The sequence below is a fragment of the Kitasatospora sp. NPDC087314 genome, assembly GCF_044744365.1.
Lineage (GTDB): Bacteria > Actinomycetota > Actinomycetes > Streptomycetales > Streptomycetaceae > Kitasatospora.
In genome coordinates, this window is sequence record NZ_JBIUYE010000009.1 from 284,847 (window position 1) to 389,382 (window position 104,536).

The 104,536-nt window shown below is 72.2% G+C and carries 94 protein-coding genes, 3 tRNA genes, 1 rRNA gene and 1 pseudogene (1 of these 99 running past the window's edge); 51 read left to right on the plus strand and 48 right to left on the minus strand.

All coding sequences use genetic code 11. The features are described from left to right. Positions 1 to 551 carry the 5' portion of an RNA ligase family protein gene (locus tag ACIO5E_RS21515; RefSeq protein ID WP_400670117.1) on the minus strand. Its footprint begins 502 nt before the window's first position, so only the first 551 of its 1,053 coding nucleotides appear in the window; it begins with the start codon at positions 549 to 551; its stop codon lies off the left edge, out of view. 41 nt (positions 552 to 592) lie between these two features. Further along, entirely contained in the window at positions 593 to 1,396 is an 804-nt protein-coding gene (locus tag ACIO5E_RS21520) for a thioesterase II family protein (protein WP_400670120.1), read from the minus strand. Positions 1,397 to 1,792: 396 nt separating this feature from the next. On the opposite strand from ACIO5E_RS21520, the gene ACIO5E_RS21525 reads away from it, so the two are divergent. From ACIO5E_RS21525 to ACIO5E_RS21540, 4 genes are all read left to right on the plus strand, one after another. Further along, the gene (locus ACIO5E_RS21525) at positions 1,793 to 2,335 is read left to right on the plus strand and encodes a hypothetical protein (RefSeq protein ID WP_400670122.1); all 543 of its coding nucleotides are present in this window, start codon (positions 1,793 to 1,795) and stop codon (positions 2,333 to 2,335) included. Positions 2,336 to 2,437: 102 nt separating this feature from the next. Next, positions 2,438 to 3,307, plus strand: a complete 870-nt coding sequence (locus tag ACIO5E_RS21530) for a DUF4097 family beta strand repeat-containing protein (protein ID WP_400670124.1) — start codon at positions 2,438 to 2,440, stop codon at positions 3,305 to 3,307. Between the two features lie 132 nt (positions 3,308 to 3,439). Then, positions 3,440 to 4,396: an ATP-binding cassette domain-containing protein gene (locus ACIO5E_RS21535; RefSeq protein ID WP_280677860.1), complete on the plus strand. Its 957-nt coding sequence runs from the start codon at positions 3,440 to 3,442 to the stop codon at positions 4,394 to 4,396. Beyond that, positions 4,393 to 5,169 carry an ABC transporter permease gene (locus ACIO5E_RS21540; RefSeq protein WP_280677858.1) on the plus strand — a complete coding sequence of 259 codons (777 nt, stop codon included), beginning with the start codon at positions 4,393 to 4,395 and terminating at the stop codon, positions 5,167 to 5,169. The genes ACIO5E_RS21535 and ACIO5E_RS21540 overlap by 4 nt, the downstream gene beginning before the upstream one ends. A gap of 395 nt (positions 5,170 to 5,564) precedes the next feature. On the opposite strand, the gene ACIO5E_RS21545 is transcribed toward ACIO5E_RS21540, so the two are convergent. From ACIO5E_RS21545 to ACIO5E_RS21570, 6 genes are all read right to left on the minus strand, one after another. Then, positions 5,565 to 6,767, minus strand: a complete 1,203-nt coding sequence (locus tag ACIO5E_RS21545) for a cytochrome P450 (RefSeq protein WP_400670128.1) — start codon at positions 6,765 to 6,767, stop codon at positions 5,565 to 5,567. 53 nt (positions 6,768 to 6,820) lie between these two features. Beyond that, entirely contained in the window at positions 6,821 to 7,561 is a 741-nt protein-coding gene (locus tag ACIO5E_RS21550; RefSeq protein WP_400670130.1) for a beta-ketoacyl-ACP reductase, read from the minus strand. Positions 7,562 to 7,653: 92 nt separating this feature from the next. Beyond that, complete coding sequence (locus tag ACIO5E_RS21555) at positions 7,654 to 8,715, minus strand: beta-ketoacyl synthase N-terminal-like domain-containing protein (protein ID WP_400670133.1); 1,062 nt, start codon at positions 8,713 to 8,715, stop codon at positions 7,654 to 7,656. Beyond that, a complete protein-coding gene (locus tag ACIO5E_RS21560) occupies positions 8,712 to 9,953 on the minus strand; it encodes a beta-ketoacyl-[acyl-carrier-protein] synthase family protein (protein WP_400670136.1) in 1,242 nt (413 codons plus the stop codon). Before ACIO5E_RS21560 ends, ACIO5E_RS21555 begins: the two co-directional genes overlap by 4 nt. A 27-nt stretch (positions 9,954 to 9,980) precedes the next feature. Then, on the minus strand, positions 9,981 to 10,241 hold the full coding sequence (locus ACIO5E_RS21565; protein ID WP_400670138.1) for an acyl carrier protein: 261 nt from the start codon (positions 10,239 to 10,241) through the stop codon (positions 9,981 to 9,983). 34 nt (positions 10,242 to 10,275) lie between these two features. Then, positions 10,276 to 13,938, minus strand: coding sequence for an amino acid adenylation domain-containing protein (locus ACIO5E_RS21570; protein ID WP_400670140.1), 3,663 nt, complete (start codon positions 13,936 to 13,938; stop codon positions 10,276 to 10,278). Here ACIO5E_RS21570 and ACIO5E_RS21575 point away from each other — a divergent pair. From ACIO5E_RS21575 to ACIO5E_RS21585, 3 genes are all read left to right on the plus strand, one after another. After that, complete coding sequence (locus ACIO5E_RS21575) at positions 13,903 to 14,874, plus strand: YcaO-like family protein (protein ID WP_400670142.1); 972 nt, start codon at positions 13,903 to 13,905, stop codon at positions 14,872 to 14,874. The genes ACIO5E_RS21570 and ACIO5E_RS21575 overlap by 36 nt on opposite strands. 87 nt (positions 14,875 to 14,961) lie before the next feature. Then, positions 14,962 to 16,176, plus strand: coding sequence for a sensor histidine kinase (locus ACIO5E_RS21580; protein ID WP_400670144.1), 1,215 nt, complete (start codon positions 14,962 to 14,964; stop codon positions 16,174 to 16,176). A gap of 89 nt (positions 16,177 to 16,265) precedes the next feature. After that, positions 16,266 to 16,877 (plus strand): response regulator transcription factor, encoded by a 612-nt coding sequence (locus ACIO5E_RS21585; protein ID WP_280684443.1) that lies wholly within the window; start codon positions 16,266 to 16,268, stop codon positions 16,875 to 16,877. Positions 16,878 to 16,890: 13 nt separating this feature from the next. On the opposite strand, the gene ACIO5E_RS21590 is transcribed toward ACIO5E_RS21585, so the two are convergent. The 4 genes from ACIO5E_RS21590 to ACIO5E_RS21605 form a co-directional block, all read right to left on the minus strand. Next, on the minus strand, positions 16,891 to 17,547 hold the full coding sequence (locus ACIO5E_RS21590; RefSeq protein ID WP_400670147.1) for an NADH oxidase: 657 nt from the start codon (positions 17,545 to 17,547) through the stop codon (positions 16,891 to 16,893). A 114-nt stretch (positions 17,548 to 17,661) separates the two neighbouring features. Beyond that, a complete protein-coding gene (locus ACIO5E_RS21595) occupies positions 17,662 to 17,937 on the minus strand; it encodes an alpha/beta hydrolase (protein ID WP_400670149.1) in 276 nt (91 codons plus the stop codon). Positions 17,938 to 18,091: 154 nt separating this feature from the next. Continuing rightward, positions 18,092 to 18,796, minus strand: coding sequence for a response regulator (locus ACIO5E_RS21600; protein ID WP_400670151.1), 705 nt, complete (start codon positions 18,794 to 18,796; stop codon positions 18,092 to 18,094). Beyond that, a complete protein-coding gene (locus tag ACIO5E_RS21605) occupies positions 18,793 to 20,073 on the minus strand; it encodes a sensor histidine kinase (protein ID WP_400670153.1) in 1,281 nt (426 codons plus the stop codon). The genes ACIO5E_RS21600 and ACIO5E_RS21605 overlap by 4 nt, the downstream gene beginning before the upstream one ends. Before the next feature lie 235 nt (positions 20,074 to 20,308). Between ACIO5E_RS21605 and ACIO5E_RS21610 the strand changes: the two genes are divergently transcribed. Both ACIO5E_RS21610 and ACIO5E_RS21615 read left to right on the plus strand, forming a co-directional pair. Then, entirely contained in the window at positions 20,309 to 20,605 is a 297-nt protein-coding gene (locus ACIO5E_RS21610) for a DUF4190 domain-containing protein (protein ID WP_400670155.1), read from the plus strand. A gap of 74 nt (positions 20,606 to 20,679) precedes the next feature. After that, positions 20,680 to 21,864, plus strand: a complete 1,185-nt coding sequence (locus tag ACIO5E_RS21615) for a serine hydrolase domain-containing protein (protein ID WP_400670157.1) — start codon at positions 20,680 to 20,682, stop codon at positions 21,862 to 21,864. Positions 21,865 to 21,945: 81 nt separating this feature from the next. On the opposite strand, the gene ACIO5E_RS21620 is transcribed toward ACIO5E_RS21615, so the two are convergent. Next, positions 21,946 to 23,190, minus strand: coding sequence for an agmatine/peptidylarginine deiminase (locus ACIO5E_RS21620; RefSeq protein ID WP_400670159.1), 1,245 nt, complete (start codon positions 23,188 to 23,190; stop codon positions 21,946 to 21,948). 147 nt (positions 23,191 to 23,337) lie between these two features. Here ACIO5E_RS21620 and ACIO5E_RS21625 point away from each other — a divergent pair, with 147 nt between their 5' ends. Continuing rightward, positions 23,338 to 23,973: a TetR/AcrR family transcriptional regulator gene (locus ACIO5E_RS21625; protein ID WP_400670162.1), complete on the plus strand. Its 636-nt coding sequence runs from the start codon at positions 23,338 to 23,340 to the stop codon at positions 23,971 to 23,973. A 46-nt stretch (positions 23,974 to 24,019) separates the two neighbouring features. On the opposite strand, the gene ACIO5E_RS21630 is transcribed toward ACIO5E_RS21625, so the two are convergent. Continuing rightward, on the minus strand, positions 24,020 to 25,876 hold the full coding sequence (locus tag ACIO5E_RS21630; RefSeq protein ID WP_400670164.1) for an ABC transporter ATP-binding protein: 1,857 nt from the start codon (positions 25,874 to 25,876) through the stop codon (positions 24,020 to 24,022). Between the two features lie 979 nt (positions 25,877 to 26,855). Here ACIO5E_RS21630 and ACIO5E_RS21635 point away from each other — a divergent pair. Further along, positions 26,856 to 27,248: a hypothetical protein gene (locus ACIO5E_RS21635; protein ID WP_400670167.1), complete on the plus strand. Its 393-nt coding sequence runs from the start codon at positions 26,856 to 26,858 to the stop codon at positions 27,246 to 27,248. A gap of 139 nt (positions 27,249 to 27,387) precedes the next feature. Here the strand turns inward: ACIO5E_RS21635 and ACIO5E_RS21640 are convergent, their stop codons facing one another. The 5 genes from ACIO5E_RS21640 to ACIO5E_RS21660 form a co-directional block, all read right to left on the minus strand. Continuing rightward, a complete protein-coding gene (locus tag ACIO5E_RS21640; protein WP_400670170.1) occupies positions 27,388 to 28,476 on the minus strand; it encodes a tryptophan 7-halogenase in 1,089 nt (362 codons plus the stop codon). Continuing rightward, positions 28,473 to 30,449: a LodA/GoxA family CTQ-dependent oxidase gene (locus ACIO5E_RS21645; RefSeq protein ID WP_400670173.1), complete on the minus strand. Its 1,977-nt coding sequence runs from the start codon at positions 30,447 to 30,449 to the stop codon at positions 28,473 to 28,475. The genes ACIO5E_RS21640 and ACIO5E_RS21645 overlap by 4 nt, the downstream gene beginning before the upstream one ends. 227 nt (positions 30,450 to 30,676) lie before the next feature. Then, positions 30,677 to 32,134 (minus strand): aldehyde dehydrogenase family protein, encoded by a 1,458-nt coding sequence (locus tag ACIO5E_RS21650; protein WP_400670176.1) that lies wholly within the window; start codon positions 32,132 to 32,134, stop codon positions 30,677 to 30,679. Between the two features lie 37 nt (positions 32,135 to 32,171). After that, positions 32,172 to 33,182: an alcohol dehydrogenase catalytic domain-containing protein gene (locus ACIO5E_RS21655; RefSeq protein ID WP_400670179.1), complete on the minus strand. Its 1,011-nt coding sequence runs from the start codon at positions 33,180 to 33,182 to the stop codon at positions 32,172 to 32,174. A 242-nt stretch (positions 33,183 to 33,424) separates the two neighbouring features. Continuing rightward, entirely contained in the window at positions 33,425 to 34,885 is a 1,461-nt protein-coding gene (locus tag ACIO5E_RS21660; RefSeq protein WP_400670182.1) for a multicopper oxidase family protein, read from the minus strand. A gap of 634 nt (positions 34,886 to 35,519) precedes the next feature. Between ACIO5E_RS21660 and ACIO5E_RS21665 the strand changes: the two genes are divergently transcribed. The 4 genes from ACIO5E_RS21665 to ACIO5E_RS21680 all read left to right on the plus strand — a co-directional run bounded on the left by ACIO5E_RS21665 (position 35,520) and on the right by ACIO5E_RS21680 (position 38,492). Beyond that, positions 35,520 to 36,695 carry an ADP-ribosyltransferase gene (locus tag ACIO5E_RS21665; RefSeq protein WP_400670185.1) on the plus strand — a complete coding sequence of 392 codons (1,176 nt, stop codon included), beginning with the start codon at positions 35,520 to 35,522 and terminating at the stop codon, positions 36,693 to 36,695. After that, on the plus strand, positions 36,688 to 37,053 hold the full coding sequence (locus tag ACIO5E_RS21670; protein ID WP_400670187.1) for a DUF6508 domain-containing protein: 366 nt from the start codon (positions 36,688 to 36,690) through the stop codon (positions 37,051 to 37,053). The genes ACIO5E_RS21665 and ACIO5E_RS21670 overlap by 8 nt, the downstream gene beginning before the upstream one ends. 262 nt (positions 37,054 to 37,315) lie before the next feature. Next, entirely contained in the window at positions 37,316 to 38,143 is an 828-nt protein-coding gene (locus tag ACIO5E_RS21675; protein WP_400670189.1) for a poly-gamma-glutamate hydrolase family protein, read from the plus strand. A 10-nt stretch (positions 38,144 to 38,153) separates the two neighbouring features. Then, entirely contained in the window at positions 38,154 to 38,492 is a 339-nt protein-coding gene (locus ACIO5E_RS21680) for a hypothetical protein (RefSeq protein ID WP_400670191.1), read from the plus strand. Positions 38,493 to 38,604: 112 nt separating this feature from the next. On the opposite strand, the gene ACIO5E_RS21685 is transcribed toward ACIO5E_RS21680, so the two are convergent. Beyond that, positions 38,605 to 39,651 (minus strand): amidohydrolase family protein, encoded by a 1,047-nt coding sequence (locus tag ACIO5E_RS21685; RefSeq protein ID WP_400670194.1) that lies wholly within the window; start codon positions 39,649 to 39,651, stop codon positions 38,605 to 38,607. A 91-nt stretch (positions 39,652 to 39,742) separates the two neighbouring features. Here ACIO5E_RS21685 and ACIO5E_RS21690 point away from each other — a divergent pair, with 91 nt between their 5' ends. Next, positions 39,743 to 40,498 (plus strand): TetR/AcrR family transcriptional regulator, encoded by a 756-nt coding sequence (locus ACIO5E_RS21690; RefSeq protein WP_400670195.1) that lies wholly within the window; start codon positions 39,743 to 39,745, stop codon positions 40,496 to 40,498. A 15-nt stretch (positions 40,499 to 40,513) separates the two neighbouring features. Here the strand turns inward: ACIO5E_RS21690 and ACIO5E_RS21695 are convergent, their stop codons facing one another. Beyond that, a complete protein-coding gene (locus ACIO5E_RS21695; protein WP_400670197.1) occupies positions 40,514 to 41,083 on the minus strand; it encodes a dihydrofolate reductase family protein in 570 nt (189 codons plus the stop codon). Between the two features lie 131 nt (positions 41,084 to 41,214). On the opposite strand from ACIO5E_RS21695, the gene ACIO5E_RS21700 reads away from it, so the two are divergent. Then, on the plus strand, positions 41,215 to 41,802 hold the full coding sequence (locus ACIO5E_RS21700; protein WP_400670199.1) for a TetR/AcrR family transcriptional regulator: 588 nt from the start codon (positions 41,215 to 41,217) through the stop codon (positions 41,800 to 41,802). A 336-nt stretch (positions 41,803 to 42,138) separates the two neighbouring features. Here ACIO5E_RS21700 and ACIO5E_RS21705 read toward each other — a convergent pair whose 3' ends face one another. From ACIO5E_RS21705 to ACIO5E_RS21715, 3 genes are all read right to left on the minus strand, one after another. Then, positions 42,139 to 42,591: a hypothetical protein gene (locus tag ACIO5E_RS21705; protein WP_400670201.1), complete on the minus strand. Its 453-nt coding sequence runs from the start codon at positions 42,589 to 42,591 to the stop codon at positions 42,139 to 42,141. 173 nt (positions 42,592 to 42,764) lie between these two features. Continuing rightward, a complete protein-coding gene (locus ACIO5E_RS21710; RefSeq protein ID WP_400670204.1) occupies positions 42,765 to 44,432 on the minus strand; it encodes an alpha/beta hydrolase in 1,668 nt (555 codons plus the stop codon). After that, on the minus strand, positions 44,429 to 44,839 hold the full coding sequence (locus ACIO5E_RS21715) for a hypothetical protein (RefSeq protein ID WP_400670207.1): 411 nt from the start codon (positions 44,837 to 44,839) through the stop codon (positions 44,429 to 44,431). The genes ACIO5E_RS21710 and ACIO5E_RS21715 overlap by 4 nt, the downstream gene beginning before the upstream one ends. A 14-nt stretch (positions 44,840 to 44,853) precedes the next feature. Here ACIO5E_RS21715 and ACIO5E_RS21720 point away from each other — a divergent pair, with 14 nt between their 5' ends. The 3 genes from ACIO5E_RS21720 to ACIO5E_RS21730 are packed head-to-tail and all read left to right on the plus strand — an operon-like array spanning position 44,854 to position 46,979. Further along, positions 44,854 to 45,228 carry a hypothetical protein gene (locus tag ACIO5E_RS21720; RefSeq protein WP_400670209.1) on the plus strand — a complete coding sequence of 125 codons (375 nt, stop codon included), beginning with the start codon at positions 44,854 to 44,856 and terminating at the stop codon, positions 45,226 to 45,228. Between the two features lie 45 nt (positions 45,229 to 45,273). After that, on the plus strand, positions 45,274 to 45,915 hold the full coding sequence (locus ACIO5E_RS21725) for an RNA polymerase sigma factor (protein ID WP_400670212.1): 642 nt from the start codon (positions 45,274 to 45,276) through the stop codon (positions 45,913 to 45,915). Continuing rightward, positions 45,912 to 46,979, plus strand: a complete 1,068-nt coding sequence (locus ACIO5E_RS21730; protein WP_400670214.1) for a CU044_5270 family protein — start codon at positions 45,912 to 45,914, stop codon at positions 46,977 to 46,979. Before ACIO5E_RS21725 ends, ACIO5E_RS21730 begins: the two co-directional genes overlap by 4 nt. A 189-nt stretch (positions 46,980 to 47,168) precedes the next feature. Here the strand turns inward: ACIO5E_RS21730 and ACIO5E_RS21735 are convergent. The 3 genes from ACIO5E_RS21735 to ACIO5E_RS21745 form a co-directional block, all read right to left on the minus strand. Continuing rightward, positions 47,169 to 47,242, minus strand: a tRNA-Met gene (locus tag ACIO5E_RS21735). A 141-nt stretch (positions 47,243 to 47,383) separates the two neighbouring features. Continuing rightward, positions 47,384 to 47,467 (minus strand) — tRNA-Leu (locus ACIO5E_RS21740). A 71-nt stretch (positions 47,468 to 47,538) separates the two neighbouring features. Then, a complete protein-coding gene (locus ACIO5E_RS21745) occupies positions 47,539 to 48,870 on the minus strand; it encodes a hypothetical protein (protein WP_400670216.1) in 1,332 nt (443 codons plus the stop codon). A gap of 260 nt (positions 48,871 to 49,130) precedes the next feature. Between ACIO5E_RS21745 and ACIO5E_RS21750 the strand changes: the two genes are divergently transcribed. Continuing rightward, complete coding sequence (locus ACIO5E_RS21750; protein WP_400670218.1) at positions 49,131 to 49,607, plus strand: DUF3592 domain-containing protein; 477 nt, start codon at positions 49,131 to 49,133, stop codon at positions 49,605 to 49,607. On the opposite strand, the gene ACIO5E_RS21755 is transcribed toward ACIO5E_RS21750, so the two are convergent. Continuing rightward, positions 49,570 to 49,710: a DUF397 domain-containing protein gene (locus ACIO5E_RS21755; RefSeq protein ID WP_400670357.1), complete on the minus strand. Its 141-nt coding sequence runs from the start codon at positions 49,708 to 49,710 to the stop codon at positions 49,570 to 49,572. The two genes, ACIO5E_RS21750 and ACIO5E_RS21755, sit on opposite strands and share 38 nt — an antisense overlap. Beyond that, positions 49,664 to 50,614: a Scr1 family TA system antitoxin-like transcriptional regulator gene (locus tag ACIO5E_RS21760; RefSeq protein WP_400670220.1), complete on the minus strand. Its 951-nt coding sequence runs from the start codon at positions 50,612 to 50,614 to the stop codon at positions 49,664 to 49,666. The genes ACIO5E_RS21755 and ACIO5E_RS21760 overlap by 47 nt, the downstream gene beginning before the upstream one ends. Positions 50,615 to 50,772: 158 nt before the next feature. Here ACIO5E_RS21760 and ACIO5E_RS21765 point away from each other — a divergent pair, with 158 nt between their 5' ends. The 4 genes from ACIO5E_RS21765 to ACIO5E_RS21780 all read left to right on the plus strand — a co-directional run bounded on the left by ACIO5E_RS21765 (position 50,773) and on the right by ACIO5E_RS21780 (position 53,097). Next, positions 50,773 to 51,222, plus strand: a complete 450-nt coding sequence (locus ACIO5E_RS21765) for an ATP-binding protein (RefSeq protein WP_400670222.1) — start codon at positions 50,773 to 50,775, stop codon at positions 51,220 to 51,222. Positions 51,223 to 51,236: 14 nt separating this feature from the next. Beyond that, a complete protein-coding gene (locus tag ACIO5E_RS21770; RefSeq protein ID WP_400670224.1) occupies positions 51,237 to 51,794 on the plus strand; it encodes a hypothetical protein in 558 nt (185 codons plus the stop codon). A gap of 182 nt (positions 51,795 to 51,976) precedes the next feature. Further along, positions 51,977 to 52,492, plus strand: a complete 516-nt coding sequence (locus ACIO5E_RS21775; RefSeq protein WP_400670226.1) for a hypothetical protein — start codon at positions 51,977 to 51,979, stop codon at positions 52,490 to 52,492. A 212-nt stretch (positions 52,493 to 52,704) separates the two neighbouring features. Continuing rightward, positions 52,705 to 53,097 (plus strand): VOC family protein, encoded by a 393-nt coding sequence (locus tag ACIO5E_RS21780; protein ID WP_400670229.1) that lies wholly within the window; start codon positions 52,705 to 52,707, stop codon positions 53,095 to 53,097. Positions 53,098 to 53,214: 117 nt separating this feature from the next. On the opposite strand, the gene ACIO5E_RS21785 is transcribed toward ACIO5E_RS21780, so the two are convergent. After that, positions 53,215 to 54,264: a trypsin-like serine peptidase gene (locus tag ACIO5E_RS21785; RefSeq protein ID WP_400670232.1), complete on the minus strand. Its 1,050-nt coding sequence runs from the start codon at positions 54,262 to 54,264 to the stop codon at positions 53,215 to 53,217. Positions 54,265 to 54,318: 54 nt separating this feature from the next. Then, positions 54,319 to 55,431, minus strand: coding sequence for a trypsin-like serine peptidase (locus ACIO5E_RS21790; protein ID WP_400670235.1), 1,113 nt, complete (start codon positions 55,429 to 55,431; stop codon positions 54,319 to 54,321). Positions 55,432 to 55,690: 259 nt separating this feature from the next. Between ACIO5E_RS21790 and ACIO5E_RS21795 the strand changes: the two genes are divergently transcribed. Beyond that, a complete protein-coding gene (locus ACIO5E_RS21795) occupies positions 55,691 to 56,611 on the plus strand; it encodes a sigma-70 family RNA polymerase sigma factor (protein ID WP_400670237.1) in 921 nt (306 codons plus the stop codon). Between the two features lie 45 nt (positions 56,612 to 56,656). Here ACIO5E_RS21795 and ACIO5E_RS21800 read toward each other — a convergent pair. Continuing rightward, positions 56,657 to 56,749, minus strand: a pseudogene (locus ACIO5E_RS21800) (DUF664 domain-containing protein); the annotation flags it as partial. 3 nt (positions 56,750 to 56,752) lie between these two features. Next, the gene (locus tag ACIO5E_RS21805; RefSeq protein WP_400670239.1) at positions 56,753 to 57,328 is read right to left on the minus strand and encodes a nucleosidase; all 576 of its coding nucleotides are present in this window, start codon (positions 57,326 to 57,328) and stop codon (positions 56,753 to 56,755) included. A gap of 475 nt (positions 57,329 to 57,803) precedes the next feature. Here ACIO5E_RS21805 and ACIO5E_RS21810 point away from each other — a divergent pair, with 475 nt between their 5' ends. The 10 genes from ACIO5E_RS21810 to ACIO5E_RS21855 all read left to right on the plus strand — a co-directional run bounded on the left by ACIO5E_RS21810 (position 57,804) and on the right by ACIO5E_RS21855 (position 71,002). Further along, positions 57,804 to 59,162, plus strand: a complete 1,359-nt coding sequence (locus ACIO5E_RS21810; RefSeq protein WP_400670241.1) for a hypothetical protein — start codon at positions 57,804 to 57,806, stop codon at positions 59,160 to 59,162. 16 nt (positions 59,163 to 59,178) lie between these two features. Then, a complete protein-coding gene (locus ACIO5E_RS21815) occupies positions 59,179 to 60,132 on the plus strand; it encodes a glutamate ABC transporter substrate-binding protein (protein WP_400670243.1) in 954 nt (317 codons plus the stop codon). 178 nt (positions 60,133 to 60,310) lie between these two features. Then, positions 60,311 to 61,666: a hypothetical protein gene (locus tag ACIO5E_RS21820; RefSeq protein ID WP_400670246.1), complete on the plus strand. Its 1,356-nt coding sequence runs from the start codon at positions 60,311 to 60,313 to the stop codon at positions 61,664 to 61,666. Between the two features lie 5 nt (positions 61,667 to 61,671). Next, positions 61,672 to 64,212: a tetratricopeptide repeat protein gene (locus ACIO5E_RS21825; RefSeq protein ID WP_400670249.1), complete on the plus strand. Its 2,541-nt coding sequence runs from the start codon at positions 61,672 to 61,674 to the stop codon at positions 64,210 to 64,212. 3 nt (positions 64,213 to 64,215) lie between these two features. Next, entirely contained in the window at positions 64,216 to 65,550 is a 1,335-nt protein-coding gene (locus ACIO5E_RS21830; RefSeq protein WP_400670252.1) for a protein phosphatase 2C domain-containing protein, read from the plus strand. Positions 65,551 to 65,672: 122 nt separating this feature from the next. After that, a complete protein-coding gene (locus tag ACIO5E_RS21835; protein WP_400670254.1) occupies positions 65,673 to 67,028 on the plus strand; it encodes a VWA domain-containing protein in 1,356 nt (451 codons plus the stop codon). A 304-nt stretch (positions 67,029 to 67,332) separates the two neighbouring features. Next, positions 67,333 to 68,304, plus strand: coding sequence for an FHA domain-containing protein (locus tag ACIO5E_RS21840; RefSeq protein ID WP_400670256.1), 972 nt, complete (start codon positions 67,333 to 67,335; stop codon positions 68,302 to 68,304). 144 nt (positions 68,305 to 68,448) lie between these two features. Further along, positions 68,449 to 69,366, plus strand: a complete 918-nt coding sequence (locus ACIO5E_RS21845) for an ABC transporter ATP-binding protein (protein WP_280684355.1) — start codon at positions 68,449 to 68,451, stop codon at positions 69,364 to 69,366. Continuing rightward, complete coding sequence (locus ACIO5E_RS21850) at positions 69,363 to 70,511, plus strand: ABC transporter permease (protein ID WP_400670260.1); 1,149 nt, start codon at positions 69,363 to 69,365, stop codon at positions 70,509 to 70,511. Before ACIO5E_RS21845 ends, ACIO5E_RS21850 begins: the two co-directional genes overlap by 4 nt. A gap of 86 nt (positions 70,512 to 70,597) precedes the next feature. Further along, a complete protein-coding gene (locus tag ACIO5E_RS21855) occupies positions 70,598 to 71,002 on the plus strand; it encodes a globin (protein WP_280684351.1) in 405 nt (134 codons plus the stop codon). A gap of 30 nt (positions 71,003 to 71,032) precedes the next feature. Here the strand turns inward: ACIO5E_RS21855 and ACIO5E_RS21860 are convergent, their stop codons facing one another. The 5 genes from ACIO5E_RS21860 to ACIO5E_RS21880 all read right to left on the minus strand — a co-directional run bounded on the left by ACIO5E_RS21860 (position 71,033) and on the right by ACIO5E_RS21880 (position 76,583). Next, the gene (locus ACIO5E_RS21860) at positions 71,033 to 71,725 is read right to left on the minus strand and encodes a hypothetical protein (protein WP_400670263.1); all 693 of its coding nucleotides are present in this window, start codon (positions 71,723 to 71,725) and stop codon (positions 71,033 to 71,035) included. 33 nt (positions 71,726 to 71,758) lie between these two features. Further along, a complete protein-coding gene (locus ACIO5E_RS21865) occupies positions 71,759 to 72,202 on the minus strand; it encodes a thioesterase family protein (RefSeq protein WP_280684348.1) in 444 nt (147 codons plus the stop codon). A gap of 111 nt (positions 72,203 to 72,313) precedes the next feature. Beyond that, positions 72,314 to 73,978, minus strand: a complete 1,665-nt coding sequence (gene ettA, locus ACIO5E_RS21870; protein WP_400670266.1) for an energy-dependent translational throttle protein EttA — start codon at positions 73,976 to 73,978, stop codon at positions 72,314 to 72,316. 217 nt (positions 73,979 to 74,195) lie between these two features. Continuing rightward, positions 74,196 to 75,668, minus strand: coding sequence for a Cys-Gln thioester bond-forming surface protein (locus ACIO5E_RS21875; RefSeq protein WP_400670268.1), 1,473 nt, complete (start codon positions 75,666 to 75,668; stop codon positions 74,196 to 74,198). 354 nt (positions 75,669 to 76,022) lie between these two features. Next, positions 76,023 to 76,583, minus strand: coding sequence for a single-stranded DNA-binding protein (locus ACIO5E_RS21880; protein ID WP_400670271.1), 561 nt, complete (start codon positions 76,581 to 76,583; stop codon positions 76,023 to 76,025). A 634-nt stretch (positions 76,584 to 77,217) separates the two neighbouring features. On the opposite strand from ACIO5E_RS21880, the gene ACIO5E_RS21885 reads away from it, so the two are divergent. Beyond that, positions 77,218 to 77,293 (plus strand) — tRNA-Arg (locus tag ACIO5E_RS21885). 258 nt (positions 77,294 to 77,551) lie between these two features. Here the strand turns inward: ACIO5E_RS21885 and ACIO5E_RS21890 are convergent. Then, positions 77,552 to 78,169, minus strand: coding sequence for a TetR/AcrR family transcriptional regulator (locus ACIO5E_RS21890; RefSeq protein ID WP_400670274.1), 618 nt, complete (start codon positions 78,167 to 78,169; stop codon positions 77,552 to 77,554). Between the two features lie 77 nt (positions 78,170 to 78,246). Between ACIO5E_RS21890 and ACIO5E_RS21895 the strand changes: the two genes are divergently transcribed. Continuing rightward, positions 78,247 to 78,795: a GNAT family N-acetyltransferase gene (locus ACIO5E_RS21895; protein WP_400670276.1), complete on the plus strand. Its 549-nt coding sequence runs from the start codon at positions 78,247 to 78,249 to the stop codon at positions 78,793 to 78,795. Between the two features lie 84 nt (positions 78,796 to 78,879). Here the strand turns inward: ACIO5E_RS21895 and ACIO5E_RS21900 are convergent, their stop codons facing one another. Further along, positions 78,880 to 80,400 carry an MFS transporter gene (locus ACIO5E_RS21900; protein ID WP_400670278.1) on the minus strand — a complete coding sequence of 507 codons (1,521 nt, stop codon included), beginning with the start codon at positions 80,398 to 80,400 and terminating at the stop codon, positions 78,880 to 78,882. Positions 80,401 to 80,552: 152 nt separating this feature from the next. On the opposite strand from ACIO5E_RS21900, the gene ACIO5E_RS21905 reads away from it, so the two are divergent. The 3 genes from ACIO5E_RS21905 to ACIO5E_RS21915 all read left to right on the plus strand — a co-directional run bounded on the left by ACIO5E_RS21905 (position 80,553) and on the right by ACIO5E_RS21915 (position 82,844). Then, positions 80,553 to 81,242, plus strand: coding sequence for a TetR family transcriptional regulator (locus ACIO5E_RS21905; RefSeq protein WP_400670281.1), 690 nt, complete (start codon positions 80,553 to 80,555; stop codon positions 81,240 to 81,242). Between the two features lie 35 nt (positions 81,243 to 81,277). Continuing rightward, on the plus strand, positions 81,278 to 82,087 hold the full coding sequence (locus tag ACIO5E_RS21910; protein ID WP_400670283.1) for an enoyl-CoA hydratase/isomerase family protein: 810 nt from the start codon (positions 81,278 to 81,280) through the stop codon (positions 82,085 to 82,087). Between the two features lie 157 nt (positions 82,088 to 82,244). Further along, on the plus strand, positions 82,245 to 82,844 hold the full coding sequence (locus ACIO5E_RS21915) for a hypothetical protein (RefSeq protein WP_400670285.1): 600 nt from the start codon (positions 82,245 to 82,247) through the stop codon (positions 82,842 to 82,844). Between the two features lie 28 nt (positions 82,845 to 82,872). On the opposite strand, the gene ACIO5E_RS21920 is transcribed toward ACIO5E_RS21915, so the two are convergent. Beyond that, complete coding sequence (locus ACIO5E_RS21920; protein WP_280684331.1) at positions 82,873 to 84,099, minus strand: acyl-CoA dehydrogenase family protein; 1,227 nt, start codon at positions 84,097 to 84,099, stop codon at positions 82,873 to 82,875. A gap of 148 nt (positions 84,100 to 84,247) precedes the next feature. Here ACIO5E_RS21920 and ACIO5E_RS21925 point away from each other — a divergent pair, with 148 nt between their 5' ends. Both ACIO5E_RS21925 and ACIO5E_RS21930 read left to right on the plus strand, forming a co-directional pair. After that, entirely contained in the window at positions 84,248 to 84,871 is a 624-nt protein-coding gene (locus ACIO5E_RS21925) for a TetR family transcriptional regulator (RefSeq protein WP_400670288.1), read from the plus strand. A 106-nt stretch (positions 84,872 to 84,977) separates the two neighbouring features. Then, on the plus strand, positions 84,978 to 86,435 hold the full coding sequence (locus ACIO5E_RS21930; protein ID WP_400670291.1) for a cellulase family glycosylhydrolase: 1,458 nt from the start codon (positions 84,978 to 84,980) through the stop codon (positions 86,433 to 86,435). Between the two features lie 31 nt (positions 86,436 to 86,466). Here ACIO5E_RS21930 and ACIO5E_RS21935 read toward each other — a convergent pair whose 3' ends face one another. After that, the gene (locus ACIO5E_RS21935; RefSeq protein ID WP_400670294.1) at positions 86,467 to 88,491 is read right to left on the minus strand and encodes a M3 family metallopeptidase; all 2,025 of its coding nucleotides are present in this window, start codon (positions 88,489 to 88,491) and stop codon (positions 86,467 to 86,469) included. Between the two features lie 165 nt (positions 88,492 to 88,656). Here ACIO5E_RS21935 and ACIO5E_RS21940 point away from each other — a divergent pair, with 165 nt between their 5' ends. Continuing rightward, complete coding sequence (locus tag ACIO5E_RS21940; protein WP_400670297.1) at positions 88,657 to 90,387, plus strand: bifunctional 3'-5' exonuclease/DNA polymerase; 1,731 nt, start codon at positions 88,657 to 88,659, stop codon at positions 90,385 to 90,387. A 26-nt stretch (positions 90,388 to 90,413) separates the two neighbouring features. On the opposite strand, the gene dhaM is transcribed toward ACIO5E_RS21940, so the two are convergent. Continuing rightward, positions 90,414 to 90,806 (minus strand): dihydroxyacetone kinase phosphoryl donor subunit DhaM, encoded by a 393-nt coding sequence (dhaM, locus tag ACIO5E_RS21945; RefSeq protein ID WP_280684321.1) that lies wholly within the window; start codon positions 90,804 to 90,806, stop codon positions 90,414 to 90,416. Positions 90,807 to 90,963: 157 nt separating this feature from the next. Between dhaM and dhaK the strand changes: the two genes are divergently transcribed. Further along, positions 90,964 to 91,959, plus strand: coding sequence for a dihydroxyacetone kinase subunit DhaK (gene dhaK / locus ACIO5E_RS21950; RefSeq protein ID WP_400670300.1), 996 nt, complete (start codon positions 90,964 to 90,966; stop codon positions 91,957 to 91,959). Positions 91,960 to 91,972: 13 nt separating this feature from the next. Continuing rightward, entirely contained in the window at positions 91,973 to 92,614 is a 642-nt protein-coding gene (dhaL, locus tag ACIO5E_RS21955) for a dihydroxyacetone kinase subunit DhaL (protein WP_400670303.1), read from the plus strand. Between the two features lie 84 nt (positions 92,615 to 92,698). On the opposite strand, the gene ACIO5E_RS21960 is transcribed toward dhaL, so the two are convergent. Next, positions 92,699 to 93,871: a PP2C family protein-serine/threonine phosphatase gene (locus ACIO5E_RS21960; RefSeq protein ID WP_400670306.1), complete on the minus strand. Its 1,173-nt coding sequence runs from the start codon at positions 93,869 to 93,871 to the stop codon at positions 92,699 to 92,701. Positions 93,872 to 94,031: 160 nt separating this feature from the next. On the opposite strand from ACIO5E_RS21960, the gene ACIO5E_RS21965 reads away from it, so the two are divergent. The 3 genes from ACIO5E_RS21965 to ACIO5E_RS21975 all read left to right on the plus strand — a co-directional run bounded on the left by ACIO5E_RS21965 (position 94,032) and on the right by ACIO5E_RS21975 (position 97,698). Further along, positions 94,032 to 94,973 (plus strand): PrsW family intramembrane metalloprotease, encoded by a 942-nt coding sequence (locus tag ACIO5E_RS21965; protein WP_400670308.1) that lies wholly within the window; start codon positions 94,032 to 94,034, stop codon positions 94,971 to 94,973. Positions 94,974 to 95,122: 149 nt separating this feature from the next. Next, positions 95,123 to 95,341 carry a heavy-metal-associated domain-containing protein gene (locus ACIO5E_RS21970; protein WP_280684313.1) on the plus strand — a complete coding sequence of 73 codons (219 nt, stop codon included), beginning with the start codon at positions 95,123 to 95,125 and terminating at the stop codon, positions 95,339 to 95,341. A 68-nt stretch (positions 95,342 to 95,409) separates the two neighbouring features. Next, on the plus strand, positions 95,410 to 97,698 hold the full coding sequence (locus ACIO5E_RS21975; protein WP_400670310.1) for a heavy metal translocating P-type ATPase: 2,289 nt from the start codon (positions 95,410 to 95,412) through the stop codon (positions 97,696 to 97,698). Positions 97,699 to 97,822: 124 nt separating this feature from the next. Here the strand turns inward: ACIO5E_RS21975 and ACIO5E_RS21980 are convergent, their stop codons facing one another. From ACIO5E_RS21980 to ACIO5E_RS21990, 3 genes are all read right to left on the minus strand, one after another. Continuing rightward, complete coding sequence (locus ACIO5E_RS21980) at positions 97,823 to 98,542, minus strand: SDR family NAD(P)-dependent oxidoreductase (protein ID WP_400670312.1); 720 nt, start codon at positions 98,540 to 98,542, stop codon at positions 97,823 to 97,825. Between the two features lie 537 nt (positions 98,543 to 99,079). Continuing rightward, positions 99,080 to 100,369, minus strand: coding sequence for a citrate synthase (locus ACIO5E_RS21985; protein ID WP_400670314.1), 1,290 nt, complete (start codon positions 100,367 to 100,369; stop codon positions 99,080 to 99,082). Between the two features lie 225 nt (positions 100,370 to 100,594). After that, on the minus strand, positions 100,595 to 102,829 hold the full coding sequence (locus tag ACIO5E_RS21990) for an ATP-dependent RecD-like DNA helicase (RefSeq protein ID WP_400670316.1): 2,235 nt from the start codon (positions 102,827 to 102,829) through the stop codon (positions 100,595 to 100,597). 221 nt (positions 102,830 to 103,050) lie between these two features. On the opposite strand from ACIO5E_RS21990, the gene ACIO5E_RS21995 reads away from it, so the two are divergent. Both ACIO5E_RS21995 and ACIO5E_RS22000 read left to right on the plus strand, forming a co-directional pair. Further along, the gene (locus ACIO5E_RS21995) at positions 103,051 to 103,842 is read left to right on the plus strand and encodes a VOC family protein (RefSeq protein WP_400670319.1); all 792 of its coding nucleotides are present in this window, start codon (positions 103,051 to 103,053) and stop codon (positions 103,840 to 103,842) included. A 90-nt stretch (positions 103,843 to 103,932) separates the two neighbouring features. After that, positions 103,933 to 104,385 (plus strand): GNAT family N-acetyltransferase, encoded by a 453-nt coding sequence (locus tag ACIO5E_RS22000; protein WP_400670321.1) that lies wholly within the window; start codon positions 103,933 to 103,935, stop codon positions 104,383 to 104,385. 64 nt (positions 104,386 to 104,449) lie between these two features. Here the strand turns inward: ACIO5E_RS22000 and rrf are convergent. Continuing rightward, a 5S ribosomal RNA gene (gene rrf / locus ACIO5E_RS22005) occupies positions 104,450 to 104,536 on the minus strand; the annotation flags it as partial.

Here is a 104,536-nt window from a genome sequence, read left to right on the forward strand (position 1 = left end):
AGCTCCTGGAGCACGTTCAGCGGGCCGTGCCCGAGCAGCGGTACGCAGGTGAGCCCGGCGGCGGCCGCGGCGGCGCGCAGGTCGCGGTCGGCGATCCACCACCGGCCGTCGGCGGTCTCCACGGTGGCGTCGAACGGCAGCCACCGCAGGTCCGGCGCGTACCAGACGCCCGTCTGCACCGGCTCGACCCCGGCGACGGCCGGCACGTCCGGGTGCGGGTAGGACCCGCCGGCCAGTTCGCCGTAGACCGTCACCACCGCCTCGTCGCCCCACCCGCCGCGGACGGCGGAGGCGAGGCGGGCGGCCGCCACCGAGATCACCGGCCAGATCCGGCTCACGCCGAAGAAGCCGTCCAGCGCCTCGCCGTCCAGGAGTTCGCGCCGCTTGGCCGCACGGACCGCCCCGGCGCCGTCGCAGACCACCGCGAAGTGCGCCCCGTGCACCTTCTCCGCGGCGGTCCACTCCCGGCTGCCGGGTGCACCGGGGCGCGTCCGCGCGGGGATCTTGGGGTAGGGCCGCAGCGCGGCATCGTCGAACGTGGTGTCGGACACGGACCCGATCCTCGCCGCCATCCCGCGCCGGGGCAACGGAGTTACCCGCTCAGGCTCCCACCGCTCCCCACCGGGCCTCGCGAGGCGAAGACGGCGAGGTCCTGGGCCACCGCCGCCGCCACCGCGGACTGCTGCGGCTGGAGGTAGAAGTGGCCGCCGGGGAACCAGCGGGCGGAGAACCCGCCCGTCGTGTGATCGCGCCACTTCAGCAGGTCCTCGCGGCTCACGTGCGGGTCCGCGGCGCCGCCGTAGGCGCTGATCGGACAGTCGACGCGCGTGCCGGGGGCGCCCTGGTACGTCTCCACGGCCCGGAAGTCGGACCGCAGGGCGGGCAGCACGGCGGCCATCAGTTCGTGGTTGGTGAGCAGGGCGGTGGCCGTGCCGGACAGCTCGGCCAGTTCGTCGGTGAGACCGGCGTCGTCCCGCAGGTGCACCCCGCGGTCCTGCCGGACCGACGGCGCCGCCCGCCCGGAGGCGATGAGTCCGGCCGCGCCCTGCCCGGTGCGCGCCCGGAGCTCGAGGGCCACCTCGTAGGCCACCACCGACCCCATGCTGTGGCCGAACAGCACCGGCCGCCGGTCCAGCCAGGGGTCGAGGGCGTCGGCGATCCGGCGCGCCAGTTCCCGGATGTCGTCGACGGGCCGATCGGCGATCCGGTCCTGCCGGCCCGGGTACTGCACGACGAGCACCTCGGCCGTCGCGGACAGCGCCTTGGACAGGCCGACGTAGGCGGTCGCGGAGCCGCCGGCGTGCGGCAGGCACAGCAGCGTCGGGCCGGCGCCCGTGGACTGGTGGTACTGCCGGATCCAGGTGCCGCGTCCCACCCGGCTCTTCACTGCGGTCATGGTCGACTCACCTTCCGGAAGGCGTGATCGGGGCGCGCTGCCGGGGTCGGCGGCGCGAAGAGAACGAATAGTCGCCGACAAGGGGCCTGACTCTTTTCATCGCCCCGCGTTCCGGGACGGTTCAACGAATTCTGCGGCGAGAATATAAGACCATTCGGTAACTCAACCTACGCAGTTGAACGTGCACTTGAAGGTACTGGCACAGGGTGACGGCACCCCCGCTACTCTCTATTCCGCGCGGACGACTCCTGGCATCCAGCAAGGCGTTCAACCGATGAATCCGAACAATTGAACAGCGCCGCGGCAAGGCGCGCGACGCCACGAGTGACGCCGGATGACGCCATGATGACGTCATCGGGGGTTGCCGTGACGTCACTGGTGTGGCAAGCTGACGTCATGAACCTCGAAGCGTATGTGGGCAAGCTGCGACAGGAGCTGACGGCGGCCGCCGAATCCAACGGGCCGGACGCCGTCGAGCTCACCGAGCGCCTGCTGCGCCCGATGGAGGCGGCCGTCCGGCTGACACTGCTGGACGCCCTGTCGGACGCGGCGGAAGAGATCACGACCGGGCTCGCGCCCGGCTCGGTGGACCTGCGTCTCCGGAAGGGGGTGGCCGACTTCGTCGTCACTCCCCCGCCGCAGACCACCCCCGAGGATGCGCCCCGGCCGGCCGGGACACCGGTGACGTCACCAGCGACGCCGATGACGTCACCAGCGACGCCGCTCGACGTCACGGACGGCGCCGTGGCCCGGATGACCCTGCGCCTGCCCGAGCCGCTCAAGGCCCGGGTGGAGCAGGAGGCCGGCGCCGGGGGCCTCTCGACCAACGCCTGGATCGCCCGCACCCTGACCGACGCCATCGACCAGCTCGACCGCAGCAGGCTCCGCGCCGCCGGGGCCGACCGGCCCGGCCGCAACTTCAGCGGCTGGGTGCACTGACCGACCGCCCCCGTCCGCCCCGACTCACCGCCCCACCCCGACACCCGGCCCCGACTCGCCGCACCGCACCGCGCACCCGACCCGCATCAGGAGTGACTTGTCATGCACACTTTCGAAACCCCCGCCCCGATCGACGTCGAGCTCGATCTGGTGATCGGTGACGCCCGCGTCATCGCCGGTGACCGCTCCGACACGATCGTCGACGTGGCCCCCGGCGACCCCGCGAGCGCGGCGGACGTGACCGCCGCCGAGAAGACCACGGTCGAATTCAGGGACGGCACCCTCGTGGTGAAGGCTCCTCGGCAACGCGGTTACCTGGGCATCGGCAGTGGCAAGGGCGCCTCGGTGCGGGCTACTGTCCAGGTGCCGGCGGGCTCCCGGGTACGCGGCGCCGTCCAGGAGGGCGGCTACGACTTCGAGGGCCTGCTCGGCTCCTGCGACCTGCGCACCGGCAGCGGGGACATCGCGTTGGGCCAGGTCGGCCCGGCACGGCTGAAGACCGACCTCGGTGACGTCACCGTGAGCCGCGTCGCCGGCGACGCCGAGGTCAGCACCGGCGGCGGCAAGCTGCGGATCCGCGCGATCGAGGGGACCGCGGTCATCAAGAACCTCGCCGGCGACAGCGAGATCGGCGACATCGCCGGTGACGCCAAACTGCGCGCCTCGGCCGGCGACCTCGTCGTCCGCCGGACCCGTGCCGGGCTCACCGCCAAGACCGACGCCGGCCGGATCATGGTGGACGAGGTCTCGCAGGGCAAGGTCAGCCTGACGTCCGGGGGCGGCGGGCTGGAGGTCGGCATCCGCGAGGGCGTCGCCGCCTGGGTCGACGCCCAGTCCGAGACCGGCAGCGTGCGCAACCTGCTGGACGACTCCGGCAAGCCCGCGGCGACGGCGCGGACCGTCGAGGTCCACGCCCGCACCCAGTTCGGCGACATCGTCGTGCGGCGCGCCACGGCCGACCCGCTGGACTGACCGACCGTCGGGTCCTGCCCACCGGAGCCGGACCGGCGCGGCACCGAACGCCCGACACCACCCGACCCGCCGGATCCGGCCCGATCGAAGGAACGACCGATGACGTTGACGCTCATGACGAATCGAGGGGACATGACTGCACCACGGCGGTCCGCCATCACCGTACGCGGACTGCGGAAGGCATTCGGCGAGCAGGTCGTGCTCGCCGACCTGAACCTGGATGTGGCCGAGGGGACGATCTTCTCCCTGCTCGGCCCCAACGGAGCCGGCAAGACCACCACCGTCGAGATCCTGTCCACCCTGGTCGCCGCGGACGCCGGCGAGGTGCACATCGCCGGCCACGACCTGGCCCGCGACCCCGGCTCGGTCCGCCGTTCGATCGGCGTCACCGGCCAGTTCTCGGCGGTGGACGGGTTACTCACCGGCGAGGAGAACCTGCTGCTGATGGCGGAGCTGTGCCACCTCTCCCCCGCCGACGGGCGGCGCCGGGTGGACGAGCTCCTGGAGCGCTTCGACCTGACCGAGCACGCCAAGAAGGTCGCCGCCACCTACTCCGGCGGCACCCAGCGCCGCCTCGACCTCGCCATGACCCTGGTCGGTGACCCCCGGGTGATCTTCCTCGACGAGCCGACCACCGGCCTGGACCCGCGCAGTCGTCGCGCCATGTGGGAGATCATCCGCGAGCTGGTCGCGGGCGGCACCACGATCTTCCTGACCACCCAGTACCTGGAGGAGGCCGACCAACTGGCCGACCGCATCGCGGTGCTGGACCAGGGCAGGCTCGTCGCCGAGGGCACCGCCGAGGAGCTCAAGCGGCGCATCCCGGGCGGCCACATCCGCCTCGAGTTCACCGACGAGCGGGACCTCACGGCCGCGGCCCGCCTGCTCGACGCCTCGCCCGAGCCCGACTCCCTCGCCCTCCAGGTCCCCGGTAGCGGCGTCCGCGCCCTGCGCGCCGTCCTCGACCGCCTCGACCAGGAGGGGATCGAGCCGGAGACCCTGTCGGTGCACACACCCGACCTCGACGACGTGTTCCTCGCCCTGACCAGCCGTCCCGGCGCCGAGAAGAAGCAGGAGGCCGCACGATGAGCACCGCCAACTACGCGCTCCGAGACACGCGCACCATGATGCGGCGCAACTTCCGCCACAGCATGCGCTACCCGCTGCTGATGATCTCCTCGCTCGGCGTGCCGCTGATCATGCTGATCCTGTTCCGCTTCGTGCTGGGCGGCTCGATCGCTCCGAGCGTCAGCTCGGGCCCGTACATCGACTACGTGGCGCCCGGCGTCATCCTGATCGCCGCGATCATGGGCGCCTCGGGCACCGCGATCGCCGTGAACACCGACATGAAGTCCGGCATCATCAAGCGGTTCCGCACCATGGGCATCTCCCGCGGGTCCGTGCTGGCCGGCCACGTCGTGCGCAGCGTCATCCAGACCGTCATCGGCACCGCCCTGGTCGTCGGCATCACGCTCGCCGTCGGCTTCCGCCCGAAGGCCGGGCTGACCGGCTGGCTCGGCGCACTCGGCATCGTCGTGATGCTCGCCTTCGCCCTGACCTGGCTGGTCGTCGCGTTCGGCCTGGTGGCGCAGACCCCCGAGGGCGCGAACAGCTCCACCCTGATCTTCCAGGTGCTGCCCTTCGTGAGCAGCGCCTTCGTCCGGCCCGAGTCGATGCCCACGGGCGTCCAGTGGTTCGCCGAGCACCAGCCCTTCACCCCCTTCATCGACGCGGTGCGGGGCCTGCTGATGGGCACCCCGGTCGGCAACAGCGTGCTCTGGTCCGCCGTCTGGTGCGTCGTCCTGAGCCTCGTCGGCTACGTCTGGGCCCGCTCGGCCTTCGAGCGCTCCCCCTCCCGCTGACCCGCGGGTCACCCCGAACAGCCGTTGTCCGCCCTCGCACCCCCGTCCTGAACGGGCAACGGTCCCAGCAGAGCCCCCGGCCCGCCCGCCGGGGGCTCTGCCGTGCTCCGGAGCGCCACCTCGGCTGCAACGGGCCGGCGGCGTGCGGATCGTGGAGCGGTACGGCCACCGACCGCAGGCACGACCCGTCGCGCGCCCGGGAGCCGAACGGCCGGTCGGTCGTCCGCCGCACGGCCGCGGACCGACAGCCCCGGGATCGGATTCTGCGGCCGGTCCCCGAACTCCCCTCCGCGAGGACGGAGTCCACGGCCCGTCGGTCCCGACCTCGAACGACGACGGCCCGCGGTCTCGCCGCGGGCCGTCGTCGTGGAAGGGTGCTCCCCCTCGGGGTTCCCTCACCTCAGGACGACCGGGAGCTTCTTCGGGCCGTTGAAGTTGGGATTCGCGAAGTACTCGGCGGTGCGGTCGGTGTCGAGCCGGATCTCCCGGTAGCGCTCCAGCATGATGCCCAGCGCGATCCGCCCCTCCAGGCGGGCCAGCGGAGCGCCCACGCAGAAGTGGACGCCGTGGCCGAAGGCCGAGTGCGGCGGGGTGTCCCGGCCCGGACCGAAGCGGTTCAGGTCGAAAGTGTGCGGGTCGGCGAACCGGGCGGGGTCGTAGTTCGCGGAGAGGATGCTCGCGAACACCGGCTGCTGCGCGGGGATGGTGACGCCGGCCAGCTCCACCTCCTGGGTGGTGATGCGGCCGCTGGCGTTGAACGGCGGCCGCAGCCGCAGCGACTCCTCGATCGCGGCCGGGACCAGCCCCGGGTCCGCCCGCAACCGGTCCACGGCCCACGGGTTGTCGTCCAGGCAGCGGACCGTGTTCCCGAGCAGCAGGGTGGTGGTGACGTGCCCGGCGAGCAGCAGGATCGCCGAGAAGGTCATCACCTCCTCGTCGGTCATCCGCTCCCCGTCCACCTCGGCCTGCACCAGCTTGGTGATGAGGTCGTCGCGGGCCCGGCTCCTGCGGTCCCGGACGTGCTCCAGGAGGTACTCCTTCATCGGCGCGACCGCCTCGGTCGCCTTCCGCGCCAGGTCCGGGTCGAAGGGGTTCTCGAAGGTGGCGTCGAAGAGGTTGTCCACCCAGGAGCGGAACAGCTCGTGGTCGGACTGCGGCACCCCGAGCAGCTCCGAGATCACGGTGATCGGTAGCGGGTAGAGCAGGGCGTCGACCAGGTCGACCTGGTCCGCGCCGTCCACCTCGTCCAGCAGCGTGTGGGTCAGCTCGCTGATCCGGGGGGCGAGGTCGGCGACGGTGCGCGGGGTGAACGCCTTGTTGACCAGGCTGCGGTACTTGCGGTGGAGCGGCGGGTCCATCTGCGTGATGTTCCCGGAGCGGAACATCTGGTCGGGGGCGATCACCGACATGTCGGAGGAGAAGACCGCGTGGTCGGTCAGCACGCGCTGCACGTGTTCCTGCCGGAACACCTGCCACATCCGCAGCTTCCCGTCGAAGGCGACGGGGTGTTCCTCCCGCATCCGGCAGGCCCAGTCCAGCAGGGCGGCGCCGCCGTCGGTCGGCGCGGGCATCACTTCGGGGAGCAAGGTCTCGGCCATGGTGGAATCCGTTTCCAGGAGAGGTGTGACAGCGGAAGGGGAATGGCGGCTGGTCAGAGGGTGAGTCCGCCGTCCACCCCGAGGACCTGGCCGGTGATGTAGGAGGCCCGGTCCGACAGCAGGAACAGCACCAGGTCGGCCACCTCGTCGGCAGTGCCGAGCCGGCCCTGCGGAACGCGTGACACCACCTGCGCGCGCACCCGCTCGGGCAGGTCGGCGGTCATGTCGGTGTCGATGAAGCCGGGGGCGACGGCATTGGCCCGGACGCCGCGGCCGGCCACCTCCTTGGCGAGTGCCTTGGTGAAGCCGCAGACGCCGGCCTTGGCGGCCGAGTAGTTGGACTGACCGACGTTGCCGTACACGCCGGAGACGGAGGAGAGGGTCACGACGGCCCCCCGGCGGCGTTTGACCATGCCGAACACGGCGGCCCGGCAGACGTGGAAGGTGCCGTCGAGGTTGGTGCGCAGCACCTGCTGCCAGTCCTCGTCGGAGGTGAGGAGGGCCGGCCGGTCCCGGGTGATGCCGGCGCTGGTGACCAGCGCCTCGGCGGGGCCGAGGGCCGCCTCGCCCGCCTCGACGAACTCCCGGGCCGCGGCCGGGTCGGAGACGTCGGCGAGGTGGGCGTGCACCCGGGCGCCGCGCTCCTTCGCCTCCCGTTCGACCTCAGCGGCGAGGTCGCCGCGGGAGTGGTAGCAGAACCCGACGTCGTAGCCGTGTTCGGCGAGGCGCAGTACCGTGGCGCGCCCGATGCCCCGTGAGCCTCCCGTGACCAGTGCCACCGGACGTCCGGACATGTCGATCCTCCTTGCTGGTAGGTGGGGCGGGAACGGTGGAGCCCGCGGGTGGGACCGGCGCGCACCGCGCGCCGGTCCCACCCGCGGTGAAGTCAGCCGATGCGCAGCAGCGCGCAGCCGACCCGGCCCTCCGCGTCGGTCGCGGTGGCCGCCACCAGCCGGCCCGGCTCACCGGGCCGGGACAGCAGCTCCGCCAGCTGGAAGCCGGTCGCCGCAGCCCGGGTGTCCCCGAGGGCGTCGAGGCTGGCGGTGGCGAGCGGTACGTCGCCGAAGACCTGGGCGATCGCCGCGAGTTCGGCCTCGCCGCGCGGTCCGAGGACGGGGGACGGCGCGACCGCGGCGACCTTCCCGGGCTCGACCCCGGCCCGGTCGAGGGCCCGGGTCAGACAGTCCCGCAGGGCGGGGCGCACCAGGTCCGGCTCCGGGAAGAACCCGAACTCGACGGCGACCACCGTCGCCCCCTCGCGGTGCGGTCCGCCGGACCCGCCGGGCCCGTCCTCGCCGACGGGTCCGGCCGGCTCCAGCAGGAACATCACGCACCCCTCGCCGGAGGGCCGCTGCGGATCGTCCTCGTTGCGCGCCTGCTCGTAGGAGTCCCGGGCGTCCGAGCATTCCTCCACCGCACCGGCCAGCACCGCCCTGGCGTGCCCGTTGCTCTGCAGCCGGCAGGCGTAGCTGAGGGCGAGCAGCGAGGTGAGGTGGCTACCGCAGATGGTGGAGTTGGGGCCCTTGATCCGGTGCCAGATCGCGCACTGTCCGGCGTGGTAGTTCATCAGCACGACCGGGAAGAGGCTGGGCGGCACGTCGAAGGGCTTCTCCCGGGTGTAGGAGTCGTGGTCGAACGCGGTCAGGCTCTGCAGGCTCCCCTCGGTGGTGCCCAGGACGAGACCCAGCTCGTCGTCGGCGCAGCGACGGTCGTCCTTGCCCAGCCCGGTCCGCTCCAGTAGCCGGCCGGTGGTCACCACGGCGAGCGCGGTGGCTCGGTCCATGGACCGGACGCCCTTGCGGCCGAGGGCCTCCTTGATGTCGAAGCCGGGCACCAGGCGGGATCCGGCCTCGGGGGCGGCGGGACCCTCGAGCACGGCCTGCCGGTGCCCCTCGGCCGTCCGGCCGAGGGGGGAGTGCGCCTCCCACGCGGTGATGACACTGTTCACGGACGAACCTCCCGGTCGATTCGGCCCATCAGGAGGACGGCGTCGTTGCCGCCGAAGGCGAGCGCGTTGTTCTGCACGATGCGCAGGTCGGCCGTGCGGGCCGTGTTGGGCACGCAGTCGATCTCGATCTCCGGGTCGGTCTCGATGTGGTTGATGGTGGGCGGGATGAATCCCTCGTCCAGGGCGATCGCGCAGGCGGCGGCGCTGAGCGCGCTGGACGCGCCCATGCAGTGGCCGAGCATCGACTTCAGCGCCGTCACCGGCGGCGGGCTGTCGCCGAACACCTGGTGGATGGCCGAGGCCTCGGTGGCGTCGTTGGCCAGGGTGCCGGTGCCGTGCGCGGAGATCAGGTCCACCTGGTCGGCGGTGATGCCCGCATTGGCGTGCGCCCGGCTCATGCAGGCGGCCATGCTGTCCCGGTCGGGGGCCACCGGGTGGTGTGCCTCGCAGACCAGTCCATGGCCGAGGACCTCGGCGTAGACCCGGGCGCCCCGGGCGAGCGCCGAGTCCAGGCTCTCCAGGACGAGGACGGCACTTCCCTCGCCGGTGAGGATGCCCTGCCGGCCCTTGTCGAAGGGCCGGCAGACGTCGGGGGCGATGGTGCCCAGCCGGTAGAAGCCGACGAAGATGTTGCGCACCAACGCGTCCGCGCCGCCGCACAGCGCCAGCTCGACCTCGCCTGCGGCCACTGCGTCGAAGCCGTAGCCGATCGCGTAGTTGCCCGCCGCGCAGGCCGTGGGCACGGTCACCGCCTCGGTGCTGAGTAGGCCCAGTTCCTGGGCGATGTCGGCGGACAGCCGCCCGGACCGGGCCCGGCGGGCCCGGCCTCGGTCGACCGCCCCCGTCCCGGCCGCGAGCTGCTCGCGGACCGACATGCCGATCTCGTCGGCCCCGCCGCTCAGGGTGCCCACCGCGATCAGCGAGCGGCGGCGGCGCACCTCCTCCTCCGCCAGGCCCGCGTCCTCGACGGCCAGCCGGGCGGCGACCGCCGCGAGCTGGCTCGCCCGGCCGGTGTCGGCCGGCACGAGGCGGTGGAGCAGTTCCTCGGGATGGAAGTCCGTGACCTCGCACGCCGTGGTGTGTTCGAAACCGCTGGTGTCGAAGCCGGTGATGGTCCGTGCCCCGGAGCGGCCCTCTCGCAGCGCCCGGGCGAACTCCTTCGCGCCCAGGCCGATGCTGCTGATGACCCCCAGACCGGTCACCACCACGCGTCGCCGCGCGGATGTCTGTCCTGCCATGTCGGGTTCCTCCGTCCATGCCGTCCGTTACTTGCCGACCCGCGCTTCGAGCACCACCTCGTAGGTGCTGGCGAGGTCCTGCATCCGCAGCAGCTCCTGCTGCTTGATGGAGACGTCGAAGCGCCGCTCCAGCTGGGCGAGCAGCTCGATCGCCCGCATCGAGTCGGAGTCGAGGTCGTCCTGGAAGTGGGCGGTCCAGGAGACCTCCTCGACCTCGACCTCCAGGACGTCCGCCACGATGTCGCGGATCTCGTCGCGCAGGTCCGTGTCGATCGCTGTGCTGGTCATGGTGTTTCCCTCCTGTGTCCGGCCGGCCGGCCGGTCACTGTCCGTCGAGCAACTGGTTGACGACTGCGCAGATCTGCGCCGCGGGTTCGGGCAGGTGCATTCCGTGGTGTGTGCAGTCGATGTCGAACTCCCTGATCCCGCCCATGACGTAGGGCTTCCACTGGGGCGCGTAGGACGCCCAGGAGTTGTGGGCCGCGCGGAAGAAGACCACGTCGCCGTCGTAGACGGGCGCGTCGAACTTCCCCATCAGGGCCATGTGTTCGATCTGGATCCTGGTCATGGTCTCGAAGAGCGAGTCGTACTCCTCCGTTCCGGCCAGGTGTCCGACGTACAGCCGGAACATGGCCCGGATCTGGTCCTCGTCCGCGTCGGCGGTCCCGGCGGTCTCCGCGAAGAAGTCGCTGGGCGCGCAGTCGAGCAGGGCGAGCAGCGCCACCTCGTGGCCGCGGTGGCGCAGTTCGGCGGCCATGGCGTGGGCGAGGGTGCCGCCGAACGACAGGCCGAGCAGGTGGTACGGCCCCTCGGGCTGCACCGCCAGCAGCTCCGTCAGGTAGTCGTCGACCATCTCCTCGATCGATGCGGGCAGCGGCGAGGTGCCGTCCAGCCCGCGTGCCTGGATGCCGTACACCGGCCGGTTGTCCGCCACCCGGCCGGCGTAGCCGAGGTAGCACCAGGACAGGCCCCCGCCCGGGTGGATCCACCACAGCGGCTTCTCCTCACCGCCGGTGCGCAGCGGCAGGACGACGGCGAAGGGATCGGCGGACTGACCGGTGTCGGTGTCGCCGGCCAGCCGGACCGCGAGTTCCGCGACCGTGGGCGCCTCGAACAGGGTCCGCAGCGGCACCTCGACGCCGAGCAGCTCACGAACCCGGTTGGCCAGTCCGATGGCCCGCAGGGAGTGGCCGCCGAGGGCGAAGAACCCGTCGTCGATGCCGACCCGGTCCAGGCCGAGGGCCTCGGCGAACAGGGCACACAGGATCTCCTCCCGGGCGTCGCGCGGCGCCCGGTAGACGGCGGCGGGCAGTTCCGGGGCCGGCAGTGCGGCCCGGTCCGGCTTGCCGTTGGCGGTCAGCGGCAGCGCGTCCAGGACCACGAAGGCCGACGGGACCAGGTAGCCGGGCAGCCGCTCGACGCTGTACTCACGCAGCTCCGCCGGGTCGACGTCGCCGACCAGGTAGGCCACCAGCCGCTTGTCGCCGGCGGTGTCCTCCCGCACCAGCACCAGGGCCTGTCCTACTCCGGGGTGGGCGGCGAGGACGGACTCGACCTCGCCGGGCTCGATCCGGAAGCCGCGCACCTTGACCTGGGCGTCGGCGCGGCCGGCGTACTCCAGCAAGCCGTCGCCGGTCCACCGGGCGAGGTCGCCGGTGCGGTAGAGCCGGGTGCCGTCACCGGCGAACGGGTCGGCGACGAAGCGCTCGCCGGTCAGGCCCGGCCGGTTCAGGTAACCCCGGGCCAGTCCCGCTCCGGCGAGGTAGAGCTCACCGGTCACACCGACCGCGACCGGACTGAGCCGACCGTCGAGGACATAGGCCCGCATGTTGTCCAACGGCGTACCGATCGGAACGGCGACGGGCACCTCCTCAGGCGTCCGCATGGCATGGTGGGTGGCGAAGGTCGTGGTCTCCGTCGGCCCGTACCCGTCCACGACCACCGTGCCCGGGCAGGCGGCAAGGACCCGCCGAACGGCCTCCGCGGCGACCGCGTCCCCACCGGCCCAGACCTCACGCACCCCGGCGAAGCAATCCGGACGATGCTCGGCGAGCAGGTGGAACAGACCTGCGGTCAGCCAGGTTCCGGTGATCCGCGCATCGCAGAACAACCCGGCCAAAGTGGCCAGATCAAGCTCCCCGGGCGGCGCGACCACGACGGTGCCGCCACCGAGCAGCGGAACCCACAGCTCGTAGGTGGTCGCGTCGAAGGAGTGCGGCGAGTGCAGGAGCACCCGCTCGTGCGCACCGCCCTGCCAGGCCCGGTCCGACGCCAGCGCCACGACGTCCTTCTGCTGCGCCGCGACGCCCTTCGGCTCCCCGGTGGAACCGGAGGTGTACATCACGTACGCCAACTGGTCCGGGAACACCCGCACCCGCGGATCGTCCTCCGGATACCCCTCGGCCCCGGCCAGATCACCGTCGCTCAGCAGCACCGCCACACCCGCCTGCCGGCGGATCCACTCCTGCCGCTCACCCGGCCACGCACCGTTCAACGGCACGTACACCCCACCGGACTTCGTGACGGCCAGCAACGCCACCACCAACTCGACCGAACGCTCCATCAGCACCGCCACCGGCACCTCGGCCGACACGCCCCGCCCGATCAGCCAGTGCGCCACCCGGTTGGACCACGCGTCCAACTCCGCGTACGTCAGCGCCCGCTCCTCACCCACCACGGCCACCGCGTCGGGCGTCACAGCCACCTGACGGCGGAACACCTCCGCGACCGCCCCCTTCGACACATCCGCCGCGGTGTCGTTCCAGTCCACCAGGACGCGCTGCCGCTCCTGCACCGACAACACCTCGACCTGCCCCAGACGCAACCGCGGGTCGGCGGCGACCTGCTGCAACACCCGGACGAACCGGTCGGCCAGCGCCGCGACCGTGGCACGGTCGAAGAGGTCGGTGGCGTACTCGATGCCGCCGCGCACCCCCCGGCCGTCGGCGCCGGACACCTCCATCACGTTGAAGAACAGGTCGAACTTCGCGGTGTCGGTCCAGGCGGCGTGCGGGGACACCCGCAGGCCGGGGAGTTCGAGGTCTGCGGCGGCGAAGTTCTGCCAGGCGAACATCACCTGGAACAGCGGGTGGTACGCGGTGGAGCGCTCGGGGTTGAGCAGTTCCACCAGCCGCTCGAAGGGCACGTCCTGGTTGTCGTACGCCGCCAGCGCCTTGCGGCGGGTACCGGCCAGCACCTGCTCGAAGGTGGGGTCGCCGGACAGGTCCAGGCGCAGCGCCCAGGTGTTGACGAAGAAGCCCACCAGGTCGACGAGGGCCTCGTCGGTACGGCCGGCGATCGGCGAGCCGATGGTCAGGTCGTGGCCGGCGCCGAGCCGGGACAGCAGCACGGCCAGCGCCGACTGCAGCACCATCGACACGGTGGCGCCCCGGTCCCGGGCGATCCGCTCCAGCGCGGCCAGCAGCTCCGGTTCGAAGCCGAACTCGACGGTGTCACCCCGGTAGCCGGCCCGGGCGGGTCGCGGCCGGTCGGTCGGCAGGTTCAACGGCTGCGGTATGTCCGCGAGTTCTTCGGTCCAGTAGCGCTGCTGTGCCTCCAGCAGCGGGGTCGGGCTGTGCTCGTCGCCGAGCAGCTCGCGCTGCCACAGCGTGTAGGCGCGCACGGTGGCCTTCACCACCTCCAGCGTCTCCTCGATCGTCGCGATCTTGCGGAGCACGCCGCGCACGTGCACGGCGGTGAAGTTCCAGGTCGGCGAGGCCGGCGTCACCCCGTACAGGGTCGGTGAGACATAGGCGTGCGGGCCGGTGAAGGTGAGCAGCGCCGTCGTGCCGGACTCCAGCGCCGCCCAGTGCGGGTTGGCCCGGTTCATGTGCCCGACCAGCAGGCCTCCGCTCAGGTCCGGCGGCCAGTCGCCGGTCATCGCCGGGTCGCGGATCACCGGCAGGTGGGTCACGCGGGGTCCGTCGGCGGCCGGGCCGTTGGTCACCAGTTGCGCCAACGGGTTGCGGCGCACCAGCTCGGCCATCCACGAGCCGTCAACGGGCGGGGTTCGCAGCTCCAGTACGTCCCCCCGCGCTTCGACGAGGACCGGCCCACCGACTGGACGCCCGTCTGGTCCCTGACCGGGCGCACCCGGCGGCTGCTGCCGACCTCGATGCTCTACTACAGCGACCGGGCCACCCCCGACGGGCTGTGCGCGGACTCCAACGGCAACGCCGCCGGCAGCTGCCCGGAGGACGCGCTGGTCCAGGGGTTCCTGGAACTGATCGAGCGGGACGCGGTGGCGCTGTGGTGGTACAACCGCACCCGCCACCGGGCCGTCGCCCTCGACGCCTTCGACGATCCCCGGATCGACCGCCTGCGCGCCACCTACCGCGACCAGCACCGCGAAACCTGGGCGCTCGACCTCACCTCGGACTTCGGCATCCCGGTGGTGGTCGCACTCTCCCGGCGCACCGACAAGCCGGCCGAGGACGTCATCTTCGGCTTCGGCGCGCACTTCGACCCCCGGGTCGCCGTGTGCCGGGCCCTGACCGAGATGGGCCAGCTGCTGCCCCTGGTCGCCGGGGTGACGCCCTCGGGCTCGGGCTACCGGATCGACGATCCGGACGCGCTGGCCTGGTGGCAGCACGCCACCTTGGCGAACCAGCCGTACCTGTGGGCCGACCCGGAGCGACCGCCGGCCGGTCCGGACGCGTGGACGTACGCGCCCACCGACGACCTGCTCCAGGACGTCTCTTCCCTCACCGAGTTGGTGCGTTCCAAAGGAATGGAACTGCTGGTCCTGAACCAGACCCGGCCGGACCTTGAACTGCCCGTGGTGAAGGTGATAATTCCCGGACTGCGGCATTTCTGGCCCCGCTTCGGCCCGGGTCGACTATTCACCGCACCGGTGTCCCTGGGTCACCGCAAGGAGCCGACCCCGTACGAAGAGCTGAACCCCATTCCGCTTTTCGTATGACTCATCGGCTGGCCCATGATCGGGAGTCACACCATATGATTCCTCCAGTCACAGCTGCTGGCCGGCAGGAAGACAACGGGGGAAACCATGGTGGAGACTCACGGTGAGGCGGGGTCCACTCGGGAGACGACGCCCTCCGGTCCGGACACGTCGGATCTCACGACCCGGCTCTCGGCCCGGGCCATCCTCGTCGTCGCCCTGCTGTGCTACAGCGGCGTCACCGTCAACAACCTGTTCGGGGCACACCTGTCCCGCGCGGCACTCGCCATCTGCGTCGTCTGCCAACTGGTCATCTTCTTCCTGCAATTGAGGCACTCCAGCCCGGGCGCCGCCCGGGCGCCGCTGCGGCAGAAGTGCCTGACCCTCGGCACCCAGGCGCTGCTGACCTACCTGCCCATCACGCTCTTCCACAGCATCTGGGGCTCCATGGCGGGATTCCTGGCCGGCTCCCTGCTGCTGCTCCTGCCCGGCTGGCTCGCCTGGGCCACGTACGGCTTCGTCGGCCTGACCATGGTGATCCCGCCGGCGATCGACCATCTCTCCACCCAGGACAGCGTCTACCTCCTCCAGTCGACCCTGCTGACCGGCCTCGTCGTCTACAGCCTGTCCCGGCTGGCGGCGCTGGTACAGGCGCTGCACGAGGCCCGCGGCCAGCTGGCCGACATGGCCGTCACCCGGGAGCGCCTGCGGTTCGCCCGCGACCTGCACGACCTGCTCGGGTACAGCCTGTCGGCGATCACCCTCAAGACGGAGCTGATCCAGCGGCTGGTGACCACCAATCCGCGGCGCGCCCTGGACGAGGTCGGCGACGTCCTGGAGATCTCCCGGGAGTCGCTCGCCGACGTCCGCGCCATCTCCAACGGCCTGCGGCACATGTCCCTGAAGCAGGAGCTGGGTTCGGCCCAGTCGCTGCTGGAGGCGGCGGGCCTGCGGGTGCAGGTCGAGGCGGACACCGAGGAGTTGGAGCTGCCGGTCGACTCCGTCCTCGCCACCGTGCTCCGCGAGGCGGTCACCAACCTGCTGCGGCACTCCCACGCGACGTTCTGCACCGTACAGGTCGCCCGGGAGGCGGGCCTGATCCGGCTGACCGTGACCAACGACGGCGCGGACCCCGCCTATCGGGACACCTCGGCGCACAGTGGCAGCGGCCTGGGCAACCTGCGGGAGCGCCTGCTCGTGCAGTCGGGCACGCTGAACGTCGAGCTGGGCGCGGACGGCACGTTCCGGCTGATCGCCGAGGCCCCGGCCCGGGGCCGGCTCAAGTCGGTCGGCCGGGACGAGCGGGGCGAATCCGCCGCCTGACCCGGCCGCCCGGCCCCGGCGCCCTCTCCCGCCGCCCGGCCCCGGCGCCTGATCACACGTCAACCATCCGTCCCTGGAGGAGCTTCGCCGTGACGATCCGCATTCTGCTGGCCGAGGACATGCACATGGTGCGTGGCGCCCTGGTCGCACTCCTCAATCTGGAGGACGACCTGGAGATCGTCGGTGAACTCGAACGCGGCGACGAGATCCTGCCCACCGCCCGGGAGCTCCGGCCGGACGTTGCCGTCATCGACGTCGACCTGCCCGGTATGGACGGACTCGCCGCCGCCGCCCTGTTGCGCAAGCACGTCCCGGAGTGCCGGACCGTGATCCTCACCAGCCTCGGCCGGCCGGGCACGCTCCGCCGCGCCCTGGAGGCGCAGGTCTCCGGTTTCCTGCTGAAGGACGCCCGGCCGCAGGAACTGGCCACCGCGATCCGCAAGGTGGCGGCGGGACAGCGGGCGATCGACTCCCAACTCGCCCTCGCCGCCTGGGGAAGCACCGGGACGCCGCTGACCGAGCGGGAGACGGAGGTGCTCCAGCTGGCCGCCGACGGGGCCGAACCCCGGGAGATCGCGAACCAGTTGAACCTGTCCCTGGGGACCGTGCGCAACTACCTGACCACCACCGTGACCAAGCTCAACGCCCGCAACCGGGTCGACGCCATCAAGCTCGCCCGCGAGGCCGGCTGGCTGCTGTGAGGCGGCGTCCGGTTCAGTCCTCCGGCGACGCCGGCCGACTCGGCGAACCGGGAGCGGCGTCGCGGATGTAGGTGAGCATGCCCGCGGCCACCAGGTACTCCAGGATGCTGTGGGTGACCGACCAGGGCAGCGGAAGCTCGCGTGAGACGGCGTCCGGCGTGGTGGGCCAGGCCAGCCTGGCGACCACCCAGGCCGCCTCGGGGCGGTGCAGTTCGACCCGGTAGGCGGCGCCCTCCCGCCGGAGCACAATCCGGTTGCCGTCCACCGTGAGCGATGCGCCCCGGGGCAGTTGCAGGCGACTCCGGGCCGGGAGCCGGGCCACGGCGAGGAGGGCGGTGGGCGCCAGGGGGACGACGGAGAGCAGCGGGCCGCGCAGATCGTCCACGCCCAGGGTGCACACCACGAGGTGCGGGATGCGTTCGAGGACGCGGGAGAAGGCCGACTGCACCTCGTCCGGTGAGAGGCCGCTGTCCGAGCCGGCCTCGACGTTGGTGAGGAGGACGGGGCCGAGTTCCATGCGCCGGAGCGCCTCGGCGACGACCAGCGGTTCGTCCTTGATGTGTTCGGTCCCGAAGAGACCGACCAGAACAAGCTCACCGTCGAGGGCGCCCGGGTGTACGGCGACGTCCTCGGCCAGCGACCACAGATGCACGACGGGGCACTCGTCCATGATTCCCACCGGCTCCCTCGTCTCGACGGCTCTTAGCCGGAGTATGCGAGCAGGGAAGCAGCCGCGGACAGTAAGGAAATCACGAAGCCGGTGTGAAGATGTCATACCCCGGCTTCAGGCGGGAAGCCGGCCGGTGAGCAGGAAGGAGGTGAACGGGCCGCTGACCCGGGGGGCGCCGAAGTCGACGCCGTGGCCCGCCGCGTCGACCGTCACCATGGCGGCCCGGTGGCCGAAGGCGGCCAGGGTCTGCCGGGCGCCGGAGTACGGGGTGGCGGGGTCGTACCGGTTCTGCAGCAGCAGGACGTTGCGCGGCCCGGCGGGGGTTCGGGCGCACCTGCGGCTCCTTCGGACGGACGGCCGGCAGGAGCACGAGGGACACCAACAGGCCACCGGCCGCGGCCTTCCGGCGGAGGAGTGCGGTCATGGAGCGACGGTACGGCGGCGGCCCGGCGGTCGGCCTCGGCGCCGGGCCGGGTCAGGACACCTCGCGCCGCCTCCACCCCATCACGCCGCCTCACGCCGCCTCACGCCGCCCCACGCCGCCTCAGCCGGCGAACCCCGGCACCACCAGGCCGGACTCGTACGCGATCACCACCGCGTGGGTCCGGTTCTGCGCGCCGAGCTTGGTCAGCACGTTCCCGACGTGGGTCTTCACCGTCTCCAGGGTCACCATGAGCGACTGCGCGATCTCCGGGTTGGACAGGCCGGTGGCCATCGCCCGCAGCACCTCCTCCTCACGCCCCGTCAGCGCCGCCCGCGGCAAGGCCTCGGCGCAGTCCAGCGGGCGGGCCGCGACCATCCGGCGCAGGGCCGCCGGGAAGAGGATCGCCTCCCCGGCCGCCACCACCCGCACCGCCTCCGCGATCTGCCGGACCGGAAGCCGCTTGAGCACGAACCCGCTGGCGCCCGCGCTGAGCGCGGCGGTGACGTAGCCGTCGTTCTCGAAGGTGGTGATCACCACGACCTTCGGCGGTTCGGCCGACTCGGCCAGCAGCTGCCGGGTGGCGTCGATCCCGTTGCGGCGCGGCATCCGGACGTCCATCAGGACCACGTCCGGCCGCAGCAGCAGCGCCTGCTCGACCGCCTCGACGCCGTCGGCCGCCTCCCCGACCACGGCGATCCCCGGCTGTGCCGCGAGCAGGGTGCGCAGGCCGCTGCGGGTCACCTCGTCGTCGTCCGCGATCAGGAGCGTGACGGCGGTTCCTGCCGGGCCGGTAGCGGTGGCTTCACCCGTCTCGGAGCCGGTCATGCGGACAACCGTACCGGCAGCCGGACCGCCAACCGCCAGCGCTGCGGGCCGTCCTGGCCGGCCTCGATCTCACCGTGCAGCAGCCGCACCCGCTCGGCCAGCCCGGGCAGGCCGTGCCCGGACGTCGGGAAGGCGCCCCGGCCCGTACCGGCCCCGGTCCGGTTGACCACGCTGAGCTCCAGCCCGTGCGGCGCGGCCGCCACCCGGACCTCGATCGGGCCGCCCGCCCCGTGCCGCAGCGCGTTCGTCAGCCCCTCCTGCAGGATCCGGTACGCCGCCCGGGAGAGCGTGCCCTGCACCTGCGCCAGGTCGCCCGACAGCTCCGGTTCCACCACCGCGCCCGCGTGCCGCAGCCGGTCCAGCAGCTCGGGCAGGTCGGCCAGGGTCCGGGTCGGCGCCGTCCCGGCTTCCTCCTCGCGCAGCACGCCCAGCACGTAGTCCAGGTCCTCCAGCGCGGCCCGGGTCGACTCCTCGATGCTGCGCATGGCGGCCCGCGCGGCCGCCGGATCGGCGGCGAGCACCTCGCCCGCCACCGCGGCCTGGATCGTGGCCGCCGTCAGCGTGTGCCCGATCGAGTCGTGCAGTTCGTGGGCCAGCCGGTTGCGTTCGGCCAGCAGCAGCTCCCGCTCGGCCGCCAGCGCGAGCCGCTCGGCCGACGACGGGCCCAGCAGCGGCGGCGCCAGCCGGCGCAGGGCGCCCGTCACCAGCACGCACACGGCCAGCGCCAGCAGCAGGCAACCGAGCGCCACCGGCCAGCGCCAGGCGCCCGTCACCTGCACCGACCGGCCGAACAGGCTCAACCGCGCCTCGCCGTCGAGCCAGTCCCCGGGCAGGGACAGGGCCATGACGAGCAGCACGCAGCTCGCCAGCCCGCCCGTCCACCCCAGGGCCACGTGCAGCAGCAGCCAGAGCGGAGTCCGCCAGCGGTCGGCGCCGGGATTCGCGGTTCCGGAGGACGCGGCGGCGCTCGGCGCGGTGCTAGGCGGGCTGGCGGGCCGACGGCCGGCCACCGGATCCGGCAGCGGCACCCTCAGCAGCCGACGGGCGCCCACGACCAGCACCCGCCGCGTGGTGCGGGCCAGCCCGACCGCGGCGACCAGCGCCGCCCAGACCAGCAGGCACAGCGCGGCCTGCACTTCCCAGGGAGCCGATCGCCACAGCAGCGCCGGCAGCATGGCGAGAACCATCAGTGGAAGGCTGGCCAACGCGCCGCAATAGGCGAACAGCACACCCGCATACGTGGAGCCGCGCAGAAACGGCCGGATTCCCCTGAACATGATCGCCAGTATGACCGGGCAGCTCAGCGGCGGCCTCCCCCGATCGAGGGAGCACTTTCTCCTGCCTTTCCGCGATGCGCACCCGGGCCCGCGGAAACCAGGATCGTGCCCCGACCAGTTGACGAGAGGGCTGCTGTTGAACGCGCAAGGGATGCCGAGGACAGGGACATCGCCGCATCACACGGCACCGACGCCGGTCGGCGGGAGCGACCCGGCCGGCGGCCACGGCCCGGCCGTGGCCGCCCTGGTGCTCGGCGTCCTCGGCCTGCTCACCTCGGTCGTCCTCGTCGGCGGCCTGTTCGGCGTCCTCGGCCTGATCCTGGGCGTCGTCGCCCTGCGGACGGCCCGGCGGACCGGCGTCGGCCGGGGCAGGGCGCTCGCCGGCGTGGTGACGTCGGTCCTCGCGATCGCGGTGTCCGTCCTGGCCGTGTTCCTCCTGGCCTGGTACGCGAACAAGACGCAGGCCTGCTACCAGCCCGACAGCTTCCAGCAGTACCGGGAGTGCGTCCACCGGCAGCTCACCGGTCACTGACCGGACCCGGCCGACGGGTGGCCCCGACATCGGCGCCCACCACCGTTTCCCGACGATTCCACAGGAGTTGACTCATGCGTGCGCAGACATGGCAGCGGATTCGTTCGTCCCGGCGGCAGCAGGGCGGTCGGCGACACGCCGTGCCGGCGGCGGCCGCGATGGCCGTCGGCGTGATGACGGCGGGCGCCCTGCTGTCGCCCCCGGCCTCGGCCGCCACCCGGCCGAACACCGCCCGGCCGGACACCGTCCAGCAGGGCCTGGACGCGCTGGTGCGCACCGACCGGCTGCCCGCCGCGCTGGCCTCCGTCCGCGGCCCGGACGGCCGCACCCGCACCTACACCGCCGGGGTCGGCGACCTGGCCACCGGCGCGAAGGTACCGGTCGACGGCCAGGTCCGGATCGGCAGCAACACCAAGACCTTCACCGCGGTCGTCGTGCTGCAACTGGTCGGCGAGGGGAAGGTCAGCCTCGACGCCCCGGTCGACACCTACCTGCCGGGCCTCGTACGCGGGGACGGGATCGACGGACGCCACATCACCGTCCGCCAGCTCCTCCAGCACACCAGCGGACTCCCCAACTACAGCACCTACCTCGGGGACGACGTCCGGTACTTCGACCCCCGCGACCTCCTCGACCTCGCGCTCCAGCACAAGGCCGACTTCGCCCCCGGCGAGAAGTGGGCGTACAGCAACACGAACTACCTGCTGGCCGGCCTGATCGTCCAGAAGATCACCGGCCGCCCCCTCGCCGAGGAGATGGACCGACGCATCATCAAGCCCATCGGGCTGCGCCGCACCTACTTCCCCGCCCCCGGCGACGCGACCATCCGGGAGGCCCACCCCAAGGGCTACTACCGGGATTCGGCCGGGGCGCCGCTGCTCGACGTCACGGAGACGGACCCGTCCTGGGGCTGGGCGGCGGGGCAGCTGGTCTCCACCGACTCCGACCTCAACCGGTTCTTCACCGCGCTCCTGCACGGCGACCTCCTCCCGGAGGCCCAGCTCGCCCAGATGCGCACCACCGTCGCCACCGAGTACCCCTTCGGTGACGGCGCCCGCTACGGACTGGGGATCGTGAGCAAGCCGCTGTCCTGCGGCGGTGTGTACTGGGGCCACGGCGGCAGCTTCCCGGGCTACGAGACCCGGGGCGGCGCCACCGACCGCGGCCGCGCCGCCAACGTCGCGGTGACCATGCAGCTGGACGACGAGGCGACCAGGAAGCACGTCGACGCCGTCGTGGACACGGCCCTCTGCCGCTGAACGACACCGCCCGCAGGGGGCCGGCGCCCGTTCCGCAGGGCCATGAGCCGAGGAACTCCCGCTCCGCTCGGCCCCGACGGGTCAGGGGATCGGCTGCGGCTGGGTGACGCAGTGGATGCCGCCGCCCCCGAGGCCGATGTAGTCGATGTTCAGTTGCTCGACGACTCGGCCCGGGAAGAGGGAGCGGAGCGTCGCCTTCGCCGCCGCATCGGCCCGGGGGTCGCCGAACTGGGCGGCGATCACGGCGCCGTTGCAGACGTAGTAGTTGGCGTAGGAGCCGACGAAGGCCGGATCGCTCTGCCGGATCGTGTAGTAGTCGGGGCCGCCGAGCTTGGTGGCCTGGATGCGGACACCACGGGCGTCGGTGGCCGAGGAGAGCACGCCGTACTGGCTGAGCTCGTCCTTGGTCCAGACGTCCGACGGGTCGTCGGTGGCGTTCGGCTGCTGGACGAGGCCCTGGCCGGGGGCGAGGAAGCGCGAGGTCGCGTCGACGTGGTCGCCGGTGATGTCCTGGCCGGCGACCCCGGTGAACCAGATGACCTTCGTCGCGCCGTACGCGGCCGTCATCGCGTTCTCGGCCTGGGCCTGCGTCATGCCCGGGTTGCGGTTGGAGACGAGGACGCTGCTCCGGGTGGCCATCAGCGTGCCCGTGCCGTCGGTCTCGATGGCGCCGCCCTCCGAGACCAGTCCGGCCGCCGTGAACGGCACGCCGACGTAGGCGGCGACGCGGGCGGCGACCTTGCCGTCGTTGGTGAAGGTCTGGTTGCCGCCCCAGCCGTTGAAGTTGAGGCCGATCGCGTCCAGGCCGCCGAGCCCGTCGGTGCGGAAGACCGGGCCGGAGTCGCGCATCCAGCAGTCGTTGACGGGGATGGTGGTGAGCACGGTGACGTTGGCCGCCGTGCAGGCCCGGCGGGCGGCCGCGGCTGCGGCCGGGTTGGCGCACAGGTAGACGGGTTCGTACTTCGCGATGGTGTTGGCGACGAGTGCGATGTCGGCCTGGATCTGCGCGACCGAGGGGGTCGTGCCGCCCCCGCGGCCGCCGCGGCGGCCGGTCCAGATGGCGGGGTCGTCCGGCCAGGCCATCCAGGTCCTGGTGTGGGCCACCGTGTCGATCGGCACCGCGAAGGTGCCGGCGAGCGCGGGGCCGACGGGCGCGCGCCCGGCCGGCGCGAGGTCGGCGCCGGCGCCCCGGACGGCTGCGGCGGCGCCGTTCGCCGCCCAGGCGGCGCCCGCCACCGCCAGCCCGGTGGCGGCGAGGAAGTTCCGCCGCCCGAGTGCGCCCCGCGCTCTGCCGGACGAGACGTGCGGTTCGCTGTGACCGTTCATCTCCTGACCTCCCGGTCCTCTCCGTACGTGGCCGTTTCCACGTGGTGGCCATGACGGTAGAACTGACCAAGCGCTCGGTCAATACATCGCGCCGGTACCGGTACATTGCGCAAGGGGCCGCCCCCACGGGCTCGTTAGAGTTTCCGGATGGCCACGCGCTCCGATGACCCCCGCCCCCTCGCCCCCGTCACCCGGCGCCCGCGCACCTCGGCCAAGGGCGAGCAGACCCGGGCCCGGCTCCTGGCCGCCGCGCGCGAACTGCTCGCCGGGGACGGCACGGTGCCCTTCACCACGCGTAACGTCGCCGCCCTCGGCGGGGTGACGCACGGTATGTGCCACTACCACTTCCAGAACCGCACCGACCTCATCGTGGCGGTGGTGCGGAGCATCCGGCCGGAGTGGATCACCCCCCTGGAGGAGGCGGTGGCCGGCCCCGGGACGTTCGCCGAGCGGGCCGAGCGGGTCATCGGGCTGCTGGCGGAGCCGGAGGCCGGCGACCTGGCGCGGGTGCACTCCGCCCTGCACTGGTTCGCCGCGAACGACGACAGCGTGCGGGAGAGCCTGGAGGCGGAGTACCGGCGGTGGCGGGCGTGCTTCGTCGCACTGTTCCAGGTCCTGGCGGACGAGCACGGCGGCGCCTTCGACCCCCGCCCCCTGGGCGAGGCGGCCGCCGCCGGCACGGACGGCCTCGCCGCGTTCCAGTCCCTCGGCGCGCGGATCGACCCCGCCCCGGTGATGCGGGCCCTCATCCTCGGGCTCGCATCCGGCGCCACCGGCAGCTGACCCGGGCCGCCGGACTACGGATACCCGGCCGCGACCCCGTCCGGGTTCAGGAGGTGAACTCCTCGATCGTGGGGACGTCGTCCGGCGGCCCGTGCAGGAGCTGGAGGCGGGCGTAGCCGGGGCTGGTCGCGAGCAGCTGGTCGTGGGTGCCGAGTCCGGCGACCCGGCCGTGTTCGAGGAAGACGATCTGGGCGGCGTCGCGGACGCTGAGCAGGTTGTGCGAGATGAGGATCGTCGTGCGGCCGCTCATCAGCAGGCGCAGGGGCTGGAGGATGCGCTGTCCGGATTCGGCGTCGAGGCCGGTGGTGGGTTCGTCCAGGATCAGGACGGGTGCGTCCCGGATCATCGCGCGGGCGATGGCGAGGCGCTGGCGCTGTCCGCCGGAGAGGAGCCGGCCGCGTTGGCCGACGACGGTGTCGTAGCCCTCCGGGAGCCCCGTGACGAAGTCGTGGGCGTCGGCGGCGCGGGCCGCCGCGACGATCTCCTGCTCGGTGGCGCCCGGGCGGCCGAAGGCGATGTTCTCGCGGACCGTGCCGTGCAGGACGAGGGTCTCCTGGAGGAGTACCGAGACGTGGTCGCGCAGGTCGGTGAGCCCGAGGTCGCGCAGATCGTGCCCGTCCAGCCGGACGGCGCCCTGGTCGGGGTCGTAGAAACGCAGCAGCAGTTTCGCGATGGTGGACTTTCCGGCACCGCTCGTCCCGACCAGTGCCACGGTCTCGCCGGGGGCCACCTTGAAGGAGACGTCCGTGAGCGCCGACCGGCTCGTCTCCGGGTAGCGGAAGTGGACACCGTCGAACTCGACGGATCCCTCGGTCTGCCGCAGCGGGCGGGGGTGGGCGACCTCGGTGACCTGGGGGCGCTGGTCGAGCAGCTCGGCGATCCGCTCGGCGGAGGCGGACGCGGCGTAGAAGGTGTTGCTGAGCTGCGACATGCCCCGGATCGGGGTGTAGAGCCTGCTCAGCAGGGTCAGGAAGACCATCAGCCCACCCAGCGTGAGCCGGCCCTGGGTGAGCTCCCAGGTGCCCAGGCCCATCACGACCAGCGCGCCGATCAGCTCGATGACGTCCACGATCGGTCCGAACAGCGCGCCGATCCGGGTCGACGCCATCGTCGCGCGGTAGCGGCCGAGGCTCTCGCGCTGGAACCGCTCCTGCTCCCACCCCTGGCGGTTGTACGCCTGCACGAGCGCGATGTTGCCCAGGGTCTCCTCGGCGGTCGCGCTGATCGAGCCGCTGCGCCGGCGCCGTTCGCGCGAGACGGCCTTGATCAGACCGGAGAAGCCTCGGGCGGTGAACCAGAACAGCGGGGCGATGACCAGGGCCAGCAGGGTCAGTTCCCAGCTCAGGTAGAACAGGACGCCGAGGAAGAGTCCCAGTTGCACCACGTGCGAGAGGGCGTCGGCGACGCCGGAGAGCAGGAAGGTCTCGACGGCCTCGACGTCGCCGGTCACCCGGGTGAGGATGTCGCCGAGCTTTCGGCGTTCGAAGAATCCGAGGGACAGGTTCTGGACGTGGCGGAACACGTCGAACCGCAGGGTGAGCAGGAACTGTTCGCTGACCCACGTGGAGACGACGCCGTCGATGAAGCCGATGACGCCGGAGAACAGCGTGAGCCCGACGAAGGCGAGCGCGATCGGCAGGAAGAGCTGCAGATTGCGGGGGACGAGCATGTCGTCGATCACGATCTTGAACAGCCAGATCTCGGCGGTGTCGACCACCGGCCCGATCACGATCATCAGGAAGATCACGATGAGCCATTTCCGGCGACCGCGCGTGTACGGCCAGAACCGTCTGAACAACTCCCGCATGGGGACCGGAGGCGCGGCCTCGACGATCTCGTCGGAATCCTGGGCGACGGTCACCAGGCGCCGCAGCGCCGACCGCATGGCACGAATCGTGGTCATCACCCCGCGTCGTCCATCACAGAGGACCAGCCATGGCCGGGCGTGAAGCCCGGCCATGGCCGGATCAACAGGGTCGAGTACTAGTAACCGCCACCGCGGCCGCCGCCACCACCCCGTCCTCCCCCGTAGCCCCCGCCGCCCCCGTAGCCTCCGCCGCCCCCGTAGCCTCCGAAGTCACCGCGTCCCCCACGGCCTCCGAAGTCACCAAAGCTCGCATAGCCTCCGCGGCCGAAGTCGCCACGGCCCCCGTAGCCTCCGCGACCCCCGCCTCCCCAACCGCGGCCGCCACCGCAGCCGATGTTCCATCGGTCGAAGAATCCCATGATGATCTTCTCCCTTCTCATGGACTACTTCCAACGTACCTGAGAAAACCGCGAGCTTGAGCAAAGTGTTCCCCCGGGAAGTCCCAATCCAGTTCGCATAAGTATTCATTAATTCCTTGGACGGATAAGGGATATTCGCTCTCGGTCCGTCACCCGCCGTGAACGCCGAACGCGGCGGTGACGGAAGGTCACCACCGCGAGGCACCGCCCCGGGAGTCCGCGCCGGGGGCGCGGCGCCGGCGAGCCGGTCGAGCGCCCTTCAGGCGGCGTCCTCCCTCGATCGAGCGAGTGCACGCCACGGCAGTGACGTCCCCGGGTACGAGACCCGGGGCGGCGCCACCGACGACAGCCGCGCCGTCAGCATCGCGGTGACCAGCATCCCGGCCGACCCGGAGGTCACGAAGCACGTCGAGAGCGTCGTGGACACGGCCCTCTGCCGCTGAACGACGCCGCCCACGAGGGGAGTTCGAGCGGAGGTCCGGTCTGCTCCGGCGGAATCGTCCACGCCTGGCGCTTCTTCACTCGTTGTGATGAGGACGGGGCGTCCGGACCACCAGGTGGCGTCAACACGCGTGAGGATCATGGATGTTGACGTCCGTTCGATCAACCGGCCGAGGCAGCCGTCCGCTCGGGCCGCCCTGACAGAGGAGACATGCATGACCGACACCCAGGCAGGCACCGCGGTCCGCAGCGGGAGCCCGGACTCCGCCGTCGACCGGGTGGCCGACTTCTACGGCGCCTACATCGACGCCGTCTCCGACGGCACCGACGACCTGTCCGACAACCTTCGCGCCCACTACCTCACCGAGGACTTCCGGCAGCGGCTGGCCGCCTGGGAGGAGGCCAACCACGCCGACGGCGTCCTGCGCGCCCAGGACGTGCCCACCGCCTGGGAGGTCCGTTACCACGACTCCGGCGCCGGACACCTGTTCACCACGGTCACGCTCACCTGGGGCACCGGCCCCGACGCCGGGCACACCCGACTCGCGGTGCAGAGCGACCTGAGCACCAAGCTCATCTCGGACATCGAGGACGCACCCGGGTCCTGATCGGGGTCCGGGGCGGCCGAGGAGCCCGGCACCCCGGCTCCGTGCGGAGGCGGTCCACCCACCGGGCGTCGGCACGCTCGTCGGCCCCGGGTCGCTCGCGTCCCGGGCGCCGTCGCGAGGGCGACCTGCTCGCCGCCCGTCAGACCCGCCCCGGGTCGGCGTGCCGGCGCTGCCAGAACGGGTGGTCGGGCCAGCGCTGTTCGAGTCCGTAGTAGGCGGCGTGGTTGCGCCGGTAGGCGGCGGCGATGCCGGCGAGGTCGGCACCGTAGCGGGTGAGGGCGTGCGGGTCGCCGTCGAGATGGGCGTGGACGGCGAGGCCCGCGGCCCGGCCGGTGTGGAGGGCGGTGAGGATGCCCTGCGAGGAGAGCGGATCGAAGGCCACGGCGGCGTCGCCGGCGGCGGTCCAGCCGTCGCCGTGGACGCGGTCGAGCCGGGCGCTGTGCGCGGGGGCGCGAGTGGGCGCGGGGAGTCTCCCGTGCGGTGCGGCGCGGGCGGCGGTGGGACCGGTGGCGGCGAGACGGAGGCGGAAGGTCTCGCCGTCGAGCCGGGCGCCGGGGAGGTCGGCGTCGGTGAAGAACGCGAGCAGCAGCCTTCGATCGGGCAGCAGGGCGCTGTACCACCAGCCGTCGGGTGCCGCCTCGACCAGGGTGGTGCCGTCCGCGGCGTCGGCCGGGCCGAGGGTGAGGTGGAGCGCCACGAGGCGGTCGCCGACCAGGCGGCGGGCGCCGTGGGTGGTGGCGATCGCGGCGCGGCGGCCGGTGGCGTCGACCAGCCAACGGCAGCGCACCCCGCCGGGCGGGTGCGGGCCGCGAAGGGAGACGGTCCGGGTGCCGTCCGGGTGGCGGGTGCCGGGGCGGACCGTCGCCGCGCGGACGTCGACGCCGGCCACCGCCGCGGCCTCGCGCATCCGGCGGTCGAAGAGCGCGCGGTCCAGGTGCCAGCCGGGGCCGTACGGGTCGTTGATGCTGTCGACCGATCCCAGGACGTCCGATCCCCAGGCGGAGCGATTGCCGTAGCAGGGCAGGTGGCCCGCCCCCGGAACGGTGGCGGCCACCCCGAGGTCGTGCAGCAGCATGCGGGCGGCGGCCGGCAGGGCCTCGCCGAGCGCGGCCGGGCCGCCGGGGGCGTGCGCGAGCAGGACGCTGCGGCCCCCGGCGGCCAGGGCGAGGGCGGCGGCCGTACCTGCCGGTCCGCCGCCCGCGACCACCACGTCGTAGGCCGCTGTCACGCGCCGCCCTCGGCGTGCCTGCCGGCGTCCTCGCCGAACGGGTCGAGCTTGTCGAAGTACCCGATGGTGACCTCGTCCGCGGCGAGCCCGGTCAGCGCGAGGATCTCGCCGGCGGCCTGGGCCGTCAGCGCGTCCTCCGCGGCGGTCGCCGCGGGCACGTGGATGGCGGTCAGGTTCCGGTTGTCGGAGACGCCGTCGAGCGGGAAGCCCGGCTTCGACTCGACCTGCAGCCGCTCCGGGAAGCGGCCGTCGCCGACGGTGTACGGGCGGACCTCGACGATGCCGAACTCGTGCCACTCGGCGACGGCCTGCTTGAGCTGCTGCTTGTAGTCACCCTTGAGGCCGCGCAGCCAAGAGGCGCGCCTGGCGAACGCGGCCTCGCGGCCGTCCTCGTCGGTCTGGGTGATCTCCTTGTTGACGATGTGGTAGTCGCTCTCCTTCAGCACGTGGTTGGGCACCCGGGCGGGCCAGAAGGTGGGCAGGTAGGGGTCGTAGCGGGGGCCGAGGTTGGCGTTGGACTCGTAGCCGGAGCGGCAGCTGGCGGTGTCGGTCTGCCAGGGGACGGCCATCCAGCGGGTCAGGTCGCCCGGGCCCTGTTCGTGCAGCGGTCCGTCGGCGCCGAGCGCCCTGGCCTGGCTGAGCGTGGCGCCGTAGTCCGGCTCGACGCTGCCCGAAGGCCGGTGGCGGATGCGCAGCGGCTCGGAGTACATCGTGGTGTGCCGGACCGGCCAGGTGACCTCGCAGCCGGGGTGGAAGGCGTCCGCGAGGCAGAAGTCGAGGGCGGCTCGGTCCAGCAGGGCGGGCTGGTCGGCCACCGGCGCGTCCTCCAGGCGGCTGGGGAAACCCTTCCACGGGGTGGTCTCGAACTCGCCCTTCATCCAGGAGAGCAGCGTCGCGTCCTGGGTCGGGGACAGGGCCAGGTACTGCAGGACGGAGTCGGGGTGGCTCTTCATGCCGTCGCCGTAGATCCAGGGCCAGGGCATCGGGGAGAGGCCGTCGCGCTTGGGGTCGCGCAGCGAGGTGTAGACCTGCCGGCGCAGTTCCTCGTAGGTGGGCGAGGGGCTGGCGAGCTTGGCGAGGTGGTCGGGGGCGAGGAAGTGCTGCGGTCCGCCGAAGCCGAAGTGGGTGGCGAACCCCTTGTTCACCCACTGGAGTTCGCAGAACCGGTGCAGGATCGGCTTGACGTCCCGGTCGAAGTTGACGGTCTTGGGCGGGGCCAGCGTGCCCTGGGCGACGAAGAGGTCGTACAGCAGGTCGTGGAGGGTGCGGACGGTCTTGACGTCGGGCGCGTAGTTGGGCGGGGCGACGACGACCCAGGCGGGGTCGACGCGCACGGGTTCGCCGTCGATGGTGAGGGTGGCGGTGACCGGGCCGTCGGAGGTGTCGTCGCACCAGCCGTCGTTGTTCCCGTACGAGGTGAGCTCGCCGCCCTCGGGGTTGCGGGAGGTGCCGGACCCGCCGAGGACGACGAGGCGGCCGTGCTCGTCGCTGTGCATCCGGCCGAGCGGGACGGGCGTGCCGAGGAAGGAGCCGCCGGTGAACTCCACGGCCTGCTTGCTGCCGGCGGTGAGGGTCTTGCGGCCGGGGTCGATGATCAGGCTCGCGCGGTCGGTGACCTTCTTGTTGCGCAGCGGCTCCGGGTGGTCCTTCATGTCGGGGATGTCCAGCGGGAGGCTGAACTCGTACCAGGCGGCCTTCTTGTTGGCCACGTGCACCGACCACTCGATGTGCACCTGCGGGTCGGCGGTGGTCAGCTCGCGCACGACCCGGCCGTCCGCGCCGTAGCCGTAGATCCGGAAGCGGGCCGCCTGGCGCTTGATCGCGCCCTGGCCGTCCTTGGCGAAGCCCGGCTTCGCGGCGGGCGGGTCCGGCACTTCGGGGCCGTGGAACCAGCCGTCCTCACGGGTGCTGTTGCCCACCCGGGCGATGCCGATGGCGGGGTGGATCCTGGCGTAGGCGATGTCGTTGCCCAACGGGCACACCTCTCTCTGGTCGTTCTCTCCGGGGCGCACCGTCGACGGCGCGGAACAGGCGATCGATCGTCGAACTCCTGATGCGGCCGCCTTCCGGGATCTTCGGTAGACGAGCGAAGGCAGTTGAGGGTGCGTTGGTGTGAAACAGCGGCGATCGGCCTCATCGGGTCGGTGTCACCGGCACCGTCCCGTCACCGGTCCCGTCACCGGTCCCGTCACGGGTCCCGTCACCGGTCCTGGATGGTGCCGCTGGTGATGGTGATGTGCTTGTACTCGAGGAAGTCGTCCATCACGGCGAGGCCGTTCATGCGGCCGAGGCCGGACTGTTTGAAGCCGCCTTCCTCGAACTCGTCGTAGACCTTGGCCCAGTCGTTGATCCAGACGGTTCCGGCGTCGACGTCGCGGGCCACGCGCAGGGGCCGGTCGATGTCGCGGGACCAGATGCTGGCGGCGAGCCCGTACTGGTTGTCGTTGGCCAGGCGGACGGCTTCGGCCTCGGTGTCGAAGGTCTGGAGGGTGAGGACCGGGCCGAAGGTCTCCTGCTGGACGATGTCCAGGGAGTTGTCGGTGACCTCCAGCAGGCTGGGGCGGTAGAACGCGCCCTTGGCGAGCGGGCCTTCGGTGATCGGTCCGCCGCGGACCAGGGGTTTGGCGCCGGCGGCGATCGCCGCCTGGACGGCCTGGTCGATGCGTTCGACGCCGGCTTCGTCGATGACGGGGCCGAGTTCGCTGGCGGGGTCGGCGGCCGGGCCGACCCGCAGGTTCTCCAACCGCTCCGTCAGGCGCTCGCGCAGGGTGTCGGCGATGCCGCGCTGGGCCAGTACCCGGCTGCCGGTCATGCAGAACTGGCCGTTGAAGACGGTGAGCGCGGTGACGAGGGCGGGGACGGCGGCGTCGAGGTCGGCGTCGCCGAAGACGATCATCGGTGTCTTGCCGCCGAGTTCCAGGCCGAAGCGCTTCAGGTGCTCGGCGCCGGTGGCGGAGATCGCGCGGCCGACCTCGGTGCTCCCGGTGTAGCTGACGCACGGCACGTCGGTGGAGGCCATCAGGTGGCGGGCGCCGTTCCCGTGGAGTTCGGTGAAGGCGTTGACCACGCCGGGCGGCAGCGAGCGGGTCTCGGAGAAGATCCGGTAGATCAGGGAGTTGAGCTGGGCGGTCTGGCCGGGCATCTTGATCACGGCGGTGGTGCCGGCGGCCAGGGCCGGGCCGAGGGAGCGGATCAGCAGGACCACCGGGGAGTTCCACGGGACGACGATCCCGGCGACCCCGCGGGCCTGCTTCAGCACCATGGAGAAGGTCCCGGGCCGCACCTCCATCGCCCGGCCGTAGTCGGTGCGGATCACGGAGGCGTAGTAGCGGAGCTTGGGCGGGACCATCTCGACCTCGAAGCGCGCGTGCGGCTTGAGCTTGCCGTTCTCCAGGGCCAGGGCTTCGACGAGCTCGTCGGTGTGGTCCTGGAAGACGTGGGCCATCTCGTTGAGGGCCCGGGCGCGCCGCAGGCGGTCGTCCTTCCAGGAGGTGCCGTGGAACGTCTCCTTGGCGGCGGCGATGGCGGCCTCGGCCTCCGCCTCGCCGCCGTCGGCGTACCGGCCGATCGTCTCGCCGGTGGCCGGGTCGATGCTGTCGGCGTGCGTGGGAGAGTCGACCCACGCGCCGTTGATCCAGTGCAGCGCGGTCGGTTTCATGGGTTTCCTGCCCTGTGCCTGGGGTCTCCGCGACGGGTCAGGGAACGAGCACCGCGCGGTACTTGGCCCTGTTCATGGTCTGGAAGACGGTTTCGGCCTGGTCGAGCGGGTGGGTCTCCACCATGGGGCGGACGCCCTTGAGGGCGGCGAAGGCCATCGCCTCCTCGCTGTCCTTGGCGTGGCCGCTGTACCAGCCGGCCACCGCGCGGCGGCCGAACACCAGCAGTTCCGGATTCACCGGGATCGGCTCCTGGCCGGTGGCGATCACCACCAGGCGGCCGTTCGGCGCGAGGCCCTGGACCAGGTCGGCCTGGGAGGGGCTGTGACCGACGGTGGACAGGACGGCGGCCGCTCCGCCGAGCTTGGCCAGCGCCTCGCCCGCGCTGCCCTCCTCGCTGTCGATGTACTCGTCCGCGCCGAGCCTGCGCGAGAGGTCCTCCTTGGTGCGGCCCCGGTTGATCGCCACCGTACGGAAGCCCATCTTGTCGGCGAACTGCACGGCCAGGTGGCCCAGCCCACCGATGCCCTGGACGGCGACGGTGTCACCGGGCCCCGCGCCGCTGTGGCGCAGCGCGTTGAAGGTGGTGATGCCCGCGCACATCAGCGGCCCGGCCTCCTCGAAGGAGAGCGCGTCGGGGATGCGGGCGAGCGCGTCCTGCGGTGCGACGGTGTACTCGGCGTAGCCGCCGTCGAAGGTGACGGCGACGACCCTGCCTTCCGCGCAGTTGGCGAAGTCGCCCCGGCGGCACGGGTCGCAGACGTGGCAGCTGCCGCCGTGCCAGCCGATCCCGGCCCGGTCCCCGACCTGCCAGGTGGTCACGCCGGGGCCGACGGCGTCGACCTCCCCGGCGATCTCGTGGCCGGGCACCCGGGGCAGCCGCACGCCCAGCAGGCCGTGGCGGACGATGTTCTCGCCGCCGCACACCCCGCAGGCCCGCACCCGTACCCGCACCTGGCCGGGGCCCGGCTCGGGGACCGGCAGTTCGGCCGCCTCGAAGGGCTTGCCGGCTTCGACCGCCTGGACGGCCCTCATGGTCGACTGACTCATCACCGTTCTCCTGCGTTCTTCGGGTGAAGGCGTCTTCCGGACGGCCCGGCGCGACCACCCTGCCCAGGCCCCACCCCCCATTCACGCATACGCCCCATACGGGCGCATCCGGGTCCGCGCCACCCGTGGGGCCGTCCAGGGTCACCGGGCGTGCTCGGACTCCGTTCCCGGGCCGGGCCCCGGCGCAGCCGCGAGGTCCCGGGAACGGTGGGTGCGGGTACCGGGCCCTGGCGGTGGCGGTGTCAGTCGACGACGTCGACGTAGCCCATCATGCCGTTGTCCTCGTGCGCCGCGATGTGGCAGTGGAACAGCCACCGGCCGGTGTAGTCGGTGAAGGCGATGCGCACCACCACGCGGCCCGGCACGCCGTTCTCCGCGTGCGGCACCGGGACGGTGTCCTGGACGTGGGTGTAGGGCAGGGGCACCCCGTTGATCGACGTCACCTGGAAGTGGTTGGTGTGCAGGTGGAACGGGTGGTCCTCGCCGCTCTGGTTGTCGATGGTCCACTCCTCGACCGTCCCCAGCCGGGCGGGGGTGTCGAAGACGGGGTTGTCCTCCGAGAACTGCTTGCCGTTGATGGAGAAGACCGTGCCGTCGTCGTTCTCGGACAGCTCCAGGGTGCGCCGGCGGGCGATCGGTACACCCGACAGGTCCGCCGGTGCGGTCGGAACGGCGCCGGAGACGGTGGGCAGCCGGCGCGCGGGGTGGCCGGCGACGGCGACGCGGGCCAGGTCCACGTCGGGGTAGGAGTCGCCCTGCGGGCCGTTGCTGTAGGCGGTGGTCCGCAGCGTGGTGCGCTCGGGCTCGGCGCCCGCGGTGACGAGCACGTCGTAGCGCTTGCCCGGGGGCAGCAGCAGCGTGTCGGGGGTGGTCACCCGCGCCACCGGGGTGCCGTCCTCGCCGATCACGGTGAAGCGGTAACCGTCCAGGCGCAGTTGGTAGAAGATGTCGGCGCCCGCGTTGACCAGTCGCCACAGCTGGGTCTCGTTCGGCCTCATCGACAGGACGGGCCGCAACCGCCCGTTGACCAGCCGTACGGTCGGGTTGTTCGAGTCGATCGACGTGGTGTCGGTGTTCTGGACGATGTGTCCGCTCGGGTCGATCTGCGCGTCCTTCAGGACGAGGGTGTGCGCAGTGATGCGACGCAACGCCGGCGGCAGCAGCTTGCGGTCGTCGCCGATGATCAGGGCCCCGGACAGGCCGGCGGAGATCTGGTTCTCCACGTCGCCCGGCATGAAGCCCGCGTCGGACGTGCCGGACGTGCCGGACGCGCCGTGCATGGAGTGCATGGAGTCCATGGAGTGCGTGGCGCCGGAGGCCGGGCAGGTCGTTCCCATCGCGTGGCTGTGGTACCAGAAGGTGCCGAGCGCGTGGTCGGCGGGAATCGCGAGGCGGTAGGTGGTCGAGCCGCCCGGAACCACGCACAGGAAGGGGTCGTCCGACTGGCCCGAGGGCGAGACGTGCAGGCCGTGGAAGTGCAGATTGGTGGCGACCGGCAGGTGGTTGACCAGGCGGATGCTCACCTCCGAGCCGGGCTTGAAGCGCAGGGTGGGTGCGACGAAGGAGCCGTTGTAGGACTCGCCCCACACCTCCCGCCCGGACAGGTCGAAGCGCGTCCGGTCCGCGTCCAGGGTGATGGTCAGGTGCGCGTGGCCGCCGGCGTCCGCGTCCACCGGGTCGCGGAACGGCCTCCCCGCGGTCATTCCCGCCTCCTGGGCGCCGGTCGACGGCGCCCGCACGGCCCCGTCCGTCGCTGATCCGACCGGCGCCGCCCCGGCTGCCGGGCCCGTCGTCGTCACGGCGAGCGCCAGTCCGACCGCCGCGGTGAAACCCCCACGGGGCCAGGCCCACCTGCTCCGTCTCATGCCGCCTCCACGTTCGATTCCGTCATCAAGGGCCGCAGGCCGTCGGGGGAACAGTCCATGACGGCATGCAGGCGAAACGTAACCATCCGTGACGCGGGAGCAGTGCGAGCGCGGCGCGATTCGCACCAAAACACGTCATATGCACCAGAGAAGTGGACCGCCCGAACATCCCCGCGTTCGGCGGGGCGGATAGAACGAGTCCCGTCACACCCCGAGGACCACTGCCACTCTGCGCGAACAGGTGACTCCTCTCAGTTGCCAAGAGGAATGATTCGTGCACCAATTGACCGTGTCGGGCGCGCGCCCATGACCGCCGACTGATCCGGGGATCGGTCGGCGGCTCGGACGACTCGGCGCCGACGCGGCACGAGCCGCCGCAGTCCCGGCCCCGCCGGCTTCGACGCCGCGGCCTCCCAACCGTCGCCGGACTCCTCCCCGCGACACTCTTCGAACAGCCCAAGGCGGACCAACGATGGCCCTGACAGAGATCGACAGCTTCACCGTCGACCATCCCGGCAACGACAAACGCACCGTCCGGTTCCTGTGGGGGGATCTGACGCAGATGGCGCCGGCCGACGCGGTCGATGTCCTCGTCGTCTCATGCCTGCCCGACGACTACACCCCGACACCGGGGACCCTGGTCGGCGCACTGTCCAAGGCGGGCATCTCCGTCGCAGCCCTGGCACGGAACAAAGCCGCCGACTACCGGCCGCGGCTGCCCTGCTGGGTCTCCCAACCGGTGACGGGCGCCGGCACCGGGATCCAGTTCAAACGGATCCTGGTCTTCGAGCCGGCGGATCCGGTCGCCGACGCCGTGGCATCCGTCTGGGCGATCTTCCAGGCACTGGCCTGCTTCCACCCCTCCGGCCCGGTACGCGTCGCCATGCCACTGGTGTGCACCGGAGCGCGCACAGCGGATCCGGCCGAGGCGCTGTCGGCACTCACGTGGGCGGCGGCGCACTACGGATCGTCGAACGCCAGGCAGTTGCCCACCGTGAACGTCGTGGCGTTGACCCAGGAGCTCGGCAACCGACTCCACCCCACGTTCGCCGGGATCAAGGACGACTACGGCAACGTGTTCGACCTGAAGCTGCCCAACGACTACGGCACGTTCGTCAAGCAGGCGAAGGATCGGATCAAGACCCTTCCACCATCGGTGACCTACCGTCAGGCCGTGGCGGTCTGCATCTACACGACCAACTACTACCCGGCGATCAACGCGGTGTTGCGCACCAAGAAGCCCACCGACCCGGACTATCGCCAGATGTTCCCGCTCGTGGAGGCCATCGACTCCGGCTTGTGGAACATGAAGGCCCACGCCGAGAAGACCGCGCGCGGTGACAACATGTCCCAGACGCGGATCGACCAGCACCAGGTGGGCGCGCACATCCCCGACATCTCCTATACGAGCACGAGTACGGATTGGTCGGTCGCCAAGGGGTTCGCCAAGAACGCCCTGACCGAGTTCGACGGCCGAACCGGTACCGAGGTGTGGGACTACTCGGTCTATCCCACGGAGTACGAGGTGCTGTTCCGCCGTGACTTCACCTATGCGGTGGACAGCCGAAGCAAGGACGCGAAGGACTTCTGGACCTTCACCGTCCACGAGCTCCTGACCAACTGGTGTGGAGGGTCGCACGATGCCTGAGCTGACACCGGATTCAGCCCGCGAGATCATCGCCTTGTACCACCCGGCGCCGGGGACGGCCCCGGCTCCGCCTCCCATGGGCATGGCCCCCGTCGAGCAGTTCGCCGTCCAGGCCTCGGCCCGCGGCCTGACCGAGGAGGGCTTCGACTGGATGAACTGGGCCCCGTACCAGGACAACCGGATCTCCGATCCCGAGTTCATCGCCTCGGCCGACGCCCGGACTCTTCGCCGGATCGCCACCACACACCTGCGGATCGACCGCTTCGTCGGTGGGCACCTGGAGCAGATCGAGGAAACCGGAATCCTCGACAGGGTCGTCGGCCGCCTCCGGCAACTGGTGGACCGCGGCGAGCTGTGAGCCGCGCCCGGACGGGCGCCCGGCGTCTGCGAGGTGGATCAGGCCCCCCGATCGCTCGGGAGGGGCCTGATCTCCCCCCGTCGAGCTGCCGCGACAGCGTCGAGCCCAGGCAAAGTCATCGCAATCAACTGACCAAGTGTGAACAAGGCGACAGTCACCCAAGGTCATCACCATATGTCCATTTCATGCCTCTGTCATCAGTATTTTTGGAGGGGGGATTGCTTGCCAGGATCCGCACTTCCTGCCAGGATCCCGAACCGTGATGAACCGCCGCACCATGATGGCCGCGCTCGCCGCCGCCCCGGCCCTCACCTCCATCGGCCTCACCCTGCGGGGCACCACCGCGTACGCCGCGGACGCCTACGCCTCCAACACGGCGCTCTACTCGAACCCGTCCCTGGTCGAAGGGGTGGACTACGGCCGCCGCTCCCGTCGGCACCTGGTCGACGACCAGGTCTCGGAGACCCGCGCGGCGCTCGTCCGAACCACCGTCATCGCGCCGCACGGCGGTGGCATCGAGGTCGGCACCTCCGAGCTGTGCCTGGCCATCGCCGGCTACCACCCGGCCGACCTCACCCCCACCCCGGCCGTCGGCCCGGTGCACGACTTCTGGATGTTCGAGGGCCTGCGCTCCTCCAACAACAGTGCCCTGCACGTCACTTCGACCCACTGCGACGACATGACGGCCCGCACGATGTGCGGCGGCAGCCTCAACGTCGTGTCCCTGCACGGTTGCACCGCCGCCCAGGCCGGCCTGGAGACCGGGGCCCAGGCGGTGCTCGTGGGCGGCCTCAACGCCACCTTCCGCCAGTACCTGATGGAGGAGTTCAGTGCGGCGGGCATCCGCGCGGTGACCGCCTCCGGCGAGGAGGAGATCGCCGGCGTCTCCCCGGAGAACATCTGCAACCGCAGCCTGCTCGGCATGGGCGCCCAGCTGGAGATGACCACCGACCTGCGCGCCGCGATGTTCGCCGCGGGCAAGAACACCCGGGCCGAACGGGCCACCAACACCCTGCCGCTCTTCTGGAGCTTCACGACCGCCGTTCGCACCGCGATCCGGCGCCTGGAGGCCACCCAGCCCGTCCTGTAGGCGGCAGCTCGTGAGACTGCTGACCCTGCTCGCGGACGACAAGCTCGTCGGGCCGACGAGCAGCGAAGACATGAAGGCCCTCATGGCGCGGGCCGGGAGGTTCTTCGTATCCACCGTTCCACCGATCCGGCCCCCCGGTGGACAGTTCGTCGCCACCCACGGCAAGGTCGGCATCGGCTCGTTGCAGACCCTCCAGACCGCGCTGTCGGAGGGGATCCTCGTCAGCGACACCGTGCGGGGCCGGAGCTTCGCCGTCGTGTACCAGAACGTGATCCAGGACGGTTTGACGCAGCGACAGGCGCTCGTGCCGGTGGCGACACTGATCGAAGCCGCCCTGAACGCCTTCTGACACCGGTCCGCTCGCCGCGTCAGGACGGGCCGACGGGGCGCCCGCGTTCTCGTCGTTCAGGTGCTGCCTCCCCGCTCGGAAGTGCTCGGGAGTGCTCGGGAGTGCTCGGGAGTCACACCGTCCTCTTCACGAACCCGTTGGTGGTGCGGGACGTGAGGTGTTCCCAGTTGCGGTGCGCGATGTCGGCCTTCTGCTCGTCGGTGAAGGGGGCATCCTCCAGGAAGGACCGGGCGACGCCGGCGCTGGTGTCCACGAAGGGGAAGCCGGCGGGGCGGGACCCGTAGGTGAAGGGGTAGTCGGTGGAGTACAGCATCCGTTCGGTCCCCACGACCTCGGCCGTCCAGCGGAGGTAGCGAGGGCTGACGGTGCCGCTGCCGGCGACCCAGAAGTTCTGCCTGAAGGAGTCGGCGAGCGGGCGGGCCAGGCCGCCGGCCTCGGCGAAGAACCCGGTGTGGTCGAGGTAGAAGAGCACGACCTCGCCCCAGTGGCCGGCGATCACCTGGAGGTCGGGGAACCGGTCGAAGACGCCGGAGAAGATCATCCGCAGGTACTGCACGCCCAGGTCGTAGTACCAGCCGATCGCGGGCCCCGCCAGCGCCGTCCCGATGGGACCGATGTTCGAGTAGTAGGCGTCCACCACCGCCTGCACGGGCATCTGCGGGTGGAAGTGGAGGGGCACCCGGAGCCGCTCCGCCGCGGCGTACAACTCGTCGTACCCGGGGTCGTCGGCGAGCCTGGACCCGGTGCGCCCGTAGAGCATGGCGCCCGGGAAGCCCAGCTCGGCGACCGCCCGTTCCAGCTCCGCGGCCGCGGCCGACGGCGACTGCGTCGGGATCGCCGCGAACGCCTGGAACCGGTCGGGACGGGCGGCCACGATCTCCGCGAGCTGGTCGTTGGTGTCGCGGGCCACGGCGACCGCATCCGCGTCGGGCAGGTTCTGCACCCCCGGTGACGAGATCGACAGCACCGCCACGTCGACTCCCTGGTCGTCCATGTGCGCGAGCCTCGTCTCCGCGGTGTCACGCAGTCGCCGCGCGACGGGACTGTCGCCGAACCCCAGGTTCGGCAGCTCCGGCACCCCGGCCCGCGACCACGCCGCCGTGATCGCGGGCAGGACGACGTGCTCTTCCAGTGCGACGATCCGCAGCCGGTCGGACATGCGCTGCTCCTCCACGCTTGTTTCCAGTGGAACCACAAAGACCGTACCATCGATAATAACGATGGAATCGACCATGCGGTATCATTGATACATGCCATCACGTGCACCGAGCGGGAGCAACGCCACCGACGCGGCGGCCACCGGCCGCGAACAGACCAGGCAGCGGGTCGTCGAGGCCGCCATCGGCCTACTGACGCGCGGGGGCCGGGAGGCGGTCACCACACGCGCGGTCGCCGATGCGGCGGGCCTGCAACCGCCGGCCATCTACCGGCTGTTCGGGGACAAGGACGGGCTGCTCGACGCGGTGGCCGAGCACGGCTTCGCCGCGTTCCTCGCCAGCAAGCGCGTCGACCCCGACCCGCAGGACCCCATCGAGGACCTGAGAGCCGGCTGGGACGTCGCGGTCGAGTTCGGGCTGGCCAATCCCGCGCTCTACACACTGATGTACAGCGAGCCCGCGAGAGCCGCCTCGCCCGCATTCAGGGCCGGCCTGGAGATCCTGACGGGCCGCATCCACCGCCTCGCCGCCGGCGGCTGGCTCCGCGTCGACGAGGAACTCGCGGCCCAGATCATCCACGCCACGGCCCGCGGCGCGGTGCTCACCTGGCTGTCCCTGCCCGAGAGCCGGCGCGACCCCGCCCTGTTGACCACGCTGCGGGAGTCCATGGTCGCCGCCGTCACCGACCGACAGCCGGCCGTGCAGGACGCGGGCCCGGCAGGCGCCGCCCGCGCCCTGCGCGCCGCACTGCCGGAACAGACGGCCCTCAGCAGCGCGGAGCGGCATCTGCTGGGGGAATGGCTGGACCGCCTTGTCGCCGACGGGACGGGACGGCCCGCCGGCACGTGACCGAGTGCTCTCGCGTCACCTCCTCGCGTAGGCGACGAGGCTGACGCCGGAGTCGAAGTCGCGACGGGCGGTCTGCAGGAAGCCGGTGGGAGCGAACGGGCCGTCGAACAGCGGAATGCCGGACCCGATGACGACCGGATTGCGCTTGATGACCAGTTCGTCGATCTCGTCGCGGAGCGCGGCGGCGAGCTTGCCGCCGCCGGCGAGCCAGATGTCCATGCCGCTGCGCGCCTTCAGGTCGCGTACCCGTGCGACCGGGTCCTCGGCGACGATCTCCACCTGCGGATCGGTGGAGGTCAGGGTGCGGGAGACGACGTACTGCTCCAGGTGGGCGTAGGGGCTGGTGATGCCTATTTCCAGGGCCGGCTCGTACGTGCCGCGCCCCATGATCACGGTGTCGAAGTGCCGGTGCGGGGTGGCGGTCACGCCGAGCGGCCCGCGGGCGTGCGTCGGGATCGTCTCGGGATACTCGGCGAGGATCACCTCCCGGATCTCCCCCTCGAAGGGCAGGAAGTCGCAACTACCGTCCGGTGCGGCGATGTAGCCGTCGAGGCTGGCAGCGACGTAGTAGGTGAGCTTGCGCATCCGGTCTCTCTTCCCTGCGACAACGCGGTGGGCCCGAGCCTGCTCGGCCCCCCGTGATGTACTGTGGTTGAAGTGGTTTGAACGTAGTACTGCAAGCGCAGTGATGTCAACGAGTTTCCGAGGAGATGCCGATGCGTCAGAACCCGGCCCGCCGCACCGCCTTGCTCGACGCCGCCATCGAGGTCCTCGCCCGCGAGGGCTCCCGGGGCCTGACTCTGCGCGCCGTCGACAAGGAGGCGGCCGTGCCCACCGGGACGACGTCCAACTACTTCGCCAACCGCGCCGACATGCTGGCCCAGGTCATGGGACGCACCCGCGAGCGCCTGACCCCGGATCCGGCCGAGCTGGCCGACACGATGAACGCCGGTCCCTCACCTGAGCTGGTCAGAGCCCTGATGCTGCAGCTCGTCGACCGCATGCGCCGCGAACGCAGCACGCATCTGGCCATGCTCGAACTGCGCCTGGAGGCCACCCGGCGTCCCGAACTCCACGCGGAGCTGACGCGCTTCTTCACCGCCGAGCTCGACGCCAACATCGACTTCCACCTGGGTTCCGGCCTGCCCGGCGACCGCACCGGCGTGGTCCTGCTCTACCTGGCCATGCTGGGGCTGATCGTCGACGACCTGACCGTCCCGGAACTCCTCACCCCGCACCGGCTGGACGCCCTGATCGACGCCATGGTGACGCGCCTGCTCCCGACGGAAGCCGCCTCGACGTAGGCGCGGTACGCCGTGCGCCCGGCCGGGCTGGAGCCGTCGCCGGCCCGGGAGCGGAGCGCCTGTGCCGGCACGTACGGAACGCGAGCACTGCCGACGACACCGAACTGATCACCCATCGGATCGGCAGCGACGGTGATCATTGCGGATCCGTCCCCAGACCCCGCGGACAGCGGGGTGTGGGGACGGCCGGTTCCGTCTGATCGGTCCCGTTCCCACCCCTGTCTTCTCGCGGCTCGTGGAGCCACTGCCGTTCACTACGGTGAAGGATCGGACGAACCTGCCGATCCACCTTGCTATGCGACTTGATGCTTCCAATGCCCCTATGGATGCTGCGTGTCAGTGAGGAGTTTCTGCCGTTGTGGGGGGCATCAGGCAGGGGGTTTTGACCAGGAAAAGGAGAAGTCCTCCCTTCGTGGTCTCGACCGTGACCAGGTATTGGCTCGATTCCTGGGATGCGTCGAGGACTGTGTTCACCTTTCCGTCGATGGTTTCCCGGTAGCCGTCAATCTTGAAGCCCTGCTGTTCGAGCATCGCGCGGACCTTGCGGACAGCCTCGGGGTGCTGTTCGAGCGGGGCGGAACTGTAGACCGCGTACGACAGCTTGTACCGGCCGTCCTCCCGGACCTCGTCGTGTTTGCCGACACAGTTGCTGAAGACCGGCTCGGCGCTGCCGGCGTCGAGGGCGGCTCCGGCGGTCTGCGCCATGTACTCGGTCATGTGCTGGGCCCAGTCCTGCGCGTCCTGGCGAGCCTTGACGGGGAGCGGATCGTTGGGACCGGGCGTGGACATGCATCCTCCGAGAATCAGGGGCAGGCAGAGCGCTATCACGGCGGCACCCAGGCGTCGGGCTCCGCGAGGGCGTGCAGCGAGTCGTGGCAAGTGGAACGGCACAGTGGAATCCTTGCGGCCGGGACAGGGTGAGGACCGGTACAGCCGGGCCGTGGTCGGCCCGGCTCCAGCGGTCACGGGGGAGGCGGTGGGCTGTCGTGCTCCTTGGGAGCGGTGGTCGGCGGCACGTCGACGATGATGCGGCCCTGGTTCTCGAGGCTCTTGCTGCCGGCAGTCCAGTACCCGCTGTGCCCGGACGTGTCGGTCTGGAAGTTGTTCCCGCCGAACCGGTCGATCATCGGGTCGTCGCCGAGACTCAGCCCCGCGGCGAGTTCGATCGGGTCGTCCGCCGCCCTGCCGGTCCAGAAGTGGCTCGGGTCGATGTGCAGTTGGTCGGCGCGCTGCACGGTCATTCCGGGACTCGCGATGGCGACGATGTCGTCGGCACCCAGTCCGTTCCCACCTGCGGCGGCCGCACCGACGAGCGTCGTCCCGTAGCTGTGGCTGAAGACCGAGAGATGACTGTGGTGGTCGCCCTGGGCGACCCGGGTGCCCTGGGTGAACTTCCGCAAGGCCTCGGCTCCGTCCTCGGCCCGGGTCGTGCCAGCAACGGCAACGTTCGCCTCTTGCATGAGCGGGATCTCAGGAGCGTCGTACCCGAGCCACGAGATCACCGACACCTTCTCGTTCGTCCCCTTTGCCGCCCTCTTCGCGGACTCCTGCATGTCATTGATGCGCTCAAGCTGGCCCCCCGTGCTGGCGATCGTCGTCCCTGTTCCCGGCACCATGACGGCGGTGTGGTCCGCGGTATCGGGGTTTCCCATGGCGATGATCGCCTTACCGTCGCCGTCGTAGGCCTTGGCATCGAACCCAAGCAGGAACAACTGCTTGTCCTCGGCTGCGCTGTCGTGCTGGTCGAGCTGTTCCTTGAGCTTCATCAGATTCTGCTCGCGGGTGTTGTACTCGTCGGCCGTCATGCCGCTTCCGCGCGCGTTACCAGCCTGCAACCCGTCCAGCTCCTGGTCGAGGGCCAGCCGGTTCGCCTCGTCCCGGACCGTCGCGGGCAGGCCGTCCAGTCCTCCGACCTTGTCCGGGTAGAGCGCGAGGTAGCTGCTCTGCTGCTCAGGGGTCAGCGACTTCCACCAGTCGGCGGACTTCTGCGGGTCCTTGTTCTCAGGGACGTACGGATCGGCGAGGCCGAGGTCCTTCGCCACGTCCTTCACATCGGTGGCGGTCTCGGCGGTGGAGCCGAACACCCGCGGCCGGGTCAGGATGTCGGCATCGAGGCGGCCAAGGGCACGCTCTCCCTGGTCGTTCGCCTCCTTCGCATCGGCTAACGCTTTGCTGATCCAGTCCTGCGCGTCCCCCCGCAGAGTGGCCAGCGCCTTGCGTTGGGGGTCGGATCTGGCCTCTGGGTCGTTCTGCTCACCCTTGCTCAGCGGCGGCAGATTCACTGTCCCGTCGGAGCCGACGGTCAGGCCCCACTCCTCCGCGCGGTGCACGGCGTTCTTCAGATTGGTCTGCGCCTGGTAGATCCGGTTGGCGACGGTGTCCAGAGTGAGTGCGACAGTGCCGGACTCGACCCGCACGATCTCCAGGATCTGCTCGGTCCGGCCCAAGGCGTAGAACGCCTGTTTCGCGTCCTCCCCTGTCCAATTCGAGTGTCGCAGCGGTCCGTTGACCTGGCTGCGATGTCTGTTGTCGGCGGACTGGGCCCCGTTGGACAGCTCGCGCCACGCCTTGGCAGCGTCATGCAGCCCAGTCGGGTCGAAGCTGAGCAGCAGCTCAAAGTCGTTGCTCACTGGCCCGGCTTCTCCCATGCCTCGCCGATCTTCTGCTTCTGCCAGACCTCGACGTTGGCGTGCTCGTTGTTCGTGTAGGCCTGCGCCGTGGCGGTGAGGTTGTCGGCCGTCTTCTTGAGACGGTCACCGACGCCCGACAACACGGGCGCCCAGCCACCCGCCACCTGGCCGAGCCGCGCGGCCACCGACCAACCCGTCAGCTGACTGACAGCCGTCTGACTGGCAGTAACGGCTGCCTGACAAGGCTTGGCGAAGTCCTCGCCGATAGCCCGCGCCACACCTGCGGACTTGTAGATCTCTCCCGGGTCAACCTTGAGATCGCCCACTGCTTTCCCCTCCCGACAACCTTCGGTCAGCAGAAAGCTTATTTCGGTGATCAGCCGATCTCTATCCGCATAGATACTCATCTAAAATCAGACGATTGGTCTTGTTCTGGCGAAACAAGACTTTGCACCGCTTCCGCGACCGCGTCGGCATCGCGCAGCACCAGGTCGGTGACCGGCGAGCAGCGGTGCGGGATGGTGTTCTCGACCTCGGTGGTGAACGCCTCCAGGTGACCGACCCCGGCGCGGGCGAGGAGACCGGCGGTGGCGACGACGTCCAGTGCGTGCTCGGAGTACGCCGTGCCCGGGCCGTCGCGCTCGGGGCGCAGCGCGGCCGGCGTGACGACGAAGTCGGCGGCGGACAGCTGGTTGCGGACCTCGACGACCTGCGAGCGGTTGATGGTGTCCGGCCGTCCGGTGCCGGGACCGGTGAACCGGCCAAGGGGTCGGGCATGGTGGGGCCGCGTCTGTGACGCAGGTCACCGGAACCGTCCCGTGGTGGCAGGACAACCAGAGGTGTGGACTTTTCGCTGCACGAACGGATCAGAGCCGGGGACCCGGGCGCCTTCCGGCAGTTGTTCCAGGAGCACGCGCAGGCGGTTCTGTCGCACGCGGTCCGGGTGAGCGGTGACCGGGCCGGTGCCGAGGACGTCATGGCGGTGGTCTTCCTGGAGGCCTGGCGTCTGCGGGACAAGCTCCGCGACGAGGGGACCACTCCTCGCCCGTGGTTGATGGGCATCACCGTCAACGTGCTGCGCAACCGGGCCAGGGCCGCCCGCCGGCATGCGGCCGCCCTCGCCCGCATGCCGCTCGCCGAACCCGCTCCGGACTTCGCCGACGAGTTGGTCGGCCGGCTCGCCGACCACGACCAACTGCTGGCCGCCAAGGCGGCGTTGGAGAAACTGCGGCGCGGGGAGCGCGAGGTGTTCTCGCTGTGCGTGTGGGCGGGCCTCAGCTACCCCGAGGCCGCCGAGGCTCTTGGCATCCCGGTCGGCACCGTGCGCTCCAGGCTCTCCAGGGCCCGGACCCGGCTGCGTGCTCTGGCCGACAAGGAACTGCGGACGGCCTCGAAAAACCGCTGGGAACCCCTGCGGGCGGTCGGACAAGTACAGGGTGGCCGGATGGTTCCGGCCCGGTCGGACAAGGAGTGGAACAGATGACCAGCACCCCGGAGCGGCAGCAGCCGCTTGACGACGCGGAGCTGAAGCACCTGCTGCCCGCGGCCGGAGCGCCGGTCGCCCCGCTCGGCCGGCAGCGCCAGATCGAGGAGTTTCTGATGAACGAGATCACCCGCACCCCCGCACCCACCCCCGCAGCATCGACCCGGCCCGGGGCCAGGAGCCGTCGGCGGCTGCTGATCGCGGTGCCCGCCACGGTGGCGGCCTTCGCCTTCGCCGCCACCGTGGCGGTCACCACGTTCGGCGGCCCGGGGGAGACCCCCGGGCGGGGCGAGCGCGTCGCGGCGCCCGTCGTCCAGGTCGTGGCCGGCTCCACCACGGGTCTGAACAGCGCGGTGGAGCGGATCTCGCTGGCCGCCGAGGCCGCGCCGGACCTCGTCCTGCGCCCGGGGCAGTACGTCTACATCGAAAGCACCGTCTCCCACCTCGCGGGCACCGTCGACGCCGGCAGCGGCACGTCGAAGGTGTGGGTCGAGAAGCCCCACCAGCGGCAGATCTGGCACTCGGCCGACGGCCGTACGGGCTGGCTCACCGAAGAGGGCAAGTCCCCGGAAGGCGGCGAGGCACTCGAATCGGGCACCGGTGCCTACTTGAACGCACCCTCCTACGACTACCTGCGCACCCTGCCCACCGACCCGCAGGAACTGCTGCGGAAGATCTACGCCGAGACCAAGGGAGCCGGCAGCGGGCCGGACCAGGAGGCGTTCGTCACCATCGCCGACCTGATCCGCGAGCAGGCCGTCCCCGGCAAGCTTGCCGCCGCGCTCTACCAGGCTGCGGCCCGCATCCCCGGTGTCGTCCTTCTCGACAGTGCCACCGACGCCGCCGGGCGCACCGGCATCGCCATCGCCCGTACCAACACCGCCACCGGCTCCCGCGACGAGATCATCTTCGACCGCGGCTCCTACGCCTTCCTGGGTGAGCGCAGCGTCCAGGTCACCGAGGCCTTCGGGGTCAAGCCCGGCACCGTCACCGCGAACACCGCCGTTCTCAAGCGCGCCGCCACCGACGCCCCGGGCCACCAGCCGGGCAACGCACAGGCCTGACCGCGCCCACCCGCCCTGACCAGCACCAACAGATCTGGCCCTCTGCGAGCCGCAGGGGGCCGGATCACGTTCTGCAAAGCAATGAGGCCGGTCAGACCGACATAGTGTCGGGTTGACCGGCCGTTTTGGTCGGATGGCCGAACAGCACTGGGGCCGACGCACGTTGTGCGCCGGCCCCAGTGTTCGTAGTAGCGGGGACAGGATTTGAACCTGCGACCTCTGGGTTATGAGCCCAGCGAGCTACCGAGCTGCTCCACCCCGCGTCGGTGGTTCCGACTGTACGGCACCAGCCGGCAATCACCTATTCGGCTATCGGGCGGGAGAGCACTGCACGGTCAGCAAAACGGCCGGTCGACCCGACATAGTGTCGGTTCGACCGGCCGCATTGGGTCCGAGGACCTATGTGCGCGAGGGGGGAGTTGAACCCCCACGCCCTTTCGGGCACTGGAACCTGAATCCAGCGCGTCTGCCTATTCCGCCACCCGCGCATCTGGGTGATGAGGAATATCTTAGCCCATCCGCGCGGGTGCTCCGAACCAGGCCGGAGGGGGTGCGGGGGTCAACCGGCGAGCTGCTTGACGATCCAGTCGACCAGCACGCGGGAGACGTGGCTGTGCTCGGTGTTGGCGTCGTCGAACTTGACGGCGTCCAGGTGACCGTTCTGCAGGGCGGCATCGGAGATCGCGGCGGCCGGGTCGACGTCCCACTGCACCGGGTCGAAGTCCAGCGCCGCCGCGCTGACGGCCGGTACGAAGGTGCCGCTGCGGTACTCCTCGGCGATCTTCGCCTTGAGCGCGGTCGCGACCTTGCCGAAGGAGTCCAGGGTGCCGCCGGGCACGCTGTCCAGGGCCGGGACCTCGGTGGTGGTGCTGCGGCGCACGGCGAGGCCGAGGTGCATGCCGCCGATGCGCTCCTTGTCGCCCTTGTTCGGCTGGAAGCGGGCCGTGGCGCTGGCGATCAGGGCCTGCCAGTCGAACGCCACCTCGCCCGCCGGCAGCGGGAGGCCGACGCCGTCCCGGCGGCCGTTGGAGACGCCGAGCTTGCGCGGGATCCGCGGGAAGTTGCCGACCCGGTCGAGGTCGGCGAGGAACTCCTTGCGCAGGTCGCTGGCGGTGGCCACCGGGCCCTTGTACTTCGCGTTCTCGACCCACGCCCAGAGCAGCTGCTGGGCGGCGGGGCTGCGGATCAGCTCGGCCTGCTTGACGCCGTCCGGCCCGGCCGGGGTGTAGTCCTCGAAGAAGTACGCCATCTGCTGGAGGATCAGCGGGATCCAGGCGCCGTTGTGCGGGGAGTCGAAGGAGAGGTAGTTCGCCGTCTGGTGGTCGCCCTGGGGGTCGGACTCCAGCTTGGCGAGCGCGTAGCGGGTGATGATGCCGCCCATGCTCACCCCGCCGACGGTCAGCCGCTCGTCGCCCTTGCGCTCGGCGATGGCCCGCTGGATGGCGGCGATCGCGACCTCGGCGTTCGCCTGGATGTGGGTGTGCCGCTCGGTGAAGCCGATCAGGACGATGTCGTAGCCCTTGGCGAGCAGTTGGTCGAAGAGGCCCGGCCGGCCGTCGGCGACGGTGTTGAAGTAGGAGAAGAGGCCCGGGAGGTCGCTGGGACCGTAGTTGAAGCCGTCCGCGAAGAGGAAGGGCTTCCGCAGGCCGAGCTTCGGGTTGGCGTAGTAGACCGCCGCCTGCCCGGTCGCCGTCCGCCCCTCGTACGGCGCGCCGCGCAGGTCCCAGACGACGTCGGCGTCCCGGCCGCCAGCCTCGCCGGACAGCGCGGTGGTGAACCAGACCTCGGGCTTGAGGGAGCCGGCGATCTCCGCCAACTCGGCCTTGGTGGGCTCGGACTGTCCCTCCTTGAGGGCCGTGAGCGATACGTCGATACGGGGTTCTTGTGCCATGACTGCTACCGCCTCTGTTGAGTCGAACAGGGACTACCCGTGCACTGCGGGCGACTGTAACCGTCTGGTTACGTATCGCATCGGCATAACACGCAGAGTGTTCGAAATTGCTCGCGAGAGGTCGTCGGGCGACCGGAACTGACCGGTCAGCACTCCGAGGCCCTGCCGGCGTCGGCGGGTGCGGCTAGCGTGAGCGCGCGGGGGCAGTTCGACTGATACCAGGGGGACCGATGGAGAACGTGCCGGGTCATGGTCGGACCGTGCGGAACGGGTCGCTCGCGATGATCGGCCTGGGGGTTCTGCTGTTCGTCCTCAGTCTGGTCTATCTGATACCGCACGACATGGGCGTGACGTCGGCTCTCCGCAGTCGCGGCGTCCACACCCCGGCGGTCGTCACCGAATGCGCCGAAGTGAGCGGGCCGCGGGACAACCCGGCAGGCAACGCCAACTGCCGGGTGCGGTTCACGACGTCCGAGGGGGTGTCCGTCGAGACCCAACTGGCCTACGTCACCGGCAATATCAAGACCCGTGACACCGTGACGGTGGTGTACGACCCCCAGCACACCGACGTCGCCGCCCTTGCTTCGAGCATCGGCTTCTGGAACTCACTGACCCGGAACGCACTCGACGTGGTCGCACTGGCCGCGTCGGTCGTCATGACCCTGCTGGGCCTCGCGGTCCACCTCTCCTACCGCTGGCTCACCCGGGGAAGCCACCCGAACGGACGGCCGCGATGAAGGCTTCCCAGGCGGCGGCGGGGAAAACAAGGGCCGGGCCGTGCGGATCCTTGGAGTCACGCACTGGGACGGCGCCGGGCAGGGATCCGAGGGCCGCCTCGATGCAGTTGCCGCCGTCGCTGTTGCTGTAGCTGCTCTTGCGCCAAACTGCCGCGGCGAACTCGTTGCTCATCATCTCTGAAACCCTCCAGCGCTTCGGCGATCAGCCGAAGTGAGTCGCACTCTGACAGGCATTCGCCACGGAGCTGATCATAGCGACGCTGGTGCCTGGCCACACTGGCGGAATCATCGCTCAGATGCCCTCGATCGAGACTCTCCGAGTAGACCAAGCGCTGTCCGTCCGGTAGCTCCAGCAACACCATAGCCGTCTTGATGTCAATCCGCCGATGCGAGAACGGCGCCACGTGAATGACGATGTTCGGGAGCTGGGCCACTCTCAGGAGATGTTCCATCTGACGCCTCATCACGCCCGGCCCGCCCACGACCGTGCGGATGGCGCTCTCGTCGAGGATGACGAGCAACAACGGACCATCCGGCACGAGAAAGCGGCTCTGACGACTGAGTCGAGCCCTGGTCTGCTCCTCGATCTCCTCCGGCTTGCCGACTGCATCACCAAGGGAGAAGATCGCACGCGCGTACTGCTGGCACTGCAATAGGCCATACATCACGCTGTCCTGGTACGCCCGCATCCCGATAGAGATGGCCTCCAGGTCCGCATACTCCTGGAACCAGTCCGGATGCTCGATCGAGGCAGCCCAGTCGACCCTGCCGTACAGCCGCTTCAGCAGGCCGCTGGTGTTCAACAACCGGTCCAGTTCCTCGACTTCCTCGACCGACGGCTTCCGCTTCCCGCCTTCGGTCCGCGAGATCACCGTCCGGTCGCAGTGCAGGAGCTTGCTCAGCTCCTCCTGCGTGTAGCCCGCCGACTCGCGTGCATAGCGGACCTCCTCGCCAAACATGATCGCGGAGCTCGCCGTGGTCCCACGCCTGATCTTCCGCTGTGTCATCACTGCCCCCTGTTGTGCACCACGCGTCCCGCACGCTGATTTGGCGTCACCGTACCTCTGCAGCCTCGATTATTGACACCAGAACGCAATCATTTGCATGCGTAGCGTGATTGCGTACGCCCTTCGCACTCCCCCGTCCGCCCCCGAGGTGCCTCGCCATGCTCAAAACCCGTACCGCCCGCCGCCCCCGCACCTTCGCGGCCCGCCTGGACTCCCGCACGGACTCCACGCCCATCGCGCGCCAACTGCTCCGCGCCTACCTCGCCGCCCTCCCCACCGGCGACCACTACTGCGACATCGCCGAACTGCTCCTCGGCGAGCTCTTCGCCAACGCCGTCCAGCACACCGACGCCCCCGCCGACCGTCTGATCGAGGTCCGCTTCGCCCTCATCGGCGACCGGCTGCGCCTCGAAGTCCACGACGCGGGCACCGGCCGCCCGTCCCTCCGTTCCCCCGCGCCCGAGGACGAGCACGGGCGCGGCGTCCTCCTCGTCAACGAACTGGCCGAGAAGTGGGGTTGCTGCCCCCGCGCCGGCGGCATCGGCAAGTTCGTCTGGGCGCTGATCGCGCCCTCCCCCGTCTCCACACTCACCGTCCTCGCCGTCTGAAGGTGCCTCTCTCCATGCGACTCGCCCTCACCGCCCGGCACCTGTTCGACACCGGTTCCACGCCCGCCGACGCCTACGCCGTCCTGGCCCGCCGCACCCGCGAACCGGTCCGCTCCGCCCGCGCCGTCTGCATCGCCCTCGGCATCCCCGCCGCCGAGACGCAGCTCCGCCTCGACGACTGCTTCGACGCCCTGCTCGCCGACCCGCGCCCGGGCTCCGAGGCGGACACCGGCGAACTCCTCGAAGCCCTCGGCGTGTTCGACGTCCCGAAGACGCTCGACGACCGCGACCTCGCCATCGTCGACCAGTTCCTCGCCGCGATCGACGCCCTGGGCAGCATCCGCGCCGGCCACCAGCACGGGCTGGCCCGCTGGTTCGTCACCGGGAACCTGACCGCCGCCTTCCTCTCCCTCGCCGCCACCCGGCCCCGCCCCACCACCGGCGACCCGGCCCACTACTGGACCGCCCTGGTCACCGCCGGCGAACTGCTCGCCGCCTCCCCCGCCCCCGACGCCCGCATCAAGCCCGCCCTGGCCCACTGCCGCGACCGCGCGAAAGCCGCCACCCGGTAGCCCGCATCCGACAGTCGATCGCGCGGCAGGTCGACGTTGGGCTGAGTGCAGCGTCGGGCGGGATCGGCCCGACGCTGCAGGCCGATCCCGCCCCATGTCCAGGGCGATGGCACCGCCCGTCGAACGCGGGTGATGATGTACTGGGTCAACGTCCGGCATTCGACGGCCAGTTGGGGGATCCCTTGTTCCGCAGCAACCGCCCGCGCACCTTCCACCTCCCCACCCCGCGCGAGACCGCCGAGGAGTGGAACGAGCGGATCGCCGTCCTCCGCGACGCGCCGCCCGGGTGGTTCGTCCTGCTGGGGCGGATGGCCAGCGACGGCTACCTCTGCCACCTCGACCTGAACTACCACCTGGATCGCGAGTTCGTCGCGATCGTCCAGACCTCCCGACCCGTCCCGGACGGCCACCGGGTCAAGTCCGTGACCACCCCGGAGAGCCAACTCGCCAACTTCCTCGCCAACTCCGACCGCATCGACCCACGCGCACCCTGGGCCCCGCTCGACTCCGGGCTTACCACCGGAGAAGTGCGGCTGAACGGCGAGCGCGTCCCCGTCGAGGTCCTGCACAGCCACGGCTGCCGCAGCGCCCTCGTCCCCCAACTCCCCGGCCAGGACGGTTACGTGATCGTCACCGCCCCCGACGAGCACTGGGACACCGTCCTCGACCTGGTCCTCCAACCACCCACCGCGTTCTGATCTTCACCCCAAGGTGGGGTTTGGCTCAACGAACCCCTCCTCCGGTGCCGAGAAGCCAACGGGGTGGCGGCGCTGAGGGCCGCCACCCCGCTCCTCGCCCGAACCCGACCGGCGGCGGCAACCGCTTTGTGCGGGCCGCCGGACCGGGTGCCGGCGCCGTCCGGCCGCAATCCGGTGGCGGACCGAGCGGTGCTTCGGGCAGGCTCTCGGGCATGGTCTCGGTGTTGCAGAATGTGGCGATCGACTGTGCGAACGCCTATGAGCTGGCTCGGTTCTGGAGTGAGGTGCTCGGCTGTCCGCCGCACCCGGAGGCCGAGCCGGGTGCAGCGGAAACCGAGGTGGTGCTGCCGGAGGGCCCACTGCTGTACTTCAACCAGGTGCCGGAACCGAAGACGATCAAGAACAGGATTCACCTGTGCCTGCGTCCGAAGACCACGCGCGAGGAGGAGGTCGAGCGACTGCTGAAGCTCGGGGCCACCCTCGTCGACGATCGCCGGGAACCGGATGGCCCCGGCTGGGCCGTCCTCGCGGACCCTGAGGGCAATGAATTCTGTGTTCTCCGCAGTGAGTCCGACCGCGCAGCGATGTCCTCTTCAGGCGATTGATGCCCCACCCGGCGGCGTGCCGCTCCCGATCACCCGGTCGCACAGCCCCTGATCGCCACCGCCCGTGCGGCCGGCCACCGATGTACCGGTGGCCGGCCGCACGGGACTGACGGAAGGTCAGGCCGTGCGACCCTGCGCCCAGGTGTAGAGGCGGTGGGCGCTGTCGCCGAGGCGCGTGGCGTAGAGCGTGTTGGTCTGGCCGCCCGCGAGGTCGTCCGTGGTGGTGGTGACGCCGACGACGGTGCCGGTACCGGTCCGGGTGTCGAACTGTGCCAGGTGGGGGCCGCCGCTCGCCCCGTGCGACATGTCGCAGGACTCACCCCACAGCAGAGGGGCCTTGGGGCCGGGCTGGGCCGGTCCGGCGCAATGGATCATGCGTGATCCGGCGTACTTGGCGCTGGGGTTGTTGAGCCGGTCCTTCGGGTACCCGAAGGTGTGGATGAACTCGTCCTTGGCGGGCTTGGTGAACGCGATCCGCTGGCTTCCCGTGACGTCCGCGATCCGTCGACCCTCGGCCGAAGGGTTCGCCACGAGGAGTCCCGTGTCGTAGCCGGCGACGGCGATATCGGCCGAGGTCGTCTTCCCCGGATCGGCGTCCCAACGGGAGGAGGTGGCCGCCTCCTTGATGCTGAAGCCGCCGAGCGGCTTCGTGCCGTTGCGGTAGCCGGGCACGAAATAGAGGTTGTGGGTCCACGTCGCGTCGGTGGCGGCGGCTCCGACGCCCCGCAGACAGTGCGCCGCCGTGATGACGGTGCTGCGGTTCGCACTGGCGACGACCGTTGCGGTGCAACTGCCGTCGTAGCCGTCGGAGAAGGTGAAGAAGAGCCGGCCGACGCTCTTGTTCACCGCTCCGCCGTGCGTCCACGTGGCCCCGGGATCCGGCGTGTTCGGGGGAAGCGGCTGCGGATCGTCAGGCGTGTTGTCGTCCTCGGGCACGGGGGTGATCTCGGGGACCATGGCGCCCGCCAGCTTCATCCGTTCGGGAGTCCAGTAGGCATCGATCCGGCTGCGCTCCTGTTCGGTCGTGGCGCCGGAATGCGTGGTGACGGATTCCCGTTCCGCGGCGAAGGCCGTGTTCGGCAGCAGCACGGCCGCCGTGGTCGCGCTCAGCAGGAGGACTCCCGCGGCGGCGAACTTGCGGGGGAACGCTCGGTGTGTGGTGGACATCGTCGCCAATCTCGGTTGGGTACGGTTCGTTTCGAGCACGGCTCGGCCGACGCTTCAGGAGCGTTCGGCGGCCTTGTACAGCGGCTTCGTGATCGCGGAGGTGAACTGCGGGCCGACCAGGTGCCGGGTGCAGGCGGCGTCGCCGCGGTCGCAGACCCGGCCCGAGGAGTCGAAGAAGGCCCCCTGGGTGTTGTCACCCACCACCGTGCCGATCCCGGAGGACGGGTCGAAGTCGGCGACGCGGGGACCGCCGCTGGAGCCGCCGCCCATCACGCAGGGGGCGCCCCACTCGCCCCGGGGCTCCGGGTGCTCCGCGGTGCCGGGGTACTCGCGGGTCTGCCCCACGCAGTGGGCGAGCCTGGCCCCGGTGTACTCGGGCAGGCCCGCGCGGGTGGGATCGCCCGAGGACTCGCGCGGATAGCCGAACTCGTGGACGGAGGCGTTGCCCGGCCGGTCGAAGCCGATGCGCTGTGCGGCGCCGACGGCGTCCTGCACGCGTTTGCCTGCGGCGTTGGTGTTCAGGACCAGGAACGCCTGGTCGTACGCGTCGTACTTCAGGGCGTTCTGCTGGTCGTTGAGGAGCCAGGTGGCGTCGGCGACCCCGGCGCGGGCGACGAACTTGCCGTACGGCGCGAGACCGTCGCGGTACGCCGGGACGAACATCTCGTTCGACAGCCACTCGTCGTTGTCACCGAGGAGGTCCGGGCTGTTGACGCAGTGCCCCGCCGTGACGACGGTGCTGCGGTTGGCGCTGTTCACGACGGTCGCGGTGCAGCTCTCGTCCTCACCGTGGTTGGTGAAGAAGAGCCTGCCCACCGTCCTGCTCAGGGTGTCGACACCGGTCCACGGAGCGCCGTCGGGGGCGCTCTTGGGCGGATTGCCGGACGACGGCGTCGTCAGGGCGGCCATCCGCTCGGGGGTCCAGTAGTCCAGGACGGCCTGCTGCTGCGCGGCCGTGACCGCCTCCGGATGGACGACCACCCGGCTCGTGGTGGCCGCCCCGTCCTTCGCTGCGGCCCCGTCCTGCGCCGCGGCCCCGGCGGCTCCGGCGGGCGCGGCCAGCGCCATGCCCGCTGCCAGCACGGCTGTCGTCAGGACGACCTGGGTGCGCGCTCGGCTGCGGATCCTGTTGCGGTGACCGCCGATCCGGCCATGTGTTTGTGGCATGCACGGCACCGTAGGAGCGGGATGTCAGGTTCCCGTCCAGGGGACGTTTCATCCGTTCATCGGTACCGGCAGATTCCGGTAAACAGCGTTTCATCCTTGTATCGGTATCGGCTGTCGTCGTCCTCGGTCTCGGGGGTGTTCGTCACGATCGTCTCCGATTCGTCCCGGACGGGGAGTTGAGGGGAGTTGATCTGCTCGCCGCAGCGTTGTTTGGTGGCTTCTGCTGCTCTGACCCCCGGCGACGAAGGAATATGACACGGTGGACGAGAAATCTGCGCGGGCGGCGCTCTTCGAGGCGCACCGGCCTCGGCTGCGGGCCGTGGCGTACCGGATGCTCGGCTCGATCAGCGAGGCCGAGGACGCCGTCCAGGAGGCCTGGTTGCGGTACGACCGCACCGACACCGCCGACGTGCAGAACCTCGCCGGCTGGCTGACCACGGTGGTCTCGCGGGTCTGCCTGAACCTGCTGCGCGCCCGGGCGCTGCGCCGCGAGGAGCCGCTGGAGGGCCCGTCGGACGAGACGGGCGCGGCGGGCGCGCCGCGCATCCCGGACCCGCTGCTGCGCGGCGAGGGCGTGGTCGACCCCGAGCAGGAGGTGCTGCTCGCGGACTCGGTGGGGCTGGCGCTGATGGTGGTGATGGAGTCGCTGTCGCCGGCCGAGCGGGTCGCCTTCGTGCTGCACGACCTGTTCGCGGTGCCGTTCGACGAGATCGCCCCGCTGATCGAGCGGACGGCGGCCGCGACCCGCCAGCTGGCCAGCCGGGCCCGCCGCCGGGTGCAGGGGCAGGCGCCGGCGCCCGATCCGGACCTGGGCCGTCAACGGGCGGCCGTGGACGCCTTCTTCGCGGCCGCCCGCGGCGGCGACCTGGACGCGCTGGTGGCGGTGCTCGACCCGGACGTGGTGCTGCGCTCGGACGGCGGCGGGGTGCGGGCCCGGCACACGGTGGTGCTGGCGGGCGCCGCCACGGTGGCCGGCCAGGCCGTGCTGTGGGGCGGGCTGTCACCGTTCGCCCGCCCGGCACTGGTCAACGGCGCCGCGGGCGCGGTGGTGATCGGCGACAACGGCCGGGCGCTGTCGATCATGGCGTTCACGGTGGTGGACGGCGCGATCGCGACGATCGACGTGCTCACCGACCCGGAGCGGCTGGCGGCGCTGGACCTCTCGGCGTTCCGCGACTGACCGGTGCGGGTGGGAGGGCGGCCGCCCTCCCACCCGTGGGGCCGGTCAGCGCCCGACGGCGCCGTCCAGCTGCTCGCGGATGTTGTCCGCGTGCCCGGCGTGCCGCCCGGTCTCCTCGCTCACGTGCCATCTGACGGCTGATCACCAACCCTGGGTGGTCACCCAGTCGGCGAGGTGGCGGGCGCACTCGTCGACCGACTCGCGCCAGCTGTGGCTCGCGCCCTCGCCGGCCTCGTCGCTGACGTGCTTGACCAGGCGGACCGGGACTCCGGCGCGGTGCGCGACGGCGGCGACGGCGTAGCCCTCCATGTCGACCAGGTCGGCGTGCTCGGCGAGCCGGTCGCGGGCCGCCGGGTCCGAGACGAAGAGGTCCCCGGTGGCCAGCACCGGCCCCTCGCCCTTGCCGATCACCAGCGGGGCGCCGTAGCTGCGGCCGGTGAGCGCGTACAGGGCGGGGGTGTCGAGGTCGTGCTGGATGACCTGGACGACGTGGTGGGTGCCCTCCCAGCCGGGGCGCAGCGCACCGGCGGTACCGAGGTTGATCACCTCGGACGGCCGCTCGCCCTGGGCGAGGACGGTGGCCAGCGCGGCGGTGGCGTTGATCTTCCCTATTCCGGTGAGCAGGACGGGCAGCCGGTCGTCGAGGTGGGCGGCCTCCTCGCGCACGGCGACGACGAGCAGCGGGCGGTCGGGCGAGATCGTTCCAAGCAGGCGCATGGTGCCCATCGTACGGAGGGGCCCCGCCGTACCGGGCGCACCGACCGGGCCGGGAACGGCGGCGTCGCGGCGCCGGCACGGCGCCGTCACGGCAGGGGTGCCCGAAACAATCGGACCTCGCCGTTCCGGCTTGTCGGGGGAACCGCATAGGGTGCAACCGGCGTCGGAGGGTTCGCCGCCCGCCCCGCATCCGAGCGGCGGGCCTCGAACAGCGCGCGGCGACCGCGCGGCACGCACGCGGGAACCGCGCGGGACAAGCTCAAGATCGGCGCAAGTCGGGTGTGGCCGGGGGGAGTCACGGCCATACTGCTGGCATCGGCCGGGCCCCGGACAGCGGGCCCGGCCCCAGGGGAGGATGAGGCGGGTGGCGACACCAGGAGGTAGCGGCGCACCGAGCGCCGTAGTCCCGGCACGGCCGAGTCGTCCGCCGGGCGCACCGGTCGGGCCGGGCGCACCGGCGCCCGGCCCGGGCGGCGTGCCGGCACCACGGCCCTCGGCGGCCCGGCCGGCGCCGCGCGGCCTGCGGGGCCGGCTGGCACGGGCCACCCGGACGGCGCCGGGCCGGCTGCGGCTGGCCGGGGCGGTGCTCGCGGTACTGACCGTGGCGTTCGGCGGGCTGACCGCCTGGCAGTTGGAGACCAGGGCGCAGGCCGCCGAGCGGGTCGTCTCGTACAGCCAGCCGCTGAGCCAGGCCGCCGCGGACATCCACCGCTCGCTGGCCGACGCCGACACCACCGCGGCGACCGGCTTCCTGCTGGCCGGGGCCGAGCCGAAGGGCGTCCGGGACCGCTACGAGCAGGACCTCGCGAAGGCCGCCAAGCTGATCGCCGACGCCGCCGCCCGGACCACCGCCACCTCCCCCGCGCAGGGCTCGCTCACCCGGCTGAACCAGCAACTCCCGGTCTACTCAGGCCTGGTGGAGAGCGCCCGGGCGGACAACCGGCAGGGCATCCCGCTCGGCGGCGCCTACCTGCGGTACGCCTCCGAGCAGATGCAGACCGTGCTGCTGCCGGCCGCCGCCGAGCTGTCCGCGACCGAGAACGGGGAGCTGGCGAACGACTACGCCGCGGCCAAGTCCGTGCCGTGGGCGGCGTACGGCCTGGCGGTGATCACCCTCGGGGCGCTGCTCTGGGTGCAGCTGACGCTGTTCCGCCGCACCAACCGGGTGTTCAACCCGGGACTGCTCGGCGCCACCGCCGCCGTCCTGGCCGGCGGGCTCTGGCTGACCGTCACCGGACTCACCGCCAGCGCGGCGCTCAAGCAGAGCGACCGCGAGGGCGCGACCCCGCTGCGGGCGCTCAACACCGCCCGGGTGGACGTGCTGACCGCCCGGCTGGCGGAGAACCTGAACTTCGTCGCCCGCGGCTCCACCAGCAAGTACGCGGACCAGTGGACGAAGGCCACCGACCACCTGTCCGGCGACGTGCCCAAGGACGCGCCGGCGGACCGGCGGGCCGGCTCCCTGCCGGAGGCCCTGCGGCTGGCACCGCCCCAGGCCCGGCAGGCCCTCGACGACGCCCGCACGCAGTACGGCGTCTGGTACGACCGGCACGGCGCCGCCCGGAAGCTGGAGATCGACGACGCCGACTACCAGCGCGCCCTGGACGCGACCGTGACGGCCACCGACTCCCCCACCACCGCCGACAGCGCCTTCAACGCCACCGACCAGGCGCTCGCGCAGGCCGCCGTCGTCGAACAGCAGCGGTTCCAGGCCGCCGCGAAGGACGTCGACACCGACCTGCGCACCGCCGCCGCCGCGGCCGCGGTGCTCGGCCTGGTGGCCGCGGCCGCCGCGCTGCGCGGCCTGGGCCGACGACTGGCCGAGTACCGGTAGAGGGGGGAACGGACAGATGCGCAACAGGACCGTACGGACCAGGCCGGCCGCGGCGCTGGCACTGCTGACGGCCGTCGCGGCCGTGGTCGGCGGGGGCGACCCCTCCGGCGCCGCACCGGCGACCGGCCAGGCGGCCCGCCAGGCCACGGCACCGCAGGCCGTCCGGCAGGAGCAGGCCGAGCCCTGCGACATCTACACGAGCGTCCCGCCCAGCACCCAGGACGGCCCGGCGGTGAAGGCGATCAAGGCCAAGCGCAGCCTGGTGATCGGCGTGGACCAGAACAGCTACCGCTGGGGCGCCCGCAACCCGAACACCGGTCAGATCGAGGGCTTCGACATCGACCTCGCCCGGGCGATCGGCGCCGCCGTCATCGGCGACCCCGACAAGGTGGTGCTCAAGCCGGTGGCGACCGCCGACCGGGTCGACGCCATCAAGGGCGGCCGGGTCGACCTGATCGTCCGCACCATGACCATCAACTGCGACCGGATGAAGGACGTGGCCTTCTCCAAGCCGTACTTCAACATCAGCCAGCGGGTGCTGGTGCCGAAGGCGTCCACCGCGAAGGGCATCGACGACGCGATCAAGGACAGGACGGTGTGCGCCGCCAAGGGCTCCACGGCCTCGACCGTGCTGGCGGCCAAGAACACCGCCCGACAGGTCGTCACGGTGGAGAACCACCTGGACTGCCTGGTCCTGATGCAGCTCGGCAAGATCGACGCCACCATGACCGACGACGGCCTGGCCGCCAGTCAGGCCGCCCAGGACCAGACCGTGCGGGTGGTCGACGGCGAGGTGCAGCCCGAGGTGATCGGCGTCGCCATGCTGAAGACCAGCCCCGACCTGACCGCCCGGGTCAACCAGGTGCTCGCCGACTACTACGGCAGCGGCGCCTGGCGCCTGTCGTACGAGCACTGGCTCAAGCCGTACATGCTCAACGAGGCCGACCACTACTGGCCGGTCCCGCACTGACCGGACGGGCGCGGGGCGCCACCGGGCCGTTGACGCGGTCTTGACGCCCCGCGCCCGTCCGGCCCGAACGGTCACCGGCTAGGGTTCGGGACGATCACCACGGGGAGACCGGTGGTGGGCACGGGGGTTGTCGTGGGATCGCACGTCCGGATCGCACGCGAGGAGGAAGGACACGGCGTTGGCGGCTTCGGCTGGCCCGGTACTGAGCCGGGAGGAGGTGGACCGCGCGCTGGCGCGCCTCGGCGCGGAGCGGGACGCGGTCGAGTCGGCGCTGCTCGCCCTGCAGGACCACCCTGGGCTGCGGCTGCTCGACGGCGCCGAACTGGCCGGGCGCACGCTGGAGCGCTGGTCCGTCGCCGGGAAGGGCCTACCGCTGCTCTGGGCGCTGTTCGACCGCTACGCGGAGGCGCTCGCCTCGGCCCGCGCCGTCCGGGCCCGCAAGGCCAAGCCCGGCGCGCCCGAACTCGCCGAGCTGAGCGAACTGCTCACCGGCGACGCGGTGACCGTCCCCGGCGGCGCGCTGCCGGACGGCCCGCAGCTGCTCGGCGCGCCCGCCCGGCTGGTCGAGCGGATCAGCCTGGACGCGCTGATGTCCCGGATGAATTCCTGGTACGCCACCGTGCTGGAGGTGGTCAGCGCCGCCGACGCGGTCTGGTCCGCGCTGCCCGCCCGGATCGACCTGCTGCTGGCCGAACTCCACCGGGTGCGGAACCTGGCCGCCTCGCTCGGCGTACGGGCCGGCGCCCACCCGCTGGGCGACGACCTGACCGGCCTGGAGGCCGACCTCACCGGGCTGCGCACCGAGGTGCGCGAGGACCCGCTGGCGCTGTGGCGCCCGGCCAGGGTGCCCGCCCAGCGCGGCACCGTGCCCGAGGGCGGCACGTTCGCCACGCCCGCCGGGATGGTCGACACCGAGCGGTTCGACCGGGCCGGGCGGGCGCTGGACGGCGTCCGGCTGGAACTGGAGGACCTGCTGCGGTTGCGCGACGACGCCGAGGAGCGCCTGCAGGGCGTCGGCGACCTGCTCCAGCGGGCCGACGCCACCCTGGCCGAGGCCCGCCGGGCGCGCGGCGAGGTGCTGGCGAAGATAGCCGCCAGCGACGTCCCGGCGGTGCCCGGGCCCGCCTCGGCGCTGCGTGAACGGATCGTGACGGCCCTGGAGTTGCGCCAGGGCGGGCAGTGGGGCCGGCTGGCGCCGCTGCTGGAGACGCTGGAGGACGCCGCCGCCAAGGAGCTGGCCCGGGCCCGGCAGTCGCTCACCGAGGTGACCCAGCCACTGGCCGTCCGCGCCGAACTGCGCGGCCGGCTGGACGCCTACAAGGCGATGGCCGCCCGGCTGCGGGTCTCCGAGGACCCGGAAGTGATCGAGCGGTACGAGAAGGCGCGCTGGCTGCTGTGGAGCGCGCCCTGCGACCTGCGGGCGGCGGCCGCCGCGGTGGCCCGCTTCCAGCAGTCGCTGCGGCCGGCGCAGGCCGAGGCCGCACAGGAGACGACCGGCCCGACGCCGGTCGACGGACAGGTTCAGGGGGGCTGAGGTTGATGGGCGAGACGTGCGTGAGGCCGGAGTGCTCCGGCAGCGGCAGGATCGACGCGGACGGCTACTGCGACGAGTGCGGGCTCGCCCCGGCCGGCGGCGCCGCGGTGGCTTCGACCGGCGCCGTGGTGGCCCCGACCGCGGTCAAGGCGGCCCCGGCCGCCGCGGGCCCCGGCACGCCCTGCCCCCGGGACTGCTCCGGCACCATCGACGCCGACGGCTACTGCGACGAGTGCGGCCTCACCCCGCCCGGCGGCGACACCGGCGTCACCCAGCCCTACGTGCCCTCCGCCCGGGTCTCCACCGACTCGGCGCGCAGCGGCTCGATCCGCTCGATGTCCTCCCGCACCGGCTCGGCCCGCTCGATGTCCGGCCGCTCCCGCTCGCACCGCTCGACCCGCACCGGCAGCAGCCGCTCGGTCTCGGTGCGCAGCACCCGCGGCAGCGTCAGCGCGGGAACCCGCAACCGGCTGGGCGCCGGCCTGGTGACGGTGCCGACCGTCGAGACGGCCGACCCGTCGCTGGCGGTGCTGGAGAACCCGGAGGTGCCGGAGCGCAAGCGGTTCTGCTCCAAGTGCGAGACCCCGGTGGGCCGGGAGAAGAACGGCCGGCCGGGCCGCCCGGACGGCTTCTGCACCCAGTGCGGCACGCCGTACTCGTTCACGCCCAAGCTGCGCCGCGGGGACCTGGTCGGCGGCCAGTACGAGGTGGTGGGCTGCCTGGCGCACGGCGGGCTCGGCTGGATCTACCTGGCGATCGACCGGCGGGTCAACGACAAGTGGGTGGTCCTGAAGGGCCTGCTGGACACCGGGGACGAGGACGCGCTGGCCGTGGCCGTCGCCGAGCGCCGCTTCCTGGCCGAGGTGGACCACCCGAACATCGTCCGGATCATCAACTTCGCCGAGCACCTGGACCCGGGCTCCGGCTCCACCGACGGCTACATCGTGATGGAGTACGTCGGCGGCAAGTCGCTCAAGGACATCGCCAACGACCGCCGTACCCCGGACGGCCGGCGCGAGCCGCTGCCCGTCGAGCAGGCGATCGCGTACGCGCTGGAGGCACTGCCGGCGCTCGGGTACCTGCACAGCCGGGGCCTGATCTACTGCGACTTCAAGATCGACAACGTGATCCAGAGCGGCGACGCGCTCAAGATCATCGACATGGGCGCCGTCTGCCGCCTCGACCACGACGGCCCGATCTACGGCACCATCGGCTACCAGGCCCCGGAGATCGCCACCCACGGCCCCTCCCCCGCCTCCGACCTCTACACCGTGGCCCGCACCCTCGCGGTGCTCACCTTCGACTTCCAGGGCTACAGCAGCACCTACCGGGAGACCCTGCCCGGCCCCGAGGACGTCGAGGTCTTCGCCCGCTACGAGTCGTACTACCGCTTCCTGGTGCGCGCCACCGACCCGGACCCGGCCCGCCGGTTCTCCTCCGCCGAGGAGATGGCCGACCAGCTCACCGGCGTGCTGCGCGAGATCCTCGCGCTCCAGGACGAGCGGCCCCGGCCCGCCATGTCCACCCTGTTCGGCCCCGAACTGCGCGTCGTGGACACCGAGTTGGTCATGCCCACCGAGCAGCCCGGGCAACTGAGGCTGGCCGCCCTGGACCCGGCCGCCGCCGCCCTCGCCCTGCCCGTCCCGCGCGTCGACCCCGCCGACCCCAACGCCGGCTTCCTCGCCACCCTGCTCGCCACCGACCCCGAGGAGGCGCTCGCCGCCCTGGCCGGCGCCCCCGCCTACTCCGTCGAGCGGCGGCTGCGCGAACTGCGCGCCCAGCTCGAACTCGGCCGCCGCACCGCCGCCGCGGAGGCCCTCGACGCCCTGGAACAGGAGCACCCGGACGACTGGCGGGTCGTCTGGTACCGCGGCCTGGTCGCCCTGGTCGGCGCCGCGGACGGCCCGGACGCGCCCGACGAGGCCGGGCTGCGCGCCGCCGCCGAGGCCTTCGACGCGGTCTACGACGCCTTCCCCGGCGAGGCCGCCCCCAAGCTGGCCCTCGCCATCTGCGCCGAACTCCTCGAGGACGGCGGCGACGCGGCCGAGTTCTACCGGCTGGTGTGGACCACCGACCCGGCCTACCTGAGCGCCGCCTTCGGACTCGCCCGGGTCCGCCTGGCCGAGGACGACCGGCCCGGCGCCGTCCGCGTCCTGGAGTCCGTCCCGGCCACCTCCAACCAGTACACCGCCGCCCGGATCGCGGCCGTCCGCGCCCGGCTGCGCGAACGCCCCGCCACCGACCCGCTCGCCGCCGACCTCGGCGCCAGCTCCGACCAGCTGACCGCGCTGCGCCTGGACGACCGCCGCCGCGAGGAACTGGCCGTCGAGCTGCTCGGCGCGGCCCTCGTCTGGGTCACCGCCGGTTCGCCCGGTGCCGAGCGGAGCGGCGGCACCATGGTGCTGGGACGACCCACGGTGGAACGGGAACTGCGCTTCGCCCTGGAACAGTCCTACCGGGTACTCGCCCGGTTGGCCGACCGGGCCGAGACCAGGATCGAGATGGTGGAACGGGCCAACCGCGCCCGTCCCAGGACGTGGGTGTAGCCGATGCCGCAGCAGACCGTGTGCCCGAGCTGTTCCGAGCCGATGGACCCGGAGGACGCCTTCTGCGGCGCCTGCGGGGCCGGCCGGAACGGCCGGCCCGCCCCGGGCGCGATGCCCGCGAGCTGGACCGCCACCCAGAGCGAGGCCACCCCGTCGCAGCACGGGCCGCTCTGCGCGCACTGCGGGCTGCCGCAGGTCACCTCCGACGGCTACTGCGAGGCCTGCGGCGGCGCCCAGCCGCGCCCGCGCGACCACATGGAGAAGTCCCTCGCGGGCGTCGCCGGGGTCAGCGACCGCGGCGTGCGCCACCACCGCAACGAGGACTCCTTCACCGTCGCCGCCACCTCGCTGCCCGGCGGCGAGCCGGTCGTGGTCGCCGTGGTGTGCGACGGCGTCTCCTCCTCCGACCGCCCGGACCAGGCCTCCGAGACCGCCGTCGACGCCGCCTCCGAATCACTGCTGACCGCCCTGGAGGCCGGCCGCGAACCCACCGCCGCGATGCGCCAGGCCGTCGCCGACGCCGCCCGGGCCGTCGCCGACCTCGCCCAGGAGGGCCCCGGGCCCATCCGGTCCGACGTCAATGCCCCCGCCTGCACCTTCGTCAGCGCGATAGCGTCCGGCGGCCGGATCACCATCGGCTGGGTCGGCGACACCCGGGCCTACTGGATCCCGGACGACCGCGCCGGCGCCGAGCCGTTCCGGCTCACCCAGGACGACTCCTGGGCGGCCCGGATGGTCGAGGCCGGGCTGATGGGCGAGGCCGAGGCGTACGCCGACCCGCGCGCCCACGCGATCACCGGGTGGCTCGGCGCCGACGCCGAGGAGGTCGTCCCGCACACCCTCGACTTCACGCCGCACGTCCCCGGGGTGCTGCTGATCTGCACCGACGGGCTGTGGAACTACGCCGAGGCGGCCACCGACCTGGCGTACTTCGTCCGCCCGGACGCCCGCGCCGAGCCGCTCGCGGCGGCGCAGACCCTGGTGAAGTTCGCGGTCGCCGCCGGCGGCCACGACAACATCACCGTCGCCGTCCTGCCGATCGACCCGCCGGCCGCCGGCGCCGAGGAGGAGGACGCCCGCACCGCCACCGCGCTCGACCTGCCGGTGATCACCCTGCCGGGCACTCGCACGGGCACGGGCACAGCGGGTACGGGCGCGGCGGGTACGGGCGTCGAGGAGGACGAGGACTACGAGCCGACCCTGCCGGACCTCCCGGTGATCGGCTCCCCCGCCGCCCCGCTGCCCCCGGCCGCACCCCCGCCCGCCCCGCCGGCACCCCCCGCGCCGCCCGCCGCACCGACCGTCCCCCCGCAGCCGCCGCACCCGCCGACGGCCTGACCGGACGCCGCCCCGCCCGGCGCCGCACCGGGCGGCCGCCCGGTCCGCCGGCCCGCGCCCGCGCGGCCGGCCCCCACCGACCGATCCCTACCGACCACCCTTCCGACGGGAGCCACCGGCCCATGGCAACACTGGCGAAGCCGAACCTGCCCAGGTTCGACGTGGAGATCTTCCAGAACGAGTACCTTGCCGACGGCGCCCGCGAGGTCAACGCCATCGTCACCGTCACCGCGACCGGCGGCGGCACCTCCGGCGGGCGTCCGCTCGGCATCACCGACGCGGGCCCGCAGGGCGCCGACGCCGCCGCGGCCGTGGTGATCCTGGTGGACTGCTCGGGCTCGATGGACTACCCCAAGACCAAGATCAACGGCGCCCGCGAGGCCACCGCCGCCGCCATCGACGCGCTGCGCGACGGCACCGCCTTCGCCGTGGTCGCCGGCACCCACGAGGCCCGCGAGATCTACCCCGGCGACGGCACCCTCGCGACCGCCTCCGCCACCACCCGCGGCCACGCCAAGGAGGCCCTGCGCCGCCTCACCGCCGCCGGCGGCACCGCGATGGGCACCTGGCTGGCCAAGGCAGACAAGCTCTTCCTGACCCGCCGCGACATCGCCATCCGGCACGCCGTCCTGCTCACCGACGGCAACAACGAGCACGAGTCGGCGGCCGACCTGGAGCGCGCCGTCGAGCGGGTCACCGGCCACTTCACCGCCGACTGCCGCGGCGTCGGCACCGACTGGAAGATCGACGAGCTGCGCAAGATCTCCTCGGCGCTGCTCGGCACCGTCGACATCGTCGCCGAACCCTCCGGCCTGGCCGAGGACTTCCGCTCGATGATGGCCGGCGCCATGGGCAAGCAGGTCGCCGACGTCGCACTGCGGATCTGGACCCCGGCCAACGCCGCGGTCAAGTTCGTCAAGCAGGTCGCCCCCGCGGTCGAGGACCTGACCGACCGGCGCGCCGAGGCCGGCCCCCGGGCCGGCGACTACCCCACCGGCTCCTGGGGCGACGAGAGCCGGGACTACCACGTCTGCGTCGAGGTCCCGGCCGCCTCGATCGGCAACGAGATGCTCGCCGCCCGGATCAGCCTGGTGCTGCCCCCGCAGGTCGGCGGCGGCACCCCCGAGGTGCTGTCCCAAGGTCTCGTCAAGGCGGTCTGGACGGACGACCTGGCCTCCTCCACCCGGATCAGCCCGCAGGTCGCCCACTACACCGGGCAGGCCGAGCTGGCCTCCTCCATCCAGGAGGGTCTGGAGGCCCACCGGGCCGGGGACGTCGACGCCGCCACCGCCAAGCTGGGCGCCGCCGTCCGGATCGCGCACGCGACCGGGAACGAGGGCACGTACAAACTGCTGCAGAAGGTGGTGGACGTGGTCGACCCCAAGGAGGGTACGGTTCGGTTCCGTAAGAACGTGAGCGAGGCCGACTCGATGACCCTTGAGACCCGGTCGACCAAGACGGTGCGTGTGAAGAAGTGACCGCTGAAGACGTGACCGGGCCGACGGCCCGGTGCGACGCCGCCCCAAGCCGGCTCGAAGTGAGGGGGAACTGATGCCGATCTGCCCGAGGGGCCATGAGTCGCAGGCCGAGGACTGGTGCGACTTCTGCGGCTTCCCGATGACTCCGCCGGCCCCGACGCCGCCCGGGGCCCACCCTGGAGCCCATCCCGGAGCCCACGGAGCCCATCCGGGGGCGCACGGGGGCCACCCCGCGCCCGGGGCACCCGCCGGGCGCACGGAGCACGGTGGTACACCCTACGGCGCACCGCTGCCGCCTCCGCCGATGCCGCCGGGGGCCTTCCCGCCGCCCGGCGCGATGCCGCCGCCTCCGGCCCAGGGCTTCCCGAACCTCACCGAGGGCCTGGCGGTCTGCCCGATCTGCCGCAGCCCGCAGACCGGGCGGTTCTGCGAGGAGTGCGGGTACGACTACGAGCTCTCCACGCCCTCGCGCCGCCAACCGCCGCCCGTCGGCGTCCCGGCGCCCGGCGGCCACACCCAGCCGCCGCCGCTGAACATCCCGGCGGCGTACGGCGGCGCCCCGCAGCTGGCCGCCCAGCCGCCGCACGCCCAGCCGCCCGTCCCGCAGCAGGCGCAGCACCAGCAGCCGCAGCATGCCCAGGCACAGGCACAGCACCAGGCGCACCAGCAGCAGGCCCCCGCGCCCGCGCACACCTACGGCTACCCTCCGCCGGAGAGCGCGTTCCCCGAGTCCCCCGTCCGTGAGGACTCCGGCCCGGTGTACGCCGAGCCGCCCGGCCCGAACAACCGCGGCGGCGACTTCGGCACCTCGTTCCACCTCGCCCCGCCGCAGCCCCAGCCGGGGGCCGCCCCCGCGGAGCCGCTCCGGACCAACTGGATCGCGGTGGTCTCGGCCGACCGCGAGTACTTCACCGAGATGATGGCCCGCAGCGGCCCCGAGGCGGCCGGCCTGTTCTTCCCGCCGTACTGCCCCGAGCGGCGGGTCCCGCTGACCGGCCGCGGCCAGCTGCGGATCGGGCGGCGCAGCCAGCACCGCGGCACCGTACCGGAGATCGACCTGTCGGTGCCGCCGGAGGATCCGGGCGCCTCGCACCAGCACGCGCTGCTCGCCGAACAGGCCGACGGCAGCTGGGTGCTGGTGGACCAGGACTCGACCAACGGCACCACCGTCAACGGCGGCGCGGAGCCGATCGCCCCGCACACCGCCGTACCGCTGAACGACGGCGACCGGATCCACATCGGGGCCTGGACGACGATCACCATGCACCGCGCCTGAAGGATCGTCAGCACGAACTCCGGCCGGGCCGGGCGGAATTCAACTTTCCGCCCGGCCCATTTTGTTCCCGATTCCTCAAAGTATCCGCAAATTCGCCATCTCCGATGTGCACAAGGGCCTCCGGAAGCCCTAGGCTCAGGGCACATGACTGCAGCTATATCCGCCGACGGCATCCGTCAGCGGTACGGGGATGTGCAGGCTGTCGACGGGGTGTCACTCACCGTCGAAGCCGGCGAGTTTTACGGAATCCTGGGCCCCAACGGCGCCGGGAAGACCACCACGATGGAGATCCTGGAAGGCGTCCGCAAGCCGGACGAAGGCCGGGTCGAACTGCTGGGGATGGCCCCCTGGCCGCGCAATCCGAAACTGCTGCCGCGCATCGGCGTGCAGTTCCAGGCCTCCGCGTTCTTCCGGAAACTGACGGCCCGGGAGACCATCCGCACGTTCGCGTCGTTCTACGGGGTCGGCCCCAAGCGCGCCGACGCGATGCTGGAGCGGGTCGGCCTGACCGACAAGGCCGAGGTGATGACCGACCAGATGTCGGGCGGCCAGGCGCAGCGCCTGTCGATCGCCTGCGCACTGGCCCACGACCCGGAGATCGTCTTCCTGGACGAGCCCACCACCGGCCTCGACCCGCAGGCCAGGCGCAACCTCTGGGACCTCCTGCGGGACATCAACAACGAGGGCCGCACGGTCGTCCTGACCACCCACTACCTGGACGAGGCCGAGGTGCTCTGCGACCGGGTCTCGATCATGGACCACGGGAAGATCCTGCACACCGGTGCCCCGGCGACGTTGATCCGCGAGATCGACGACACCGTCCGGATCAGCGTCGCGTCCGGCCAGCTGACCGTCGAGCGCGCCCGTGACCTGCTCACCGCGGCCGGCGCCGACATCGCCACCCTGGAGGACGACAGCGTCTCGCTCTCCGTCTCCACCCGCCTCCCGGCCCCGGTCCTGAGCGTCCTGGCCGAGCAGAACGCGCTGCGCGGCCTCGAAGTGCGCGGCGCCACCCTGGAGGACGTCTTCCTCCAGCTGACCGGACGGGAGTACCGCGCATGACCGCCAGCACCTCCACCGAACCGAAGGTCCCCGCCCAGCGCGGCGGATCGGGCGGCGGCGCGAGCGCCGAGCGGGAGCGGGTCAGCGCGTTCTGGAGCCTGTCCCGCGCGATGCTGCTCGGCATGAAGCGCGACCGCACCGCGACCTTCTTCATCCTGCTCTTCCCGCTGGTGTTCCTGGTGTTCTTCGGCAGCCTGGGCAAGGGGTCCGGCAGCCCGCACGCCAAGGTGGCGCAGGTCGGCGCGGTGAAGCTGTTCGACTCGATGCAGGGCGGCGACCGGGCCGGGCTGGACCAGGTCCTCACCATCACCCGCACCGACGACGAGGCCGCCACGCTGGAGAAGGTCCGCAAGGGCGACTACGACGCGATGATCAAGCAGGGCCCGGACGGCAAGGTCGAGCTGCGTTTCAGCGCCGCCGACACGGTCCGCGCCGGCGCCGTCCAGGGCGTCCTCGACTCGGTGGTCCAGAGCGCCAACCAGAAGGCCACCGGCCAACCGCCCGCCTACGTGCTGGACGCCCAGCAGGTCGAGGACAAGTCGCTCAAGTCGATCCAGTTCCTCACCCCCGGCCTGCTCGGCTGGGCCGTCGCCACCGGCGCGGTGTTCGGTGCCGCACTGACCCTGGTCGGGTGGCGCAAGTCCAAGGTGCTGCGCCGGCTGCGGCTGGCCCCGGTGAGCGCGGGCACGGTCGTCAGCTCCAGGATCCTGGTCTCGCTGCTGACCGCCCTGCTCCAGACCACCGTCTTCCTGGTGGTCGCCACGAACTTCTTCGGACTCAAGCTCACCGGCAACTGGTGGCTGGTCATCCCGCTGGTGGCCTGCGCGACGCTCGCCTTCATGTCGATCGGCCTGCTGGCCGGTTCGGTCGCCAAGACCGAGGAGGCGGCCAACGGCATCTCGCAGGTCATCGTGCTGCCGATGTCCTTCCTGTCCGGCGCGTTCTTCCCGATGGACGGCGCACCGGGCTGGCTGAAGGCCGTCTCCGAGGTCATGCCGCTGCGGTACCTGGTGCAGGCCTCCCAGTCGGTGCTGACCCGCGGCGGCGGCGTCATGGACGCCCTGCCCACCATGGGCGGACTGCTGCTCTTCGCGGCCGTCCTGACCGGCATCGCCTGGAAGCTGTTCAAGTGGGAGGACGCGTAACCGCCTCCCCGCTCGCCTGAGCCCTGCGGGGTCGTACGCCTCTGGTCCCGGTGTACGGCCCCGTCGGCGTCTGCGACCATGGTCGGGTGACAGAGATCCGGCGAGGCACGTTCAGCGAGGAGACCTTCTTCGACCAGGTCGGCGGGGAGCCGACGTTCCGGCGACTGGTCCACCGGTTCTACCAGGGCGTCGCCGAGGACGAGTTGCTCCGGCCGATGTACCCCGAGGAGGACCTCGGCCCGGCCGAGGAGCGGCTGGCCCTGTTCCTGATGCAGTACTGGGGCGGCCCGCGGACCTACGGCGAGCAGCGCGGCCACCCCCGGCTGCGGATGCGGCACGTGCCGTTCAAGGTCGACCGCGCCGCGCACGACGCCTGGTTGAAGCACATGCGGGCGGCGGTGGACGAGCTGGCCCTGCCGGCCGGGGCCGAGCAGCAGCTCTGGGACTACCTCACCTACGCCGCCGCCTCGATGATCAACACCCCGGGCTGACCGGGGCCGGTCCGGCCACCGGGGCGGGTCCTACCTGAGCGGGCTGAGCCCCAGGCCCGCGCCGGGCGCGGCCACGGTCCGGACCGCCACCGAGCCGGCCGGGGCGCTCAGCCGCAGCCAGCCGCCCACCCGGTGCACGGTGAGCGGGGCGCCGGGCTTCAGGAAGCCGATCACGTACGCCGCGTGCACCGCCCGCAGCGGCAGCTCCGGCAGCGCGGCGACCGGGCGGGACCAGATCTCGTCGGCCAGCGCGTCCAGCACCGCGCGGCTGCGGTGGTGCTCCGGGACGGCCTCGCTGCGCTCTCGGAACTCCCGTACGCCGGCCATCAGTTCGGGGTACACCTCGGCCGCCGGCGGCGCCCCGACCGGCCGCCAGCCGGTGCGCGGCGGCAGCAGCCCGGCCCAGGCGGGGCCGGTCACCGGGGCGGGCAGCGCGACGGTGCCCGCCTCGCCGTCCACCCCGTCCAGCAGTTGGCCCGCCGAGACCGTCAGATCGACCGGCTCGCCCAGCCCGGTCAGCCGGGCGGTGCGGATCGCCAGCGCGCCCGAACCGCCCAGCGGCAGCCGCCCGAAGACCGCCAGCACGCCGTCGTCCTCGGCCGGGGCCACCGCCTGCAACCGGACGGCCGCCGCCCGGTCGAAGCGCAGCAGTCGCAGCAGGAAGGCGGAGAGGTCGGCGGCCTCGCCGGCGTCGGTGAGGGCGAGACGGGCGGTGATGGTCAACGCGGGTCAGCTCGAATCGTCGGAGGTGGGCGCTCAGGCGGCGACTACGGCGGGCTCCTCGTCCATGAACCGGGACAGGAACTCCCGCTCCACGGGCGAGATCCGGCGCGGCCGGCCCTCGGCCAGGTCGTAGGGGACGACCACGGTGGACGCCCGGACGTACACCGTCTCGGTGCCGTCCTCGGCGACGTCCTTGATCTCGTAGGACACGGTCAGCGAGGCGCCGCCGATGCGGGTCACCCGGGTCTCGATGGTGACCGGCTCCGGCCGGTGCACCAGCGGAAGCTTGTAGTCGATCTCGTGGCGGGCCACCACCGAGCCGCCCGCGAACTCCCCGGCGCCGGCCTCGGCGGCCTGGGTGAACATGAAGTCGATCCGGGCCTCCTCCAGGTAGCGCAGGAAGACCACGTTGTTGACGTGTCCGAAGGCGTCCATGTCGGACCAGCGCAGCGGGCAGGCGTAGATGTGGCGGGCCACAGGGGTTCTCCTCGACGTCCGATCGCCCGCCGCCGTGCGGTGGCGGCGGGCCCGCGGCCCCGGCAGGCCGCCCCGGAGGGCAGTCTGCCGGGCCGCTGTGACGGCTGGGTGTCAGCCGCGGGTCAGCTTCTTGTACGTGGCCCGGTGCGGGCGGGCGGCGTCGGCGCCGAGCCGCTCGATCTTGTTCTTCTCGTACGACTCGAAGTTGCCCTCGAACCAGAACCACTTGCTCTCGCCCTCGTAGGCGAGGATGTGGGTGGCCACCCGGTCCAGGAACCAGCGGTCGTGGGAGATGACCACGGCGCAGCCGGGGAACTCCAGCAGGGCGTTCTCCAGCGAGGAGAGCGTCTCGACGTCGAGGTCGTTGGTGGGCTCGTCGAGGAGCAGCAGGTTGCCGCCCTGCTTGAGGGTGAGCGCCAGGTTCAGGCGGTTGCGCTCACCACCGGACAGCACGCCGGCCGGCTTCTGCTGGTCCGGGCCCTTGAAGCCGAAGGCCGACACGTAGGCGCGGGACGGCATCTCGACCTGGCCGACGTTGATCCAGTCCAGACCGTCGGAGACGACCTCCCAGAGGGTCTTCTTCGGGTCGATGTTGGAGCGGGTCTGGTCGACGTAGCTGATCTTGACGGTCTCGCCGACCTTGACCTTGCCGGAGTCCGGCGTCTCCAGGTCCTGGAGCATCTTGAACAGCGTGGTCTTGCCGGCGCCGTTGGGGCCGATGATGCCGACGATGCCGTTGCGCGGCAGGGTGAAGCTGAGGTCGTCGATCAGGATCTTCTCGCCGAAGGCCTTGGAGAGGTTCTCCACCTCGATGACGACGCTGCCCAGACGCGGGCCCGGCGGGATCTGGATCTCCTCGAAGTCCAGCTTCCGCATCTTGTCGGCCTCGGCCGCCATCTCCTCGTAGCGGGCGAGACGGGCCTTGGACTTCGCCTGGCGGCCCTTGGCGTTGGAGCGGACCCAGTCCAGCTCCTCCTTGAGCCGCTTGGCGCGCTTGGCGTCCTTCTGGCCCTCGACCTTGAGCCGGGACTGCTTGCTCTCCAGGTAGGTGGAGTAGTTGCCCTCGTAGCCGATCGCGCGGCCGCGGTCGAGCTCCAGGATCCAGCCGGCCACGTTGTCCAGGAAGTACCGGTCGTGGGTGACGGCGACGACGGTGCCGGCGTACTTGGCCAGGTGCTGCTCCAGCCAGTTCACCGACTCGGCGTCCAGGTGGTTGGTGGGCTCGTCGAGCAGCAGCAGGTCGGGGGCCTCCAGCAGCAGCTTGCAGAGCGCGACGCGGCGCTTCTCGCCACCGGAGAGCTTGGTGACGGCCCAGTCGCCGGGCGGGCAGCCCAGCGCGTCCATGGCCTGCTCCAGCTGGGCCTCCAGGTCCCACGCGTTGGCGTGGTCCAGGTCCTCCTGGAGCTTGCCCATCTCGTCGAGCAGCGCGTCCGAGTAGTCGGTCGCCATCAGTTCGGCGATCTCGTTGAAGCGGTTGAGCTTCCCCTTGATCTCCTTGACGCCGTCCTCGACGTTCTCCAGGACGGTCTTGGACTCGTCGAGCGGCGGCTCCTGGAGCAGCATGCCGACGGTGAAACCGGGCGAGAGGAAGGCGTCGCCGTTGGAGGGGTGCTCCAGGCCGGCCATCATCTTCAGCACGGTGGACTTGCCCGCGCCGTTGGGGCCCACGACGCCGATCTTCGCCCCGGGGAGGAAGCTGAGCGTCACGTCGTCAAGGATGACCTTGTCTCCGTGCGCCTTGCGCACCTTGCGCATCGTGTAGATGTATTCCGCCACGTGAGATCGCTCCGGCGTCGTCGGGAGTATTCGGCTTGCAGCCTTCCATTGTGCCGCACCCGGCCGGGAGCCCCGAACGCCCGGGGTGCCCCACAGGGGTATCCGCAGCGTGCCGCCGAAACGCGCGGGCCCGGCCCCCCGCAGCGGGTGCGGGGAGCCGGGCCGGGTGTCGCCTCAGTGCCTCAGGAGGTCAGCGCCTCCGGGCCGGCGAGGCGGTTCAGGCGGTGGTGCGACCGTGGCGGCCACGGCGGCGCAGGACGAAGACCGCGGCGCCACCGGCCAGGACCAGGGCACCGGCGACGCCGGCGAGGATCGGGGTCGAGTCGCTGGCACCGGTCTGGGCCAGGCCACCGGTGCCCGGGGCCGAGCTGCTGGCGGCCGGGGTCGGGTGCGCTGCGGCGGCGGTGCTGGCACCGGCCGACGGGGTGCCCGCCGACGGGGTGCCGGCCGGGGCGGCCGGGCTCGGGGTGCCGCTCGCGGCCGGGGTCGACGGGCCGGAGGACGGGGTCACGGCGCTGACCGGCTTGCAGTCGAGGACGCCCTTGAACTCCTTGGTGTAGCCGTTCGGGCCGGTGACGGTGATGTCGTAGGCGGCCTTCTCGGCGACCTGGACGACCAGGCTCTCGGTCTTGCCCGGCTGGACGGTCAGCTGCTTGCCCGGCTTGACCGTGACGGTGGCGGCCTCGTCACCGCCGTTGGTGACGGCGACGCGCACGCCGTTGCTCTCGCACTCGACCTGGGCGGTGCTGTCGACCAGCGCGCCCTTGCCCTGCTTCCAGGTGGCCTTGGCGGCGGCGGCGACGCTGAGCTTGCTGGAGCCGGCCAGGATCATGGTCTGGCTGTGGTCCTCGGCGGTGTAGCCCTTGCTGAGGAAGACGCGGCCGCTGGGCACGACGGTGTCGGCGGTGGCGTTGAGGGCGGCCGCGCCGTCCGGGGTGCCGGCCGGCACGTCGAGGAAGAGCTGGGTGTTGGCGATCGGGCCGGCGACGGTGGCACCGACCGGCTTGCCGTCCTTGTCCAGCAGCTTGACCTTGTCGGCGGCGTCGCCGGAGACGGCGAGCTTCACCTCGCTGGCGCTGGAGCTGAGGGTGAACGGGCCGAGCTTGCCGCCGGACTTGCCGGAGACGGAGTCCGGGTTGAGGGCCAGCGAGGGCTTGGGCTCGGCGGCGATGCCCTTGTTGGCGTCGCTGAGCAGGTAGTCGCGCAGCTTCTTGGCCTTGGCGTTGCGCGGGGTCGCGTTCTTGCCGTCCGAGTACTTCCAGATCGCGGCCTGGGTACCGGCGGCGGCGTCCTCGGCGGTCAGGCCGTCGACGCCGACGGTCTTGCCGAGCGCCGTCAGGTCCTTGACCTGCGGGTAGGAGTTCTCCAGGATCCAGCGGATCTTGGCGGCGTCCTGCGCCTTCTCCTTGCGACCGAGGGAGCTCGACTTCCAGTCGGACTCCTGGTACTCGATCTTCTTGTTGATGTTGACCGGGAAGCCGAAGTCGATGCAGTAGGTCTGCAGCTCGCCGTCGGCGGTCTTGAGGGTGAACAGACCGCCGTCGACCGTGCCCTCGCCGTCGACGTCGATCTTCTCGCTGATCATCGTCGGCTGGACGACCGCGGTGACGCCCGAACCCGGGGCGCCGGCCGCAGCCGCCGCACCGGCCGCGAACAGCCCCCCGCCCAGCGCCAGGCTGGTCGTGAGCATGACAGTGGTTATGCGGGGGAGATTCCGCACCTGCCTCTGGAACATCTGGGATCCCTCCGGGCCGGGCCGCGCCGATGGGCAGCCCGCCGACTTGCCGTGCCGCGGGCGCCCCCTGTGGCGCCGCTGCGGGGTATGAACCAGACGAATCCTATTGAGCCCCGCAGGCCCCGAAACCCCCATGCGAAATCAGGACGATACCGTATCTGGATCGTTATCAACCCCCTCAGTTCCCACACAAGCTGACGATCAGCCAGAATCTCCTCACCGCTTTTCGTTATCCGGACGAGATTGCGCGTGCGGGCGCAACAACGGTCTCGATCAACATATTTGTCGACAGTTAAGGTCATCGACCAGTCAGATCAGCGCAGCCTGCTCGCCACCTCCCGGCTCCCCCTCGGCCACCCGGCTCCGCTCCCCCACGGCCGCGGCCGCCTGCGCCGAGGCCACCGCCGAGGCCTTCCGCGCCTCCAGCGCGTCCGCGATCCACCCCGGCACCACCTCTCCTCCGGCCTGCGCCCCGGCCGGCCCCGCCGCGCCCGGCGGCTGCCCGCGCACCCCCGCCGCCCAACGGAACGCCGAGGTACCGCGAGTGAGGTCGTGTCCGACCGATCGGGCGTCGATCTCGACCTTGGTGCGCTTCACCTCTCCGTCGGCCCACTCCCGCACCCGCAGCCGACCGCTCACCAACACCGGATCACCCTTGGCGAGCGAGCCGATCAGGTTCACCGCCAGCGCCCGCCAGGCCGTCACCGTCAGCCACTGCGTCTCGCCGTCCACCCAGCACTCGCGCTGCCGGTCGTACCGGCGCTCGGTGCAGCCGAGCCGGAAGTTGGCCATCGGCACCCCGCCCCCCGTTTCGCCGTAGCTCACCTCCGTCGCGACATTGCCGACGACCGTCACATGCGTCTCGTTCACAGCACACTCTCCGTTCTCGCCGATGCACCGTACGGAATCGACCGGTGCGCGTTGAGAGTGCGCTTCACGGGAAATCCCCGCCAGGGAGTTCCGAAATCCTGTGGATAACTCGACGCTGTGGAAAACAAGTGTCACTCGCAGGGGTGAATTTCGGCCTTTCAGCAGCCCTTCGCGCCCATCTCATCGCGGCCATGACAACAAACGGGCTGCTCGCCGACCCCCACCGGCACGCCCCGGAACGCCCGGAGCCGACCGTCCGCGCACGTCATCCGACCGAAGGAACCCGAATACGGCCCCCCTCCCGCACCGATGGCGGCACATTCTCCGTGCCGAATCCATAACGGGTGAGGCGGCAGCCCCGTAACGACTGCACAACGTCCGGCGCGGAACACTGCCAGACCGCTGCACTCACGGCGTTCACCTGCGATTATCGGACCGCTCCACCGAACCGACACACCAACGGCGGTGTCGTCGAACCCGGCCGAGGAACTGGACACCCTTATCCTGTCCCCGACAGGGCGAGGGCCCACCAACCCCCACCCCCACCCTCAGGTACGGGGCCGGACACGCGCGCCCTCGGCGCTCGTCGCCCGAACCCGGCCACGGTCACGCCCACCCGGGCGCAGCCCGTCCCGCCCCCATAGCTCAGCGGATAGAGCACCCGCCTTCTAAGCGGTAGGTCGCAGGTTCGAATCCTGCTGGGGGCACCACTCCGCCATTCCCGCAGGCCGCCAGGCCGGCGGCCGCATTGCCCGGCCGCCGCGGACCGCCCGGAAATCCCGTACACCGACCGCCCGATTCCGTGCACCCACCGCGCATAACCCGTGACGATGCGTGTCATGGACGCAGCCGAAATCCCGGGCGAATCACGCCCCCGGGACAATTGCCCCAGGCGGCGCGCCGGCGACCCGAACGGCGGCACGGGCCGAGACCCGACCCGCGGCCCGCCCGGCAACCCCGCCGGCGGCTCAGCCGGTGGCCGCGAGCCCGGCCAGATGGGCGTCCAGCAGAGCGGCCTGGCGCTCGGACGGGAACTCCGCCGGGGCGAACAGCGCCTGCACCACCAGGCCGAGCACGAAGGCCTGCGCGCCGGCCGCGAGGGCGGCGGCGTCGGCCTCGGCCGGGAGCTCCCCGAGCCGCTGGGCGTCCGCGACGTGCGCCGCGAGGGCCTCGCGCGAGCGGGCGTAGCGGCCCGCGTGCGCGGCCGCGAGCTCGGGTTCGGCGAGGGCGACGTCCCAGGAGCCGACCCAGATCCGGTTGTCGGCCGCCGCCGCCCCGTCCAGCGGCAGGATGTCGAGCAGCGCGGCCCGCAGCCGGGCCAGCCCGGCGGGTGGCACCGGGGCACCGTCGGCGGGGGCGGCGCGCCGGGGGCGGGAGCCGGAGCGCCGGTCGAGCTCCTCCAGCGCGTGGCTCAGCAGGGCCCGCTTGCTGGGGAAGTAGTGCGTCAGCAAACCGGTGGAGGCGCCCAGTTCGGCGGCCACCGCGCGCAGGGTCAGCCCCTCGAAGCCGCGGCTGGACAGCACCCGCCACACACCCTCGGACACTTCCAGGCGGCGGGCGTCATGGTCTCCACGGGCGGGCGTCATGGCGGCCATCGTACATACCAAACGTTTGTTATGTATGGTTCCCAGCGAGCACCGCGCATCCCCCGAAAGGCCCGCCCATGTTTGCCGTACCGCTTGCCGAGAACGCCGAGCTGCGCCCGCTGGAGCCGTGGCAGGCGGCCGAGTTCCTGGCCCACATCGACCGCGCCCGCGCCCACACCGACCCGTGGATCCCCTGGGCCACCCGCTCCACCGACCTCGCCTCCGCCCGCGCCACCCTGCAGCGCTACGCCGACCAGCAGGCCGCCGACACCGGCCGGATCTACGGCATCTGGCTGGACGGCACGCTGGTCGGCGGCGTGATGTTCGTGGCGTTCGGCGTCGAGTCCGGCAACTGCGAGATCGGCGTGTGGACGGAGCCCGCCGGCGCGGGCCGCGGCCTGGTCACCGCCGCCGTCCGGCACCTGCTCGACTACGCCTTCGTCATCCGGGGCCTGCACCGCGCCGAGTGGTGGACCACCTCGGACAACGCCCCCAGCCGGGCCGCCGCCCAGCGGGTCGGCATGAAGCTGGACGGCGTGCTGCGCGAGTTCTTCCTGCACAACGGCGTCCGGCACGACATGGAGGTCTGGTCGCTGCTGGCCGCCGAGTGGACGTCCGAGGCCTGACCGAACGCGGCGGGGCCCGGTGGACACCCCGTCCACCGGGCCCCGCACCGTCCCTCCCCCTCAGGGCGCCGACGCCGGCCGCCCTCAGGCCGCGAGCACCGGCGGCTCCTGCCCGGACCGCTCCGCCCCCGCCGCGGCCCCCCGCAGCCGCAGCGCGAGCAGCAGGACCAGCGCCAGCATCCCGCCCGCCGACAGGAACACCACGTCGACGGCGTCCGTGAAGCTGCGCAGCGCGTGCTCGCGGGCCGCGCCGCCGAGCGTCCGGACGGCGCCGAGCGGCCGGCCGGGCTCGCCCGCCGCGAAGACCCGGGCCAGCACGGTGCCGAAGAGCGCCGCGCCGAGCGCGCTGCCGAGGCTCTGGAAGAAGCGGATCCCGCTGGTCGCGACACCGAGCTGGTGCCGGGGTGCGGCCTCCTGGACCACCGTGATCAGCTGGCCGATCAGCTGGCCCAGCCCGCAGCCCAGCAGGGCGAGTTCGCCGCACACCGCCCACAGCCCGGTGGTCGGCCCGCTGAGGCCGAGCAGGGCGAGGGCCAGCGCGGCACAGCCCGCGCCGGCCACCAGGAAGGTCTGCGTGGCGTGGCCGCGGGCGGTCAGCCGGCCGGTCAGCAGCCCGACCGCCGTCATCCCGGCCGCCATCGGGATCAGGTAGAGACTGGCCGAGGTCGGGGCGACGCCGCGGGCGATCTGCAGGTAGAGCATCACGTAGACGATCGAGCCGGTCATGCCCATCCCGACCAGGCCCTGGATCGCGAAGCCGAGCCGCACCTCGCGGATCCGGAACAGCGACAGCGGCAGCACCGGCTCGGCGGCGGTGGCCTGGCGCCACAGGAAGAGGCCGAGCGCGGCCAGGGTGGCGGCGGCCAGCCCGAGGATCACCGGGGAGGTCCAGGCGTGGTCCTTGCCGCCCCACTCGGTGACCAGCAGCAACCCGGTGGCGAAGGCGGCGACCAGGGTCGCGCCGAGGAAGTCCAGACCACGCCGTCCGGCCGCCGGCGGCAGCTTGATCACCAGGGCGGTGCCGACCAGGACGAGCAGGCCGAGCGGCAGGTTGACGTAGAAGATCCAGCGCCAGCTGAGGTGGTCGGTGAACAGCGCGCCGACCAGCGGGCCGACCGCCATGCCGATGCCCGCGACGATCCCGCCCATCGCGCCGCCCTTGCCGCTGCCGCGCTCGGCCGGGTCCTTGAGATGGGCGATGACCACCATGGTGACGCTCATCAGCCCGCCGCCGCCGATGCCCTGGAGGGCCCGGAAGGCGATCAGCTGTCCCATCGACTGGGCCGCCCCGCAGAGCGCCGAGCCGAGCAGGAAGGTGCCGACCGCGCCGAGCAGCACGCGCTTGGCGCCGTACACGTCGCAGAGCTTGCCGTAGAGCGGCAGCAGCGCGGTGGCGGCCAGTGCGAAGGCGCTGACCAGCCAGGGGAGGCGGTCGACGCCGTGGACGGGGTCGAGTTCGCGGACGATCGGCACGGTGGCCGCGGACACGATGTTCATGTCGAGCACGGCCAGCACGATCGTGACCAGGCAGATCAGCAGGGCCAGGCCGCGCCGGGCCGGGGTCATCACGGCCGGGTCGGGTGTGGTCGGTACGGCGGTCGCCATCGGAAAGTCCCCCAGGGTCAACGGAGTTCGGCCCGGACCGATGCGGTCCGGCGGGCAGGCCACCACCATGACAGTGTTTTTGTACTTGGTCAATTCTTCGTCTGAGCCCATTGTTCTGCCAAGTCAATCTTTGATCCTGGTACAGTCGCCCCATGGCGACGCACACCGGCTTGGACCTCGGACCCGACCGCGACCTCGACGCGCTCCCGCTGCGCGAGCGCAAGAAGATCCAGACCGCCATCCGGATCTGGCGCACGGCCGTCGGGCTGTTCGCCGAGCGGGGCTTCGACCAGGTCTCGGTCGCCGAGATCGCGGCCGCCGCCGAGGTCTCCAAGATGACCGTCTTCAACTACTTCCCCACCAAGGAAGACCTGGTCATGAGCCCGATGGAGCAGCACCTCGACGAGTCGGCCCGGGTGGTGCGCGAACGCGCCCCGGGCACCTCGGCGGTGATCGCGCTGCGCGAGCAGTACCTCGCGGCGCTCGAACGCTTCGACCCGGCCACCGGCCTGAACGACGACCGGGTCGTGGTGGACGTGGTCCGGCTGATCCACCGCACCCCGACGCTGGCGATGCGCGCCACGGCCGGTTTCGACGCCCGGGCGAGAGCCCTGCTGACCGACGAGCTGCTCGCCCAGGACCCGGCCCACGACGAGCTCACCGCCCAGATCGCGGCGGCCCAACTGCTCGTCACCCGGCTGACCCTGACGACCGACAACCAGCGCCGGATGCTGGCCGGCGAGAAGCCGGCGGACGTCCTGCCCGGCGCCCTCGACCGGGCCCGCCGCGCCTTCGACCTGGTCGAGCGGGGCCTCGGCGACTACTGCGCCGGCACGTCCTGAGAGAGTGGGCGCACCACGACCGCCCGGAGGTGCGCATGGACCAGCCGCTGCTCACGCGGGACCGCTCCGCCCTGCCCGTCCACGCCCAGGGTCTGCACGCGTACGTCGGCGAGGACGGCGTCGCCGTCCTGGAGTTCGCCCGCCCGCACCGGCGCAACGCGGTGACCCTGGCGATCTGGCGGGAGCTGCCCGAGGTGCTGGTGCGCCTCGCCGAGCACCCGGGGGTGCGCGCCCTGCTGCTCACCGGCGCCGGCGGCACCTTCAGCGCGGGTGCGGACATCACCGAACTCGCCGAGGTGTACGGCGATCCGGAGCGCGCGGACGCCTACCACACGGTCAACGTCGCCGCCGAGGAGGCGCTGGCGGCCTTCCCGCATCCGACCATCGCCGTGGTGCAGGGCGCCTGCGTGGGCGGCGGCTGCCAGCTGGCCGTCGCGTGCGACCTGCGGTTCGTCGCCGAGGACGCCCGACTGGGGATCACCCCGGCCAAGCTCGGCGTGGTCTACCCGGCGGTGCCGACGCTGCGGCTGGCCCGGCTGGTCGGCCCGGCCCGCGCCAAGTACCTGCTGTTCTCCGGCGAGTTGGTGGCGGGCCGCGACGCGCTGCCGCTGGGCCTCGCCGAGCGGGTCCTGCCGGGCGCCGAACTGGACGCCGCGGCACTGGAGTTCGCCCGGCTGCTGACCCGGCGCTCGACCCAGACGATCGGCGCGGTGAAGGCCGCGCTGGCCGTCCCGGCGGAGCAGGCCGCGCAGGCGCTGGCGCCCTGGGAGCGCCGCTCCCGGGAGGCCTCGGACGTGCACGAGGGGCTGGCCGCGTTCCTGGCGGGCCGCCCGGCGCGGTTCTGAGCGGACCGGGCCGACAGCAGCCGGCCGACGCGGACCCGTCGACGCGGACCGGGCCGGTAGGGCGCCCAACCGGCGGCCCGCGTACGATCATCCGACCGGCGCGCCGAGCCGTCGGACCGTCCCCTCCCCCACCGTCCCCACCGGAGCAGCAACCCCGATGACCGAGGCCACGACCGCCCCCACCAGCCGGACGATCTGGGCCCGCCGGGTCACCGACGGCGTCGAGCCGAAGAACGTGATCATCGCGCTGCTCCCGCTGCTCGGCTGCATCCGCTACGGCTGGGCCGGCCTCGGCTGGGCGGTCTTCGCGGCCCTGTTCGCGGCCGTCATCCCGACCCTGTTCATCCAGCGCGGCATCCGCAAGGGCACCCTGGAGGACCGCCACGTCGGCCACCGGCAGCGCCGGCTGACCGTCATCCCGTTCATCATGGGCTCGGTCGCGACCGCCTTCGCGGTGATGCTCTGGCTGGACGCCCCGGCCGACCTGACCGCGATGGTGCTGGCGATGTTCGCCTCGCTGATCCCGATCCTGGCGATCACCGTCTGGTGGAAGGTCTCCGTGCACACCGCCGTCGCCGCCGGCGCGGTGGTCTGCCTCGGGATCGCGCTCGGCCCGCTGTGGCTGCTGCTCTCCCCGCTGGTCGCGGTGATCGGCTGGTCCCGGGTGGTGCTGCGGGACCACACCACCGCGCAGACCGTCGTCGGCGCGGCGGTGGGCGCGCTCACCGCCGGGCTCACCTTCTGGGCGGCCCGTTAGGGCTTGGTCGGGCCGGCCCCGCCGGGCGTCAGCGGATCGGCATCCCGGATATCGCCCGGGCGATCACCAGCCGCTGGATCTCGCTGGTCCCCTCGAAGATCGAGTAGATCGCGCTGTCCCGGTGCATCCGCTCCACCGGGTACTCCCGGGTGAAGCCGTTGCCGCCGAGGATCTGCATCGCCTGCGCGGTGACCCACTTGGCCGTCTCCCCCGCGTACAGCTTGGACATCGAGCCCTCGGCCGCGGTGAACGGCTGGTTGTTGGCGGCCATCCAGGAGGCCCGCCACACCAGCAGCCGGGAGGCGTCGATCCGGGTCTTCATGTCGGCGAGCTGGAAGGCCACGCCCTGGTTGTCGATGATCGGGCGGCCGAACTGCTCGCGGGTCTTCGCGTAGTCCAGCGCCACCTCGTACGCGGCCCGGGCGATGCCGATCGCCTGCGCGCCGACGGCGGGCCGGGAGGCCTCGAAGGTGGCCATCGCCGCGTTGCCCCTGCCGCCCGAGCGCTTGACGCCCTCGCGGGCCCGGGCCAGCCGCTCGTCCAGCTTCTCCTTGCCGCCGAGCAGGCAGCTGCCGGGCACCCGGACGCCGTCCAGCACCACCTCGGCGGTGTGCGAGGCGCGGATGCCGTGCTTCTTGAACTTCTGGCCCTGGCTCAGCCCGGGGGTGCCCGGCGGGACGACGAAGGAGGCGTGCCCGCGCGCGCCGAGGTCCGCGTCGACGGTGGCGACGACGACGTGGACGGCGGCGATCCCGCCGTTGGTGGCCCAGGTCTTGGTGCCGTTCAGCACCCACTCGTCCTTGGCCTCGTCGTACACCGCCCGGGTGCGCAGCGCGGAGACGTCGGAGCCGGCGTCCGGCTCGGAGGAGCAGAACGCGGCCACCTTGAGGTCGTCCGGGGTGCCGAACATCTGCGGGGTCCAGGTGCCGATCTGCTCGTCGGTGCCGTTGGCGAGCACCGCGACGGCGGCCAGGGTGGTGCCGACGATGGACAGCCCGATGCCCGCGTCGCCCCAGAACAGCTCCTCCATGGCGATCGGGATGCCGACGCCGGAGGGGTCGAAGTACTGCTGGGCGTAGAAGTCCAGTGAGTAGATGCCCAGCTTGGCGGCCTCCTGGATGATCGGCCAGGGGGTCTCCTCGCGCTCGTCCCACTCGGCCGCGGCGGGGCGGACGACGTCCGCGGCGAAGCCGTGCAGCCAGTCGCGTACGGCGAGCTGGTCCGCGCCCGGGTCCAGCGAGAACGTGCTGCTCATGGTGCTTGCCTCCGAAGAAGGGTGCGGCCGACCGGGGGGTGTTACCTCGGGTAACATCGTCGGAGTCTGCTACTGATTGGTAACCGGTGTCAACGCCCAGCACCGCCCCCGCACCACCCCGTACACCACCGACCGCGAGGAGCAGCGCATGTCCCGAGAGCCCCGCCGCGAGCAGTTGCTCAACGCCGCCGACCGGGTCATCCAGCGGGACGGGCCGACGGCCAGCATGAACGCCATCGCCGCCGAGGCCGGCATCACCAAACCGATCCTCTACCGACACTTCGGCGACCGGAACGGCCTGATCAGCGCCCTCACCGAACGCCACACCAGCGGCCTGCTGGCCGCCGTCCGGGCCGCCCTCGCCGAACCGCTGGAGCGCCGCGACCGGGTCGAGCACGTCCTGGACACCTACCTGGCCGGGATCGAGGCCCGCCCGCAGGTGTACCGGCTGCTCACCCACCCCGAACCGGGCAACCCGGGCGGGGTCGGCAACGCGCTCGCCCCCGCGCTGCGGCAGATCGCCGAGGAGATCACCCGGGCCGTCCAGAGCCAGGTCGACCTCGGCGCCGACCGCGACCTGCTCGCCGAGGCCTGGGGCCGGGGCATCACCGGCATGGTGCTGGCGGCCGGCGACTGGTGGCTGAACAGCAGACCCTGCTCGCGCACCCGCATGGTGCAGGCGCTCGCCGACCTGCTCTGGGGCCGCCTGGCCGCCGCCGCGGACCGGCCCACCCCCGCCCTGCCGACCCCTCCGGTCGAACCCGCCGACTGAACCCGCCGGCCGAACTGCTCTCCAGCGCAGCCCCCTTGTGCCGCCCACCGCGGTCCGGGCATCATCGGGCCCCCACCCCTTCGCTGCGTGCCCCCGCGAGGTCCCGATGCGCCTGCGCCGCACCGTCGTCGCCCTACTGCTCGCCGCCGCCACCCTCACCGCCGCACCCGTCACCCCCGCGGCCGCGTACGGCGGCCCGCCCGCGCGGTTCCCCGCCGGTACGGTCACCGGCCCCGACGGCCGCACCGCCTTCACCGACGCCCAGGGGCGCCGCCTCCAACTGCGCGGCTTCAACCTGGACAAGTACGCCGAGGCCACCGAGGCCGACATCAAGTCCGTGGCCGCACAAGGCTTCACCCTGATCCGGGTGGCGGTCTCCTGGACCAGGCTGGAGCCCGTCCACGGCCACCTCGCCCCGGCCGAACTGCACCGCCTGCGCCAACTCCTCGGCTGGGCAGACCGGTACGGCCTGCTCGCCCTGATCGACTTCCACCAGGACGTCTACGGGCCGAAGTTCGGCGGCGGCGACCGCGGCATCCCGCCCTGGGCCACCCGGGACGACGGTCTGCCGTTCACCCCCGACCCGAACGACTGGTTCGCCGGCTACTTCCAGCCCGCCGTCCAGGCCGCCTTCCGCCACCTCTACGACGACCCCGACCTGCGCGCCTGGCAGGCCGACTTCTACACCCGGCTCGCCCTCGAACTGCGCGGCCACCGCTCGCTGCTGGGCTACGACCTGTTCAACGAGCCGTTCGGCCCGGTGGACGGCGACCCGACCGACCCGGCCGTGCTCGCCGCCGCCTCCGCCGCCCTCGAACAGGGCCGGCTCGCCGACATGTACCGCCGCCTGATCGCCGCCGTGCGCCGGGTCGACACCCGCGCCTGGCTGTTCGTCGAACCGACCGTCCTGGTCGGCCAGGGCGTGCCCACCCGGTTGCCCGGCTTCGAGGACCCGCGCCCCGGCCCGGCCCGGCTCGGCTACGCGCCGCACTTCTACGACACCGCGGTCGAGAACGGCGCCGACTGGGACCCGTCCGACGGCTTCGTCGAGCGCTACACCGCCGCGATCGCCGCCTACCCCGCCGCCCACCGCCTGCCGGTCCTGGTCGGCGAGTGGGGCCCGCCCGACTCCCGCAGGCCGGGCAACACCCAACTGGTCCGCCGGCAGGTCGCCGCCATGGACGGCTTCGCCGAGGGCTGGACCATGTGGTACTGGTGCCGCGGCACCGGCGGCTACTGCGCGCTCGACCCGGCCGGGCACCCCGCCCCCGGTGACGAGCCCGCCTTCGGCCCGTACCCGGCGGCCGTCGCCGGGGCCGGGGTGAGCACCACCGCCACACCCACCGGGCACACCGTCCGCTGGAGCGCCGACGGCACCCGGCACAGCACCGAACTCGTCCTGCCCCCGGCGGCGTTCCCCCGCGGCGCCCGGGTCGCCGCCACCCCCGCCACCGCCCGCGTCGACGTCGAGCAGCCGTACGGCGGGCGGGCCGGCACCGCCCGGATCCGGCTCCCGCACGCGAGCCCGGGCACCCCGGTGACGGTGACGGTCACGCCGCGCTGACCGCCACCGGGGCACACCCGGCAGACAACCGCTAGACCAGCCCCCGCCGCGCCAGCAGCGGCCCGATCTCCGGCGCCCGGCCGACCACCGCGCGGAAGGACTCCAGCGGGTCCCGGCTGAAGCCGCGCGCCAGCAGCTCGCGCCGGAACAGCTCACCGCTCTCCCGCACCGGGCGCCCGTTGCCCTCGAACCACTGCACGGTGTCGGCGTCCAGCACCTCCGACCAGATGTACGCGTAGTACCCGGCGCTGTAGCCGCTGGAGAAGATGTGCTGGAAGTACGCCGTCCGGTAGCGCGGCGGGATCGCCGGCACCGCGATCCCGGCCTCCGCCAGCACCCGCGCCTCGAACTCCTCGGCGTCCTCGATCTCCCCGCCCTGCGGCACGGTGTGCCAGGCCCAGTCCAGCAGCGTCGCCGCCAGGTACTCCACCGTCCGGAAGCCCTCCCCGAAGCCCTCGGCCGCCACCATCCGCTCGACCAGCGCGGCCGGCAGCGGCTCCCCGGTCACGTGGTGGCGCGCGTAGCTGGCCACCACCTCCGGCCGGACCATCCACATCTCGTTGACCTGCGAGGGGAACTCGACGAAGTCCCGGGGCACCGCGGTGCCCGCGAACAGCGGGTACCGCACGTCCGAGAACAGCCCGTGCAGCGCGTGCCCGAACTCGTGGAAGAGCGTGCGCACCTCGTCCCAGGCCAGCAGCACCGGCTCGCCCGGCGCGGGGCGCGCGATGTTCAGGTTGTTCAGCACCACCGGGCGCCGGCCGGTCAGCCCCGACTGGCCCACCAGCTCGTCCATCCAGGCGCCGCCGCGCTTGGACGCCCGGGCGTGGAAGTCGCCGATGAACAGGCCCAGCGAACCGCCGTCCTCCTCGAACACCTCGAAGACCCGCGCGTCCGGGTGGTAGGCGGTCAGGTCCGGCCGCTCGGTGAAGGTCAGCCCGTACGCCAGCTTCGCGGCGAGGAACACGCCGTCGTGCAGCACCCGCTCCAGCTCGAAGTACGGGCGCAGCACCGCCGCGTCCACCTGGTACGACTCCTGCCGCACCTTCTCCGAGTAGTACGCCCAGTCGTGCGCGGCGATCTCCTCGATCCCGTCCGCGGCCGCCACCTTGGCCAGCTCGGCGGCCTCCCGGCGGGCGTTGGCCACCGCCGGCCCCACCAGCCGGGCGAGCAGCCCGGACACCGCCTCCACCGTGCCGGCGGTCTCGTCCTCGACCACGTACGCGGCGTGGCTCGGGTGCCCCAGCAGCGCGGCCCGCTCGGCGCGCAGCGCGGCCATCCGGATCGCCAGCGGGCCGTTGACCGCCGCGCCCCGGCCGAGCGAGGCCGCCAGCAGCCGCTCGCGCACCGACCGGTCGGTGAGCAGCGCCAGTTCGGGCTGGCCGGAGGTGCTCTTCAGGGACAGCACGAACCGGCCCTCGTGGCCGAGCACCCGGGCGTTCTCCGCAGCGGCGGCGACCGCGTCCGCGGACAGCCCGTCCAGCTCCTCGGCCGTGTCCACGACCAGCGCGGCGGCCTTGGTGGCGGCGTTCACGTTCTGCTGGAACGTCGTTCCGAGCGCGGCGAGTTCGGCGTTCAGCCCGCGCAGCCGGGCCTGCTCGGCCTCGCCCAGCCGGGCGCCGGAGCGGACGAAGCGGATGTGCCGGGTCTCCAGCAGCCGCAGCGACTCCGGGTCCAGGCCCAGCTCGGCACGGCGCCCGTACAGCTCCTCGATCCGGGCGAACAGCGCGCGGTCCAGGTGGATCGCGTCGTGGTGCGCGGCCAGCAGCGGGCTCACCTCGGCGTCCACCTCGTCGACCAGCTCGCTGGTGTCGGAGGCCGACTGGTTGCGGAACACCGCGTCCACCCGGCGCAGCAGCTCCCCGGAGCGCTCCAGGGCGACCAGGGTGTTGTCCACGGTCGGCGGCTGTGGATCGGCGGTGATCGCCGCGATCTCGGCCAACTGCTCGGCCATCCCGCGCTCGTAGGCGGGCAGGTAGTGCTCCGGCCGGATCGCGGCGAAGGGCGGCAGTTCGTAGACCAGGGAGCTGGGCTTGAAGAACGGGTTCTCGGTCATTTCGCCGACCATACGCCGTGTCCCCGACCCTGCCTATGCGCCCCCGCCCCCGGGACACGCCCGTTGTCGTACCCACCCGTTAACGTCGAGGTCGGACACCCGTAGACCGCACATCCGTGCCCGTACCCGCACGCCCGACCAGCGCGCCGGAGAGGAGACGCCCCCGTGGCACCCAGGACGGCCCTCGCCCCCGATCCGCACGGCCCGGGCGGCCGGCTCCAGCCGCTCGACGACGCCGGCACCCCGCTCGGTCCGCCCGAGCGCGTCCCCGACCTCGCCGCCGCCGTCGCCGCCCGGGAGGCCGCCGGGAGCGCTCGTCCGCTGGGGCCGCGCTGGGTGTGGGCCGCCGCCGAGAGCGCCTACGCGCCGCTGCTGCCCCGGCTGCCCGACCGGCTCGCCCGCTGCCACGACCTGCGCCTCGTCGAGGCCCTGCTGCTCACGCACGAGGGCCGGTTCGGCGCGCCGCGCTCGCTCGGCGCCGCCTGGTGCCGGCTGCGCGGCCTGCCCGTCCCGGACGACCTGCCCGAGCCCGGCTCCGCCGAGTCCGACGACGGGCAGGACACCCTGTTCGCCCCCGACCGGCTGCAACTGCCGCCCGGCGCCGACCCGCTGGCCGCCGTCGTCGCCGTCCACGCCGAACAGCAGCGCCGGCTCGCCGCGATCGCCGACCCGGCCGCCCGGCAGCGGTTCCGGCTGCTGGTCGCCGCCGAGTCCGCCGGGGCGCTGGTGGCCGCCGAGATGGCGTACGACGGACTGCCCTGGCGCGGCGACGTCCACGACCGGCTGCTGACGGAGCTCCTCGGCCCCCGCCCGACCGTCCCCGGCACCCAGCCGCGACTGCTCGCCGAACTCTCCGCCGAGCTCCAACAGGCCCTCGGCGGGCGCCCGTTCAACCCCGACTCGCACACCCAGGTACTGCGCGCCTTCGCCGAGAACGGCGTCCAGCTCGGCTCCACCCGCTCCTGGGAGCTCAAGCGCGTCGACCACCCGGCCGCCGCGCTGCTGATCCGCTACAAGGAGCTGTCCCGGATGCACGCCGCGCACGGCTGGGCCTGGCAGGACGCCTGGGCCCGCGGCGGCCGGTTCCGGCCCGAGTACGTGGTCGGCGGCGTGGTCTCCGGGCGCTGGGCCAGCCGCGGCGGCGGCGCGCTGCAGATCCCGCGCATCCTGCGCCGCGCCGTCGTCGCCGACCCCGGCTGGCTGCTGGTCGTCGCCGACGCCGCCCAACTGGAGCCCCGGGTGCTCGCCGCCCTCTCCCAGGACGCCGGGCTGGCCCGCACCGCCGCCGGCGGCGACCTGTACGAGGCGCTGGCCGCCAACGCCTTCCAGGGCGACCGCGACAAGGCCAAACTCGGCCTGCTCGGCGCCATGTACGGGCAGACCAGCGGCGACATCGGCCCGCTGCTGAACACCCTGCACCACCGCTACCCCGCCGCGATGGGCTACGTCGAGGCCGCCGCCCGCACCGGCGAGGACGGCGGCGTGGTCGCCTCCCGGCTCGGCCGGGTCTGCCCGCCCGCCTCCGCCGAGTTCCTCGACCTCGCCGAGGCCCCCGGGACGGCCGGCGAGGCCGGCGGGCGGCAGGCGCGCGCCCGCGGCCGCTTCACCCGCAACTTCGTCATCCAGGCCAGCGCCGCCGACTGGGCGCTCGCCCTGCTCGCGGCCCTGCGCCGCCGACTCAGCGCCCTGCCGGTGACCGACCCGGCGGACCGGCCGCACCTGGTGTTCTTCCAGCACGACGAGGTGATCGTGCACACCCCGGCCAACCTCGCCGACGCGGTGGCGGCGGCGGTCGCCGAGTCCGCCGAGGAGGCCCGGCACCTGGTCTTCGGCGACACCCCGGTCCGCTTCCCGCTCACCACCGCGGTGGTGGACTGCTACGCGGACGCCAAGTAGCCGACACCGACTCGGCCGGACGAGCCCTACAGCTTCCGGAAGCCCCGGGCGTCCTCGGCCGCCGCCACCACCTCGGCCAGCGCCGCCCCGGTCGAGGCGGTGACGGCGGCCGCCACCGCGCCCTCCACGAACGGCGCGTCCACCAGCCGCGCGCCCGGGCGCGGCTCGTCCTCCAGCACGGTGACGGCGGTGAGCACCGAACTCCCGAGGTCCGGCAGCACCACCACGCCCGCCCCGCCGTCCGCCTCGGCGACGGCCCGCGCGATCAGGTCGTAGCTGGTGCCGAGCCCGCCGTCCTCCGTCCCCGCCGCACACACCACCCGCACGCCGCCGGGGGCGAGTTCGACGAGCAGCTCGCGCAGTCCTGCGGCCAGCCGGGCGCTGTGCGAGACCAGGACGATACCTACGTGTTCGCTCATGTCTGCGACCCTACGACCGGACGCCACTACTCCGGGCGGGTGACGGGAAACCCGCGTGTCGCACCCCGTGCCCACAACCCCCGGCTGGCGTAGCGTCGGGGCAGCGCCGTCTGCCGCACGGCCCGCCGAAGCGTCCTGACCGAGGGAGCGAAGAGCGTTGAAGAAGCTGATCAACACCCCGGAGAGCGTCCTGGAGGACGCGCTGGCCGGAGTCGCCGCCGCCCATCCCGAACTGACGGTGGACCTCCCCAACCGGGTGATCACCCGGGCCGCCCGCCCGGCCGCGCCCAAGGTCGCGGTGATCTCCGGCGGCGGCTCCGGGCACGAGCCGCTGCACGGCGGCTTCGTCGGCCCCGGCATGCTGGACGCCGCCTGCCCCGGCGAGATCTTCACCTCCCCGGTGCCGGACCAGATGCTGGCCGCCGCCAAGGCGGTGGAGAGCGGCGCCGGCGTCGTCTTCGTGGTGAAGAACTACACCGGCGACGTGATGAACTTCGAGCTCGCCGCCGAACTCGCCGTCGAGGAGGGCCTGGCGGTCCGCACCGTCCTGGTCGACGACGACGTCGCGGTCGAGGACTCCACCTGGACGGCCGGCCGCCGCGGCACCGGGGCGACCGTCCTGGTCGAGAAGACCATCGGGGCGCTGGCCGAACGCGGCGCCCCGCTCGACGAGGTGGCCGCCCTGGGCGAGCGGGTCAACGCCGCCTCCCGTTCCTTCGCCGTCGCGCTCACCGCGGCCACCGTCCCGGCCGCCGGCAAGCCCGGCTTCGACCTGCCGGAGGACGAGATCGAGGTCGGCGTCGGCATCCACGGCGAGCCCGGCCGCCGCCGCGAGAAGCTGCGCCCGGCCCGCGAGCTGGCCACCGAGGTGGTCGACACCATCCTCGCCGACCGTCACCTGACCCCGGGCGACGAGGTGATCGCCCTGCTCAACGGCCTCGGCGCGACTCCCCTGTTGGAGCTGTACATCGCCTACGGCGAGGTCGCCGCCCGGCTCGCCGAGCGCGGCATCACGGTGGCCCGCAGCCTGGTCGGCAACTACGTCACCAGCCTGGACATGGCCGGCTTCTCGCTCACCCTCACCAAGGCCGACGCACAGCTGCTGGAGCTGTGGGACGCGCCCGTCGACACCCCCGCCCTCAAGCGGGCCTGAGCAGGGAGACGGCATGGACTTCGACACCCCGCTGTTCGACACCGCACTGGCCGAGGCCTGGGTCCGCGCGATCGCCGCGGCCGTCGAGAAGGAGCAGGCCCGGCTCACCGAACTGGACTCGGCGATCGGCGACGGCGACCACGGCAGCAACCTCCAGCGCGGCTTCGGCGCCGTCCTGGCCGCCCTCGACGACCTCCGGCCGGTCGGCCCCGGCGCGGTCCTGACCAAGACGGGCAGCACGCTCATCTCCAAGGTCGGCGGCGCCTCCGGCCCGCTCTACGGCAAGGCCTTCCGCGCCATCGGCGCCGCCCTGCCCGACCCGGCCGGCCCGGCCGACGTCGCCGAGGCCCTGGCGGCCGGTCTGGACGCCGTCCGCGCGCTCGGCAAGGCCGAGCCCGGGGACAAGACCATCGTCGACGCCTACACCCCGGCCGTCGCCGCCTTCCGCGCCACGGCCGCCGCCGGTGCCGCCCTGCCCGAGGCCGCCGCCGCGGCCGCCGACGCCGCCGAGCAGGGCGCCCGCGACACCGTCCCGCTCCAGGCCCGCAAGGGCCGCGCCTCCTACCTCGGCGAACGCAGCATCGGCCACCAGGATCCGGGCGCCACCTCCACCGCCCTGCTCTTCCGCGCCCTCGCCGACGTCACCGCGGGCTGAGGCCCACCCGGCCGTCCGGGCCCGTCCCGTCCTCCTCCCCGCGCGGCCGCCCGTGCGGCGAGGAGGACTCGGACAGCCCGCCCCTCAGCCGTCCGTCCTGGCGATCAGCAGCAGCAGCGCGTCGTCCCGCAGCTGCCCGCCCGTGTGCGCCAGCAGGTCCGCGTACACCCGCCCCACCGCCGCCTCCAGCTCCCCCGCCGAGCGCGCGGCGCCCCGCACCAGCGGCCCGACCCGCTCCTCCAGCGGGTAGAACTCCCCGCTCTTGCGGTGCCGTGCCTCGATCACCCCGTCCGTGCAGAGCACCAGCACGTCCTCCGCCCCGAACGGCTGGTCCCAGCTGGCCGGCTCGCCGGCCGCCAACCGTCCGAGGCCCAGCGGCACCCACGGGTCGGGGGCGTCCAGCACGTGCGCCCGCCCGTCGCCGTCGACCCGGATCGGCGGGACGTGCCCGTACTGCAGCAGTTCCATCACCCCGGGCGAGCGGAACTCGGCGAACAGCGCGGTGGTGAACTCCCCGTCCGGCACGTGCCGCTCGACGCTGGCCTCGATCCGCGCCGCGACGCCCCGCAGCCCCGCCTCGTCGTACGCGGCCTCGCGGAACGCGCCCAGCACCACCGCGGCCGTCTGCACGGCGCCGAGCCCCTTGCCCCGGACGTCCCCGACCGCGACCCGGATCCCGTGCGGCGTCTCCAGCACCGAGTACAGGTCCCCGCCGATGAGTGAGGCGTCGGCCGCCGACACGTACCGGACGGCCAGCCGCAGCGGCCCGACCGCCGGCCCGGGCAGCCGCAGCAGGGCCCGCTGGGCCGCCTCGGCGACGGAGCTGACGGCCGCGAAGGCCGCCGCGCGCCGCATCCGGATCTTGGCGACCCAGGCGGAGAAGAGCGTCAACACGACGTAGCTGACCATCGCACCGTAGAGGAAGCGTGCGTCGTTGATGTTGTCGACCTCGTCGTAGTGGCTGAGCCCGAAGACCGCGAGCAGGCCGAGCGAGCAGACCGCGAGCAGTTCACCCGGCTTGAGGGTGAGCGCGGCGACGGCCGGGACGACGGTCATCAGCGGCGCGAGGTAGCGGTCCTTGCCGGAGAGGAGGTCGGCGAGTGCGACCAGGAGGACGGCCAACAGGGCCGGGCTGGCCCGCCGCCAGAACGGCACGTCCTGGAGGTCGGCGGCGAGCAGGGCGCCGCGCCGCCGCTCCGGCGACAGCCCCGCGGCGGGGGGAGTCGACGGGGACTGGGCACGACGGATCGGAAACACATACCGAACATAAGGGACGATCACCGCGCCCAGCCATCCGCCCGCCCCACGTCGGGCCGCCGGGTCCGCCGACCCGCCGCGAACCAGCCCCCATCATCACCAAATGTCCTATTTGTCATACAGTTCGACCAAAAGTGGCTACCCCGAGGAGGCCCGACCGGTGTCCGGATACCGCAACACCCCCCGCATCTCCGATCCCCCGGCCCGCACGGCGGCCACCTCCCACCACTGGCTCCGGGTCTTCGCCGTCGGCCTGCTGCTGTGGATCGCCACCGTCGCCGTCACCTTCCTCACCGGGAACAGCAACCTGGTCCCGACCATCGTGCTGCTCGGCAGCTTCCTGGTCCCGGCCACCATGGTGATCTGGGCGTACGAGCGCTACGCCGCCGACCTCGGCCCGGACCGGATCTTCGCCTGCTTCGGCATCGGCGGCATCATCGGCGTCCTGGGCGCCTCGGTGCTGGAGACCTACCTGGTCTCGCCCTCGGCGTGGATGTACGTCGCCGTCGGCCTGATCGAGGAGGCGGTCAAGCTGGCCGCCCTGGTCATGGTGAGCCGCCGGCTGCGGGTCAGCGGGCTGCGGTACGGGCTGGTGCTGGGCGCCACCGTCGGCGCGGGGTTCGCCGCGTTCGAGAGCGCCGGATACGCGTTCAACGCGGTGCTGAGCATCCAGGGGCTTTCGCTCAAGGACCTGGTGGAGACGGAGATCCTGCGCGGGGTGCTCGCCCCGGTCGGCCACATCCTGTGGACGGCGATCATCGGCGGGGTGCTGTTCCGCGAGCGGCGCGGCGGGCGCTTCCGCTTCACCGCCCCGGTCATCGTCACCTACCTGGGCGTATCGCTGCTACACGCGCTCTGGGACAGCATGAACGGCATCGCCGTCTGGCTGGTCGCCAGGACCACCGCGAGCGAGTGGCAGCGCGCGCCGTTCGCCCTCGGCCACATGCCCGACCCGACCACCGAGCAGGTGCACCTGTACACCTGCTACGACACGGCCGGGCTGATCGTGGTCTCCTTGGGCGGGCTGCTCTGGCTGCGACTGCTGGTCCGGCGCGAGCGCGGGGCACCGATCCCGGCCCAGCTCCCGGCCTCCCCGGCCTGAGCCGGTCGTCCGCATACGCTCTGCTGTCGGACGCGCCCGCGAGGCGCGCCGCCCCACCCGCCCCTCCCGGGAATACCCCGGAGGGGTACGGTGTCAGCAGAGTAGAGCCCGGGCCGACGCCCGGGGCAGCACACCTCCCGGAGGCTCGGATGTCCAGCACCATCACCTACACCGTGACCGGCATGAGCTGCGGCCACTGCGAGAACGCGATCAGCGAGGAGCTCTCCGCCCTGGCGGGCGTCACCGAGGTCGCCGCCGACGCCAAGGCCGGCACCGTGACGGTCTCCTCCCTCGCCCCGCTGGACGACGAGCAGATCCGCAGCGCCGTCGACGAGGCCGGCTACGAGCTGGTCGGCCGCAGCGCCTGAGGTCCGTCCGGTGCGGCGGGGCCCGGGCAGCGGACCCCGCCGTACACCCCACCAAGGAGCTGATGCGCATGAGTACAACCGTCCCGGGCGTCCACGGCGCGGCCGGCGCCCAGGCACGGGACCGGGTCGAGCTGTCGATCGGCGGGATGACCTGCGCCTCCTGCGCGGCCCGGATCGAGAAGAAGCTCAACCGGATGGACGGCGTCGAGGCCACCGTCAACTTCGCCACCGAGAAGGCCCGGGTCGACTACGGCCCCGGGGTGACGGTCGAGGACCTGATCGCCACGGTCGAGCGCACCGGCTACCGCGCCGAGCCCCCGCCGCCCCCGGCGCCCGCCGCCCCCGCGCCGGTCGGCGCCGACACCACCGCCGACCGGACCGCCGCCGACCCCCTGCTCGACCGGCTGCTGATCAGCGCCGTCCTCAGCGTCCCGGTGGTCATGCTGTCGATGATCCCGGCCCTGCAGTTCACCAACTGGCAGTGGCTGGCCTTCGCGCTCACCGGCCCGGTCGTGGTCCACGGCGGTCTGCCGTTCCACCGCGCCGCCTGGACCAATCTCAAGCACGGCGCCGCGACCATGGACACCCTGGTCTCGCTCGGCACCCTGGCCGCCTTCGGCTGGTCGTTCTGGGCGCTGTTCTGGGGCCACGCCGGCCTGCCCGGCATGCGCCACGACTTCTCGCTGTCGATCGGCGACACCGACGCCTCGTCCACCCTCTACCTGGAGACGGCCGCCGCCGTCACCGTGCTGATCCTGCTCGGCCGCTACCTGGAGGCCCGCTCCAAGCGCCGGGCCGGCGCCGCCCTGCACGCCCTGCTCGACCTCGGCGCCAAGGACGTGTCCGTCCTCCGGCGGGGCCGCGAGGTCCGGATCCCGATCGGGGACCTGGCCGTGGGCGACCGGTTCGTGGTGCGGCCGGGCGAGAAGATCGCCACCGACGGTGTGGTGGTCGACGGCGGCTCGGCGGTGGACGCGTCGATGCTCACTGGGGAGTCCGTTCCGGTGGAGGTCTCCGTCGGCGACGGCGTCACCGGTGCCACCGTCAACGCGGGCGGCCGCCTGGTCGTCGAGGCGACCCGGGTCGGCGCGGACACCCAGCTGTCCCGGATGGCCCGGCTGGTCACGGAGGCCCAGAACGGCAAGGCCGCCGCGCAGCGCCTCGCGGACCGGATCTCCGCCGTCTTCGTCCCCGTCGTCATTCTGATCGCGCTCGCCACCCTGGTCGGCCGGCTGCTGGTCTCGAACAGCCCCACCGAGGCGTTCACCGCCGCCGTGGCCGTGCTGATCATCGCCTGCCCGTGCGCCCTGGGCCTGGCCACCCCGACCGCGCTCATGGTCGGCACCGGCCGCGGCGCCCAACTGGGCATCCTGATCAAGGGCCCGGAGGTCCTGGAGACCACCCGCAAGGTCGACACCATCGTCCTGGACAAGACCGGCACCGTCACCACCGGCCGGATGACCCTGCTCGCCGTGCACACCGCCGAGGGCGTCACCGAGACGGAGGCACTGCGCCTGGCCGGCGCCGTGGAGCACGCCTCCGAGCACCCGATCGCCGCCGCCGTCGCCAGCGCCGCCGCGGAGCGCACGGGCGGGCTGCCACCGGTCGAGGACTTCCGGAACGTCCCCGGGCAGGGCGTCCAGGGCGTCGTCGAGGGCCGGTCGGTGGTCGCCGGTCGGGAGGCCCTGCTGGCCGACCGGGCCCAGCACCTGCCGCCCGCCCTGGCCCGCGCCAAGGCCGCGGCCGAGGCGGCCGGCCGCACCGCGATCGCGGTGGGCTGGGACGGCGAGGCCCGGGCCGTCCTGGAGGTGGCGGACGCGGTCAGGCCGACCAGCGCCGAGGCGATCGCCCGGCTGCGCGCGCTGGGCCTGCGCCCGGTGCTGCTGACCGGCGACAACCGGGCGGTCGCCGAGGCCGTCGCGGCCGAGGTCGGCATCGCCCCGGAGGACGTGATCGCCGAGGTCATGCCGCAGGACAAGGTCGCCACCGTCAAGCGCCTGCAGGCCGAGGGCCGCGCGGTGGCCATGGTCGGCGACGGCGTCAACGACGCGGCCGCGCTCGCCCAGGCCGACCTGGGCCTGGCGATGGGCACCGGCACCGACGCCGCGATCGAGGCGGGCGACCTCACCCTGGTCCGCGGCGACCTGCTGGCGGCGGCCGATGCGATCCGGCTCTCCCGCCGCACCCTGGCCACCATCAAGGGCAACCTGTGCTGGGCCTTCGGCTACAACGTGGCGGCGATCCCGCTGGCCGCGGCCGGGATGCTCAACCCGATGATCGCGGGGGCCGCGATGGCCTTCTCCTCGGTCTTCGTGGTCACCAACAGCCTGCGGCTACGCCGCTTCCAGCCCGCCTGAGGCACCCGCCCGCCACCGCGAGGGGCCCGGACCGGACGAACCCCGGCCCGGGCCCTTCCCGGTGGCTCACCCCCGAGCAGCCACCGCAGCCCGAGCAGCCCGAGCAGCCCGAGCAGCCCGCCGCTCAACGCCCGAGCAGCTCGCCGCCGTTGCAGTGCAGGATCTCGCCGGTGATGAACCCGGCCTCGGGCGAGGCCAGGAAGTGCACCGCCGCCGCGACCTCGCCGGTCTCCCCGATCCGGCCGAGCAGGGTGCGCGCCGCCCGGCGGGAGACCTCCGCCTCGTCCAGGCGCGGGCCGAAGAACTCGGTGCCGGCCACCGTCCCCGGCGCGACGATGTTGGCGGTGATCCCCGAGGTGCCCAACTGGGCGGCCAGGAAGTGGTTCCAGGCGTGCAGCGAGGCCTTCGCGGCGCCGTACGAGCCGGCCCCGCGCAGGGCCGCGATCGAGCTGATGGTGACCACCCGGCCGGCGCCCGGGGTGAGCCGGTCCCGGATCGACTCGGTGAGCAGCACCACGGTCAGCACGTTGCGCTCGAAGTCGCCGCGCCAGCGGGCCAGCAGGGCGTGCGGCCCGGCGCCGATCACGGTCTCCCGGCTGCCGGCGTTGTTGACCAGGACGTCGATCCGCTCGGGCAGTTCGGCGAGCGCGGCCTCGACGGCGTCGGGGTCGGCGAGGTCGCACACCAGCGGGGTGACGTTCGGCCCGAGATCGGCCGCGGCCTTCTCCAGCACCGCGCGACGGCGGCCCACGATCACGACCCGTTCGCCCGCCTCGGCGAACCGCCGCGCGACTTCGTACCCGATTCCCGTGCCACCGCCGGTGACAACGACGTTCCTGGCCATCTGCGCACTCCCTCCCCAGTTCCGCCGCCACGCTGCGAGGGTGCGGGACGGTCCGTACCGGAATGCCACGATTCCTATCACGCTCGGTTGCCGTGACTGCGGGGAGGGTGACGTCGCGCGTGCGGGATCGTGTGGTATGGGCAGGGCACGGCGCGCACACGGAGCGTGGCGAGAGGCAGCTCACACCCCCCGGGCGTAACTTCTCGCACCCTGATACGTCTTAGGTTGGTAGTGCGGCAGTTTTTCCGATGGGCTGGGACGCGGCGAACGGCAAACGCGTCCCCGCACTGCCATCGGCTGCCGCCGACGGGGCTCCGGCGGGCCCCGGGACGGTCGTCGACCCTGACGACCTTCGCGCACGACGCCGGGGTTGCGGCGGGTCAGGGACGCTTTGAGCGGCCGTCCCCGGCCGCGGCCGCCCCCGGAGTCGTGCGCCGTACGGTTCCGTCCGCGTGCGGGGCGCCCACCCGGGCCCACCGCGCGGGGACGCGGAAGGGCCCGGCCGCACAGCGCGGTCGGGCCCTTCCGGGTACGGCGTCAGCGGTCGCCGAGGGCGACGTAGTCGCGGATCTCGACGCCGGTGTAGATCTGGCGCGGGCGGCCGATCCGGCTGGTCGGGTCGTTGATCATCTCGTGCCAGTGGGCGATCCAGCCCGGCAGCCGGCCGAGGGCGAAGAGCACGGTGAACATGCTGGTCGGGAAGCCCATGGCGCGGTAGATCAGGCCGGTGTAGAAGTCCACGTTCGGGTAGAGCTTGCGCGAGATGAAGAAGTCGTCCTTGAGGGCGTGCTCCTCCAGCTTGAGCGCGATATCCAGCAGCTCGTCGTTCTTGCCGAGCTGGCTGAGGACCTCGTGCGCGAGCAGCTTGACCTGCGCGGCGCGCGGGTCGAAGGCCTTGTAGACGCGGTGACCGAAGCCCATCAGCTTGACGCCGGCTTCCTTGTTCTTCACCTTCGTGATGAACGCGTCGACGTCGCCGCCGTCCTTCTGGATGCTCTCCAGCATCTCCAGCACGGCCTGGTTGGCGCCGCCGTGCAGCGGGCCCCACAGGGCCGAGATGCCGGCCGAGATCGAGGCGAACAGGTTGGCGTGGCTGGAGCCGACCAGGCGCACGGTGGAGGTCGAGCAGTTCTGCTCGTGGTCCGCGTGCAGGATGAGCAGCTTGTCCAGGGCGTTGACGATGACCGGGTTGAGCTCGTAGTCCTCGGCGGGGACGGCGAAGGTCATCCGCAGGAAGTTCTCGACGTAGCTCAGGTCGTTGCGCGGGTAGACGAAGGGCTGGCCCATCGCCTTCTTGTACGCGTAGGCGGCGATCGTCGGCAGCTTCGCGAGCAGGCGCACGGTCGACAGGTGGCGCTGGCCCGCGTCGAACGGGTTGTGACTCTCCGGGTAGAACGTGGACAGCGCGCCGACCACCGAGGACAGCATGGCCATCGGGTGGGCGTCCCGCGGGAAACCCTGGAAGAAGCGCTTGACGTCCTCGTGCAGCAGGGTGTGCTGGGTGATCTCGCGGTTGAAATCCGCCAGCTGGTCCGCGTTGGGCAGCTCACCGTTGATCAGGAGGTACGCGGTCTCGATGAAGCCGCCCTGTGCTGCGAGCTGCTCGATCGGGTAGCCGCGGTACCGCAGGATGCCGTTGTCGCCGTCCACGAAGGTGATCGCGGACTTGTACGCGGCGGTGTTACCGAAGCCGTTGTCCAGGGTGACCAGGCCGGTCTGCGGCAGCAGCTTCGAGATGTCGAAGCCGGCGTTGCCCGCAGTGCTCTCGACGACGGGGTACTCGTACTCGCCGTCCTGGTACCGCAGTACTACCGAGTTGTCGCTCACGTCTTCCTCACCGACGAAATGAATCCTCTTCCAAGGTGCCCTGACTGTCTCTACCATCCCCCATCTGGAGGACAGCCGCGCACCCGGGGTGGCCCGAAAGGGCCCGCCCCTACAAAACCTGCCGCCGCAGCCGGTACGAACCGGACAAGATCGGCACCACCCTAGGCTCTGCCGTAAATCTCTTCACGTCAAGAGAACATTAGAGGCAACCATCCTGTTGGATAATCATCCAGTTCCCAGCCGATGATCGAGGGCCGCGTGCCGCCGACCTGCACTGACGGTCCGTACGGCCTGCGCGATCGCCTTCCGTGACCCCACCAGTACCACCAGTTTCCTGGCCCTGGTCACAGCGGTGTAGAGCAGATTTCGCTGGAGCATCGTCCAAGCGGACATGGTGACCGGAATCACCACCACCGGGTACTCGCTGCCCTGCGAGCGGTGGATCGTCACCGCGTACGCGTGGGCCAGCTCGTCCAGTTCGTCGAAGTCGTACGCCACCTCCTCGTCCTCGTCGGTGAGCACCGTCAACCGCTGGTCGTCCACACTGAGGGCGGTCACCACTCCCACTGTGCCGTTGAAGACACCGTTCCGCCCCTTGTCGTAGTTGTTGCGCACCTGCGTGACCTTGTCCCCCACCCGGAACGTCCGCCCGCCGAACCGCCGCTCCGCCACCCCCTCCCGGGCCGGCGTCACCGCGGCCTGCAGCAGCGTGTTCAGGTTGCCCGCCCCGGCCGGGCCCCGGTGCATCGGCGCCAGCACCTGCACGTCCCGGCGCGGGTCGAAACCGAACTTCTGCGGGATCCGCCGCGCCACCACGTCCACCGTCAGACCGGCCGCCCGCTCCGCGTCGTCCTCCACGAACAGGAAGAAGTCCGCCAGACCGTCCGTCAGCGGCGGCTTCCCCTCGTTGATCCGGTGCGCGTTGGTCACCACGCCGGACTGCTGCGCCTGCCGGAAGATCCTGGTCAGCCGCACCGACGGGATCGGGCCGCCCTCTGCCAGCAGGTCCCGCAGCACCTCGCCGGCCCCCACCGAGGGCAGCTGGTCCACGTCCCCCACGAACAGCAGGTGCGCCCCCGGCGGTACCGCCTTGACCAGCTTGTTCGCCAGGATCAGATCCAGCATCGACGCCTCGTCCACCACCACCAGGTCGGCGTCCAGCGGCCGGTCCCGGTCGTACGCCGCGTCCCCGCCCGGCTTCAGCTCCAGCAGCCGGTGCACCGTCGAGGCCTCCACCCCGGTCAGCTCCGACAACCGCTTCGCCGCCCGCCCGGTCGGCGCCGCCAGCACCACCTTCGCCCGCTTCGCCAGCGCCAGCGTCACGATCGACTTCACCGTGAAGGACTTGCCGCACCCCGGACCGCCCGTCAGCACCGCGACCCGCTCGGTCAGCGCCAGCCGCACCGACTGCGCCTGCTCCGGCGCCAGCTCCGCCCCGGTCCGCTTCGCCAGCCACTCCAGCGCCACCGGCCAGTCCACCGAACCGAACCACGGCATCCGGTCGGAATCCGAACGCAGCAGCCGCAGCAACTGGTTGGCCAGCGAGATCTCCGCCCGGTGGAACGGCACCAGGTACACCGCGGTGATCGGCTCGCCCGCCTCCCCCGGCACCGACTCCCGCACCACCCCCTCCGCCGCCACCAGCTCCGCCAGGCAGTCGATCACCAGCCCCACGTCCACCTGCAGCAGCTTCACCCCGTCCGCGATCAGCCGCTCCTCGGGCAGGTAGCAGTGCCCCTGATCGCTGCTCTGCGACAGCGCGTACTGCAGCCCCGCCTTCACCCGCTCCGGGCTGTCGTGCGGGATCCCCACCGCCTGGGCGATCCGGTCCGCCGTCAGGAAACCGATGCCCCACACGTCCGATGCCAGCCGGTACGGCTCGTTCCTGACCACCCCGATCGAGCCGTCCCCGTACTGCTTGTAGATCCGCACCGCGAGCGAGGTCGACACCCCGACCCCCTGCAGGAAGACCATCACCTCCTTGATGGCCTTCTGCTCCTCCCAGGCCGCCGCGATCTTCTTCGTCCGCTTCGGCCCCAGCCCCGGCACCTCGATCAGCCGGCCCGGCTCGTTCTCGATCACCTCCAGGGTGTCCACCCCGAAGCGCTCCACGATCCGCTCGGCGAACCGCGGCCCGATCCCCTTGATCAGCCCCGAACCCAGGTACCGCTGGATGCCCTGCACCGTCGCCGGCAGCACCGTCGTGTAGTTCTCCACCGTGAACTGCCGCCCGTACTGCGGGTGCGAACCCCACCTCCCGTGCAGCCGCAGCGACTCGCCCACCTGCGCGCCCAACAGCGCGCCCACCACCGTCAGCAGGTCGTTCCCGCCCCGACCGGTGTCCACCCGGGCCACCGTGTAGCCGGTCTCCTCGTTGGCGTACGTGATCCGCTCCAGCACGCCCTCGACCTGCGCGAGCTGGCGCGGCGCCTCCTGCCCCGACTGCGCCTGCCTGGCCACCGGGACCCCCTTCGACCGGTACGGGTGGACCTTTCCGTTACGCACCGTACCGCCCGGCCCCGACAACCCCGCACCCGCGCCGACCGCCCCGGTTCCCCTGCCGACCGCTTCCCGAACGCCCTGCCGTGCAGCGCCCCGGCCGGGGTGCCAGGCTGGGAGGGGCAAGGGGGGCACCGACAGCGACCGCGCCCGCACGGGCCCCCGTCCGAGGAGCAGAGCCCATGCTTAACACCGCCTTCCGCCCCGGCTCCCCCGCCTGGGTCGACCTGGGCAGCCCCGACACCCAGGCGTCCGTCAGCTTCTACACGGCCCTGTTCGGCTGGACCTTCGACTCGGCCGGCCCCGAGGCCGGCGGGTACGGCTTCTTCCAGCTCGACGGCCGGACGGTCGCCGCCCTCGGCCCGCTCGCCGAGGAGGGCGCCCTGCCCGCCTGGACGCTGTACTTCACCACCCTCGACGCCGACCGCACCACCGAACTCGTCGAACAGGCCGGCGGACGCGTCCGGTTCACCCCCTTCGACGTCTTCACCGCGGGCCGGATGGCCGGCTACGCCGACCCGACCGGCGCCGAGTTCGCCGTCTGGCAGCCGCACGACACCCGCGGCCTGGACGTCGTCAACGAGGAGGGCAGCCTCTGCTGGGCCGAGTGCTACAGCGTCGACGCCGAACGCGCCAAGTCCTTCTACCGCAGCGTCTTCGGCTGGCAGGAGCAGGACGTCCCGCTCGAAGGCGTCCTCTACACCGTCCTCACCCCGGCCGGCGCCGGCAGCGACGACGCCCACGGCGGCATCATGCAGCTCGGCCCCGAGCACACCGCCGCCGGCACGACCTCGCACTGGCTCCCCTACTTCGAGGTCCCCAACGTGGACGCCAGCCTCGCCATCGCCGACACCCTGGGAGCGACGGTGCGGATCCCCGCCATGGACGTCCACGGCGTCGGCCGGCTCGCCCAGCTGCACGACCCGCACGGCGCCGTCTTCGCCGTCATCACCAGTGCCAAGCCCGGGGAGTGACGTCGGATCACCCCCGAGAAGGGCCGTGAGGGGGTCCTACGGGCACCGGCGGCCAGGGGTGCGGGGAAGGCGGCCACCTATCCTCTGATCATGAACGAACTGACGATTCGCCGGGCCACCGAAACCGACCTGCCCGCGATAGTGGCCATGCTCGCCGACGACCCCCTGGGCGCCACCCGCGAGAGCCCTGACGACCTCGCGCCCTACCTGGCCGCCTTCGCCCGCATCGACGGCGACCCGCACCAGCACCTCGTCGCCGCCGAACGCGCCGGCCGAACCGTCGGCACCCTGCAGCTGACCGTGGTCCCCGGCCTCTCCAGGAAGGGCTCCACCCGGACCATCATCGAGGGCGTCCGCATCCACGCCGACGAGCGGGGCACCGGCCTCGGCACCGAACTGATCGAGTGGGCGATCGAGCGCGCCCGCGAGCTCGGCGCGGACCTCGTCCAGCTCACCTCCGACGCGACCCGCACCGACGCCCACCGCTTCTACGAACGGCTCGGCTTCGTCCCGTCGCACCTCGGATTCAAACTCCAGCTCTGATTCCGGCCCGGAAATGCGAAGAACCCCCATCCGGTTTCCCGGATGGGGGTTCTTCTGAATGATTGTTCGGCGGCGTCCTACTCTCCCACAGGGTCCCCCCTGCAGTACCATCGGCGCTGTAAGGCTTAGCTTCCGGGTTCGGAATGTAACC

Bases quoted from the DNA above. Each gene is read 5' to 3' on its own strand.
- ACIO5E_RS21540 (WP_280677858.1), top strand. From the start codon at position 4,393: ATGAGCACCGCCAACTACGCGCTCCGAGACACGCGCACCATGATGCGG.
- ACIO5E_RS21745 (WP_400670216.1), bottom strand. From the start codon at position 48,870: ATGGCACAAGAACCCCGTATCGACGTATCGCTCACGGCCCTCAAGGAG.
- ACIO5E_RS21890 (WP_400670274.1), bottom strand. From the start codon at position 78,169: ATGACGCCCGCCCGTGGAGACCATGACGCCCGCCGCCTGGAAGTGTCC.
- ACIO5E_RS21790 (WP_400670235.1), bottom strand. From the start codon at position 55,431: ATGCCACAAACACATGGCCGGATCGGCGGTCACCGCAACAGGATCCGC.
- ACIO5E_RS21530 (WP_400670124.1), top strand. From the start codon at position 2,438: ATGCACACTTTCGAAACCCCCGCCCCGATCGACGTCGAGCTCGATCTG.
- ACIO5E_RS21970 (WP_280684313.1), top strand. From the start codon at position 95,123: ATGTCCAGCACCATCACCTACACCGTGACCGGCATGAGCTGCGGCCAC.
- ACIO5E_RS21835 (WP_400670254.1), top strand. From the start codon at position 65,673: ATGGCAACACTGGCGAAGCCGAACCTGCCCAGGTTCGACGTGGAGATC.
- ACIO5E_RS21650 (WP_400670176.1), bottom strand. From the start codon at position 32,134: ATGAAACCGACCGCGCTGCACTGGATCAACGGCGCGTGGGTCGACTCT.
- ACIO5E_RS21625 (WP_400670162.1), top strand. From the start codon at position 23,338: ATGGCCACGCGCTCCGATGACCCCCGCCCCCTCGCCCCCGTCACCCGG.
- dhaL (WP_400670303.1), top strand. From the start codon at position 91,973: ATGGACTTCGACACCCCGCTGTTCGACACCGCACTGGCCGAGGCCTGG.
- ACIO5E_RS21675 (WP_400670189.1), top strand. From the start codon at position 37,316: ATGAACCGCCGCACCATGATGGCCGCGCTCGCCGCCGCCCCGGCCCTC.
- ACIO5E_RS21930 (WP_400670291.1), top strand. From the start codon at position 84,978: ATGCGCCTGCGCCGCACCGTCGTCGCCCTACTGCTCGCCGCCGCCACC.
- ACIO5E_RS21935 (WP_400670294.1), bottom strand. From the start codon at position 88,491: ATGACCGAGAACCCGTTCTTCAAGCCCAGCTCCCTGGTCTACGAACTG.
- ACIO5E_RS21620 (WP_400670159.1), bottom strand. From the start codon at position 23,190: ATGAACGGTCACAGCGAACCGCACGTCTCGTCCGGCAGAGCGCGGGGC.
- ACIO5E_RS21980 (WP_400670312.1), bottom strand. From the start codon at position 98,542: ATGGCCAGGAACGTCGTTGTCACCGGCGGTGGCACGGGAATCGGGTAC.
- ACIO5E_RS21685 (WP_400670194.1), bottom strand. From the start codon at position 39,651: ATGTCCGACCGGCTGCGGATCGTCGCACTGGAAGAGCACGTCGTCCTG.
- ACIO5E_RS21695 (WP_400670197.1), bottom strand. From the start codon at position 41,083: ATGCGCAAGCTCACCTACTACGTCGCTGCCAGCCTCGACGGCTACATC.
- ACIO5E_RS21875 (WP_400670268.1), bottom strand. From the start codon at position 75,668: ATGCTCACGACCAGCCTGGCGCTGGGCGGGGGGCTGTTCGCGGCCGGT.
- ACIO5E_RS21545 (WP_400670128.1), bottom strand. From the start codon at position 6,767: ATGGCCGAGACCTTGCTCCCCGAAGTGATGCCCGCGCCGACCGACGGC.
- ACIO5E_RS22000 (WP_400670321.1), top strand. From the start codon at position 103,933: ATGAACGAACTGACGATTCGCCGGGCCACCGAAACCGACCTGCCCGCG.
- ACIO5E_RS21975 (WP_400670310.1), top strand. From the start codon at position 95,410: ATGAGTACAACCGTCCCGGGCGTCCACGGCGCGGCCGGCGCCCAGGCA.
- ACIO5E_RS21825 (WP_400670249.1), top strand. From the start codon at position 61,672: ATGGGCGAGACGTGCGTGAGGCCGGAGTGCTCCGGCAGCGGCAGGATC.
- ACIO5E_RS21665 (WP_400670185.1), top strand. From the start codon at position 35,520: ATGGCCCTGACAGAGATCGACAGCTTCACCGTCGACCATCCCGGCAAC.
- ACIO5E_RS21590 (WP_400670147.1), bottom strand. From the start codon at position 17,547: ATGGACGAGTGCCCCGTCGTGCATCTGTGGTCGCTGGCCGAGGACGTC.
- ACIO5E_RS21920 (WP_280684331.1), bottom strand. From the start codon at position 84,099: ATGAGCAGCACGTTCTCGCTGGACCCGGGCGCGGACCAGCTCGCCGTA.
- ACIO5E_RS21760 (WP_400670220.1), bottom strand. From the start codon at position 50,614: ATGACACAGCGGAAGATCAGGCGTGGGACCACGGCGAGCTCCGCGATC.
- ACIO5E_RS21520 (WP_400670120.1), bottom strand. From the start codon at position 1,396: ATGACCGCAGTGAAGAGCCGGGTGGGACGCGGCACCTGGATCCGGCAG.
- ACIO5E_RS21535 (WP_280677860.1), top strand. From the start codon at position 3,440: ATGACTGCACCACGGCGGTCCGCCATCACCGTACGCGGACTGCGGAAG.
- dhaM (WP_280684321.1), bottom strand. From the start codon at position 90,806: ATGAGCGAACACGTAGGTATCGTCCTGGTCTCGCACAGCGCCCGGCTG.
- ACIO5E_RS21670 (WP_400670187.1), top strand. From the start codon at position 36,688: ATGCCTGAGCTGACACCGGATTCAGCCCGCGAGATCATCGCCTTGTAC.
- ACIO5E_RS21830 (WP_400670252.1), top strand. From the start codon at position 64,216: ATGCCGCAGCAGACCGTGTGCCCGAGCTGTTCCGAGCCGATGGACCCG.
- ACIO5E_RS21845 (WP_280684355.1), top strand. From the start codon at position 68,449: ATGACTGCAGCTATATCCGCCGACGGCATCCGTCAGCGGTACGGGGAT.
- ACIO5E_RS21570 (WP_400670140.1), bottom strand. From the start codon at position 13,938: ATGGCCGAGCTGGTGCGCCGCAACCCGTTGGCGCAACTGGTGACCAAC.
- ACIO5E_RS21895 (WP_400670276.1), top strand. From the start codon at position 78,247: ATGTTTGCCGTACCGCTTGCCGAGAACGCCGAGCTGCGCCCGCTGGAG.
- ACIO5E_RS21630 (WP_400670164.1), bottom strand. From the start codon at position 25,876: ATGACCACGATTCGTGCCATGCGGTCGGCGCTGCGGCGCCTGGTGACC.
- ACIO5E_RS21550 (WP_400670130.1), bottom strand. From the start codon at position 7,561: ATGTCCGGACGTCCGGTGGCACTGGTCACGGGAGGCTCACGGGGCATC.
- ACIO5E_RS21730 (WP_400670214.1), top strand. From the start codon at position 45,912: ATGACCAGCACCCCGGAGCGGCAGCAGCCGCTTGACGACGCGGAGCTG.
- ACIO5E_RS21770 (WP_400670224.1), top strand. From the start codon at position 51,237: ATGCGACTCGCCCTCACCGCCCGGCACCTGTTCGACACCGGTTCCACG.
- ACIO5E_RS21805 (WP_400670239.1), bottom strand. From the start codon at position 57,328: ATGCGCCTGCTTGGAACGATCTCGCCCGACCGCCCGCTGCTCGTCGTC.
- ACIO5E_RS21655 (WP_400670179.1), bottom strand. From the start codon at position 33,182: ATGAGTCAGTCGACCATGAGGGCCGTCCAGGCGGTCGAAGCCGGCAAG.
- ACIO5E_RS21765 (WP_400670222.1), top strand. From the start codon at position 50,773: ATGCTCAAAACCCGTACCGCCCGCCGCCCCCGCACCTTCGCGGCCCGC.
- ACIO5E_RS21925 (WP_400670288.1), top strand. From the start codon at position 84,248: ATGTCCCGAGAGCCCCGCCGCGAGCAGTTGCTCAACGCCGCCGACCGG.
- ACIO5E_RS21700 (WP_400670199.1), top strand. From the start codon at position 41,215: ATGCGTCAGAACCCGGCCCGCCGCACCGCCTTGCTCGACGCCGCCATC.
- ACIO5E_RS21850 (WP_400670260.1), top strand. From the start codon at position 69,363: ATGACCGCCAGCACCTCCACCGAACCGAAGGTCCCCGCCCAGCGCGGC.
- ACIO5E_RS21635 (WP_400670167.1), top strand. From the start codon at position 26,856: ATGACCGACACCCAGGCAGGCACCGCGGTCCGCAGCGGGAGCCCGGAC.
- ACIO5E_RS21780 (WP_400670229.1), top strand. From the start codon at position 52,705: ATGGTCTCGGTGTTGCAGAATGTGGCGATCGACTGTGCGAACGCCTAT.
- ACIO5E_RS21690 (WP_400670195.1), top strand. From the start codon at position 39,743: ATGCCATCACGTGCACCGAGCGGGAGCAACGCCACCGACGCGGCGGCC.
- ACIO5E_RS21905 (WP_400670281.1), top strand. From the start codon at position 80,553: ATGGCGACGCACACCGGCTTGGACCTCGGACCCGACCGCGACCTCGAC.
- ACIO5E_RS21580 (WP_400670144.1), top strand. From the start codon at position 14,962: ATGGTGGAGACTCACGGTGAGGCGGGGTCCACTCGGGAGACGACGCCC.
- ACIO5E_RS21565 (WP_400670138.1), bottom strand. From the start codon at position 10,241: ATGACCAGCACAGCGATCGACACGGACCTGCGCGACGAGATCCGCGAC.
- ACIO5E_RS21560 (WP_400670136.1), bottom strand. From the start codon at position 9,953: ATGGCAGGACAGACATCCGCGCGGCGACGCGTGGTGGTGACCGGTCTG.
- ACIO5E_RS21615 (WP_400670157.1), top strand. From the start codon at position 20,680: ATGCGTGCGCAGACATGGCAGCGGATTCGTTCGTCCCGGCGGCAGCAG.
- ACIO5E_RS21525 (WP_400670122.1), top strand. From the start codon at position 1,793: ATGAACCTCGAAGCGTATGTGGGCAAGCTGCGACAGGAGCTGACGGCG.
- ACIO5E_RS21900 (WP_400670278.1), bottom strand. From the start codon at position 80,400: ATGGCGACCGCCGTACCGACCACACCCGACCCGGCCGTGATGACCCCG.
- ACIO5E_RS21605 (WP_400670153.1), bottom strand. From the start codon at position 20,073: ATGTTCAGGGGAATCCGGCCGTTTCTGCGCGGCTCCACGTATGCGGGT.
- ACIO5E_RS21910 (WP_400670283.1), top strand. From the start codon at position 81,278: ATGGACCAGCCGCTGCTCACGCGGGACCGCTCCGCCCTGCCCGTCCAC.
- ACIO5E_RS21840 (WP_400670256.1), top strand. From the start codon at position 67,333: ATGCCGCCGGGGGCCTTCCCGCCGCCCGGCGCGATGCCGCCGCCTCCG.
- ACIO5E_RS21600 (WP_400670151.1), bottom strand. From the start codon at position 18,796: ATGACCGGCTCCGAGACGGGTGAAGCCACCGCTACCGGCCCGGCAGGA.
- ACIO5E_RS21995 (WP_400670319.1), top strand. From the start codon at position 103,051: ATGCTTAACACCGCCTTCCGCCCCGGCTCCCCCGCCTGGGTCGACCTG.
- ACIO5E_RS21785 (WP_400670232.1), bottom strand. From the start codon at position 54,264: ATGTCCACCACACACCGAGCGTTCCCCCGCAAGTTCGCCGCCGCGGGA.
- ACIO5E_RS21705 (WP_400670201.1), bottom strand. From the start codon at position 42,591: ATGTCCACGCCCGGTCCCAACGATCCGCTCCCCGTCAAGGCTCGCCAG.
- ACIO5E_RS21815 (WP_400670243.1), top strand. From the start codon at position 59,179: ATGCGCAACAGGACCGTACGGACCAGGCCGGCCGCGGCGCTGGCACTG.
- ACIO5E_RS21660 (WP_400670182.1), bottom strand. From the start codon at position 34,885: ATGACCGCGGGGAGGCCGTTCCGCGACCCGGTGGACGCGGACGCCGGC.
- ACIO5E_RS21915 (WP_400670285.1), top strand. From the start codon at position 82,245: ATGACCGAGGCCACGACCGCCCCCACCAGCCGGACGATCTGGGCCCGC.
- ACIO5E_RS21715 (WP_400670207.1), bottom strand. From the start codon at position 44,839: ATGAGTATCTATGCGGATAGAGATCGGCTGATCACCGAAATAAGCTTT.